This is a genomic window from Streptococcus downii (assembly GCF_004353325.1).
Lineage (GTDB): Bacteria > Bacillota > Bacilli > Lactobacillales > Streptococcaceae > Streptococcus > Streptococcus downii.
Map to the genome: position 1 here is coordinate 230885 of NZ_MZNX01000009.1, position 115343 is coordinate 346227.

Here is a 115343-nt window from a genome sequence, read left to right on the forward strand (position 1 = left end):
GCTATCGGTCTCTTCCATCCATTTGTGGAAGATGAATCTGTAGCTATGTATGGAGCTGAAGCGGCAGGACTTGGTGTAGATACAGAGCACCATGCAGCTACCCTGACCAAGGGTCGTCCAGGTGTCCTCCACGGTTCCCTCATGGATGTGCTCCAAGATGCCCATGGTCAAATTCTTGAAGCCTTCTCTATCTCAGCAGGTTTGGACTATCCTGGTATCGGTCCAGAGCATTCACATTACCACGATATCAAACGCGCGTCCTATGTGCCTGTGACAGATGAAGAGGCCTTGGAAGGATTCCAACTCTTGTCTCGTGTGGAAGGAATTATCCCTGCCTTGGAGTCTAGTCACGCTATCGCTTTCGCAGTGAAATTGGCCAAAGAACTTGGACCAGACAAGTCTATGATTGTCTGCCTATCAGGCCGTGGGGACAAGGATGTAGTTCAAGTTAAAGACCGATTGGAAGCAGACGCAGCAAAGAAGGGAGAAGCTAATGCCTAAGACTCTAACAGAAAAATTGAACGCTATCAAAGCAACTGGAAAAGGAATTTTTGTTCCCTATATCATGGCTGGAGACCATGAGAAAGGTTTGGATGGTCTCTGTGAAACAATCCACTTTTTAGAAGATTTGGGTGTTTCAGCCATTGAAGTGGGTATTCCCTTTTCGGACCCTGTTGCAGATGGACCTGTGATCGAAGAAGCAGGCTTGCGTAGTCTAGCTCACGGAACTTCTACCCAGGCTTTGGTTGAAACCTTGAAAACCATTCAAACAGAGGTTCCACTGGTCATCATGACCTACTTCAACCCCCTCTTTCAGTACGGTGTGGAGAAATTTGTCAAAAATCTTTCAGATACAGCAGTTAAGGGAGTGATTATCCCAGACCTGCCTCATGAGCATGCCAACTTTGTAGAGCCATTTTTGGCAGATACAGACATTGCCTTGATTCCCCTAGTTAGCTTGACAACAGGACTCGACCGTCAAAAAGAGTTGATCAAGGGAGCTGAAGGCTTCGTTTATGCTGTTGCCATCAATGGGGTGACAGGGAAATCAGGAAATTACCGTGCAGACTTGGACAAGCACCTGGCACAATTGCATCAAGTAGCTGACATCCCAGTCTTGACAGGTTTTGGTGTATCTAGTCAAGCTGATGTAGAACGTTTCAATGCAGTGTCAGATGGCGTTATCGTCGGTTCGAAAATTGTAAAAGCTCTCTACCAAGGAGAGCCGATTGAGGACTTTATTAAACAAGCAGTAGCTTACCAAAAATAATCACGCAAGCAGCAAGTAAGAGGAAAGGCACAAAAGGAAGTCTTTCCTTTTTCTTTTGCAGTAGAAAGGCCAGGATGCCCGTCGCAGAAGCAAACTGGATCAAGATGAGTAATTCGGTCGCGCTAAAGACGAGAGCACAAGAAGCCAGAAAGAGAAAATCCCCTGCGCCCATGCGGATATCAATAAAGTGGGCCATGATTCCAAGGACAAGGAAGAAGAACATAATCAGATTCCAGTCAGAACAGGCCATTAGAAATAGATGGAAAGTCATCCAGACCAGTAAGGGATATTCCTGATGGCGAAAGTCGTAGATGCCCAAGGTCAAGCCAGCAGTGATCAGGATGACTTGACCCAAGGAAAGCCAGCCCCAAGACCAAGCTAGAAAGAGTAACCCCAAGCCCAATTCAAAGAGGGCATACCAGAATGGATAGCGAGCCTTGCAGTAGCGACAGCGAAAGCGACCAATTACTTGAGAGATAATCGGAATCAAATCTAAGGGACGCAAGCGAGTCTGACAGGAATCGCAGTGGCTAGCTGGTCGAATAATGGATTGCTCAGGAAAACGGTCAATGACCAAACCTAGAAAGGAAGCGAGAATGCTCCCGACAAGAAAAAAATAAAGATCAATCATACTTATCTATTCGTAAAAAATAGGAGAAGTGGTATAATGGAGAAACATAGATAAGATAGTGAGGTCAAGATGACAATTCGTTTTGAAGAAAATGTGAGCACAGAAAATGCTCAGCTCGTATGCCAATGGTCCAACTCCCTTGGCAAATCTTTTCAAGAACAATGGATGGGACCAATGATTCCTTTTCCCTTGACAATTCAAGTCTTGCAAGATTTGGAAGGAATCTTTTCAATCTTTGATGGACAAGAGTTTGTGGGGCTTATCCAGAAAATCAGGCTAGAAGACAAGACTCTTCATATCGGGAGATTTTTTATCAACCCCCAGAAACAGGGGCAAGGCTTAGGTAGCCAGGTTTTAAGGAAATTTGTTAGTTTGGCCTTTGAAAATGAAGACATAGATACTATTTCTCTAAATGTCTACGAGGCAAATCAAACAGCTTACAATCTTTACCAAAAAGAAGGATTCGAAATCGTTCAAATGGTTGAAACACCTATACGGAAATACATTATGAAGAAGGGGAGATAGCAGATTGACTTTGTAGTAAAAACTCCTTTTTCGTTGTGAAGAAGGCAATACTATTTTAAAGGTAGAAGGAATGGCTCGTATGAAAAAAACAGATATTTTTAAAGACATTGTTTGGATTATGACACATGATTCATCTACAGTAAAAGATTGCAAAGGGTGCAACCCTCAGCCTTTTCTAGAAAAGATTACAGATGATATGACTGAGCAAGAATTTCTTTATCAAGTCAGGACTTATCTTGCTAGTTTTGGGATTATTGGGCATATTTCTTTCCATGATAAAAAATCAGGTCCGAAAGGTTTTCTTTTGAGGATAAGTGAGCAGGAAATGTTTGTTGAGGAAGCAAACCAAGATACAGGTCTCCAAGTGGGGGATCGAATCCTCAGTCTGGACGGGATGAGTTTGGAGCAAGTAGCTTTGCAACACCCAAATTACTTTATTAGTCTGACTCCAGAAAGACGATACCGAGAATGGGCAGATTTGCTACTGATGGCAGAGCAAGTGACCGTCTTGCGAGATGGGCAGGAGATGTCTATTACAGTTCGTGCTAGCCAGCAAGCTCAAAAAGCTCAGATTTTTTGGAAAGAGTTGGAGTCAGATATCCTCTATCTACGTTTAGATAATTTTATGGATGAAGAAGCGATTAACCGTTTATACCAAGAGTGTTTGCAGAAGATTACTGAGACAGAAACTCTTATTATAGATGTCCGTTACAACAATGGGGGCACGGATTCTTTGTATTTTCCGCTCTTACATCTTGGCTTGGAGGAAGGGAAAGGCTATGACACTCTTGATTTACAGGATGATGGAATGGAAATTCTCTATACAGAAGGAAATGTCGATCGACGCTTAAAAGACTTTGAAACATGGCTTCAACAAGAAAATATCAGTCCTGATACGGTGAAACTGATTGAAGATTTTCGTAATAATTTACTCCAAAATCGAGGGAAAGGCTATGTTCGGTATCAGGATGATCAAGACGAACTTTTCCCAGGTGTTAAGGGTGGTCACTATCCAGAGCAGATTTTTGTTTTGTCAGATATTTATTGTGCATCATCAGGAGATAATTTTGTCAAGATGATGAAGAATTTTAAGAAAGTAACAATTATCGGCCGTCCAACGCTTGGTATTTTAGACTACTCAAATTGTTGCAAGGTGGATTATGATGATTACTTTTTGATGTTCCCAACTTCTCGCTGGTTGGCTATAGATAAAGGCAAAGGGATGACGGACAAAGGTGTTCTTCCTGATATAGAAGTCCCTTGGACTCCTGCACATTTTGAACGAGATGTAGATCTAGATAAATGTCTGGAGTTGATTGAGATGAAGAGGAAACATTAGATTGTTTAAATAAAAGACTTAGTTCTGTATGAAATAGAGCTAAGTCTTTTGCTTTTGATTTATTTGTAATTGAGTAAAATGATTGTATCACTGAGGGGCAAAAGAATTTTTTTACACACAAAATATATCTTGAGCATCCGTTGATGGAATAAAAGTAGGGAGGATACAAAAAAGCCTTGATTTCAAGGCTTTTCCTGTTGTATTTAGATGCCCCCTGCATGAATTTGTAAGAACTTTTCATATTGAAAATAAACAAAAATGTTGAAATATAGCTGATTTTAGGGAAATACTTTTAGGTATTTTCAATGTCAGGATTTAAAAATGGGGCAAAAGTGGGGTAAAAACAAATTAACGAAAAAAATATCGAGTTCGTGCATCAAGTAAATGATAAATTGCAAGAATAAGTGCAACATTTACTCGAACTCATCCTCTAGAGCTTCACTAGCAGTTCTGTAAGCTAAACATTTTCGTGGTCGGTGATTGATATCATATAAAGCCTTGGTTCCCAAAGCTTTTTTATGTTATAAACTCATTAAAAGAACCCCCAGTTAGATTTGGAATATTTTTTATTCTGTGTCATATAAAAATAAATAAAATGAATGGCTATAGCTAGAGCTAAAATGGTTGTTATACTCACTACTATTATAGGATTAGAAGCAAAGATTAAAGAGAGAATCAAGGCAGCCAGATAGAGTGTCGCTTGGACACAGTAGTAACTTTTCGAATAGCGAAGATAGTGTTTGTTATAGGGCCCATTTACTAGGACAGCAGCTTGAAAGAGGCCAAATCCGATATAAGAGAAGCTGGTTGCAAAGAGACGATTAGCTTCAGGATTCAGAAGAAAACTCATCGATACAGTCATCATCATAAGCCCAATGAAAATAGGATAGTGACTGTAAATTAGAAATAGCCCCTTTTGATTAGATTTTTCATCAATAGCATGGTCGAATTGACCAAAATAAAACAAGAACAGAGAAAGCATAATAATGAAATAAAGAACCGAATAAATCGAGAAATTCTCGATTGTAAAGAAGTTAGCTAGCTCCATAATCATCTCTCCAAACGTAATAATGACAAGAAGGGAGATGCGCTCGATTAAATGGGGGAGATTTACCTGGTAATGCTTATCTTTATTAAGCAAGATACTTGGCATAATAAATGTTAGCAGAATACTAGCAAATAAGATATAGACTCTAAGGTAAATAGGAAGAAGAGCTGCTAGATAGAATCCTAAACTTCCTAGACCTGTTATCCATAGAAAACCTTTGATACTTTCCCGATTAGCATCATCGGTTGATTTTCTAAAAAATTCAACCAAATATTGAAAAAATAAGGTAAGGGTTAATGTACCAATAGCCCAACAGAGATAATGAAAATATTGTTGCCAATCAGGTCCAATCATATTGGCTATAAAGAGTAAAATTCCCATTTTGATAAACATGATTACTATGTTAAATAAAGAGTTCTTTCCATAGCGATTGGTATAATCGGTTTGAATCATCCAGGAATCGATGAGAAACAAAGTAGCAATGAAAAAATCAAGGAAAGAATTCCAAGTCAAAATACCGTTATGAAGATGGTCAATTAAAGTAGTTACTTTTGAAATTGCAAAAACAAAAACTAGGTCATAAAAAAGTTCTGAAAATTCTACACGTTTATGTTTAATAAGAGTTGTCATCTTAAGACCTTTCTATTTTAGAAGTACAATTTATTATAACAGAAAATGGTAATAAAAAAAAATGAGATGCTTAAATAACTTCATGTGACGCGAATGAACTGCGCCACAAAAGTTAGGTTTTTTCTGTCTAACTTTTGGGGTGCAGTTCAGAAGGGGTGTTTTTTCTATCGTTTTTTAGTGCTAAGACTACACAAAAAAGCCTTGATTCCAAGGCTTTTTCCTGTTGATTTAGATGCCCCCTACAGGGATTTGGAAAGGACTTTCATATTGAGAGCAATTAAAAATATTGAAATATAAGTGATTTTAGGTATTTTCAATGTCATGATTTAAAAATGGGACAAAAGTGGGGCAAAAACCATACAGATTCTAAACTGTATGGTTCTTTTTTTATCTAACCAAGAAAGGTTAAAACTTATTAAAACAAATGCAATCAACTGTTGAAAACTTTTTAGTCCGTGTAATATAAAAACAAGTAAAAAGTTGAACTATAGGGAATATTGTGTCATAATAGGTAATAGATGAATAATTAATAGATTGGAAATAATGCTTTCTTACCTTAACAAGTTGAATTGGTTATACATTTTTTCGTCGCAATTGTGTCTATCTCTCGAGTTTAGCTAGTTTTTATAAGCTCTGGTTTCTAATCAATATAACAAATTTTAGAAGTGCATAAGACAAGATGGTGACATTACTACAGTCATTTCTAGTCACCATATGTTGCTGGCACAGGCTGTTTGTAGTGTTGGCTATTTACTAGTCAGTTTAATCGGAGTGTTTAATTTTTATTGTTGAAAGGTTTTTATATGGCGAAAATTCTATCTTTAGGTCTGACAGGTAAGAAATTACTTGCTCAGGGGTTCTTGTTTGTTCTGCTAGGTCTTATCTTGATGGTCACGGGGACTTGGTTGCCAGTAAAGGTTATTCAACTGGTTCTGTTTTTAGCTTGGATAGCAACGGTCTTAGATTTAGTATTACGTATTTTCAAAAAAAGTCAGTCAACGGACACCTTGGGAGTTGCACTGGTTAAATTGTTAGTGCTGGGATATTTGCTTGGCTCCAATCTTGCGACGGATGTGCCGATTTATATTTTGGCTCTTGTGATTGGAATTTATCAGATTTTTCATGCTAGTATCAACCTTGTCACCTATCTTCTCTACCGCAAAAACAAAATTCGACCTCGTTTTCGTTTCTTACTAGATGGTCTCGTACTAGTTTTTCTTGGTGGGACTAGTCTTTTGTCCTCTACGGGAAATTCTGTCTTTCAACTCTTTGTTTTAGGGGCTTATTTTTTCCTTTATGGTCTGTCCAATATCCGTGACGGTTTCTTATTTGAAGGGGAAATTGGGAAAAACCATCTCAAACGTCGCATTAGAATTAGCTTACCTATTGTCCTAGCCGCTCTCATCCCTGCAAGAACTTTAGCAAAAATTAACAAATTTATGCTGGAAAATGCTGATGAGGAAGAAGATATCCATCTTGGAATAGTGAAGTCTGGTAAGACAGCAGAGCTAGAAATTTTTGTTCATACAGCTGAGACCTCCCTGTTTTCAGCTATTGGTCATGTGGATATCTGCTATCAGGGCCGTGTTATTTCTTATGGCAACTATGATCCGTCATCTGAGACCTTATTTGGCATGGTAGGAGATGGTGTCTTATATTTCTGTGATCGTGACAAGTACATTGACCTATGTAAACGTGAGAGTCAAAAAACGCTTTTTGGTTATGGGATAGATTTGACGCCTGAAATGGAAAAAGCAGTTCAGAAAAAGTTGGCTGAATTGAAACAACTGACGATTCCATGGGAGCCAAGTGCGGATAAAATCACGACAGGTGATGGTAAGGAAGACTACACCTACGCTTATAAAATCAGACATGAGACAGATGGGGAACTTTATAAATTTATCAAATCTAAGTTTAAATCCTACTTTGTCTTATCTACAAACTGTGTGCTCTTGGCTGATACCATAGTCGGTCAGGCTGGCACCGATATCCTCTCACCCAAAGGATTTATCGCTCCAGGAACTTACCAAGCCTACCTTAATCGAGAGTTTGAAAAACCAAATAGTATAGTCGTATCTAAACATGTTTATTAAGGAGAATTTATGAACTTAGTAAAAAAATACACCCCGTTAATACTTTTTATAGGGCTGGTTGCTCTTGTAATTCTGAATGCATCGAGCTTTATATCAGGAGCAATCTCTCTCTTTGATGTAATATCAACCTTGATTTATGGTGCTGTTATTGCTTTTGTGCTTAATGTTCCTATGAAAAAAATTGAACAGTACTTAGTTAAATTGAAGGTAAAGGCAGAGTTGCGTCGTCCGATTGCCATGGTACTTGTTTTCCTAGCTCTTATCTTAATCGTGATTGCTCTTTTGGTTTTGGTGCTGCCAACCCTAGCCCAGACTATTAGTCAGCTGGGAACAGTCCTTTCAACAGTCCTTACTCAACTTGGGAAATTGCTAGGCAGCTCGGAATTTGTAACCAAAGACATGTTGTCAACTATCGTATCAGGCATACAGGGACAATCTAGTTCTATTAGCCAAGCTTTGATAGGTTTTTTATCAGGTCTGACTAGTAATATCGGCAATATTTTTTCAAGTTTGATGAATGCCTTTTTGATTATAGTCTTCACCTTTTCATTTTTATCCAGTAAGGAACATTTGGCAGCGATGACGAGTCGACTTCTAAAAGTTTTTCTTCCAGAGAAGGTGGTGATAAAGTTGACTTACATTGGACAAGTAGCACTAGAGACTTATGACCAATTTTTGATGAGTCAGCTGATTGAAGCAGTTATCATAGGAGTTATGATAGCGGTTGGTTACAGCGTGTTTGGGATACCCTATGGAGTAATGACAGGTATCTTTGCAGGAGTGCTATCGTTCATTCCTTATGTAGGGCCTATGATTGCTTGTGTTGTGGGAGCGATTTTTATCTTCACAGTGAGTCCTACTCAAGCCTTACTTTCTCTTCTTCTATATCAAGTTATACAGCTGATTGAAGGAAACCTTATTTATCCTAGAGTTGTAGGTCAGTCTATTAGCTTACCAGCCCTTTTCACGCTTGCGGCTGCTAGTATCGGAGGCAATCTCTTTGGCTTACTTGGGATGATATTCTTTACACCGATATTTGCTGTTATCTATCGATTGGTTAAGGAATTTGTCGTTGCAAAGGAAAATCAGCTAGATTAAGAAAAACTAAATTTAATAAGATATACTGAGAAGAGAGTGAGAGATTCTCTTCTCTTTTATTTTTAAATACTTTTCTACAAAAAGCTATTAGACGTTAAAAAAAGCCTTGGTTTCAAGGCTTATTTCTGTTGATTTAGATGTGCCCCCTGCAGGGCTCGAACCTGCGCCCCATAGCTTAAGAGTCTACTGCTCTACCAACTGAGCTAAGGAGGCAACAGAAAAAGCTGAGAATGTAACTTCCCAGCTATTTTAATATGCCCAAAATGGCAGCTAGATTATTTACGAAAGGCATCAAGGATATAGGTGAAACCAACAATTAAAAATGCAAAGGCAACGACATAAACGACAAAGACACTTGTAGCTACTGGATTGAACAAAATCACTAGACCTAGTAAAAATGCAAGCAACGCTATCCACATGATATGGTTGCCAATAATAGGGAAAATCAATCCCAGACGATTGCCTTTAAAGAAAGCTATAATGGCTTCTACAATTAACCAAATTCCTAAAATAGTTGGAATGACAACTGGCAGCGTCACAAAGCCATAGGCAACGAGGTAAAGAGCTAAGAGAAGATTAACAATCCCTTGGAAAAGATGAGCTGGTGAGCGAAGCTCTTTTGGTACAGAGAAATAGCCTAAAATAGCTGCTATAGAAGAAACCAGTAAACCAAATGCAATCCACCAGCTGTAAGCAACAAGATTAGCTACTGGGTTTGTAAATAGGAAAAGTCCTAAAAGGACAAAAACAACTCCTGCAAGGAATAGCAGTAAACGATTAGAAAATTTCATTTCAATACCCCCTATATAGTATAGTCTGATAATAAAACTATTATACTTATTTTTATAGAAAATGTCAATAAAATAAATAAACAATTTGGAAGTTTCAGTCTGACTTACAAAAAGAAAAGGAGTTTCCACTCCTTTTCACAGATTGAAGACAAAGTCCTTATAAAAGTGTCTTCTAAAGATTTTAACTTCAATCTGAAGCGAGGTTATCCTCGCTTTTTCTATTTATCAAACAATTCCTTATTTTCAATTAAGAGTTCTAGTGGAGATTTATCCCTTGCTACAATAAAACCAGGTTCATATTGGTTATGAAGTGTTCTTTTCTGAGAAGTTGGATCAATATACAACTCATCTCCATCTTCTGTGTATAGTTGGTTGCCTCTTGTTAAGTAAAGTAAATCCTCTAAGTACTGTCCATCAGTTTCTAGAAAATCTTCGATGTATTTGACAGCTTTTAAAATCTCACTTACTTTATCAGAGTATTCATTAGATTCAAGAACACTCTTTTCTAACTCAATCTCTTTACTAGTTCCAAAGAGTTGGGTTGGAGTTGCATTAAAATATTCTGCTATCTTATCCAAATTTGCAAAGGTAGGATAGCTTTTTTGTTTTTCGTAGAGGAGCAAAAGAATTTTTTTACACACAAAATATATCTTGAGCATCTGTTGATGGGACATAAGTAGGGAGGACACAAAAAAAGCCCTGATTCCAAGGCTTTTCCTGTTGTATTTAGATGCCCCCTGCAGGGCTCGAACCTGCGACCCATAGATTAAGAGTCTACTGCTCTACCAACTGAGCTAAGGAGGCAAAGAAAAAGCTGTATTGGTGCCGAAACTTCACGGTTTGTATTGAACCCGCGCAATTAAGCAGGTGGGCAACTCGCTCTAACTGAAGCTGTTTCCGTGTGAGACGGCCTACATGCTGTTAGAAGACTTTTGTTTCCCTAATAATACAAAAAATAGTCGGTCAACACTTAAGTGTGAAGTCGTACACCACAGCGTTTCTATGTTTATATGATACCACTTTTTCAAAAAAAATCAAGAGGAAAATTTATTTTTTTGAAAAGGATTTCACAAGTCCCGTAATTTATCAATGGTTTCCTTGCGTTGCGCCAAGGCCCGTTCGTACTTGCCAGTATCTTCTGGAGAGAAGTAGTGATGATCTCGAATTTTTTCTGGCAAGTAATCTTGTTTGACCCAGTGTCCAGGATAGTTGTGCGGATAGAGATAGTTTTGCGCATTCCCTAGTTCCTTGCTTCCACTGTAGTGGCCATCGCGCAGGTGTCGAGGGATAGGCAAATGCCCTGATGTTTTGAGATCAGCAAGGGCCTTGTCCATGGCCACATAGGCTGAGTTGGATTTTGGAGAGAGGGCCAAATCAATCACGACATTGGCAATGAGAATGCGAGCTTCTGGAAAGCCAATCTTTTGAGCAGCATCTAGAGCAGTTACGGTATGAATCTGAGCTTCAGGATTGGCCAAACCGATATCTTCATAAGCAATAACAGTCAAGCGACGAGCGAGACTAGGCAGATCCCCAGCCTCAATCAAGCGGGCCGCGTAGTGGAGACTGGCATCAACATCCGAGCCACGGATGGACTTTTGCAGTGCTGAAAGGACATCGTAGTGACCGTCCCCATCCTTATCCATGGTAATGTAACTCCTCTGCAGGCTGTTTTCCATGATATCAAGAGTGATATGACGGATGCCCTTGTCATTTTCGGGAGTAGAAAGAACAGCCAAGTCAAGTGAGTTGAAGGCAGAGCGAAGATCTCCGTTTGTAGAAGTTGCGATGAAATCCAGCGCATCCTCATCTAGCTCAACTGGAAAATCAAAACCACGCTCAGGGTCAGTTAGAGCTATCTGAAGAGCCTCTTTGACGTCTTGGTTAGACAGAGGTTCCAACTCAAAAATTTGAACACGGCTACGGATGGCAGGAGTGACAGAAAAGAAGGGATTTTCAGTCGTAGCACCAATCATGATGACCAGACCACTTTCTAAGAGTGGTAGAAGAAAGTCTTGCTTAGTCTTGTCAAGACGATGAATCTCGTCTAGTAGCAGTACAAGGCCACCTGAGAATTTAGCCTCTTCAGCGATTTCTTGGAGACGTTTTTTACTATCAACAGTGGCATTGAAGGTCCGAAAGGCATACTTGGTCGTTCCAGCGATGGCAGAGGCGATACTGGTCTTTCCGATACCCGGAGGTCCGTAGAGAATCATGGAGGACAGGCGGTTGGCCTCCACCATGCGGCGGATGATTTTTCCTGATCCGACTAGATGCTTCTGACCGATGACCTGGTCGATGGTTTTTGGGCGCATGCGAAGCGCGAGATTGTCTGGCATAGCAGTCCTTTCTAACATGGATTTTCTGATGTATATGTGGTAAGATGGTAGTATCTATTTTAGCATATTTCCGAGCAATCGGGGCGATTAAAGAGTCGCATAGAAAGAGGACAAAATGGCAACATACGGATTTTTAGATGTTTTAGAGGAAGAGTTGGACAAGAACTTTCCATTTGACTATGAGATTAGCTGGGACAAGCGCAATCATGCAGTTGAAGTGAGTTTTTTATTGGAAGCACAAAATGCTGCTGGAGTGGAGATGCTGGATGAGGATGGAGAGGTCTCATCAGACGACATTCTTTTTGAAGAAGCGGTACTCTTTTACAATCCTGCCAAGTCAACAGTCAATGAGGAAGACTATTTGACAGTTATCCCTTATCTACCCAAGAAAGGTTTCTCTCGCGAGTTTTTAGCTTATTTTGCGCTATTCCTCAAAGACACTGCCGAGGTTGGGCTGGATGCGCTCATGGACTTTTTGGAAGACCCAGAAGCAGAGGAATTTTTCATGGAATGGAACCAAGAAGTCTTTGAAGAAGGAAAAGTTGGCTTGGAAGAGGGAGAGTTTTATCCTTATCCGAGATACTAGGAGTATGATATGGAAATAGAAATTTCTGATTTTACAGGTTGCAAAATTGCTTTGTTTTGTGGAGATAAGCTCTTGACTATCCTACGTGATGATAAATCAAACATTCCATACCCTAATACCTGGGAATTGCCAGGTGGCGGACGAGAGGGTGATGAGAGTCCCTTTGAGTGCGTGGCGCGTGAAGTTTATGAAGAGCTGGGAATTCATTTGATTGAAGAGTGTCTGCTTTGGAGTAAGGTGTACCCAAGTATGCTTTTTGAGGGGAAGGAGTCGGTCTTTCTAGTTGGCAAGTTAAGGCAGGAACAGTTTGATAGTATCGTCTTTGGTGACGAAGGGCAGGGCTACAAACTGATGAGTATTGAGGAATTTCTTGGCTCAGATAAGGTTGTACCCCAGTTGCAGGGGAGAGTGAGGGATTATTTGGAGGAAGTAAAATGATTTTTGCAATTGCAACAACGACACTAAATAAGGAAGTTAAACGCAAACTAAAAGCTGGACAATACTCTAGGGAAGAAGCTACATTCATCTATTTGGAATATTTAAAGTTAAAGAAGCAGAGAGAAAGTGGTACGAAAGTAGCTGGGATTTCTATGGCTGTTATTTGGGTATTAATGCTTGCTATACCCTTACTGAGTGGTAGAGGTCTCGTACTGCCCCTTCCAGTATATTTTTTATTTTTGATACTGTTTGCAGGAATTGTTCTATTTGTTTATTATCTTATGTTTGGTATTTTTAAACAGCAGATTCATAACGCAATGAAAGAACACTACACGGATGTGATTGAAGAATTTGAGGGTCAGTAAAACAGCGTGTGGAAGAGCATAGGAAGCGAGTTGAGAGAGTGAATTTGGAGGTATTAGTATGATTCAGATTATCCGAGCAGGAGCAGAGGATTTAGAAACCGTAATTGCAATTCAAAGAGCTAGCTTTAAGGCTGTCTATGAGAAATATCAAGATGAGTATGATCCTTATCTGGAGGACCGTGAACGAATCAAGTGGAAATTGGTTGAGCGTCCCAATAGCTATTACTACTTTGTGAAAGAAAAGGACGAAAATATCGGATTTTTACGAGTTCAGACCAATGAAGAGTTGACGGAGGCTTGGTTGGGAACGGCAGCGATTTTGCCTCAGCATCAAGGAAAAGGTTATGGTTCTGAGGGATTGAGATTGCTGGAAAAGGAATTTCCAACGATTAAACAGTGGGATTTGTGTACGGTATTACAGGATGCGGGCATGGTCGCCTTTTATGAGAAAAATGGCTACCGTCAAACCCATATCGAGCCTGAAAAAGAAGGTATGGATATGGTTTACATGAAAAAATGTATAGAGAAATAGAAAGGATGGTTCGGTTACATTTCTAAACTGAACCCGCCCTAAACAGTGTGCCAAAAAGATAAACTTCTCTTAGACCCAAGTGTCTTCAGAGAATTTTCTATTTTGGCTTTGTGTTTTACGGGCTTGGTATCTTAATGATGGAAACATGGCAAGAGTTAAAAGTTACAGTTAAGCGTGAGGGAGAGGAATTGGTTTCCAATCTCCTGATTGAGCTTGGGGCGCAGGGTGTTGCGATCGAAGACAGCATGGACTATGTGGGAAATGTAGATCGTTTTGGTGAGATTTTCCCAGAGGTTGAACAGCAGGAAGAAATCGTGGTGACAGCCTACTATCCTGAAACGGTGGATGTGACAGCGGTTGAGGCAGACTTGCAGGCACGTCTGGCAGACTTGACTGATTTTATGGATCTAGGAGAGGTCAAGATGGGCACGACTGCCTTGGCTGAGGAAGACTGGGCTGACAACTGGAAGAAATACTATGAGCCAGCTCGTATCACTCATGATTTGACCATCGTGCCATCTTGGACAGACTATGAGGCGACTGCTGGAGAAAAGATTATCAAGCTGGATCCCGGCATGGCCTTTGGGACTGGGACGCATCCAACGACCAAGATGAGCCTCTTCGCCTTGGAGCAGGTTCTTCGTGGTGGCGAAACGGTGCTAGATGTGGGGACTGGTTCAGGTGTCCTTTCTATTGCCAGCTCACTTCTTGGCGCTAAGGAAATTTTCGCCTATGATCTGGATGATGTGGCGGTTCGGGTGGCTCAGGAAAATATCGAGCTCAACCCTGGCATGGAAAACATCCATGTTGCTGCTGGAGATTTGCTCAAGGGTGTGGAGATTGAAGCAGATGTCATCGTGGCTAATATCTTGGCGGATATTCTCATTCATCTGACAGAGGATGCTTTTCGCTTGGTCAAGGACGAAGGCTACCTGATCATGAGTGGGATTATCAAGGACAAGTGGGACATGGTACGCGAGTCAGCTGAGTCAGCTGGATTTTTCCTTGAAACCCACATGATTCAAGGGGAATGGAATGCCTGTGTCTTTAAGAAGACTAAGGATATTTCAGGAGTGATTGGAGGCTAGCATGCAGCAGTATTTTGTCAAAGGCAGTCCTATCTCTCCTGTCACCATTGAGGACAAGGAAACCAGCAAGCACATGTTTCAGGTCATGCGGCTGAAAGAAGATGATGAAGTAATCTTGGTCTTCAATGATGGTATCAAGCGCTTGGCGCGCGTGCTGGATGTGGAAAAACGTCAGTTTGAGTTGGTTGAAGAATTAGTTGACAATGTGGAACTACCAGTCCAGGTGACTATCGCATCTGGATTTCCCAAGGGAGACAAGCTGGAGTTTATTACTCAGAAAGTAACAGAACTAGGTGCTAGCCAAATCTGGGCCTTTCCTGCCGATTGGTCAGTCGCCAAGTGGGACGGCAAGAAATTGGGTAAAAAAGTTGAAAAGCTAGAAAAAATTGCCCTTGGAGCAGCCGAACAAAGCAAGCGTAATATTGTCCCAAGTATCCAGCTCTTCGAGAAAAAAGCAGATTTTCTAGCCCAGTTGGACCAGTTTGACTCTATCGTAGTGGCCTATGAAGAATCAGCAAAAGAAGGAGAAACCGCTGCGCTCTTACAAGTAGTTGCTGGTCTTGAAAAGGGAGCCAAATTGCTCTTTATCTTTGGTCCAGAAGGTGGTCTCTCACCTGCAGAAATCGAAAATTTTGAAGCCAAAGGAGCCGTCTTGGCAGGACTTGGTCCAAGGATTCTTCGAGCGGAAACAGCCCCGCTTTATGCCTTATCAGCCCTTAGTGTTTTAGTAGAATTAGAGAAATAAGAGGAAAAAAATGGAACAAAAACACCGTTCAGAATTTCCAGAGAAGGAACTTTGGGACTTAACTGCCCTATACCAAGACCGTGAGGATTTCTTGCGTGCAATCGAGAAAACGCGCGAAGACATCAATCAATTTAGCCGTGATTACAAGGGCAATCTTCATACTTTTGAGGATTTTGAGAAGGCCTTTGCGGAATTGGAACAAATCTATATCCAGATGAGCCATATCGGCAATTACGCCTTTATGCCTCAGACGACAGACTATAGCAATGAAGAGTTTGCTAATATCGCCCAAGCTGGGATGGAATTTGAAACTGATGCCAGCGTAGCCTTGACCTTCTTTGACGACGCCTTGGTGGCTGCAGACGAGGAGGTCTTGGACCGTTTGGGTGAACTGCCTCACTTGACGGCAGCCATTCGTCAGGCCAAAATCAAAAAAGCCCACTATCTTGGGGCTGATGTGGAGAAGGCTTTGACCAATCTTGGTGAAGTTTTCTACAGCCCACAGGACATTTACACTAAGATGCGAGCTGGGGACTTTGAAATGGCTGACTTTGAAGCCCATGGCAAGACCTATAAAAACAGCTTTGTTACCTATGAGAATTTCTACCAAAACCACGAGGACGCTGAGGTTCGTGAGAAATCTTTCCGCTCCTTCTCAGAGGGACTTCGTAAGCACCAGAATACAGCTGCAGCAGCCTATCTAGCTCAGGTAAAGTCTGAAAAACTCTTGGCCGATATGAAGGGCTACGACTCAGTCTTTGATTATCTCCTAGCTGAGCAAGAAGTGGACCGTGCCATGTTTGACCGTCAGATTGACCTCATTATGCAGGAATTTGCGCCAGTTGCTCAGAGATACCTCAAGCATGTTGCCAAGGTTAATGGTCTTGAAAAGATGACCTTTGCAGACTGGAAATTGGACTTGGATAGCGCCCTCAATCCTGAAGTGACTATTGATGATGCCTATGATTTGGTCATGAAGTCAGTAGAACCTTTGGGGCAAGAATATTGTCAGGAAGTTGCGCGTTATCAAGAGGAACGATGGGTGGACTTTGCTGCTAATAGAGGCAAGGATTCTGGTGGTTATGCGGCGGATCCATATCGCGTGCACCCTTATGTCCTCATGAGCTGGACTGGTCGTTTGAGTGATGTCTATACCTTGATTCATGAAATTGGGCATTCTGGTCAATTTATCTTTTCAGACAATCACCAAAGCTACTTCAATGCCCACATGTCTACTTACTATGTCGAAGCTCCATCAACCTTCAATGAATTGCTTTTAAGTGATTACTTGGAGCACCAGTCTGATGATCCACGTCAAAAACGCTTTGCCCTTGCCCATCGTTTGACCGACACCTACTTCCATAATTTCATCACCCACCTCTTGGAAGCAGCCTTCCAGCGTAAGGTTTATACATTGATTGAAGAAGGGGAGACCTTTGGAGCAAACAAGCTCAACAGCATTATGAAGGAAGTTTTGACAGATTTCTGGGGAGATGCCATTGAAATTGACGACGATGCGGCACTCACTTGGATGCGCCAAGCTCACTACTACATGGGCTTGTATAGTTACACTTACTCAGCTGGACTTGTTATCTCGACTGCGGGTTACCTCCATCTGAAACATTCAGCAACCGGAGCTGAAGATTGGCTCAATCTTCTTAAATCAGGTGGCAGCAAGACACCGCTTGAGTCAGCCATGATTATCGGAGCGGATATCTCAACAGACAAACCACTCCGTGATACCATCCAATTCCTGTCAGACACAGTTGACCAGATTATCGCCTACAGTGCTGAGTTGGGAGAGTAAAGGACGGATTTAAGACATTTTAATGACAAGATGAATACACAAAAATCACCTGTTTGAGGTGATTTTTTCATGCATTGAAGACTTATTCAAATTTTCCTTTATTGGCCTCGTTTGAAGCCTTCATGCTAATTTGTAAAAGGTTGGCGAGATTTTCATTATCAAGGCTAGCTTCACCATTATTATCCACTTTTATGGCGAGGTAATGAGTGTTGCGATCAAGATAATCCATTCCCTCTAAGTCGACATAGTTATTTGCTTTAAAATCAAGCGCGGCTAATTGATAAACAAATCGAATATTTAGAGCTTTAGCATAGTCTGTTTCAAGAACCTTCTGTTGTTCTTCCACCAGTCCTTGAAAGAATTCGAGATTGTCTGTGTGATAGGATGCTTTGACTTCGTATTGGTAAGTATCTACAGCTGGGGACATAAATTTCAAATAAACCATGTCGCCATCTACCTTATAGTCCTCAAGAGTATAGGCACCTGCTTTTCCTAATGCATTGGTGTTGACCTTGAAAAACATAGGCGCATAAATTTTGAGAGGATATTTTTCTCCTTTATATTCAAAGATGGTATCATTTGAAAAATTCGGACGGATTTTAGTTAACTCAGGGACTAAATATTCGTTCCAAATCTTATCAAATAACTCTTCTTGATTGCTAGCACCCGCTGATTTCACAACTAGGTCAAGATTTTCTTGATTGACAAAGACGGCATCCACTAATTTGAGGGCTGTTTGAACCTTAGGATCCGAAATTTCCTTTTTCTTTTTTTCAAGATTCTCAGCCGCCTCTTTCGTGCGATCTAGAGTTTTATTAAATTGACTGCCACTGTTTGTTTCAACAAAGGTTCTCTCATAGTTGGTAGGTTCAACTTTGGCATTCCAGTCAAATGAAGCAGCAGGACCAGTTACATCTTTCTTATGGTAGGTAGAAACCTGATTGTTTGAATTATTTGTAGAACTAGTAGATGGCTTTGATGAGCAAGCACCAAGGGCTAAGGCTAGTGTTGTCACACAAGCTAGGCAACAAAGTCTGAACGATTTTTTCATACATTTCTCCTTCAAGTAATGCTTGTTATTCATTGTCTATTATATCATGACCTTTAGAATTACAGTGTTTTAAAATGTATTAGACAGGATTTTAACATCATAGATGAAACAGTCATATCAGCCTTTTATGATATACTATAAGGGAAATATGATTAGTTGTTTTATTAATTATCATAAGTAAGGAGAAGGTTATGAAAAAACGTGCGTTTTTCACAACATTACTTTTAGGAGGATTGATCATGATAGGATTGGCAGGATGTGGAGAAAATAAAAACAGTCGAGAATGGATTGAAAATAAAGTTTCTGAGGTTAGTCGAGTTTATCCAACTGAAAATCTGTTTGATTTGTTTAAGCAATTTCCAGAAGGGTTCAAAGTAAATCAAGTGTATATAAAACGTGGAACCTATATTATAGAGATAACTTTACAAGGAGATAGTAGTAACCAAACAATTTCTGGAGTACTAACTAAGACACGTGCTTCTGATGATATTACTGAAAAGCCAGAAGAAACAATAAAAGTAGATTATATCGATAGGAAATTGACCTTTTCTGATGAGGAGAAGGCGAAAGAAATATGGCCTTTTGATGGATTTTTATTTCAAAAGTTAACAATTAATCACTCTTTTCTATCTTCATTGTCTATGAAATCTAAAAATTATAATGGTAATAATGGGGCGTTTGATATTGATTATTCGATTCAAAATCAAACTATCAATCAGTATTTTAAAAAACATGAAAACGAACAGGCAACATTAGGTTTTGGAAGCTCATATCGAAACGACGATTATTACTATTATTCAGTAACTGTCAACTACGATAGTGTTTATACATTTAGAGAAACGGTATCAAATTAAAAGGAAATAAAATGGTAGATAAAAATTTGTGAATAGTGGAATTCCGACTCTGGATGCAGCGAACCTGACTTATGAATTTGAGTAAGATGCAAGGAAATGTTACTTTTTGATATACTATAAATGAATTAAAGTTAACTGTTATATGGAATATTATTAAAAAGGAGAAGGTTATGAAAAAATGTAGATTTCTCACAATGGTACTTTTAGGAGGATTTTTAATGATGGGATTGGCAGGATGCGGAGAAAATAAGAACAGTCGAGAATGGATTGAGAACAAAGTCGCTGAGGTCAGTCGAGTTTATCCAACTGAAAATCTCTTTGATTTGTTTAAGCAATTTCCAGAAGGATTTGAGATTGAGCAGGTCTATTTTAAAAAGAAAAGTGATGGACCCGATAATTATATTACAGAAATTAAGCTGAAAGGTGACGCAACATCGAATACAATAACGGGTACTCTTGCTAAAATTCCAGCGAAGGATGATGCGCCAAAGAGCGACGAAGTGGTAGTAAGTGTTCAATATGTAGACAACAAATTTATTTTTTCTGATAAAGAAACCGCTAAAAAAATATGGAAGTTTGATGGTTTCTTGTTTCAAAAACTAGTTCTAAATAAAACTGAATTGTCTAAGTTAAGATTAAAAGAGAAATCGTATAATAGTATAACTAATGGTTTTAGTATTTCATATTTTATGGAAAATAAAATAAATAATAATTATTTTCATAAAAACGATTCTGAAAAATCTACACTTGAAATTGGAAGTTCTCTACAAAATGAGGGTTATTACTATTACTCAATTTTAGTAGATTATAAAGACGGTTATTATTTTAGAGAAACAGTATCAAATGCGGGGGTATATAATGGCCAATAGTGGAATTCCGACTCTGGATGTAACGAATCTAACTTATGAATTTGAAAAATATGCAAGGAAATGTTGCTTTTGTTGGATACTATAAGGGAACTACGGTTAGATATTTTGTTGAATATCATAAATAAGGAGAAGGTTATGAAAAAATGTAGATTTCTCACAATGGTACTTTTAGGAGGATTGATAATGATAGGATTAACAGGATGCGGAGAAAATAAGAACAGTCGAGAATGGATTGAGAACAAAGTCTCTGAGGTTAGTCGAGTCTATCCGACTGAGAATCTGTTTGATTTGTTTAAGCAATTTCCGGAAGGGTTTGAGGTCTATCAAGTATATATGAATGATAAAGTTAGCACAAAAATATATTTAACTGGAAATAGTCAGTTCAAGACGATAACTGGTAAATTAATTCGAAAAGATTTGAAGTTAGAAAAAAAGACAGATATTATAGATGTTCATTACATAGAACAGCAATTTATTTTTTCAGATGAAGAAAGAGCAAAGGAAATTTGGGATTTTAAAGGTTTTCTGTTTCAAGAATTAACGATTAATAAAAGAATTTTATCTGAGTTTAAATTAGAAAGTAAGAGTTATAACAGTGTAACTAATGGTTTTGACATATCTTATAGTGTGAATAATCCAATAATAAACAAATTTTTTAAAAAGGATGATCTTGAAAATGGCGTATTAGAATTTGGGAGCTCTTTGCAGAGTAATGATTATTATTACTATTCTGTAAATGTTGATTACAAAGACGGTTATTATTTTAGAGAAACAGTGTCAAATGGAGAATTGAATAATGGTGAGTAGTGAAATTCTAACTTTAGACGTGGCGAATATGACTTACGAATTTGAATAAGATAGTAAGGAATTGTTGCTTTTAAGATATACTATAAGTGAACTATGGTTAGCTATTTTATTGAATATCATAAATAAGGAGAAGGTTATGAAAAAAAGCGCGTTTTTCGCAATATTACTTTTAGGAGGATTGATGATGATAGGATTGGCGGGATGTGGAGAAAATAAAAACAGTCGAGAATGGATTGAAAACAAAGTCTCTGAGGTTAGTCGAGTTTATCCAACTGAAAATCTCTTTGACTTGTTTAAGCAATTTCCGGAAGGGTTTGAGATTAGAAGTATTGATACTTACGATGAGACGAAGGACTATTCTCGTTATCAGAAGATTGAACTCGTAGGAAATGCAGAAACAAAAGAAATAACTGGTAATTTTAAAAGAATAGAAGCTCGAGGTAATCCTTATGAAGAAAAAGTGCTTTTAGAAAGTCGTATTGTGTACACTGAAAAAGGATTAGAATTTTTGAATCCAGAAGTTTCTAAAGATGATTTGTTTTATGATGGTTTTTTATTTCAAAAGTTAGAACTAAATAAAGCAGTTCTATCTCGATTTGAACTCAAAAAAACGTACTATAATTGGGAGACTGGTGATGCTTCTATTACATATAAAAATGTAAATAGTAAAATTATTCAGGACTACTTCCATATACAATCAAGTGAGTCGTTAGACCTTTTTATTAGTGCAGACCACTCTGCAACTATTGGCTATGAATACGGTTATCCTGTGGCTTTTGACGGAGAAAATATATCTCATTCAGAACTTATAACAGGAAAAGGTAAGAGTATGGAGAAGATAGATGCCAAATAGTAATGTGCCGACCTTAGATGCTTCTAATTTAACTTATGAATTTGAGAATGTGCGAGTTAATCAGGGAGCAACTGACAATAATGTGCTTCAATATGTAGAAAAGTACTCTAAGAAAAAACTCCCTCCCAACCTCCAATATCTAGATGATTTTCATGACGAATTTACTGGGACGAGTGGTACAGCCTTCCTAGATAAGGATAGTGGAGAGGTGATCATAGCGTATACGGGAACGAATCCTAATGCGGACATAGCGACAGATGTCGCGACAGATGTCGGTGGTATAATCATGGCGTTCGGTTACCATTATGATGAAGCTTTCAAATTTTATGAAAGGATTCGACAGAGATACGGTGATAACATTACTCTAACAGGACATTCTTTAGGAGGGAATATCGCTCAGAGGGTGGCCTTAGAGTATAACGCTCCGCGTACTGTGGTATATAACGCAGCGCCTCTCTACTTAGAAGGCCTTATCGACTCTAAAGATAGAATCATAGATTATCTAACTCCCTGGGATTCGGCGAGGGAGAAAATAATCAATAAAGAAAAGACATTCACAGGTCAAGTGGTAAGAATTCGAACACAGGACGACTTTCTTAACAATATCTCAATGCCTTTTTTGGGTGTCTACTTGGGAGAAGATTATCTGCTTGAAAATTCTGGTGGGCACAATATTGACCCAGATATTACGGGTGATAAAAATCAAATTAACCAAATCAAGGATATTTTGGAAAAACAGAGTCCAGAGAAAATGACTGGACTTGAAAAGAAGAACTATGAGACCCTGAAGAAATTACAAGGTGTCAAAAATGGACTTCTAAAACAGTTGAATACTAAATTTTTATCAGATGGTAGTATAAGTAGCCATGAGATGTTTTTCTTGGATAGTGTCCAAGCAACAGCTGTTGCGACGGCAATGACAGAGAGTGTCAGTAACGGACACAGCGAGATTGAGGCAGTGGCTAAAAAAGCAGTTACAGATGCTGAAACACTCTACGATAAAAGTAAGGAAGTTCCCTGGTTTGTAACAGAGTTAACTAATGATGAGATAGAGGATGTCTATGTAGAAGCTGGGGTAACGTATGATAATATTGTGGGTGAGACTCAGAGACATTTTGATAAAAAAGTAAGTAAATCAGCTGCGATTGTAAAAGCCTTTACGGATTTGGAAACCAACATTCAGAAAGGTGTTGAACAGGCGGTTGAAGGAGACGAAAGCTTGGCAAGGGATATTAATCAATGGACAAACTAGAAGAAATCCAAGTGAAAATAAAAAAGCAAGAAGAGGGACTTTGGTCTTTGGAGGATGATTATAGAACTGCTAAGAAGAAAATAGAAGAATCCTATGAAAGTTTAGATCATAATCGTTCTCAGTTGACCAGATTATATGAGGAGTTTGAGAACATTGCTTATGATTTTGGTAGACAGAAATCTGGAGACGATGGGGAGCACCATCAATTTCTGATGTTATTGGAATCTTATTCAAGTGAGACGAGTAGTGAGTATCTTCGGCAGTATGCTAAAATAGAGGCAAAAGATGAAGAGTTGCAGACTCAGTACCGAAAAGAGCGCTCTCGCTTAGAAAAAGAGTTAGAAGAGAGTTATAGTCAAAGAAAAGACTTATATGAGTTAGAAAGGGGGCAGAAGAAATGCTAGTGGATTTAGTCATAGATGCTTTGATTGGACCTATGTCAGAATCAGCCAGACGAGAAATCAAAAAAACATTAGAAAAAGCAGCTATCAAAGCATTTTGTGCTCCTCCTATAAAATCAGGTAGAAAAGGTATTGTAGTTAAGTACGATGAGGAGATAGGGGTTCTTGCTATGACAAATAAAACTGCTGTAACGACTTTAGCAGCTCAAATGGATAGCTCAATTAATGGGTTGGGACAAAAAGCCATTAGCGAGACTATTAGTAAAAATAGTACATCTTTTGAAGATTTAACACCAAAAAAGAAAAAATAGTGCTTTAACTATGCCATGTTCCTTTCCAATTTTTCCAAATATTCCTATTCAAAGTCATCTTTGGATGGCTTTTTGATAAGTTACTAGAAATGTAGAGGTACTTGAGATGCGTAAAAAATTACAAAGAAAAGTGACAGAAGAAAAACCAAGTTATAGTCGAGAAGAAATTCAGTGGTTGCTCGAACATTTGGGAGATCCCTCTCCAGAAATTCGAGACGAACTTGTTTTTACGAGTTTGGCTAGAGGGATTCAAGAAGAACTGTTTTCCCTTGAACAGTTTCAGTTTATCTCAGAAGAGGTCTCCTCTGATGAAGGTCTATACAAAGAGATTGATAGTAGAGGAGTTTCGGCTCTTAAACGTTCTTTTAGGGCGCTTATTTATGCCAATCTTTTGTCTGCAGATGGTAACGAGCACTCTCTTTTCTATAAAGGATTAAAAGCTGATATAAGAAATGCTATGCTATCTCAAGGTTTGTATTACTTAAAAAAAGAAAAGGATACGACAGGTTTTTCAAGTCAGTATGGTTGGGTTCACGCTTTTGCGCATGGAGCGGATCTCTTGACGGAAGTCGTTTGTCATCCAGATTTTCCTAGTAACAGAGTTTCTGAAGTATTTGATGTACTGGGTCAACTATTTAAAAGAATTACCATTCGTTTTACAAATGATGAGGATTGGCGCTTAGCGAGAGTACTTTATGAACCCATTTTGCAAGGGAAATTAGAGCAGGAACAAGTAGCTTCTTGGGTAAAAACTATTGACTTTCCGATAGAAGAGAGGGAAGATTTTTATAAATTTTCCAACTTCAGATCCTGTCTGTTGGAAGTCTATATCCAACTTGACCAGAGAAATAGTTTGCAAAATGACTTGAAAGAAGCCATTCAATCCTTTCAGTACTAAGGATAAGCGAGTCGTTTCATAATTTTCAAATAACTTTCCAGTCAATTTTCTTGAAACCCTTTCCTTCTTTTGATAGACTAATACATAGTTTGAAAAAAGGAGACTTATCATGAAAAAATTTGTTGCTGAATTAATCGGTACATTTATGCTTGTGTTCATCGGAACAGGAGCCGTTGTTTTTGGAAATGGTCTTAATGGTCTTGGACACCTTGGAATTGCTTTTGCCTTTGGTTTAGCAATTGTGGTTGCAGCTTTCTCAATCGGAACTGTTTCAGGTGCTCACTTGAACCCAGCCGTTTCGATCGCTATGTTTGTAAACAAACGCTTGTCATCTTCAGAACTTGTAAACTACATCCTTGGACAAGTAGTTGGAGCTTTCCTTGCGTCAGCTGCAGTATTCTTCCTCTTGTCTAACTCAGGCATGTCAACTGCTAGCCTTGGTGAAAATGCCTTGGCAAACGGTGTCACTGTCTTTGGTGGATTCTTGTTTGAAGTCATCGCAACTTTCTTGTTTGTCCTAGTTATCATGACTGTCACTTCAGCAAGCAAGGGCAATGGCGCAATCGCTGGTTTGGTAATCGGTTTGTCCTTGATGGCGATGATCCTTGTTGGATTGAACATTACTGGCCTTTCAGTAAACCCAGCTCGTAGCTTGGCACCTGCTGTCTTTGTAGGTGGCGCAGCTCTTCAACAAGTTTGGATTTTCATCCTTGCCCCAATCGTTGGTGGCGTTCTTGCAGCACTTGTTGCGAAAAATTTCCTTGGAACAGAAGAATAAGAAACGAAAAAAGAGTCCTGTTCTCAGTTTGAGGAACAGGGCTTTTTCGTATTATACTCTTTGAAAATCTCTTTAAACCACGTCAGCTTCCATCTGCAACCTCAAAACACTGTTTTGAGCTGACTTCTTCAGTCTTATCTATAACCTCAAAGCAGTGCTTTGAGCAACCTGCGGCTAGCTTCCTAGTTTGCTCTTTGATTTTCATTGAGTATGAGTTTAACGGTTGTCAATTTTCTCTGGGTAGAGGTCGTGTTGGAAGAGACGCTGTTCTGCCAAGCCTTCATACTTAGTTCCAGGTCTACCGTAGTTGTAGTAAGGGTCGATTGAGATACCACCACGCGGAGTGAATTTTCCCCATACCTCTAAATAGCGAGGGTCTAGCAAGTTGACCAAATCTTTCCCGATAGTGTTGATACAGTTTTCATGAAAATCTCCATGATTTCGATAGCTAAAGAGGTAGAGTTTGAGGGATTTTGATTCGATGCAGAGCTTGTCAGGAATGTAGGAAATATAAATGGTCGCAAAGTCTGGCTGAGCGGTGATTGGGCAAAGCGAGGTAAATTCAGGACAGTTGAATTTGATGAAATAGTCATTTTCAACATGACGATTGTCAAAAGATTCAAGGACTTCTGGTTGATAGTCAAAAATGTAGTTGGTTTCTTTGTTGCCCAGTAGGCTTAGGTTTTTCATTTCTTCTTGTTGTGACATGATTTTTTCTTTCTAATTTAAACACCACGTTGGTTGTCGTAGAGGAGGGTATGGAGTTGAGGAAGGACGCGGACATTGCCCCAGCTATCGTCAGCAGCGACGCGTTCCCAGAGTTCTTTGAGACGGTCTAGTTGGTCTTGAACAATATTACCTGTAGCCTTGGGCTCAGGATTTCCAGCCGATAAGAAGAGGACATCTGGTTGGTAACGTTCTTGAATCCCTTTAGCAAAGGCCAAATCGGCATCATCAAAGACAGGGATTTTAAAGGTGACCTTGTCTGGATCCAATTGGGAAACGATAAAGTCTAAAGTCTCGAAGTTGACTTCCATCTTGGATGAGGGAGGTTTGGGGCTCAGAGTGACTTGGTCAATATCTTTTAACCAATTTTGCCAGCGAGAACCTTGGGTCTCAACAGCAAGGGTGACCCCACGTTCTTTGAGCTTGGTGACGAGTTCGGCCATATTGGCTGCTAGGATAGCGGGATTTCCCCCAGACAGGGTGACGTAGTCGTAGCTTCCTAGCTTATCTAAGGCAGCAATGACTTCATCAGCGGTCATGCGAGTTGGCTTTTCAGAACCATCCCAAGTAAAGGCAGAGTCGCACCAGTCGCAATGGTAGTCGCAACCAGTAGTACGGACAAACATGGTTTTCTGCCCGATAGCACGACCTTCACCTTGAAAGGTAGGGCCAAAAATTTCCAGAACTGGTAGTTTGAGGACACGTTCCCTAGTCATCTAACCACTCCCGTCTAAACTCTGCAAAGGCAGTCGGAGTTTCATAGAGGCGAACGTATTCCAAACGGAGACCGCGCTCGTCGGGCAACTCTTGACTCATGGTTTGGAAAATCCAGTAAACCATATTTTCAGCGGTTGTATTCATATAAGGCAAGGTTTCATTGAGATAGCGATGATCCAAGTGGGGTTCTAAGTAGTTCTTGTAGATCGCTTTGATATCTCCAAAATCGTAGGTCATACCACGTTCATCTAAAAATCCACTGACAGCAACTTGCAGATGATAGGTGTGGCCATGCAGGGATTTGCATTTTCCCTCATAGTGAAAGAGGTGGTGGGCAGCGTCGAAGGTGAACTCTTTTGATACCAAGGTTCTGTGAGGATTGTAGACAAGAGACTCCCCAGTTTCCTGTTTGATTTCTTTGGGTGCAAAAAACATTAACCCTCTCCTTTCTGTGAGAGATAAACATCAAGGCCATGCTGACGCAGGTGGCAGGCTGGGCAATCTCCACAGCCACTTCCGATAATCCCATTGTAGCAGGTCAAGGTCTTTTCACGAACATAGTCAAAGGCACCGAGTTGGTCGGCTAATTCCCAAGTTTCAGCCTTGTCTAGCCACATGAGAGGCGTTTGGATAACGAAGTCGTAATCCATGGCAAGGTTGAGAGTAACATTGAGAGATTTTACAAAGACATCTCGACAGTCAGGGTAGCCTGAGAAGTCTGTCTCGCAGACACCTGTGACGATGTCTTTAATGCCTCGTTGCTTGGCAAGAACTGCCGCAAAGGACAAAAAGAGATGATTGCGGCCGTCAACAAAGGTATTGGGAACCTCTCCCTCTTTTTGCTTGATTTCCATATCAGAGGTTAGGGCATTTTCAGTAATTTGTCCCAGCAGAGACATATCTAAGATGTGATGACGAATGCCTTGTTCCTTAGCGATTTCTCTAGCAACTTGAATTTCGAGATGATGGCGTTGGCCGTAGGAAAAGGTGACGGCTTCGACTGTTTCATAGTGTTCTTTAGCCCAAAAGAGGCAGGTTGTGGAATCTTGACCGCCACTAAAGACGACCAAGGCTGATTGACGTTTCATAGTACTCCTTCCAAAGTGGAAAATGTTCAGAGCACGCAAAAAGCTCCCTTGAGGGGAGCTAAAAAATACCAAGTAGAGGTTTTTTTTAGCGATGGCATGTCCCAAACATCGTAATATTCTATCTACAGTCTAGCATATTTTTTGAAAAATGGCAAAGGGCAAGAAAAAAGAGACCAAATGAAGCACTTGGTCTCTCGTGTGATTAGCTCAATTCAGCAACGATAGCCTTGATTTGTTCTGCTGTGTGAACACCAGCAACTTGTTTCACCACTTGGCCGTCTTTTTTGAAGAGAAGAGTTGGGATAGACATGATTCCAAAAGCACGAGCTGTGTTTGGATTTTCATCAACGTCCATTTTGACGATTTTCAAGACATCTTCTGAAAGTTCTTCAGACAATTTATCCAAGATTGGACCTTGCATACGACATGGACCACACCAAGTTGCCCAGAAGTCTACTAAGACCAAACCGTCTTTTGTTTCTTGTTCGAATGTTGCATCTGTAATTGCTTTTGCCATTGTATTTCTCCTTTTTTAGTTATATTGGCTTAAATCTTGTTTCATGAGATAGAAGAAGACATCTCCATAAGTCCCATGGTAGTCCAAATCATGACCGTTGTAAGTTAATTTTTGGACTGGGTAGTAGTCTGCGACGCCGATAAGGCAAGCTTGTTGTGAACGATCAAAGTCGTCATAAGATTCGAACGTTATAGTTCTTTCGTTCTTGCTGGCATCTAGATAGGTAATTTCAATCATTTTAAAAACTCCTTTGTTTAATGATGACTTTATTTTACTCCTTGTAAAAGAGAATGTCAAGAAAAATGATTGCGCACGCAACTTTTTTCTAAAATCATCTTAAATCAAGAAATCCAAACCTGTTTCCAAGCTTTCTTCGACAGCCTTCTGTAGAGAGGCCAGTGTCTTTTGCCCATCACTTGTCAGGCAGATAAAGCTAGAACGTCTATCTTGATCACAACACATGCGACTAAGTAGACCGCAATTTTTGGCTTCCAAGCGAGCCACCATCCGAGAAACAGCGCTCGGGCTCAGATGAAGTTTATCTGGCAGGTCAATCTGGCGTAGAGATTTTTCTTGGGCCAAGTCCAGATAGTAGAGCAGGTAAAACTCTTTCAAGGTCAGACTTTGGTCACTCTGCTGGGCAATGGTCTCTTCCAAGAGACCTTCAATTTCTTTCTGACGACGATTGAAATCAAACCATTTTTCCAAATAGGTCATAGTATCTCCTTTCTTTTCAAAGTAAAATCACAAAGTCATTACTGACTGTCTCCACAACACAAGATGATTGCGCATGCAATGATTATACTACTTTTAACTAATCCTTGCAAGAGATAAGAATTGCGATATTTCCTTGAAATTTTCTGAAAAAAGAGTAAACTGGTATGCAAGAAGTCTATTTCATGGAGTTTAGGATGAAATTATATGTTCAATTAATGATTCTCTTTGTGATTTCTCTAATCGGAGAGGGAATTTCTAGTTTCTTTCATCTGCCCATCCCAGGCAGTATTATCGGGTTGATTATTCTCTTTCTAGCCCTACAATTCAAGTGGTTGAGAACCAGGCATGTCAACATGGTGGGGAATTTCTTGCTGGCCAATATGACCATTCTCTTTTTGCCGCCAGCAGTGGGAATCATGGAAAAGTTTGATGTCATTGCTCCTTATCTTTTGCCTATCGTCTTGATTGTCTTTTTTGCGGCTGTCATTAACATTGTCCTCATAGCTCTAGTGGTACAGTTTATCAAGCGACGATTTGAGGGTGACTATGGGAAAGGAGGAGCCAAATGAGTGAATTTGTTTCCAATCCTCTATTTGGGATTGCATTATCTATCTTAGCTTATCTAGTAGGGATCTTGATTTACAGACGTTTTCCCCATCCTTTGACAACGCCCTTACTTTTGTCAGCTGTTTTTATCATTATTTTTCTCAAGGTGACTGGTATTTCTTACCAAGACTACTATCAAGGTGGGGTTTATCTGAACAACTTGATAGTCCCTTCGACGGTGGCTCTAGGGATTCCGCTTTACAAGAGTTTTCACCTGATGAAGCACCATGCACGGAGTATTCTCTTTGGTAGTCTGCTAGCAGTGATTGTCAATACTAGTTTTACGGCCTTAGTTGCGAAAATATTTGGTATGGACTTTTTCCTAGCCATTTCTCTCTTTCCTAAGTCAGTAACAACCGCCATGGCAGTGGGGATTACAGAAAAATTGCAAGGCTTGACGACCGTGACCTTGGTGGTTGTAGTAGCAACTGGGATTTTGACCAGTGTTATTGGACCAACCCTTTTGAAGTGGTTGAAGATTGATGATCCAGTTGCAGTGGGACTTTCCCTCGGTGGGACAGGTCATGCTGTCGGAACAGGAACTGCCCTTCGCTACGGCTCTGTAGCAGGAGCCATGGGTGGCTTGGCTATCGGAGTCACCGGTATTCTTTATGTTTTTGTCAGCCCCATCGTAGCCAGTTTGATATTGAGTTAAAGAAAAACCCAGCTTTCTAGCTGGGCATTTTTTATTGCAAATTAACCTTGTTTTTCAAGATATAGTAGGTACCGAGATAGTAGATAGCTGATAAAAAGAGATCGCGCAGAATTTCTGTACCAACCATCACGTTATAGTCATTGTCAACTCTTAAGAAGAAAGTGATATAACCAATAACGATGGAAATGACGATATAGGCTAAAATCCCCATGGCTGTTCGATACTCGTTAAAGAGTTGCCCGATAGAGATGGAGAGGTAAATGGATAAAATCCATGCGATTGACCCGACAAATAGTGATAGGGCATACAGCCAGCCGTAGCTGAGATAAGGGGAGATGAAGTTATAGAGGGCAGTGAAGTCTTTTTCAATTGGTGTTAAGAAGATGATAATCAATATACTCAAGATAAAGACGATATAGCCTAAGATGGACCAGACAAGACCACCTAAAAGTTTTGCGGTGATGATTTGGTGCTCGGAGACAGGCAAGGTCAAGGTCAAGTACCCTTGGCGGTCATAAACACTTCCCTTGAATCTTCGGATGATTAAAAAGATTGTTGCAATCCAAAGAGTGACGCTGAGTCCTCCAAAGACTAGCACTAAAAAGAAGATGAAATAAGCAGCATTGTTAGGATTGTAACTCTGGCTAAGACTGCTAATAAAAGCTCCAATCAAAACTGAAATTGCAAGTACAGCTCCGTAGAGTGCCAGATACCATTTATTGACATTTTTAAATTCATAACGAACTAGATTCCAAAACATAATAATCTCCTTTGCTTAGGCTTTAAATTCCTGGCGGAAGAGTTGGTCAATTGATTCACCTGACTCGTAACGAATATCATCAACATTTCCTTGGCGGACGACTTTTCCGTCTTTGAGGAAGATGATCTCATCCAAGATTGGCTCAATATCTGAAATCAAGTGGGTTGAAATCAGTACCGTAGAGGTTGGTGAGTAGTTGTTGATGATGGTATTGAGGATATAATCACGGGCAGCTGGATCCACGCCTCCGATAGGTTCGTCCAGAACGTAGAGGCGGGCTTCACGGCTCATAACCAAGATGAGTTGGACCTTTTCCTTGTTCCCTTTTGATAGTTTCTTGAGGCGACTGTTTTCATCAATACCGAGATCGGCTAAAAGGTGTTGGGCTTTTTCGAGATTGAAATCCTGGTAGAAGGTTTTAAAATAGGTTAGAGCATCCTTAACCTTCATCTCTTCATTGAGGTAGGTTGTGTCTGGCAGATAGGAAACGATCGCCTTGGTAGCAGGACTTGGATCCTGTCCGTTAATGAGGACACGTCCTTTATTTGGTTGAAGGAGGCCATTGATTAGTTTGATTAGAGTTGTTTTTCCGGATCCGTTTGGTCCAAGGAGCCCGACAATCTTTCCAGCTGAGATCTCTAGTGAGATATTGTCAAGTGCCGCAGTTGCTCCATATGATTTTGTTACATTTTCAAGTGCTAGTAGTGTCATAGTCTTAAACTCCTTTAATATAGTCGCTTAATACATTTGGCAGTTCTTCTTTTTTGTAGCCAAATTGAAGCATGCAAGAGACGAATTGTTGCAGTTGCTCCTCGGAAAGTTGTTTGCGGGACTGAACGATGAGGTCCAAATCCTCGGTGACAAAACGACCAGTTGTCCGCTTGCTGTATACAAATCCTTCACGTTCGAGGTCAGACAAGGCGCGCTGAATGGTATTGGGATTGACCCCGGCCTCGCTCGCCAAATCTCTCACGGTAGGGAGCTGTTGATTGGGTTCCAGTTCATGGGAAACAATCTGTAATTTGATTTTTTCCATAATCTGTAAATAAATCGGTTTTGTATTATCAAATGACCAGGACATCATAGTCTCCTTTCTTTGCCTTTATTGTTCTAATCAAATAATACAATAAAACAAAAAACTTGTCAAGTAAAAATAAGAATTGTTTTGGGAATTGCTCAAAAAATGGTATAATGAAAAGAAAACGACAAGGAGGGAAATGCATGCGTTGTCCAAAATGTGGGGCTACCAAGTCTAGTGTTGTTGATAGTCGACAAGCCGAAGAAGGAAATACCATCCGTCGAAGACGTGAGTGCGACGAGTGTCAGCATCGTTTTACAACCTATGAACGAGTAGAAGAAAGAACGCTGGTTGTCGTCAAAAAAGACGGTACGCGAGAGCAGTTTTCGAGAGATAAAATCTTTAATGGGATTATCCGCTCAGCCCAGAAACGCCCTGTTTCGAGTGATGAAATCGGCATGGTGGTCAATCGCATCGAGCAAAAACTCCGTAGTCGCAGTGAGAATGAGATCCAAAGTGAATATATTGGTTCTTTAGTCATGGAAGAATTGGCGGAGCTGGATGAGATTACCTATGTTCGTTTTGCCAGTGTTTATCGTAGCTTTAAGGATGTGAGTGAGTTGGAGAGTCTGCTCCAGCAGATCACCCAGTCCTCAAAAAAGAAAAAGGAAAAATAGATGAAGCCAAATGACCGTTTTTCTTTTCTAAAGAATAATCGGGTGTCGCAAGATACCTCTTCTCTGGTGCAGTGCTACCTCCCGATTATCGGTCAGGAGGCGCTGAGCCTCTATCTATATGCCATTACCTTTTGGGATGGTGGACAAAAGGAACACCTCTTTTCCCATATCCTCAACCACTTAAACTTTGGCATGCCGACCTTACTCCAATCCTTTAAAGTCTTATCTGCCTTCGATCTGTTGACCCTTTATCAGAAGGAGAATGTCTATGAATTACAGCTTCATTCTCCCCTCTCCAGTCAAGAATTTCTAAGTCATTCTGTCTATAGCAGATTATTAGAGAAAAAGATTGGGGATACAGCTGTTTCTGCTATGAAGCAGGCTCCAAGTGAGGGAGAAGCTTTCTCTGTTTCTTTGAGCCAAGTCTTTCCAACCCTGACCGAAGAAGTGACACCAAGCGAGTCTAAAAGCAAGTTAAAAAACGATTTTGATTTGGAACATTTCCAGCGCCTGATGGTTCGAGATGGCTTGCGTTTTGAAAACGAGCAGGCAGATGTTTTGGAATTGTTTGCCATCGCAGATGAAAAAAAATGGACCTGGTTTGAAACCTATCAATTAGCCAAGGCGACAGCGCTGGCTCAGGTTATTTCAGTCAAACGCATGCGTGAAAAGCTTGCGCAAAAGCAGGTTCCTTCTGACTTTAGCCCCAAAGAAATGACCATTATCAGGGAAGCCAAAAATAAAACTCCCCTACATTTTTTAGCGGAAATCAAGCAAACGCGTAAGGGGAACATCACCCAGAGCGAACGAGAACTCCTTCACCAGATGGCGTCTTTAGGCTTGTTGGATGAAGTCATCAATATCGTCTTGCTTCTAACCTTTAACAAGGTTGATTCGGCTAATGTTAATGAAAAATATGCCATGAAGGTCGCAAATGACTATGCTTATCAAAAAATTCGGACAGCAGAAGAAGCTGTGCTTCGGATTCGAGAGCGTCAGCAAAAAGGGCAAGAAGACCAGAAATCGAAAACTAGCTCGACTAAGACCAATGTTCCTAAGTGGAGTAATCCAGAATATAAAAATCAAACCAGCGAGGAGACTCGTCTGGAACTAGAACGTAAAAAACAAGAAATGTTAGCCCGATTAGAAGAAGGAGGAGACTAGATGGAAAGTGTTGGCGACGTTATCAAGCGTCAGACAAGTCGTTTTCAGTATCAGGACCTAGTCCAGCAGATTATGAAAGACCCAGATGTGGCGGCTTTTATCCAGAAAAAGTCCCTCAGTCCAGAGGAGTTGAATCGTAGCATCTCCAAGTTCAACCAATATATCACAGAACGGGACAAGTTTCTTCGTGGGGATGCGGACTATATAGCGCGTGGCTACAAGCCCATCTTGGTTATGAATCACGGATATGCGGATGTGTCTTATGAAGAAACACCAGAACTAATCGCGGCAGAAAAAGAGGCTGCAATTAAGAATCGTCTTAAGTTGATCAATCTACCAGCCAGTCTCAAGAAAGCGAAATTGGCTCAGATTGACCTGGATGATCTAGGACGCTTGCCGATTTTTGAGAGACTCTATTCCTTTGTTGACCTTTACCCAAACATCCGAAAAGGCCTCTATCTTTACGGAGATTTTGGTGTTGGTAAGAGTTTTATGATGGCGGCCTTAGCTCACGACCTATCTGAAAAACGTGGGGCATCAACGACGATTCTCCACTATCCAAGCTTTGTCATTGATGTGAAAAATGCCATCGGTGAAGGATCTGTGAAGACCTTGGTGGATGACATCAAGTTAGCAGAAGTCTTGGTCTTGGATGATATTGGTGCAGAGCAGTCAACACCTTGGGTGCGTGATGAGATTCTCCAAGTTATTCTCCAGTATCGTATGCAGGAAGATTTGCCAACCTTCTTTACTTCCAACTTTAATTTCCAAGATTTGGAAAAACATTTTGCCAAAGGAAAGAATGGAAATGATGAGACTTGGGAAGCTAGACGGGTCATGGAAAGGATCCGCTATTTAGCAGAGGAGACAAGACTAGAAGGAGAAAATCGCCGATGACAGAAACCATTAAACTGATGAAAGCTCATACTTCAGTTCGTCGCTTTAAGGAGCAAGAAATTCCTCAAGCAGACTTGGAAGAGATTCTGACTGCTGGGCAAATGGCGTCATCTTGGAAAAATTTCCAATCCTATTCTGTGATTCTTGTGCGCAGTCAAGAGAAGAAAGATGCTCTTTATGAATTGGTTCCCCAGGAAGCCATTCGCCAGTCAGCAGCCTTTTTGCTCTTTGTTGGTGACTTGAATCGAGCGGAAAAGGGAGCAAGCCTTCATACGGACACTTTCCAACCTCACGGGGTAGAAGGTCTCCTTATCACGTCTGTGGACGCGGCTCTTGCTGGCCAAAATACCTTGCTTGCGGCGGAGAGTCTGGGATATGGTGGTGTTATCATCGGTTTGGTCCGTTATAAGTCAGAAGAAGTGGCAGCGCTTTTTAACCTGCCTGACTATACCTACCCTGTTTTTGGGATTGCCCTTGGCGTGCCAGATCAACAACACGAGGTCAAACCAAGACTGCCTTTGAACCAAGTGGTATTTGAAGAAGAATACCAAGAACAGCCTGTAGCGGCGATTTTGGACTATGACAAAGTACAGGCAGACTATGCTGGTGCGCGTGCGACAACCTCTTGGAGTCAGCGTTTGGCAGAGCAGTTTGGTCAAGCCGAACCTAGTTCAACTCGGAAAAATCTAGAACAGAAAAAGTTATTGTAGAAAGTGAGAAAACATGGCCTTACCAACTGTTGCCATTGTAGGGCGTCCCAATGTTGGGAAATCGACCCTCTTTAACCGAATCGCTGGTGAGCGAATCTCAATCGTAGAAGATGTCGAGGGTGTGACACGTGACCGTATCTATGCAACGGGTGAGTGGCTCAACCGTTCCTTTAGTATGATTGATACGGGAGGGATTGACGATGTCGATGCTCCCTTCATGGAGCAAATCAAACACCAGGCAGAAATTGCTATGGAAGAAGCAGATGTCATCGTCTTTGTCGTTTCTGGTAAAGAAGGGATTACAGATGCAGATGAGTACGTAGCTCGCAAACTCTATAAAACCCATAAGCCTGTTATCCTAGCAGTTAACAAGGTTGACAATCCTGAGATGCGAAATGATATCTTTGATTTCTATGCACTAGGCTTAGGTGAACCGTTGCCAATTTCATCTATCCACGGTATTGGTACGGGTGATGTACTGGATGCCATCGTGGAAAATCTACCACATGAAGTCGAAGAAGAAAATCCGGATGTCATTAAATTCAGCTTAATTGGACGTCCAAATGTCGGAAAATCTAGCTTGATCAATGCTATTTTGGGAGAAGATCGTGTGATTGCTAGTCCCGTAGCTGGTACAACTCGTGACGCTATCGACACGCATTTTACAGATGAAGATGGTCAAGAGTTTACCATGATTGATACGGCAGGTATGCGTAAGTCTGGTAAAGTCTATGAAAACACAGAGAAATACTCAGTCATGCGTGCCATGCGAGCTATTGACCGTTCTGACGTAGTCTTGATGGTCCTCAATGCCGAGGAAGGTATTCGTGAATACGACAAGCGTATCGCAGGTTTTGCCCACGAAGCAGGTAAAGGAATGATTATCGTGGTCAACAAGTGGGATACACTTGAGAAAGACAATCATACCATGAAGAACTGGGAAGAAGATATCCGTGAGCAGTTCCAATACCTGCCTTATGCACCGATTGTCTTTGTTTCAGCTTTGACCAAGCAACGTCTCCACAAACTGCCTGAGATGATCAAGCAAATCAGTGAAAGCCAAAACACCCGTATCCCATCAGCTGTATTGAACGATGTGATTATGGATGCCATTGCTATCAATCCAACACCGACAGACAAAGGCAAACGCCTCAAAATCTTCTACGCGACTCAAGTGGCAACCAAGCCACCAACCTTTGTCATCTTTGTCAATGAAGAAGAACTCATGCACTTCTCTTACCTGCGTTTCTTGGAAAATCAAATTCGCAAGGCCTTTGTCTTTGAAGGAACACCGATTCATCTCATCGCAAGAAAGCGGAAATAAACAAGCAAGATCTGGGATGACATTTCCAGATCTTTTTGATAGAATGAAATCAAAGAAAACGTTATTAAAAAGAGGTGTGTGATGGAGAAATTTTTTATATTATTGCTATTATCACCTTACTTTTATTTTTTTCATTGGATTGAGAAGACGGACAAAAATAGTAAATATTTCGCGTTTTTCTATTACTTTTACTGGATTTATCTTTCCCTTTTTGCTGTATTTAGTCTAGCTTTTACCGTTTTTTCATTCTTGATTTTCAATATTGTCTTGAAAAATCCTGCTGATTTAACAATTTGGGGGATAGAGATTCTTTTAGTCTTTTTGTCTCTTGTGAATGACTGGAAAGTCTATGTCTGCCTGAAGAGAATGTTCAAGCTGAGACAGGTCAATAACAGAGGTTCATCACTGAATAGCTAAGTTTTAGAGGAGGTTTGAGATGTCAAAGGTAAGGCAGTTTATGAAGAGCTATTACAAAGTCTATATTCTTGCGATTTGCTTCCTCTGGTTACTAGTATTTTTTCTTCCTTGGGGATTTCAAATAGGAGGAGTTTCAGTTTATTTCTTCATCATGAAAAAACTCTTTGTCGTCTTTGGTGTATTGGCAATCTTTTTCTCAGTACTGACTAAAAAGATGAGTCTCTTCCTCTTTGGAGTGATCTTTTGTATGGCCTTCTGGATCAATCTTTTCCTGATTTTTGGAATTTTGCCAGCTCTGCTTGGCAATTAAATTTTTGTGTGAAATGTAGTCCATAAAAAGCTAAGAGGCTGACCTAGAAGTCAGCCTCTTTTCCCTGTTAAAACGCGGATTCTTTCTTGAAAATTAAGAGTAAATGTGCTAGAATTAAAAGAACATTCTAAAATATTCAGAATCTAAAGTAAGGAAAATAATGGCTAATATTTTAAAAACGATTATCGAAAATGATAAAGGAGAACTTCGTCGTCTGGAAAAGATGGCAGACAAGGTTCTCAAATATGAAGAGCAGATGGCAGCCTTGACGGATGACCAGCTAAAAGCAAAAACAGATGAATTTAAGGAACGTTACAATAAGGGTGAATCGCTGGATTCATTGCTCTATGAGGCTTTTGCGGTAGTACGTGAAGCTGCCAAGCGTGTTCTTGGACTTTTCCCATATAAAGTGCAGGTCATGGGTGGGATTGTCCTCCACCATGGAGATGTGCCAGAAATGCGTACTGGTGAAGGGAAAACCTTGACAGCGACGATGCCTGTATACCTCAACGCTCTAGCAGGTGAAGGGGTTCACGTAGTAACGGTCAACGAGTATCTAACCGAACGTGATGCAACTGAGATGGGTGAATTGTACTCATGGCTTGGTTTGTCAGTAGGGATTAATTTGGCTGCGAAGTCACCAATGGAGAAGAAAGAAGCCTATCTCTGTGATATTACCTATTCGACTAACTCAGAAATTGGTTTCGACTACCTTCGTGACAACATGGTTGTTCGGGCAGAAAACATGGTACAGCGTCCGCTCAACTATGCTTTGGTCGATGAGGTTGACTCGATCTTGATTGATGAAGCTCGTACTCCTTTGATCGTTTCAGGAGCCAATGCTGTGGAAACTAGTCAGCTTTATCATATGGCGGATCACTTTGTCAAATCTTTGGACAAAGATGACTATATCATTGACATTCAGTCTAAGACTATTGGTTTGTCTGATTCAGGGATTGACAAGGCTGAAGAATACTTCAAACTGGAAAATCTCTACGACATCGAAAATGTAGCTCTTACTCACTTTATCGACAATGCCCTTCGTGCCAACTATATCATGATTCTCGATATCGACTATGTGGTCAGCGAAGAGCAGGAAATCCTGATCGTCGATCAATTTACAGGTCGTACCATGGAAGGTCGTCGTTACTCTGATGGTTTGCACCAAGCGATTGAAGCAAAAGAAGGTGTGCCAATCCAAGACGAGACCAAGACTTCAGCTTCTATTACCTACCAAAACCTCTTCCGTATGTATAAGAAATTGGCAGGTATGACAGGTACTGGTAAAACAGAAGAAGAAGAATTCCGCGAAATTTACAACATTCGTGTTATTCCAATCCCAACTAACCGTCCAATTCAACGTATCGACCACTCAGACCTTCTCTATGCAAGTCTTGATGCGAAATTTAAGGCTGTAGTTGAAGATGTAAAAGCTCGTTACCAAAAAGGTCAGCCGGTCTTGGTAGGTACAGTTGCCGTTGAAACGAGTGACTTCCTTTCTAAGAAATTGGTAGCAGCAGGTGTTCCTCACGAAGTCTTGAATGCGAAAAACCACTACAGAGAAGCGCAAATCATCATGAATGCTGGTCAACGTGGCGCAGTTACCATCGCTACCAACATGGCCGGTCGTGGTACTGACATCAAGCTTGGTGAAGGGGTTCGTGAACTTGGTGGACTTTGCGTCATTGGTACAGAACGTCACGAAAGTCGCCGTATTGATAATCAGCTTCGTGGACGTTCAGGACGTCAAGGAGACCCAGGTGAGTCACAATTCTACTTGTCTCTTGAAGATGATTTGATGAAACGTTTCGGTTCAGAACGTTTGAAAGGTGTTTTTGAACGTCTCAATATGTCTGACGAAGCCATCGAATCTCGCATGTTAACGCGTCAAGTGGAATCAGCTCAAAAACGTGTCGAAGGAAACAACTACGACACTCGTAAACAAGTCCTTCAATACGATGATGTCATGCGTGAACAACGTGAAATCATCTATGCACAACGTTATGATGTCATTACTGCAGATCGTGACTTGGCCCCAGAAATCCATGCTATGATCCGTCGTACCATTGGACGTATCGTGGATGCACATGCACGTTCTAAGGAAGATGAAAAACTGGAAGCAATCCTGAACTTTGCTAAGTATAACCTGCTTCCAGAAGATTCAATCAGCCGTTCAGATCTTGCAGGTCTGTCAGATCAAGCCATCAAAGATGAGCTGTATCAACGTGCATTGAAGGTTTATGATAACCAAGTTGCCAAACTTCGTGATGAAGATGCAGTGAAAGAGTTCCAAAAGGTTCTGATTCTACGTGTTGTAGACAACAAGTGGACAGATCATATTGATGCCCTTGACCAGTTGCGAAATGCTGTTGGTCTTCGTGGATATGCCCAAAACAACCCTGTTGTAGAATATCAGGCAGAAGGTTTCCGCATGTTTAACGACATGATTGGGTCAATTGAATTTGACGTCACTCGTTTGATGATGAAAGCGCAAATCCACGAACAGGAAAGACCACAAACGGAACACAATATCAGTACGACTGCAACTCGTAATATCGCAGCGCAACAGACTCATCTTCCAGAAGATGTGGACTTGAGCCAAATCGGACGCAATGACCAATGTCCATGTGGATCTGGTAAGAAATTCAAGAACTGTCATGGTAAGAGACAATAATATGAGATAAGATACAGGCGGATACCTGGTGAAAATACATTTTTACTTGGTGTCCGTTTGCTTTATAAGGAGATGAATCATGGTATTTACAGCTAAAAGTCCTAAAATTAACATTGAAGAAGTTCGCGCCTTGTCTAAATTAGAGGGAGCTGCTCTTGCGAGAAAAAACCAACGTGATCAGGAATTGGAAGCCATCATCCGTGGGGAAGACCAGCGTATTCTCTTGGTGATTGGACCATGTTCATCTGATAATGAAGAGGCAGTCCTCGAGTATGCTAAGCGTCTATCTGCTTTGCAAGAAGAGGTCAAAGACCGTATTTTTATGGTCATGCGTGTCTATACAGCTAAACCTCGTACCAATGGAGATGGCTATAAGGGTTTGATTCATCAACCAAATGCGACAGAAGCCCCTAGCTTGATCAATGGGATCAAGGCTGTTCGTCAGCTCCACTACCGTGTGATTACCGAGACTGGTATGACAACAGCGGATGAGATGCTTTATCCTGAAAATCTTCCGCTGGTGGATGATTTGATTTCTTATATGGCTGTTGGAGCTCGTTCTGTAGAAGATCAACAGCACCGTTTTGTAGCGAGTGGAGCAGATTTCTCAACAGGATTTAAAAATCCAACATCTGGAAATCTCAATGTTATGTTTAACGGGATTTACGCAGCGCAAAATAAGCAGAGTTTCCTTTTCCTCGGTAAAGAGGTGGAAACGACCGGAAATCCATTGTCCCACGCCATTCTTCGCGGTGCCTTGAATGAATACGGGAAAAATATTCCTAACTACTACTATGACAATTTGATGGATACCATTGCCCAATATGAAAAGATGGGCTTGGAAAATCCATTTATCATCATCGATACCAATCATGACAATTCAGGCAAGCAGTACATGGATCAAATCCGTATCGTTCGTCAGACCTTGATTAACCGTGACTGGAATGAGAAAATCAAGAAATATGTTCGTGGTTTCATGATTGAGTCTTATCTAGAAGATGGACGTCAAAATGAACCAGAAGTTTTTGGTAAGTCCATTACAGATCCGTGTCTCGGATGGGACAACACAGAAGCACTTGTTCGCGAAATTTACCAAACGCTAGGAGAGTAAGATGGCATTTATCGAAAAAGGTCAAGAAATAGATATTGAAGCAATCAAGGCTGCGACCCAGTTGTCACCTGAAGCCTTGCGAAAGAAAGAAGCCCGCGATAGAGAGTTGGCAGCCATCATCTCGAGTGAGGACGACCGAATCCTTTTGGTGATGGGACCTTGCTCTTCAGACAATGAAGAAGCTGTTTTGGAATATGCTCATCGCTTAGCAGACTTGCAGAAAAAAGTTGCGGATAAAATTTTTATCGTGATGCGTGTCTATACGGCTAAACCTCGTACTAATGGAGATGGTTATAAGGGCTTGATTCATCAACCAAATACCAGCGAAGCGCCTAGTCTCATCAATGGTTTGCAGGCTGTTCGTCAGCTGCACTATCGTGTGATTACGGAGACGGGCTTGACAACAGCTGATGAGATGCTTTATCCGTCAAATCTCGTTTTGGTTGATGATCTGGTCAGCTACCATGCTGTAGGGGCTCGTTCAGTGGAAGATCAAGAACACCGCTTTGTAGCCTCTGGGATTGATTCTCCAGTTGGGATGAAAAATCCAACATCTGGAAATCTTGGGGTCATGTTTAATGCTATCTATGCAGCTCAAAACAAGCAAACCTTCCTTTACCATGGGCAAGAAGTGGAAACTTCAGGAAATCCCTTGGCCCACGTTATCCTTCGTGGTGCCATGAACGAATATGGTAAAAATGAACCCAATTTCTACTATGAAACCCTCTTGAATGCCATCAATCGCTATGAGACTATGGGACTTGAAAATCCCTTCATTATCATCGATACCAATCATGACAATTCTGGCAAGCAGTATATGGAACAAATTCGCATTGTTCGCCAAGCCTTGCTGAATCGTGATTGGAATGAAAAGATTAAGAAGACGGTTCGAGGCTTTATGATCGAATCATACCTAGCAGATGGTCGCCAAAATCAACCAGAGATCTTTGGTTGCTCCATAACTGACCCTTGTCTAGGTTGGGAAAATACAGTAGCTTTGGTAGAAGAAATTTATACTACCTTAACAAAATAAGTGAAAAGGATGGAGTTGGGGGAATCTCAACTCCTTTTGTGAGTATGATAGTTGGACATGGAATTGACATCGAAGAATTGGCTTCGATAGAAAACGCAGTTACGCGACGTGAGGGCTTTGCCAAGCGCGTGCTAACCGCTAAAGAAATGGAGCGCTTTACCAGTCTCAAAGGGCGCAGACAGATCGAATACTTGGCAGGGCGCTGGTCGGCTAAGGAGGCCTTTTCCAAGGCTTTGGGGACAGGAATTGGCAAACTGACCTTTCAGGATTTGGAAGTCCTGAACAATGAACGAGGGGCTCCCTATTTTAGTCAGGCGCCATTTTCAGGGAAAATTTGGCTGTCGATCAGCCATACAGATCAGTTTGTGACAGCCAGTGTCATTTTGGAGGAAAATCATGAAAGCTAGTCCACATAGACCAACTAAGGCTCTGATATATCTGGGAGCCATTCGACAAAATATACAACAAATGGGAAGTCATATCCCTAATGGTACGCTCAAATTTGCAGTAGTCAAGGCTAATGCTTATGGACATGGGGCGGTAGCTGTTGCCACTGCTATCCAAGCTGATGTCGACGGCTTTTGCGTTTCCAATATCGATGAAGCTATCGAGTTGCGTCAAGCAGGTATAAACAAGAAAATCCTCATCTTAGGAGTTTCTGAGCTAGAAGCTGTTTCCCTAGCTAAAGAATACGACATCACCTTGACTGTGGCTGGACTGGAGTGGATTCAAGCGCTCTTAGCTAGGGAGATAGATTTAACTGGCTTGACTGTCCACCTCAAGATTGACTCAGGAATGGGACGGATTGGTTTTAGAGATGCCAGTGAAGCTGATCTGGCTCAAGACTTGCTCAAGCAAGAGGGTGCTCGCATTGAAGGGATTTTTACCCACTTTGCTACTGCAGATGAGGAATCAGATACTTATTTTAATGCCCAGTTAGAACGATTTAAAGCTATTTTGGCAAGTATGAAGGAAGTCCCAGAACTGGTTCATGCCAGCAACTCGGCAACGACCCTCTGGCATGCAGATACTATTTTCAATGCGGTTCGTATGGGAGATGCCATGTATGGTCTCAATCCAAGTGAAGAGGTCTTGGACTTGCCCTATGATTTGACACCAGCCTTGAGTTTGGAGTCTGCCCTTATTCATGTCAAGAGAGTTCCAGCTGGAGCTTGCATGGGCTATGGAGCGACCTATCAGGCAGATAGTGAGCAAGTCATTGCGACCGTGCCAATCGGCTATGCGGATGGTTGGACACGAGATATGCAAAATTTCTCTGTCTTGGTAGATGGACAAGCTTGCCCAATCGTCGGTCGGGTTTCTATGGACCAAATTACCATTCGTTTGCCTAAGGTTTACCCGCTAGGAACAAAAGTAACCCTGATCGGCACCGACGGTGACAAGGAAATCACAGCAACTCAGGTAGCGACCTACCGTGGAACTATTAACTATGAGGTGGTTTGTCTCCTCAGCGACCGCATTCCGAGAGAATATCATTAAAAAAGAAAGGAGTGGAGCATGAATCTACATCAACCCTTGCATGTCTTACCTGGCGTGGGACCAAAGTCAGCAGAGAAATACGCCAAACTAGGAATTGAAAACTTGCAAGATCTCTTGCTCTACTTTCCTTTCCGTTATGAAGACTTCAAGACCAAGCAGGTGCTAGAGTTGGAAGACGGAGAAAAGGCGGTTCTGTCTGGTCAAGTCGTGACTCCTGCCAGTGTCCAGTATTATGGTTTCAAGCGCAATCGCCTGCGTTTTAGTCTCAAGCAGGGAGAAGTCGTTTTTTCGGTGAATTTCTTTAACCAGCCCTATCTAGCAGATAAGATAGAGTTGGGAGCAACCCTTGCTGTCTTTGGAAAATGGGACCGTGCCAAGGCCAGTCTGACTGGGATGAAGGTCCTAGCTCAGGTGGAAGATGACCTCCAGCCTGTCTATCGTCTAGCTCAAGGAATCAGTCAAGCCAGTCTGGTCAAGGTCATCAAGACGGCCTTTGATCAGGGGCTGGACCTCTTGATAGAGGAAAATCTTCCTCAGTCTTTACTTGATAAATACAAACTTATGTCCCGTTGCCAGGCTGTCCGTGCCATGCATTTTCCTAAGGATTTGGCAGAATACAAGCAGGCCCTTCGCCGTATCAAGTTTGAGGAACTCTTTTATTTTCAAATGCAGTTGCAGACGCTCAAATCTGAAAATAGAGTTCAGGGAAGTGGTCTGGTTCTGAATTGGTCTCAGGAAAAAGTGTCGGTGGTTAAAGAAAGTCTGCCATTTGCCCTGACACAAGCTCAGGAAAAGAGTTTGCAGGAAATTTTGTCCGACATGAAGTCCGACCACCACATGAATCGTCTCTTACAAGGGGACGTGGGGAGCGGAAAAACAGTAGTCGCTGGTTTGGCCATGTTTGCGGCGGTGACAGCTGGCTATCAGGCAGCCCTCATGGTGCCAACAGAAATCTTGGCAGAGCAGCATTTTGAGAGTTTGAAGGGTCTTTTTCCGGACTTGAAACTGGCTCTCTTGACAGGTTCCTTAAAAGCTGCAGAAAAAAGAGAAGTTTTAGAGACCATTGCCAAGGGTGAGGCTGATTTGATTATTGGAACCCACGCTCTGATTCAGGACGGGGTGGATTATGCTCGTCTTGGCTTGATTATCATCGATGAGCAGCACCGTTTTGGTGTGGGGCAAAGGCGTATTCTGCGAGAAAAGGGAGATAATCCTGACGTTCTCATGATGACAGCGACACCGATTCCTCGGACGCTGGCTATCACAGCCTTTGGTGATATGGATGTTTCCATTATTGACCAGATGCCAGCAGGACGAAGACCTATTGTGACGCGCTGGATTAAGCATGAGCAACTGCCTCAGGTCTTGACTTGGTTAGAGGGGGAAATTCAAAAGGGTTCGCAAGCCTATGTCATCTCTCCCCTGATCGAAGAATCAGAAGCTCTGGATCTGAAAAATGTCATTGCCTTATCTGAGGAGTTGACAGTTCATTTTGCAGGCAAGGCAAAGGTGGCTCTTCTACATGGTAAGATGAAGAGTGATGAAAAAGACCAGATCATGCAGGAGTTCAAAGAGCGAAAAATGGATATTCTGGTTTCGACGACGGTTATTGAGGTTGGGGTCAATGTTCCCAATGCGACCGTCATGATTATCATGGATGCCGATCGGTTTGGTCTCAGCCAGCTTCACCAGCTCAGAGGTCGTGTTGGTCGGGGGGACAAGCAGTCCTATGCTGTTCTCGTTGCCAATCCCAAGACTGAGTCAGGGAAAGACCGCATGCGCATCATGACAGAAACGACTAATGGATTTGTCCTTGCAGAGGAAGATTTGAAAATGAGGGGTTCTGGTGAGATTTTTGGAACCAGACAGTCAGGACTGCCAGAGTTCCAAGTGGCTGATATTATCGAAGATTTTCCGATTTTAGAAGAAGCCAGAAAGGTTGCTAGCTACATTAGTTCGATAGAAGGCTGGCAAGAGGATCCAGAATGGCGCATGATTGCTCTCCATCTAGAAAAAAGAGAACATCTGGATTAAGCCTTCTCTAAGAAATCTATAAGCTAGTTTTTAGGTTTGGGTCTTATACTAGAGTCATCAAAAAGAAACGAGGACCCTCACATGACTATTAAAGTAACCTACCAAAAGAAATTCCAAACCGTCAAACTAGAGAAAGGAGCTAGCACCTATTGATACACAGAGAGCGGAAACGCTCTTTTTATTTTTAAAACTACTTTCAGATGATAGGTTTGAAGTTAGAGAATCTAAAATCACTTTCTATTTGCCATTCTTTCTTGCATTGCTTTCCTAGATATGCTACAGTTGTGATAGCGATTACAAAATTAAAGGAGCATGCTATGAAACATCCAGCTTTGTTAGAAGAAATTAAGACTTATAAAGGACGGGATGAGGTTCCAGAAGACTTTGATGCTTTCTGGGATGAGGAATTAAAAAAAGTTTCCACTCTTCCAGCCTACCAGTTGGAGGAAAGAGATTTCCACATTCCTCAAGTCAAGTGTTATGAGCTGACCTTTGAAGGAACCAATGAAGGCAAGGTCTACGCACGCGTCGTCCTTCCAAAGAGTGAGGGTAAAGTTCCCCTAATCTTCCACTTTCATGGTTATATGGGACGTGGTTGGGACTGGGCTGACATGCTGGCCTATACTGTGGCTGGTTACGGTGTTGTTTCCATGGATGTGCGGGGCCAGTCGGGCTATTCGCAAGACGGCTTGCGTTCTCCTCTTGGAAATACTGTGAAGGGGCATATCATCCGTGGTGCTGTGGAAGGTCGGGACCACCTCTTTTATAAGGATGTCTATCTGGATATTTACCAGTTGGTTGAAATTGTTGCCAGTCTGCCTCAGGTGGATGAGAAGCGACTTTCTAGCTATGGTGCCTCACAAGGAGGAGCTTTAGCTCTGGTTGCATCAGCGCTCAATCCTCGGATTCAGCGAACAGTTGCCATCTATCCTTTCTTGTCAGACTTTAGACGAGTGCTTGAGATTGGCAATACCAGTGAAGCCTATGATGAACTCTTCCGTTATTTCAAGTTCCACGATCCCTTCCATGAAACAGAGGAAGAAATCATGGCGACTCTTGCCTATATCGATGTGAAAAATCTTGCCCATCGTATCAAGGGTGAGGTCAGGATGATTACGGGCTTGGATGACGATGTTTGCTATCCCATTACCCAGTTTGCGATTTACAACCGTCTGACCTGTGACAAGTCCTATCGCATCATGCCTGAGTATGCTCACGAAGCCATGAATGTTTTTGTCAATGACCAAGTCTACAACTGGCTCTGTGGCAGTGAGATTCCTTTTTCCTATGTAAAAAAATAACTTTGAGAGGGCACTAGCTCTCTTTTTTATCACAAAACCCTGAAAGTACTTTTTGTAAATTTAAAATATTAAATTATTCTTGAAAGTAGAATCTATTCTATATCATTTAGCTATAAAGTTCAGAGTTTATTGTATAATAAGGGAAAGACATTGTGCGAAAGGAGGAAACTTTCCGCTGTTTGGTCAGAGAGTAAGAGCAGTGGACGTTTGAAGAATGGGAGGTCTCATTCAGTCGGTTACTTTCTTTTTACTTGTTTAGTTGGAGGAACTAAAAATTTTAAGAAAAAAAGAAAGCGCTTTATTTTTATGAAAAATGAAAGGACAAACATGAATTATAAATCTTCACATCGGAAACAGCGATATGGCATTCGGAAATTTGCGGTTGGGGCGGCATCTGTAGTGATTGGTACAGTAGTATTTGGAGCAAATCCAGTATTAGCTCAAGAGCAAGCCAATGCAGCAGGAGCCAATACAGAAACTGTCGAACCTGGTCAAGGTTTATCAGAATTGCCAAAAGAAGCGTCCTCGGGAGATCTTACTCATTTGGATAAGGATTTGGCTGGTAAATTGGCAGCAGCACAAGACAACGGCGTTGAGGTGGACCAAGATCACTTGAAAAAAAATGAGAGTGCAGAATCAGAAACCCCATCCTCTACGGAGACCCCTGCAGAAGAAGCAAATAAGGAAGAGGAATCAGAGGATCAGGGTGCTATTCCTCGTGACTATTACTCAAGAGATTTAAAAAATGCTAATCCTGTCCTTGAAAAAGAAGATGTTGAAACCAATGCAGCAAATGGTCAGAGAGTTGATTTATCAAGTGAACTAGATAAACTAAAGCAACTAAAAAATGCTACAGTTCACATGGAGTTCAAACCAGATGCATCAGCTCCACGCTTTTACAATCTCTTCTCTGTATCCAGTGACACCAAGGAAAATGAGTACTTTACTATGTCGGTCCTTGATAATACAGCTCTTATTGAAGGGCGTGGCGCTAACGGAGAGCAGTTCTATGATAAGTATACAGATGCTCCTTTGAAAGTTCGCCCAGGACAATGGAATTCCGTGACTTTTACTGTCGAACAACCGACAGCGGAGTTACCTCATGGTCGAGTTCGTCTCTATGTGAACGGTGTCTTATCTCGAACAAGTCTAAAATCTGGGAACTTTATCAAAGATATGCCAAATGTTAATCAAGCTCAACTTGGAGCAACCAAACGGGGCAAGAAAACAGTTTGGTCCTCAAATCTACAAGTTCGAAACCTAACCGTTTATGATCGTGCTCTAAGCCCAGATGAAGTTCAAACACGGAGTCAATTATTTGAAAGAGGTGAATTGGAACAGAAACTTCCTGAGGGAGCAAAAGTTACTGAGAAAGAAGACGTCTTTGAAGGTGGTAGGAACAATCAACCAAATAAAGATGGTATCAAGAGTTATCGTATCCCAGCTCTTCTCAAGACTGATAAAGGAACGCTGATTGCTGGAACGGATGAAAGACGTTTGCACCATTCTGACTGGGGAGATATTGGGATGGTTGTTCGTCGTAGCTCAGATAATGGAAAAACATGGGGAGACCGAATTGTAATCTCAAATCCTCGTGACAATGAGCACGCTAAACATGCAGATTGGCCATCTCCAGTCAATATTGATATGGCCTTGGTACAAGACCCTGAAACAAAGAGAATTTTTGCAATTTACGACATGTTCCTTGAAAGTAAGGCAGTATTTTCATTGCCGGGACAAGCTCCGAAAGCTTATGAACAAGTGGGAGATAAAGTTTATCAAGTTTTATATAAGCAAGGAGAATCAGGTCGCTATACGATTCGAGAAAACGGAGAGGTTTTCGACCCTCAAAATAGAAAGACAGATTATCGCGTCGTCGTTGACCCTAAAAAACCAGCCTACAGCGATAAGGGGGATTTGTATAAAGGGAATGAGCTAATCGGAAATATTTATTTTGAGTATAGCGAGAAGAATATTTTTAGAGTTTCCAATACCAACTACCTATGGATGTCCTACAGTGATGACGATGGGAAGACTTGGTCTGCACCAAAAGATATTACACATGGGATTCGGAAAGATTGGATGCACTTCCTAGGAACTGGACCTGGTACTGGGATTGCCTTGCGTACAGGACCTCATAAGGGAAGACTGGTGATTCCAGTTTATACAACAAACAACGTTTCCTACCTAAGTGGTTCTCAATCATCTCGTGTAATTTATTCAGATGATCATGGTGAAACATGGCAAGCAGGTGAAGCAGTTAATGATAACCGTCCAGTAGGAAACCAAACCATTCACTCTTCAACCATGAATAATCCAGGTGCCCAAAATACGGAGTCAACTGTTGTTCAGTTGAATAATGGGGATCTCAAGCTCTTTATGCGTGGGTTGACTGGCGATCTTCAGGTTGCGACCAGTCATGATGGGGGAGCAACGTGGGATAAGGAAATCAAACGTTATCCTCAAGTAAAAGACGTTTATGTTCAAATGTCCGCTATTCACACCATGCATGAAGGAAAGGAATACATTCTACTCAGCAATGCTGGTGGTCCTGGACGCAACAATGGTCTGGTTCACCTGGCTCGTGTTGAGGAGAATGGTGAGTTGACATGGTTGAAACACAATCCTATACAAAGTGGTAAGTTTGCTTACAACTCACTCCAAGAACTCGGAAATGGCGAATATGGTTTGCTTTATGAGCATGCGGATGGTAATCAAAACGATTATACTTTATCCTATAAGAAATTCAACTGGGATTTCTTAAGCAAAGACAGAATTTCTCCTAAAGAAGCAAAAGTGAAATACGCGATTGAAAAATGGCCAGGCATTCTTGCTATGGAGTTTGATTCGGAAGTATTGGTCAACAAGGCACCAACCCTTCAATTGGCAAACGGTAAAACAGCACGCTTCATGACCCAGTATGACACAAAAACCCTCCTATTTACGGTGGATTCAGAGGATATGGGTCAAAAAGTTACAGGTCTGGCAGAAGGTGCTATTGAAAGTATGCATAATTTACCAGTCTCTGTAGCGGGCACTAAGCTTTCGAATGGAATGAACGGAAGTGAAGCTGCTGTTCATGAAGTGCCAGAATATACAGGCCCACTAGGGACAGCGGGTGAGGAACCAGCACCAACAGTTGAAAAACCAGAATTTACAGGCGGTGTGAATGGTGAAGAGGCCGCAGTTCATGAAGTGCCAGAATATACAGGTCCATTAGGCACAGCGGGTGAAGAGGCAGCTCCGACAGTCGAGAAGCCAGAATACACAGGCGGAGTTAATGCTGTTGAGGCCGCAGTCCATGAAGTCCCAGAGCACACGGGCCCACTAGGGACAGCGGGTGAGGAACCAGCACCAACAGTTGAAAAACCAGAATTTACAGGCGGGGTTAATGCTGTTGAGGCCGCAGTCCATGAAGTCCCAGAGCACACAGGCCCACTAGGGACATCCGGCGAAGAGCCAGCCCCAACAGTCGAGAAGCCAGAATACACAGGCGGAGTTAATGCTGTTGAGGCAGCTGTCCATGAACTTCCAGAGTACACAGACCCATTAGGCACAGCGGGTGAAGAGGCCGCTCCGACAGTTGAAAAGCCAGAATTTACAGGCGGGGTTAATGCTGTTGAAGCCGCAGTCCATGAAGTACCAGAGTACAAAGGTGGTGTGAATGGCGCTGAGGCAGCTGTGCATGAAATCGCAGAATACAAGGAAATTGATTCACTTGTAACTCTTACTAAAAAAGAAGATTATACTTACAAAGCTCCTCTTGCTCAGCAGACACTTCCTGATACAGGGAACAAGGAGAGTGGCTTCCTAGCTTCACTAGGATTAACAGCTTTCTTCCTTGGTTTGTTTGCAATGGGGAAAAAGAGAGAAAAGTAAGAGAATAATTCTAATCATTTGACTTTGTAAAAATAGAAGGAGATAGCAGGTTTTTCAGTCTGTTATCTTTTTCTTTCGGCTCAAGGTGTGCTAATAAGAAATTCTAAGATGCCTGAAACTACTTTCAGGATAGTCTGTTCTATAAAATAGTTTTGAAACTGAAATCTATTCCACTACAAACTATTGAAAGCGCTTAACAAATGATATATAATAAGCCCATAAGAACAAGAAAGGGAGGAAATGGGATGCCACAGATTAGCAAAGAAGCCTTGATTGAACAAATCAAAGATGGAATCATTGTTTCTTGTCAGGCACTTCCTCATGAACCGCTTTATACAGAAGCGGGAGGAGTCATTCCCTTGCTAGTCAAAGCGGCTGAGCAAGGTGGAGCAGTCGGTATCCGAGCAAACAGTGTTCGCGATATCAAGGAGATTAAGGAGGTTACGAAACTCCCGATTATCGGGATTATCAAACGTGACTATCCGCCGCAGGAACCGTTCATTACAGCTACTATGAAAGAAGTTGATGAACTGGCTGAACTAGACATTGAGGTCATTGCTCTGGATTGTACCAAACGTGAACGTTACGATGGTTTGGAAATCCAAGACTTTATCCGACAAGTCAAAGAAAAATATCCGCATCAACTCTTGATGGCTGATACCAGTACTTTTGAAGAAGGAATTGCAGCAGTTGAAGCAGGTGTTGATTTTGTCGGAACAACCCTATCAGGTTATACCTCTTATAGTCCGAAAGTGGATGATCCAGACTTTGAACTGATCAAAAAACTGTGTGAAGCAGGTGTGGATGTCATCGCTGAAGGGAAAATTCATACACCAGAACAAGCTAAGCAAATCCTTGAATATGGGGTGCGAGGCATCGTTGTTGGTGGAGCTATTACTAGACCAAAAGAGATTACGGAACGCTTTGTTGCCGGTCTTAAATAATACAATCTCAAAACAGAGGAGAGTGGTCGATGCGTCAAATGAAATGAAAACGTATACAAATAGAAGGTTACTCACTATCCAATATGGACACGCTTAACAATTAGGAGAATACAAATGAAATTTAGAAAACTAGCTTGTACAGTACTTGCAGGTGCTGCGATTCTTGGCCTTGCTGCTTGTGGTAACTCTGGTGGAAGTAAAGATGTTGGAAAATCAGGAAGCGATAGCGGAAAAACAGAAATCACTTGGTGGGCATTCCCAGTATTTACACAAGAAAAAACGGGCGATGGTGTTGGAACTTATGAAAAATCAATCATCGAAGCTTTCGAAAAAGCAAATCCAGATGTAAAAGTGAAATTGGAAACCATCGACTTCAAGTCAGGTCCAGAAAAGATCACAACAGCCATCGAAGCAGGAACAGCGCCAGACGTACTCTTTGACGCACCAGGGCGTATCATCCAATACGGTAAAAATGGTAAATTGGCTGAGTTGAACGACCTCTTCACAGACGAATTCGTCAAAGATGTCAACAACGAAAACATCGTACAAGCAAGTAAGGCTGGAGACAAAGCTTACATGTATCCAATCAGTTCTGCTCCATTCTATATGGCTATGAACAAGAAAATGTTGGAAGATGCTGGAGTTGCGAACCTTGTAAAAGAAGGTTGGACAACTGATGACTTTGAAAAAGTTTTGAAAGCGCTTAAAGATAAAGGATATACACCGGGTTCATTGTTCAGTTCTGGTCAAGGGGGAGACCAAGGAACACGTGCCTTCATCGCAAACCTTTATGGCGGTTCTGTAACAGATAAAGATGTAACAAAATATACAACTGACGATCCTAAATTCGTCAAAGGTCTTGAAAAAGCTGCTAGCTGGATTAAAGACGGTCTATTGAACAACGGTTCACAATTTGACGGTGGAGCAGACATCCAAAACTTTGCGAACGGTCAAACATCATACACAATCCTTTGGGCACCAGCTCAAAACGGTATCCAAGCGAAACTCTTGGAAGCAAGTAAGGTAGACGTGGTAGAAGTACCATTCCCATCAGACTCTGGTAAACCATCTCTTGAATACCTTGTAAATGGATTTGCAGTATTTAACAACAAAGACGATAAGAAAGTCGCAGCTGCTAAGAAATTCGTTCAATTCATCGCAGATGACAAAGAATGGGGTCCTAAAGACGTAGTTCGTACAGGTGCCTTCCCAGTTCGTACTTCATTTGGCAAACTTTATGAAGACAAACGTATGGAAACAATCAGTGGCTGGACTAAATACTACTCACCATACTACAATACTATCGATGGATTTGCTGAAATGAGAACACTTTGGTTCCCAATGTTGCAATCTGTATCAAATGGTGACGAAAAACCAGCGGATGCTTTGAAAGCCTTCACTAATAAAGCTAACGAAACCATCAAAAAAGCTACAAAACAATAAGCACTAAGTCAGATTGATTCCCCCCTTTTCCCTGAGCACTACGGTGTAAGAAAAGGGGGACTTTTGTTTGAAATGGTAGGAACTGTCACGAAATTAAAATGAAGTTCTTACATAAGCGAATCTTAAAAAATTTCATTTTGGTTTTAAAACAGTTCAAGAAAATCAAAAACTATTCTATTTGAAAGAGAGGTGCCGACTGTGAAAGTCAATAAAATTCGTATGCGGGAAACAGTGATTTCCTATGCTTTCCTAGCACCAGTATTGTTCTTCTTTGTTATCTTTGTCTTGGCTCCTATGATTATGGGATTCATTACAAGTTTCTTTAACTACTCCATGACCAGCTTTGAGTTTGTTGGCTTGGACAACTACATTCGTATGTTTAAAGACCCTGTCTTTACTAAGTCTTTGATCAATACCGTTATCCTAGTTATTGGATCAGTACCGATTGTGGTTCTCTTCTCGCTCTTTGTAGCATCTCAAACCTATCATCAAAATGCCATTGCCCGTTCTTTCTATCGTTTCGTCTTCTTCCTTCCTGTAGTTACAGGTAGTGTTGCCGTAACGGTTGTATGGAAATGGATCTATGACCCCCTATCAGGGATTCTAAACTTTGTCCTTAAGTCAAGCCACATCATCAGCCAAAACATTTCTTGGCTGGGTGACAAAAACTGGGCCTTGCTAGCGATTATGATTATCCTTTTGACAACATCTGTTGGTCAACCGATTATCCTTTATATCGCTGCCATGGGGAATATTGACAACTCACTTGTTGAAGCAGCGCGTGTAGACGGTGCGACTGAGTTTCAAGTCTTCTGGAAGATCAAATGGCCTAGCCTTCTTCCAACAACTCTTTACATCGCAATCATCACAACCATCAACTCATTCCAATGTTTCGCCTTGATTCAGCTCTTGACATCTGGTGGCCCAAACTACTCAACAAGTACCTTGATGTACTACCTTTACGAAAAAGCCTTCCAATTGACAGAGTACGGCTATGCAAATACCATCGGTGTCTTCTTGGCAGTGATGATTGCCATTGTCAGCTTTGCTCAATTCAAGATCCTCGGAAACGACGTAGAATACTAAAGAAAGGAGACAGTTATGCAATCTACACAAAAGAAACCTTTAACAGCTTTCACTGTTATTTCAACGATTATCTTGCTCTTGTTGACCGTACTGTTCATCTTTCCATTCTACTGGATCTTGACAGGGGCTTTCAAATCACAGCCTGATACCATTATGATTCCGCCACAGTGGTTCCCTAAAATGCCAACCATGGAGAACTTCCAACAACTCATGGTGCAAAACCCTGCTATGCAGTGGATGTGGAACTCTGTATTTATCTCACTAGTAACCATGTTCCTAGTCTGTGCAACCTCTTCTCTAGCAGGTTATGTATTGGCTAAAAAACGTTTCTATGGTCAACGCATCCTCTTTGCAGTCTTTATCGCTGCCATGGCACTTCCAAAACAAGTTGTCCTTGTACCATTGGTACGTATCGTCAACTTCATGGGAATTCACGATACTCTCTGGGCAGTGATCTTGCCTTTGATCGGATGGCCATTTGGGGTCTTCCTTATGAAACAATTCAGCGAAAATATCCCGACAGAATTGCTTGAATCAGCTAAAATCGACGGTTGTGGTGAGATTCGTACTTTCTGGAGCGTAGCCTTCCCTATCGTGAAACCAGGATTTGCAGCTCTTGCGATTTTTACCTTTATCAATACTTGGAACGACTACTTTATGCAGTTGGTTATGTTGACTTCACGTCAAAACTTGACCATCTCACTCGGGGTTGCGACCATGCAGGCCGAAATGGCAACCAACTATGGTTTGATTATGGCGGGTGCAGCTCTTGCAGCCGTGCCAATCGTAACAGTCTTCCTTGTCTTCCAAAAATCCTTCACACAGGGTATTACTATGGGAGCTGTTAAAGGATAATACTTGCGAAAATCGAGTTTAAACTACACCAGCACCACCTTGCCATACTTAAGTATTGCCTGCGGTTAGCTTTCTAGTTTGTTCTTCGATTTTCGTTGAGTATAAGAGAATATAGAGTTATAAGTGTCTACAAAATGGAGAGTATGCAGTTACTTCGTGAAGTTTTGTCAGACACTTATCAACTTAATTTATGATTTTAGTTATCTATCAGAAACGAAGGAAACAGTATGATTTTTGACGATTTGAAAAACATCGCCTTTTACAAGGGAATCCATCACAATCTAGACAAGGCTATCGACTATCTCTATCAGCACCGTAAGGATTCTTTTGAACTCGGTAAGTATGAGATTGACGGGGATAAGGTCTTTCTAGTTGTTCAGGAAAATGTCCTTAATCAAGCTGAAAATGATCAATTTGAGCACCATAAGAACTATGCAGACTTGCATTTGCTGGTAGAAGGACATGAATATTCGAGCTACGGTTCACGTATCAAAGATGAGGCAGTAGCATTCGACGAAGCGAGTGACATTGGCTTTGTCCATTGTCATGAAAAATACCCACTCTTGTTGGGCTATCACAATTTTGCGATTTTCTTCCCAGGAGAACCGCATCAGCCAAATGGCTATGCAGGGATGGAAGAGAAGGTTCGCAAATATCTCTTTAAAATTTTGATTGATTAAAAGAATCAGGAGGAGCAAACATGGCACAAAAAGGAGTAAGCCTTATCAAGGCAGCATTTGATACAGATAATTTTCTCATGCGTTTCAGTGAGAAGGTCTTGGATATCGTGACAGTCAATCTTCTTTTTGTCGTCTCTTGTTTGCCCATTGTGACGATTGGAGTGGCGAAAATCAGCCTCTATGAAACCATGTTTGAGATTAAGAGAAGCAGACGAGTTCCAGTTTTCAGAACCTATCTAAGAGCTTTCAAGCAAAATCTGAAACTGGGGCTTCAGTTAGGTCTGTTAGAGTTGGGCATTGTGTTATTAAGCCTTCTAGACCTCTATCTTTTCTGGGGCCAGACAGCTTTGCCTTTCCAGATTGTGAAAGCAATTTGTTTGGGGATTCTCATCTTCCTCACTCTGGTGATGCTAGCTAGTTATCCCATCGCTGCGCGCTATGATTTGTCTTGGAAAGAAGTGCTGCAAAAAGGGCTTATCTTGGCAAGTTTTAACTTTCCTTGGTTCTTCCTCATGCTAGCCATTCTCTTTCTCATAGTGATGGTTCTCTATCTGTCCGCCTTCACTCTCCTTTTGGGTGGGTCAGCCTTTATCCTCTTTGGTTTTGGTTTGCTAGTCTTTCTCCAAGCAGGATTGATGGAGAAAATTTTCGCCAAATACCAGTAGGATGAGGTGTTTCTGAAACTACTTTCAATCGTTACAGTTTCTAAAATACAGGTAGAAACTAAAATCTAAGTGTATACAAGATATTGAAAGCGATTTTCACAAGGTGTATACTAAACTTGTAAAAAAATAGAACTGCTCTCAGCAGAAAAAAGAAATCTTAGGAGAAAATCTATGTCAGATTTGAAAAAATACGAAGGTGTCATTCCAGCCTTCTACGCATGTTATGATGATCAAGGAGAAGTCAGTCCAGAGCGTACGCGTGCCTTGGTTCAATACTTTATTGATAAGGGAGTTCAAGGTCTCTATGTCAATGGTTCTTCTGGTGAATGTATCTACCAAAGTGTGGCAGACCGCAAGTTGATTTTGGAAGAAGTCATGGCAGTTGCCAAAGGGAAATTGACTATCATCGCTCACGTAGCTTGCAACAATACCAAAGACAGTATGGAACTTGCTCGCCACGCGGAAAGCTTGGGTGTAGATGCCATTGCAACAATCCCACCGATTTACTTCCGCTTGCCAGAATACTCAGTTGCCAAATACTGGAATGATATCAGTGCTGCAGCTCCAAACACAGACTACGTGATTTACAATATTCCTCAATTGGCAGGTGTTGCTTTGACTCCAAGTCTCTACACTGAAATGTTGAAGAATCCTCGTGTTATCGGTGTTAAGAACTCTTCTATGCCAGTTCAAGATATCCAAACCTTTGTCAGCCTTGGTGGAGAAGACCATATCGTCTTTAATGGTCCAGATGAACAATTCCTAGGTGGTCGCCTCATGGGTGCCAAAGCTGGTATTGGTGGTACTTATGGTGCTATGCCAGAACTCTTCTTGAAACTTAATGAGTTGATTGCTAAGAAAGATTTGGAAACAGCGCGTGAATTGCAATACGCTATCAACGCAATCATTGGTAAATTGACTGCTGCACATGGAAATATGTACGGTGTCATCAAAGAAGTCTTGAAGATCAATGAAGGACTTAACATTGGATCAGTTCGTTCACCATTGACACCAGTGACTGAAGAAGATCGACCAGTTGTAGAAGCAGCAGCAGCCTTGATTCGTGAAACCAAGGAGCGCTTCCTCTAATCCATAAGGAGGTATTTATGACACACTACGTTGCAATTGATATCGGTGGAACCAACATCAAATATGGTTTGATTGACCAAGAAGGCCAACTTGTTGAATCGCATGAAATGCCAACCGAGGCGCATAAGGGTGGACCTCATATCTTACAAAAGACAAAAGATATCGTAGCCAGCTATTTAGAAAAAGGCCCAGTAGCAGGTGTTGCCATTTCTTCTGCAGGAATGGTGGATCCTGATAAGGGGGAAATTTTCTATGCGGGACCTCAAATCCCTAACTATGCAGGAACCCAGTTCAAGAAGGAAATCGAGACTAGCTTTAATATTCCTTGCGAAATTGAAAATGATGTCAACTGTGCAGGTCTTGCTGAGGCAGTATCTGGTTCAGGCAAGGGAGCGAGTGTGACACTTTGTTTGACCATTGGAACAGGTATCGGTGGTTGCTTGATTATGGATGAGAAAGTTTTCCATGGATTTAGCAATTCAGCCTGCGAAGTCGGTTACATGCATATGCAGGATGGGACTTTCCAAGATTTGGCTTCTACGACAGCTTTGGTGGAGTATGTAGCAGCAGCTCATGGTGATTCAGTTGATCAGTGGAATGGCCGACGCATTTTCAAGGAAGCTACCGAAGGAAACAAGATCTGTATGGCAGGTATTGACCGCATGGTAGATTACCTTGGAAAAGGTCTGGCAAATATTTGCTATGTTGCCAATCCAGAAGTGGTCATTCTCGGTGGCGGTATCATGGGGCAAGAGGCTATCCTCAAACCAAAGATCCGCACAGCCTTGAAGGCGGCCTTGGTACCAAGCCTAGCTGAAAAGACGAGATTAGAATTTGCCCATCACCAAAACACAGCAGGGATGTTGGGAGCCTATTATCATTTCAAAACAAAACAATCCTAGTTTGGAGCTATAGAATTAAGAAAAACACTTAGTCACTACTTGAGTGAAAACTGTTTTGCTTAATTCTTTTTTTGATGAAAAATTTGAGCCAAAGGAGGTAATCGTGAGAAACTAGGAGAAAATAACCGACTTGCATGAGAAGTTAAGGAGAGAGCAATTCTATCATCCATTGAATTGATATTTAGCTTGAGTAAATGAGAAAATGTGGAAAAGTGATATAATGAGATGGATGAGAATTGACAAATTAGAATTTGTAGAGGTGATAAAACTGTAATGGCAACCTATTCACCTGAAGTCGAAATCATATAAAATTACGAGGAGATTGTAAGATGAGTAATTATATAAAATTAAATGAAGATAGATGGAATAATGTAAAAAATGACTACACTGAGCCGTTGACACATGAAGAATTAGAAGAAGCTAGAAAACATCCAATTTCTGTTGCCTTAACTGTTGGAAAAAAAGTTCCAACAGAATGGTTTGAAAAAGCCAAGGGAAAAAAGATATTAGGTTTAGCTTGTGGTGGTGGTCAGCAGGGTCCCGTTTTTGCTGCAAAAGGTTATGATGTCACCATCATGGATTTTTCTACATCACAATTAGAAAGAGACGAGATGGTTGCTAAAAGAGAAGGCTTAAAGATCAATACCGTTCAAGGCGATATGACAAAACCTTTTCCATTTGAAGATGAAACTTTTGATATTGTTTTTAATCCAGTTTCAAATGTATATATAGAAGATTTAGAAAACATGTATAAAGAAGCCGCTCGAGTATTGAAAAAGGGTGGACTGTTAATGGTCGGATTTATGAATCCTTGGATATATATGTATAATGCTGACATTGTATGGGACAAACCCGATGAGGAATTACTTTTAAAGTTTTCACTACCTTTTAATTCAAGAGAGCTTGAAGAGGAAGGCGAAATCACCATCAATCCAGAATATGGATATGAATTTAGCCATACCTTAGAAAATCAGATTAGAGGACAACTAAAAAATGGTCTCGCTATGATCGATTTTTATGAATCATGTGACAAAAGACATCGATTATCACGGTATGGAAATGACTATATCGCTACACTTTGTATTAAACTATGATATTATAGAACGTACCTCAGGAGAATAGCTCATTTATGTTCCTGAAGGGTTAAAATTTAAATCTCAGTTTGTCGAAGCAAAACAATTAAATAAAATTAAAGAGAGGAAGTAAAAGCAAATAGCCGATACTTCCTTTTTGTTGTCAAACATTCAAAAACAGAAAGGAGAATTTAAGGAAGAATTGAAAAACGCAGATAAAAAAGCATCAGCACAAAGGGAAAAATAGGAAAGACCACCTATTAGCCAATTATCATTTTATACTCAATGAAAATCAAAGAGCAAAGTAGGAAGCTAGTCGTAGGCAGTACTTGAGTACGGTAAGGCGACGCTGACGTGGTTTGAAGAGATTTTCGAAGAGTATTAAAACAAAAGAATCCTAGTTTGGTTGAGCCAAACTAGGATTTTCTAACGCGTTTTTGTCTACAATAGCCGTTGAGTTTTTTATTTTCCCAATAGCTGTTAAAGATTTTTTCCTTGCTCTCGCGATTGATTTCTAAAAAGTAGGCATAAATCAAATCTATTAAAATGAGCATAGGGAGCTGAGCGGAAATACGCTGGATGTAAGAAGATTGGCTATGATTTGCGACGAGGACTGTTTCGGTATAAGCCTGACTATTTTTGTTTGGAGCGCTGGTAAAGAGAACGGTCTTAGCCCCCATTTCCTTGGCATCCAACAAACTATCGAGGACGGATTGGGTAGTGCCTGATAGGGAAAAGCCAAGTACCAAACAGTTTTCATCCATGATACTGGTCGTCCATGCAAAGCCATCCTGATCGGTCAAAGCTTCACAGACAACACCTAGACGCATAAAACGGAGTTTCATCTCACGGGCAATCAGACCAGAACTTCCCGTTCCAAAAAAGTAAACTCGTTCAGCGTCATCGATTAGCTGGGCAACTCGTTCCAGTTGTTCTTCGTCGATCAAATCCTGTGTTTGTTCTCGCATGGTACTGTAGCTTCGTAAAACACGTTTGGTCAAAGGACTGTGTTTGTGCGAATGAGTGTCCGGTTTACTAGCCTGGTGCTGGTATTGAAAGACAAATTCTCGATAGCCAGTAAAGCCACATTTTTTTGCAAAACGGGTAAGAGCAGCTTGGGAAACATGCAGTTTTTGAGTAACCTGTTGCGATGATAGATCATCCACAATCGTATCTACCTGCAAAAAATAGCGAGCGATTTCCTGCTCTAACTCTGTTAATTCTTCAAAATGAAGATCAATAATAGTTGCGATATCCTGCTTTTTCATGGAGCTCCTTTTCATGAGTCAAACTCTTAAAAGTTGACGATTGCCTGCTTATTAACATCATTATATCATAGAAGTTAGGATAACTAAATAAAAAGGCATTTTCAGTTAAAAGTCAAAAAATGCTTCGACTTTTCCAAGAGTTTCTCCGTAAAATATGGTACAATGAAATGTACTGAGCTTCACCCGTTTGCTCTATTATTTTAGCTGAAAATGAAGGTGAAAATCGGAAATTTTTCTAGAAAAGAGTCTTAGTTGTATGAGAAAATTTAATAGCCATTCGATTCCGATTCGGCTTAATTTACTGTTTGCCATTGTTATCCTGCTGTTTATGACCATTATCGGTCGATTGTTATACATGCAGGTACTGAATAAAGATTTCTATGAAGCAAAGTTGGCATCAGCCAGCCAGACTAGGGTGACAACCAGTTCAGCTCGAGGGCAGATTTATGATGCAGCAGGGAAACCCTTGGTAGAAAACACTGTCAAGCAAGTTGTTTCTTTCACCCGAAACAACAAAATGACAGCAGCAGAATTGAAGGAGACAGCCAAGAAACTTCTCACATATGTGAATGTAACCTCCCCTAATCTGACAGACCGTCAGATTGCAGACTACTACTTAGCGGACCAGGACGTTTACAAAAAAACAGTCGAATCCTTGCCAAGTGATAAACGTCTAGATTCAGATGGAAATCGCTTATCAGAAGCGACTCTCTACAATAATGCGGTTGAAAGTATTGATGCGAGTCAACTCAATTATACAGATGACCAGAAAAAGGAGATCTATCTCTTTAGTCAGCTCAATGCCGTTGAAAATTTTGCGACGGGAACCATTTCTACGGATGCCTTAGATGATACCCAAGTTGCTCTCGTTGCATCAGCGTCCAAGGAATTACCAGGTATCAGTATTTCAACCTCATGGGATAGAAAAGTCCTAGACACTTCTTTGTCTTCAATTGTAGGTAGTGTATCAAGTGAAAAATCAGGTCTTCCAGCAGAGGAAGTCGATGCCTATCTTAAAAAAGGGTATTCTCTCAATGACCGAGTGGGAACTTCCTATCTTGAAAAGCAATATGAAGATGTTCTCCAAGGCAAACGCTCCGTCAAAGAAATCCACCTCGACAAACACGGAAATATGGAAAGTGTAGAAAATGTCGAAGAAGGAAGCAAAGGAAACAATATCAAGTTAACGGTTGACCTAGCGTTCCAGAATGGTGTGGATGATCTACTCAAGAGCTACTTCAACTCGGAGTTGGGTAACGGTGGAGCCAAATACTCTGAAGGAGTCTACGCTGTAGCCCTCAATCCTAAAACCGGTGCAGTTCTAGCTATGTCAGGTGTCAAGCATGATGTTGAATCAGGCAAACTGAGCTCAGACTCTCTAGGTACAGTCACTAACGTCTTTGTGCCAGGTTCTGTTGTCAAGGCGGCAACCCTTAGCTCTGGTTGGGAAAATGGGGTCTTGTCAGGAAATCAAACTTTGACAGATCAGCCGATTGTTTTCCAAGGTTCGGCTCCGATCAATTCATGGTATACCTTGTCCTACGGTTCTTTTCCTATCACAGCGGTTGAAGCCTTGGAATATTCTTCAAATACATACATGGTGCAAACAGCTCTGGGAATAATGGGACAGACCTATAAACCCAATATGATGGTAGCGACGGGTCAACTAGAGACAGCAATGGGCAAATTGCGATCAACCTTCGGGGAATATGGACTCGGAGCTTCAACAGGGATTGATCTTCCAGATGAATCAACAGGATTTATACCAAAAGAATTTGATTTGGCCAACTATCTAAATAATGCCTTTGGTCAGTTTGACAACTACACACCTATGCAGTTAGCCCAGTATGTCGCGACCATTGCAAACAACGGCGTACGATTGGCTCCCCACATCGTTGAAGGGGTTTATGGAAACAATGACCAAGGTGGCTTAGGTAGTCTAGTTCAAGAAACAGCTACCAAGGAAATGAACAAGGTTAATATCTCAGAAGCAGATATGGCTATCTTGCAACAAGGTTTCTATCAAGTTTCTCATGGAACGAGCGCTCTGACAACTGGTCGTGCCTTTTCAAATGGCGCAGCCGTTTCCATCAGTGGAAAGACAGGTACTGCCGAAAGTTATGTTAATGGCGGTCAAAAAGCCAACAATACCAACGCAGTTGCCTATGCACCAACCGAAAATCCACAGATTGCGGTTGCAGTCGTCTTTCCTCATAACACCAACCTTACAAACGGTGTCGGACCTTCGATTGCACGCGACATTATCAATCTTTATAACAAACACCATCCAATGAATTAGAAAGGAACATATGCTGTATCCAACACCTATTGCCAAGCTGATTGATAGCTATTCAAAGTTACCAGGTATCGGGATCAAAACGGCTACCCGTCTAGCCTTCTATACCATTGGGATGTCTGATGACGATGTCAATGAATTTGCCAAAAACCTACTGTCTGCCAAACGGGAATTGACCTATTGTTCCATCTGTGGTCGTTTGACCGATGATGATCCTTGCTCGATCTGTACGGACCCGACTCGAGACCAGACAACCATCTTAGTGCTAGAAGATAGTCGCGATGTTGCAGCTATGGAAAACATCCAAGAATACCACGGACTCTATCATGTCTTGCATGGCCTCATTTCTCCGATGAATGGCATCAGTCCAGATGATATCAATCTCAAGAGTCTCATGACCCGTCTCATGGATAGTGAGGTTTCAGAGGTGATCGTGGCAACCAATGCGACGGCTGATGGGGAAGCGACATCTATGTACCTCTCTCGTCTCCTCAAGCCAGCTGGTATCAAGGTGACTCGCCTAGCACGAGGCCTGGCCGTGGGAGCAGATATCGAGTATGCGGATGAAGTCACACTCTTACGAGCTATTGAAAATCGAACAGAGTTGTAGGAGTAAAAAAATTTACGAACTCAATTCATTTATGCAAGAACGGAGAGACCGAGTTTGTCGTTATCGGTCTCTTTTTATATTTCTTTACTACCAGTACCATGTTCAAGTTTCAAAAAAGAAGCAAATATGATATACTAAGGTGCGAGTATTCTATTAGAAAATAGGACAGTAATATGAAACAAACGATTATTCTTTTATACGGTGGGCGGAGTGCAGAGCGTGAAGTCTCTGTCCTTTCAGCTGAAAGTGTTATGCGTGCGGTCAACTACGACCGTTTCACAGTCAAGACTTTCTTTATTAGTCAGTCAGGTGACTTTATCAAAACGCAAGAATTTAGCCAGACTCCAGGTCAAGAGGATCGTCTCATGACCAATGCGACTATTGACTGGGACAAGAAAATAGCGCCAAGTGCCATCTATGAAGAAGGTGCAGTAGTCTTTCCAGTTCTTCACGGTCCGATGGGAGAGGATGGCTCTGTTCAAGGATTCTTGGAAATCTTGAAAATGCCTTATGTCGGCTGTAATATCTTGTCATCCAGCCTTGCTATGGACAAAATCACGACCAAGCGGGTTTTGGAATCTGTAGGGATTGCCCAAGTTCCTTATGTGGCCATCGTTGAAGGCGATGATGTAACCTCTAAAATCGTTGAAGTTGAGGAAAAATTGACTTATCCAGTCTTTACTAAGCCATCAAACATGGGTTCTAGTGTCGGTATTTCTAAGTCTGAAAATCAAGAGGAACTCCGTCAAGCATTGAAACTTGCCTTCCAATATGACAGCCGTGTCTTGGTTGAGCAAGGGGTGAATGCGCGCGAAATTGAGGTTGGTCTCTTGGGCAACTACGATGTCAAGAGCACTTTGCCAGGTGAAGTGGTCAAGGATGTTGCCTTTTATGACTATGATGCCAAATATATCGATAACAAGATTACCATGGACATCCCAGCCAAGATTAGTGATGATGTGGTAGTTGTCATGCGTCGAAATGCTGAAACAGCCTTCCGTGCGATTGGTGGTCTTGGTCTGTCTCGTTGCGATTTCTTCTATACAGATCAGGGCGAGATTTTCCTAAACGAGCTTAATACCATGCCAGGTTTCACCCAGTGGTCTATGTATCCACTACTTTGGGACAATATGGGAATCAGCTACCCAGAACTAATTGAGCGTTTGGTTGACCTTGCAAAGGAAAGCTTTGACAAGCGCGAAGCCCATTTGCTATAAAAATGAAAGAGAGGGTAGGAGTCAGAACCATCACTGCTAGGTGATTAGAGTTCTCGGACTTCAACCCTTTTTAAAGGAGTAGAAATGAAATTAACAATACATGAAGTCGCCCAAGCTGTTGGAGCTAAAAATGATGTTAGTCTCTTTGCAGATGTTCAGTTAGAAAAGGCTGAGTTTGACAGTCGTTTAATCACTGCTGGAGATTTGTTTGTTCCGCTCAAGGGTGCGCGTGATGGCCATGATTTTATCGAAACAGCTTTTGAAAATGGTGCAGCAGTAACCTTGTCTGAGAAAGAGGTTGCAAATCATCCCTACATTCTAGTAGACGATGTGTTGTCTGCCTTTCAAACCCTCGCAGCCTACTATCTTGAAAAAACGGCAGTTGATGTATTTGCTGTTACGGGTTCAAATGGCAAGACAACGACCAAGGATATGTTAGCGCACTTGCTATCAACAACCTACAAGACCTACAAAACTCAGGGCAATTACAATAACGAGATTGGCCTTCCCTACACAGTTCTCCACATGCCTGAGGGAACAGAAAAGTTGGTCTTGGAGATGGGGCAGGACCACTTGGGAGATATTCATCTCTTGTCTGAATTGGCTCATCCTAAGACAGCCATCGTGACCTTGGTTGGAGAAGCTCATTTGGCCTTTTTCAAAGACCGTTCAGAGATTGCCAAAGGAAAAATGCAAATTGCAGATGGTATGGCTTCAGGTTCTTTGCTTTTGGCACCAGCCGACTCCATTGTAGAGGACTACTTGCCAGCTGATAAAAAGGTGGTTCGTTTTGGGCAAGGGGCAGAATTGGAAATCACAGACTTGGTCGAACGCAAGGATAGTCTGACCTTTAAGGCCAATTTCTTGGAACAAGCCCTCGATTTGCCAGTGACAGGTAAGTACAATGCCACCAATGCTATGATTGCATCTTATGTTGCCCTACAAGAAGGAGTTTCAGAGGAACAGATTCATCAGGCCTTTCAGAACCTAGAATTGACCCGTAATCGTACCGAGTGGAAGAAAGCTGCCAACGGAGCAGATATTCTGTCAGATGTTTACAATGCCAATCCAACTGCTATGAAGCTAATTTTAGAGACTTTCTCTGCTATTCCAGCTAATGAAGGTGGCAAGAAAATTGCGGTTTTGGCAGATATGAAAGAACTTGGAGACCAGTCTGTCCAACTCCATAACCAGATGATTTTGAGCCTCTCGCCCGATGTGCTTGATACGGTTATTTTCTACGGGGAAGACATTGCTGAATTGGCCCAACTGGCCAGTCAAATGTTCCCAATCGGCCACGTTTATTACTTCAAAAAAACAGCCGACGAGGACCAATTTGAAGGTCTTGTCAAGCAGGTTAAGGCAAGCCTTGGTACGAACGACCAAATTCTGCTCAAAGGCTCTAACTCCATGAATCTAGCTAAGTTGGTAGAAAGTTTAGAAAATGAATGCAAGTGATTTTACCAAGTATCTGCAAAGAATGCTAGCCATTACGGATACTGGATTAACCTTCACAAAAGATCCTTTTGACTGTGAGCGATACGAGGACTTACGTGCGATCTTATCTGATATTTTGAGAGAAACTACAGAACTAAAGCAAGAGGAAGTAACAGAGCTCCTGAGACCAACTGGTGCTTATGCAACTCCTCTGATGGACGTCCGTGCTTGGATTGTTGAGGATGAAAAGATTTGTCTGGTTAGGGGACAAGGAGAGGATAGCTGGTCTTTGCCAGGTGGCTTTGGTGAGGTCGGCTATTCTCCAACCGAAAATATTCTTAAGGAAATTGAAGAAGAAACCGGTTTTACAGCAAAAGCTGAAAGGTTACTTGCAGTTTTTGACACCAATCGTTTCCAACTACAGAGCAAACAATATGCAAAGTTTGTGTTTGAATGCCAACTCATTGAGGGACGATTTCAAGAGAATCAAGAAATTGCTGAGCTTCAATTTTTTGCCATTAACCAATTGCCAGCCTTATCTGAAAAACGCATTACCAAGGAACAAATGGAGATTCTTTGGCAGGTTTATAAAGGACAAAGAGACCAATATATTGATTAGGTTATGCTAGAGAAATCTGCAAATCAAAAAAGGGTGTTTGTAAGATGCATTTCTGCGATACAAATGATATAATAGGTTGCGAATTTAAGACGCAAGTGTTCTATGCATGTCATAGAATCAAGTTTTTTCAAAAAATAAAAACTAGGGCAGTGAACTTTCTACTGCTCTGGCTAGATGAACGAGGAATAGAATATGAATTTGTGGGAACAATTATTTACCACACAGATATCAGAACCGCCCCAGTTTGAACTCCACTGGTATATTGGTTTGTTATGTTTACTGGCTATTACTTTCTATATTTCTTATCGTTACCGCGACAAGGTGGCTTACCAGCGCTTCATTCAGATCCTTCAGTCTCTTCAACTGATTGTTCTGTATAGCTGGTATTGGGGCAATCAAATGCCCTTATCAGAAAGTTTGCCTTTCTATCATTGCCGTATCGCCATGTTTGTTATGCTCTTGATTCCAGGGACTTCCAAGTACAAGCAATACTTTGCACTTCTAGGAACCTTTGGAGCAACTGCAGCTCTGGCATACCCACTCTTTGACCCTTATCCGTTTCCACACGTGACCATCCTGTCCTTTATCATCGGGCATGTGGCACTTTTGGGGAATGCGCTCCTATACTTGTTTAAGAATTATGAAGCTTCCCTGCTCAATTTGAAGAATGTGACAGTGATTACATTTTCTCTAAATGCCTTGATAGGAGTTGTCAACTTGGTTGTAGGTGGGGATTATGGTTTTTTAAATAAACCACCACTAGTGGGGAATCACGGACTATTGGCGAATTACATCATCGTGTCCAGTGTGTTGGTAGCAGCTATCAGCTTGACTGCAAAAGTACTAGAGGTCTTTTTGCAACAAAGAGCAGAAAAAATGATTCAAGAGAAAGCTTAAAAAGGCCTTCTCTTTTTTTGATTAAATATGCAAAATATAGCTGTAAGGATATAAAAATAATGATTGCTCCTGAGAAAAATTGTTTAAAAGACTTTTACAAAAAACCTAGAGGAAATTTATGAAAAACTAAGCACGATTGGATTTTTTGTGTTATAATATTTTGTGAATAGCTGTGTCTCGTCACAGTTATTGAAAATAGAAGTGAGAAACTTGGAAGACAGAGAGGACGCAATGTAATGACTAGAGATGGTTTTTTTACAGGCTTAGATATCGGAACTAGCTCCATCAAAGTGCTGGTTGCCGAACATAGAGATGGTGAAGTAAATGTAATTGGCGTTAGCAATGCCAAGAGTAAAGGTGTCAAAGACGGGATTATCGTTGATATTGAGGCTGCTGCTTCAGCAATTAAATCCGCAATTTCCCAGGCAGAAGAGAAGGCAGGAATTTCAATCAAGTCTGTCAATGTTGGTTTACCAGCAAATCTCTTGCAGGTTGAACCAACTCAAGGAATGATTCCTGTAACATCAGATACAAAAGAAATTACAGATCAAGACGTAGAGAATGTTGTCAAATCAGCTTTGACTAAGAGCATGACGCCTGATCGTGAAGTGATTACTTTCATTCCAGAAGAATTTATCGTAGATGGCTTCCAAGGTATTCGTGACCCTCGTGGGATGATGGGGGTGCGTTTGGAAATGCGTGGTTTGCTTTACACAGGACCTCGCACTATCCTTCATAATCTTCGTAAAACCGTGGAGCGTGTGGGAATTCATGTTGACAACGTCATCATCTCACCATTAGCGATTGTAAATTCAGTTCTTAATGAGGGAGAACGTGAGTTTGGCGCGACAGTGATTGATATGGGTGGTGGACAGACTACAGTTGCAACCATTCGCAATCAAGAATTGCAATTTACAAATATTTATCAAGAAGGTGGAGAATATGTCACTAAAGACATTTCCAAAGTCTTAAAAACTTCCCAAAAAATCGCAGAAAGTTTGAAACTCAACTATGGTGAAGCTTATGTTCCACTAGCAAGTAACGAGACTTTCCAAGTTGAAGTCATTGGTGAAGTAGAGCCCGTTGAAGTGACAGAAAGTTACTTAGCAGAAATTATTTCAGCACGTATCAAACATATTTTTGATCAAATTAAACAGGAGTTAGACAGAAGACACTTGTTGGATCTACCAGGTGGTATCGTTCTGATCGGCGGAAATGCGATTTTACCAGGAGTTGTCGAATTGGCGCAAGAGGTGTTTGGTGTTCGAGTGAAACTCTATGTGCCAAATCAAGTGGGAATTCGCAACCCTGCTTTTGCCCATGTGATCAGCTTGTCTGAGTTCGCAGGTAAATTGACAGAAGTGAATCTTCTGGCTCAAAAGGCAGTCAGAGGAGATGAATTCCTTCGTCAAAAACCAATTAATTTTGGTGTTTCAAATCAAAGTGTGACACCGATTATACAATCAACTCCAGTGCAACCAGCTACTGCAGCAACTGAAATCACACCTGACAGTGGCCTTGCTCCAAGAGACGAATTCCAAGCAAGTTCTCAAGATAAACCGAAATTAACAGACCGTTTCCGTAGCTTGATCGGAAGCATGTTTGATGAATAAAAGAGGAAAAGAAATTATGACATTTTCATTTGATACAGCAGCTGCTCAAGGTGCAGTTATTAAAGTAATTGGTGTCGGTGGAGGCGGTGGTAATGCTATTAACCGCATGATCGACGAAGGTGTTTCAGGCGTAGAATTCATTGCGGCGAACACAGACGTACAAGCCTTAAGCAGTACAAAAGCTGAAACAGTTATCCAACTCGGACCAAAGTTGACTCGTGGCTTGGGTGCTGGAGGTCGACCTGAGGTTGGTCGTAAGGCTGCTGAAGAAAGCGAAGAAGCATTGACAGCAGCGATTAGCGGGGCAGACATGGTCTTTATCACTGCTGGTATGGGTGGTGGATCTGGTACAGGAGCTGCCCCTGTTATTGCACGTATTGCTAAAGATCTTGGTGCCCTTACAGTTGGTGTTGTGACACGTCCTTTTGGCTTTGAAGGAAGCAAACGTGGTCAGTACGCTGTAGAAGGAATCAACGAACTTCGTGAACATGTAGATACCCTATTGATCATTTCAAACAACAACTTGCTTGAAATTGTTGACAAGAAGACACCGCTTCTTGAAGCTCTTAGTGAAGCAGATAACGTTCTTCGCCAAGGTGTTCAAGGGATTACAGACTTGATTACCAACCCTGGTTTGATCAACCTTGACTTTGCTGACGTGAAAACTGTAATGGCAAACAAAGGAAATGCCCTTATGGGTATCGGTATCGGTAGTGGTGAAGAACGCGTTGTTGAAGCGGCTCGTAAAGCAATTTACTCTCCACTTCTTGAAACAACTATCGATGGTGCAGAGGATGTCATCGTCAACGTTACTGGTGGTCTTGATTTAACATTGATTGAAGCAGAAGAAGCTTCAGAAATCGTCAACCAAGCAGCTGGCCAAGGTGTAAACATCTGGCTTGGAACATCAATTGACGAAAGCATGAAGGATGAAATCCGTGTTACTGTTGTAGCGACTGGTGTTCGTCAAGAACGTGTAGAAAAAGTTGTTGGTTCTTCAGTAAAACAAGCGGCTCGTCGTGAAGCTTCAAGACAATCGCACCCTCAAAATTTTGATCGTCATTTTGACCTAGAAGATACAGCAGAATTACCAAAACAAAGCCAACGACGCTTTGAAACAAGTCAATCTTCTGCTTTTGGTGATTGGGACTTGCGTCGTGAATCAATCGTTCGTCAAACTGATTCAGTCGTATCACCTGTAGAACGTTTCGAAGCACCGACTTATCAGGACGAAGATGAGTTGGACACACCTCCATTCTTCAAGAATCGTTAATCAATGGATTTGAAAAAAAATACAGAGTTCGTTTTTCAGCAGGTTGCTGAAGCTAGCCGAGAAGCCAATCGTGATCCAGCTTCTGTTTCAATTATTGCAGTGACGAAATATGTGAACGTAAAAACAGCGGAAGCCCTGCTTCCCCTAGGTGTTCATCATATTGGTGAAAATCGTGTTGATAAATTTTTAGAAAAATATCAGACGTTAAAAGAATTCCCCGTCACTTGGCATTTGATTGGAACGCTACAAAGACGGAAGGTCAAAGAAGTAATCCCTTTTGTGGATTACTTTCATGCTTTAGATTCCTTGAAATTGGCACAGGAGATTCAAAAGAGGACAGATCATGTTATCAAGTGTTTCCTACAGGTCAATATTTCAGGAGAAGAAAGCAAGCACGGTTTTTCCAAAGAAGAATTACTAGAACTTTTGCCGGACTTGGCTCAGCTAGATCAGATTGAGTATGTTGGTTTGATGACCATGGCTCCTTTTGAGGCAGATTCTGATGAATTGAAACAAATTTTCAAGAAAACTCAGGAACTGCAAGCAGAAATTAGAGAAAAACAAATTCCTAATATGCCGATGACAGAGTTGAGCATGGGCATGAGTCGTGACTATAAGGAAGCGATTCAATTTGGTTCGACCTTTGTTCGAATTGGCACAGCATTTTTTAAATAGGAGAGATCTATGTCTTTAAAAGATAGATTTGATAAATTTATAGATTATTTTACAGAAGATGGGGAAGAAACAACTGCGACTTATCAACCTCAGGATGAGCAGATGATTGCTTCATCGAGTTTAGCTTCTAAAGAACTGCCAGCGCAGTTTCAATCAACCACTTCAAAAGATGCCAACATCACTCGCTTACATGCTCGCCAACAAGAATTGGCTATGCAAAGTCATCGTACAGATGAAAAAGTAACGATTGATGTTCGTTATCCTAGAAAATATGAGGATGCAACAGAGATTGTGGATTTATTGGCTGGAAATGAAAGTATCTTGATTGACTTCCAGTACATGACAGAGGTTCAGGCTCGTCGTTGTCTAGACTATCTGGACGGTGCCCGTCATGTTTTGGCAGGTAATTTGAAAAAAGTTGCGAGTACAATGTATTTGTTGACACCAGTCAATGTGGTTGTGAATATTGAAGATATCAAGTTGCCTGATGATTCTCAAAGTGCGGAATTTGGTTTTGATATTAAACGAAGTAGAGCGAAATAATGATTTTTCTGATTCGTCTGATCCAAAATGCAGTGAATATCTATTCCCTGCTTTTGTTAATCTATGCACTCCTCTCTTGGTTTCCAAATTCTTACGGTAGTTCACTAGAACGTTTACTGGAAAAGCTGATTAGACCGATTGTTGATCCACTTCGCCGTTTACCTTTACAATTTGGAGGTTTGGATTTATCCATTTGGCTGGCAATCTTAATCGTCCGTTTTTTGGGTGACAGCTTGATTCGTTTCTTGTTGATACTATGATGACAAATAAAGCGATTTACCAGCACTTTTCCCTTGATGATGCTCCCTTTATTGATAAGGGATTAGAGTGGATCAAGCGAGTGGAAGATACTTATGCTCCTGTCCTCACTGCTTTTGTCAACCCGCATCAGGAACAGATACTGAGGGTTTTGGCTGGGACCTATGAACTGGGCTGTGTGAGTAGCGGAGAATGTATCCATACGGAATTTGTCCGTGTCCTTCTGTATCCGGACTATTTTAGTCCGACACTGTCAGATTTTGAAATGGCATTGCTAGAGATCCATTATCCAAGTAGGTTTGAACAGCTAACACATTCAAAGATTTTGGGGACAATCATCAATCAACTAGGAATTGATCGTAAGCTCTTTGGTGATATCTTGGTAGATGAAAAGAGAGCACAGATTTTTGTCAATCGTGATTTTATCCCTCTGTTTCAGGATGGGATACAAAAGATTGCTAGGCTACCTGTGTCGCTGGAGGAATGTCCTTTCACCGATAAAATCATATCTGAGATCAATTATCAAGAACAAGAGATTTTGATTTCCAGTTTTCGTTTGGATGCCCTCTTATCAAGTGCCTTGAAATTATCCAGAAAGCAGGCTAGTCAACTCATAGAGAAAAAATCTGTTCAGGTAAACTACCACCCCGTTGAAAAATTAGATTATCTAGTAGCTGTAGGGGATTTGATTAGTGTGAGAAAGTTTGGTCGTCTGAAGATTGTCAAAGAAAATGGGCAAACTAAAAGGGATAAGATAAAACTGACTATCCAATTATTATTAAGTAAGTGAGGAAAAGTATGCCAATTACATCATTAGAAATTAAAGATAAAACCTTTTCTACGAAATTCAGAGGGTTTGATCCAGAAGAAGTAGATGAATTTCTTGATATTGTTGTTCGTGATTACGAGGACTTAGTCCGCAATAATCACGAAATGGAAAGACACATTAGAAGTTTAGAAGAGCGCTTATCTTACTTTGATGAGATGAAGGATTCGTTGAGCCAGTCTGTTTTGATTGCTCAAGATACGGCTGAACGTGTAAAGCAAGCTGCTCAAGAGCGCTCAAACAATATTATTCAACAGGCTGAGCAAGATGCCCAGCGTCTCCTTGAAGAGGCGAAATACAAGGCTAATGAAATCCTCCGTCAGGCAACAGATAATGCTAAGAAAGTAGCTGTTGAGACAGAAGAGTTGAAGAACAAGAGTCGTGTATTCCATCAACGCCTCAAGTCTACGATTGAGAGCCAGTTGGCAATTGTCGAATCTTCAGATTGGGAAGACATTCTTCGTCCGACTGCGACTTATCTCCAAACAAGTGATGAAGCCTTCAAGGAAGTCGTAGGTGAGGTCTTGGGAGAAGCTGTTCCTTCGCAACCAGAAGAAGAGCCGATTGATGTGACTCGCCAATTTTCACCTGAAGAAATGGCTGAGTTACAAGCCCGCATCGAAGCAGGTAACAAAGAATTAGCTGAGTTTGAAGCTCAGCAGGCTAACAGTCAAGAGGAAAGTCATGTGTTAGACATCAATACGGTTGTAGAAGAGATACAGTCTCATTCAGTTGAGCCACAACATGAGGATTCAGAAATCGTGACAGAGTATTTCTCAGTATCGCCATCAGCAACTGGAACTGCTTCTTCAACTACTAGCCATGGAGCACAACAAGAATCCGTTACAATATTATAAGAAATAAATGTGAGAACAAGATCTGACTAACTATATTTCCAGCGAGTAGGAGACGGTGTGAGTCCTGCAATCCCTAGTGGTCAGATTATCCTCTCAAGCAATCCAGTCTGAAAAGAGTAAGATTGGACGTTCCCCACGTTACGGGAAAAGAGGGGAAAAGACAAAGTCTTTTTCCGAACAAAGGTGGTACCACGATTTTCGTCCTTTTTAGCGATTCGTGGTTTTTAATTTGTCTATATAATAAAGGAGATATAATGAAACTCAAAGATACCCTAAATCTTGGAAAAACTGAATTTCCAATGCGTGCTGGACTTCCTACTAAAGAACCACTATGGCAAAAAGAGTGGGACGAAGCGAAACTTTACCAACGTCGTCAAGAATTGAACCAAGGAAAACCGCATTTCACCTTGCATGATGGACCTCCTTATGCAAACGGAAATATCCACGTTGGACACGCTATGAACAAGATTTCTAAAGATATTATTGTTCGTTCTAAGTCTATGTCAGGATTTTACGCACCTTATATTCCAGGTTGGGATACACATGGTCTGCCAATCGAGCAAGTCTTGGCAAAACAAGGCGTGAAACGCAAAGAAATGGATTTGGTTGAGTACTTGAAACTTTGCCGTGAGTATGCTCTTTCTCAAGTTGATAAACAACGCGAAGACTTTAAACGTTTGGGTGTTTCTGGTGACTGGGAAAATCCTTATGTGACCTTGACTCCAGACTATGAAGCAGCTCAAATCCGTGTCTTCGGTGAAATGGCTAAGAAAGGCTATATCTACCGTGGTGCCAAGCCAGTTTACTGGTCATGGTCATCTGAGTCAGCCCTTGCAGAAGCTGAAATTGAATACCATGACTTGGTTTCAACTTCCCTTTACTATGCTAACCGCGTCAAAGATGGAAAAGGTGTGTTAGATACAGATACGTATATTGTTGTTTGGACAACAACTCCATTCACCATCACTGCTTCTCGTGGTTTGACTGTTGGAGCTGATATTGATTACGTGGTCGTTCAACCAGCTGGTGAAGATCGTAAGTTTGTGGTTGCTTCAGAATTGTTGAACAGCCTGTCTGAGAAATTTGGTTGGACTGATGTCCAAGTCTTGGCGACTTATCGTGGTCAAGAACTCAACCACATCGTGACAGTTCACCCATGGGATACAGCAGTAGATGAACTGGTGATCCTTGGTGACCACGTTACAACAGACTCTGGTACAGGTATCGTCCATACAGCCCCTGGTTTTGGTGAGGACGACTACAATGTCGGTGTTGCCAATGGTCTTGAAGTTGCAGTAACGGTTAATGAACGCGGTATCATGATGGAAAATGCTGGTCCTGACTTTGAAGGCCAGTTCTATGATAAGGTTGTGCCAACGGTTATCGAGAAACTTGGTAATCTTCTCCTTGCCCAAGAAGAAATTTCTCACTCATACCCATTTGACTGGCGTACCAAGAAACCAATCATCTGGCGTGCAGTGCCACAATGGTTTGCCTCTGTATCTAAATTCCGCCAAGAAATCTTGGATGAAATTGAAAAAGTGAAGTTCCACTCAGAATGGGGTAAGGTTCGCCTTTACAACATGATTCGTGACCGTGGGGACTGGGTCATCTCTCGTCAACGTGCTTGGGGAGTTCCACTTCCTATCTTCTATGCTGAAGATGGAACGCCAATCATGACAGCTGAAACGATTGAGCACGTGGCTCAACTCTTTGAGGAACATGGTTCTATCATCTGGTGGGAACGTGATGCTAAGGACCTCTTGCCAGAAGGATTTACTCATCCAGGTTCACCAAATGGCGAGTTCAAGAAAGAAACAGATATCATGGACGTATGGTTTGACTCAGGTTCATCATGGAATGGAGTAGTGGTCAACCGTCCAGAACTCAAATATCCAGCAGATCTTTACCTTGAAGGTTCTGACCAGTACCGTGGTTGGTTCAACTCATCACTTATCACATCTGTTGCTAACCATGGCGTTGCTCCTTACAAACAAATCTTGTCACAAGGTTTTGCCCTTGATGGTAAAGGTGAGAAGATGTCTAAATCTCTTGGAAATACCATTGCTCCAAGTGATGTTGAAAAACAATTTGGTGCGGAAATCTTGCGTCTCTGGGTAACAAGTGTGGACTCAAGCAACGACGTGCGTATCTCTATGGATATCTTAAGTCAAGTCTCTGAAACTTACCGTAAGATTCGTAACACCCTTCGTTTCTTGATTGCTAACACTTCTGACTTTAACCCAGCTCAGGACGCAGTCGCTTACGATGAACTACGTTCCGTTGATAAGTACATGACCATCCGCTTTAACCAACTTGTTAAAACCATTCGTGATGCTTACGCAAACTTTGAATTCTTGACAATCTACAAGGCCTTGGTGAACTTTATCAACGTTGATTTGTCAGCCTTCTACCTTGACTTCGCTAAAGACGTTGTTTACATCGAAGGTGCCAAATCACTCGAACGCCGTCAAATGCAGACTGTCTTCTATGACGTACTTGTTAAAATCACCAAACTCTTGACGCCAATCCTTCCTCACACTGCGGAAGAAATCTGGTCATATCTTGAGTTTGAATCTGAAGACTTCGTTCAATTGTCAGAATTGCCAGAAGCTCAAACCTTTGCCAACCAAGAAGAGATCTTGGATACATGGGCAGCCTTCATGGACTTCCGTGGACAAGCTCAAAAAGCCTTGGAAGAAGCTCGTAATGTAAAAGTAATCGGTAAATCACTCGAAGCTCACTTAACGGTTTATCCTAATGAAGTGGTGAAAACTCTTCTTGGTGCAGTGGACAGCAATGTAGCTCAACTTTTGATCGTGTCAGAATTAACCATCGCAGAAGGTGCAGCTCCAGAAGGTGCAGTAAGCTTTGAAGATGTTGCCTTTACAGTTGAACGCGCTTCAGGTGAAGTATGTGACCGTTGCCGTCGTATTGACCCAACAACAGCAGAACGCAGCTACCATGCAGTCATCTGTGACCACTGTGCAAGCATCGTAGAAGAAAACTTTGCGGACGCAGTCGCAGAAGGATTTGAAGCGAAATAATCAGAATGGACTGAGAAAGGTCGCTAAAATCATAAAAACGCATAATATCAAGAGTTCAAGTGCTTTGATATTATGCGTTTTATCATGGGAAAATTTACTAGTCCATTTCCTAAAATGAAGTTCTTTTTAGCTTGTCCGTGTAGATAATTAACCTAATCAACTATTCAGTTTTCTCATAATTTTATATTTCTACTAATTATAAAGAGACTTTAGAACTTAAAATTTTTTTTTGAAAATCAATATTTATTACAAGATTTTATAAGACTGTTTAATTTTTAGAGAAATTATTATGAAAACAAATACACTTGCTCGTGTTAACGCTATTTTTGGTCTTGTTTCAGGAATTGTATTGCTCTTAGCGCCAGCTATCATGTTTATGATGGCTGTTGGAGCTGCTGCAGCGACTGAAGACGCAGATGTAACAGTTGGGACATTGACAGGGCTCTCAATTATTTTGTCATTGGTTAAAATTGCTGTTTTAGTATTGGGAATTGTGGCTATAGTTTATTATAAAGATGATGAACGTGTTACGAATGCACCTTCTGTTTTGCTCATTGTAGGTGGTGCGGTCGGTTTGATTCCACTTTTGGGATGGGTAGGTGGAATTCTAACCATTATTGGTGGTTCACTCTACTTTGGAACATTGAAAAAATTTGTAATTGAAGAGTAGTAGTTTTCCAATTATTTTTTGGGGACTATTTCATCCTTTATTGAGAACAATTATAATAGTGCGATAAAGAGAAGACTGATAAGCTCTTCTCTTTTTCGTTGATTTTAACTAGCTTTTTTGTGAAAAATTGTGTAAAATAGAATAGATAAACGAGGGCAACCTCGAAAAATTAAAGGAGAATCCATCTAATGGTAAAATTGGTTTTTGCTCGCCACGGTGAGTCTGAATGGAACAAAGCTAACCTTTTCACTGGTTGGGCTGATGTTGATTTGTCTGAAAAAGGTACACAACAAGCGATTGACGCTGGTAAATTGATCAAAGAAGCTGGTATCGAATTTGACCAAGCTTACACTTCAGTATTGAAACGTGCGATCAAAACAACAAACTTGGCTCTTGAAGCTGCTGATCAACTCTGGGTTCCAGTTGAAAAATCATGGCGCTTGAACGAACGTCACTACGGTGGTTTGACTGGTAAAAACAAGGCTGAAGCTGCTGAACAGTTTGGTGATGAGCAAGTACACATCTGGCGTCGTTCATACGATGTATTGCCTCCTGCAATGCCTCGTGATGATGAATACTCAGCTCATACTGACCGTCGTTACGCTTCACTTGACGACTCAGTCATTCCAGATGCTGAAAACTTGAAAGTAACTTTGGAACGTGCCCTTCCATTCTGGGAAGATAAAATCGCTCCAGCACTTAAAGATGGTAAAAATGTATTCGTAGGAGCTCACGGTAACTCAATCCGTGCCCTTGTAAAACACATCAAACAATTGTCAGATGACGAAATCATGGATGTGGAAATCCCTAACTTCCCACCATTGGTATTCGAATTCGACGAAAAATTGAACGTAGTTGCTGAATACTACCTTGGAAAATAATCTATAAACAGAAAGCCTAGGAATTCCTAGGCTTTTTGTTTTTGCTTCTGGTTTCCAACTAGTTGAAAAAGCGTTATAATGATAATAGGAAGTAATTTGTTTGAGAGAAGGTGTGTCTGATGGCTTATATTGAAATGAAACACAGTTACAAGCGTTACCAGGTTGGGGATACGGAGATTGTGGCTAATCGAGATGTGAATTTTGAAATTGAAAAGGGGGAGCTGGTTATCATACTTGGCGCTTCAGGTGCTGGAAAATCAACCGTTCTCAATCTCCTAGGAGGTATGGATACCAATGATGAGGGGGAGATTTGGATTGATGGTGCCAATATTGCCAACTATAGTTCGCACCAACGAACAAACTATCGTCGTGAAGATGTAGGTTTTGTTTTTCAATTTTACAATCTGGTTTCCAATCTGACAGCCAAGGAAAATGTGGAACTGGCCTCAGAAATCGTGACAGATGCCTTGGATCCAGAGCGAGTGCTCAAAGACGTAGGGCTAGGTCATCGCCTCAATAACTTTCCAGCCCAGCTTTCTGGAGGGGAGCAACAGCGAGTCTCCATTGCACGCGCTGTAGCCAAAAATCCTAAAATTCTCCTCTGTGATGAACCGACAGGTGCCTTGGATTACCAGACAGGGAAGCAAGTTTTGAAGATTCTCCAAGACATGTCTCGTCAAAAAGGAGCAACAGTGATTATCGTGACTCATAATAGCGTGCTAGCTCCTATCGCAGATCGGGTGATTCACATGCGCGATGCCACGGTTAAGAGCATGACGATCAATGAGCGTCCACAGGATATTGATACGTTGGAGTATTAGCATGAAAAAAACATACCGAAAAGACTTGCTCCAGTCAGTGACGACTTCAAAGGGACGCTTTGTTTCTATCTTGACCTTGATGATGCTCGGTTCTTTAGCACTAGTAGGCCTCAAAGTGACTAGTCCAAATATGGAACGTACGGCAGGGGATTATCTCCGTAAAGCCAATACTCTGGATCTGGCAGTGATAGCAGATTATGGCTTGGACAAAGAAGACCAAGACGAACTAAAGACACTTCAAAGAGCAAGTGTTGAGTTTGGCTATATGGCAGACCTAACCGTTGAAAATAGTGAAGAAGCGGTTCGACTTTATTCCAAACCAGAGAGCATTTCAACCTTCCAACTGACAGAAGGGCGACTGCCAGAGGCTGATGGGGAAATTGCCTTGGCTGATTTCTGGAAAGACCGCTATCAGATTGGGCAGACCATTACCTTTACTAAGAAAGAAGAAAAGTCCGTCGTAAAATCCCAAACTTTCACAATTACTGGATTTGTTCAGTCGGGTGAAATTCTTTCTAAGGAAGATTTAGGAAGTGCTAGTAGTGGAAATGGAAGCTTGGCTGGCTATGGAGTGATTTTACCCAGTCAGTTTGATTCAGATGTTTATAGTATTGCGCGTGTGCGCTATGATGATTTAAAAAAACTGGATACTTTTTCATCAGACTATAAGACCAAACGAGCTCAACATCAGGAAGAATTGCAAGACTTGCTGGCCGATAATGGTCAAAAAAGATTGGCAAGTATCAAATCAAATGGGCAAAAGAGCTTGGAAGAGGGCAAAGAACAGCTCCAAACAGCTGAAAGTAACCTTCAAAAAGGCAAGAGTCAGTTAGAACAGGCTGAAAGTCGCTTGAAAACGCAAGAAGAACAAGCGACCGCTTTACCAGAACCGCAAAAGAGTCAAACCAAGGTACAGTTGACAAAAGCTAAGGAAGAACTGGCGACTCAAAAAGAAAAACTGGCTCAGACAGAGAGTGACTTAACTAAGGAAAAAGAGAAGCTTGAACAGCGTCAGAAAGAGCTTGATGAACTGGCAGAGCCGAAATACCACGTATACAACCGCCAAACCATGCCAGGTGGACAAGGCTACCTCATGTACAGCAATGCATCGTCAAGCATTCGTTCAGTCGGGAATATCTTCCCAGTGGTGCTTTATATGGTCGCTGCAATGGTGACCTTTACAACAATGACTCGCTTTGTGGATGAAGAGCGTACCAATGCTGGTATTTTCAAGGCCCTAGGTTACCGGAATCAAGATATAGTTGCCAAGTTTGCCCTCTATGGTTTTCTTGCAGGAACTGTGGGAACCATTATAGGAACACTTCTAGGACATTATCTCCTTGCAGGCGTGATTTCGGATGTTATAACAGCTGGGATGGTTGTTGGAAAAAGTCACGAGTATTTCTATTGGTCTTATAGCCTCCTTGCCCTAGCTTTAAGTTGGGTATCCAGCGTTTTGCCGGCTTATCTGGTAGCGCGGAGGGAATTACACGATGAAGCAGCCCAACTCTTACTTCCCAAACCTCCCGTTAAAGGATCAAAGATTTTGCTGGAACGCCTGAGCTTTATTTGGAGTCGTCTGAGCTTCACTCATAAGGTTACGGCGCGAAATATTTTCCGATATAAGCAACGGATGTTGATGACCATTTTTGGAGTTACAGGTTCAGTTGCTCTCTTATTTGCAGGTCTTGGCATTCAGTCTTCTGTAGGAGGAGTTGTGGAGCGCCAATTTGAACAAATCCAGCAATACCAGATGATTGTAGCGGAAAAGAGCAGTGCCAGTGAGCAAGAAAAAGCAGATTTAGAAAGTGCCTTGCAAGCTGAATCGATCCATGCTTATCAAAAGATTTACTCAAAATCCATTGAAAAAGATTTTAAAGGAAAAGCAGGACTTCAAACGATCACCATGATGGTCACAAACAGAGAAGATTTCAAACCCTTTATCGCATTAGAGGAGAATGGGCGAGAGGTGCAGGTCACTGATGGAGCGGTCGTGAGTCAAAAATTAGCCCAACTAGCAGGTGTTACGGTTGGGGACGAGTTGGAGCTTGATGGGAAGGAAATCAAGGTCGCGGCTATTTCTGAAAACTATGTTGGACACTTTGTTTATCTCAACCGAGCGACTTACGAACAAGTCTATGGCACTCGTCCACAAGACAATACCTACCTAGTAAAATTAAAAGAGCCAACACCTTCCAATACGGAGAAAGAAGCTGCTACCTTCATGGAAAAAGCTGCTGTTTCTGGGGTCGTCCAAAATGCGACGGCCATCCATCTCTTTGAATCTGTAGCTAGTTCGCTCAATAAAACTATGGCCATCCTTGTCCTTGTTTCGGTTTTACTAGCCATTGTCATTCTCTACAATCTCACTAACATCAATGTGGCAGAACGTATTCGTGAACTTTCCACTATTAAGGTTCTTGGTTTCCACAATAAAGAAGTGACCCTCTATATCTACCGTGAGACCATGGTGCTGTCCCTTGTGGGAATTGCTCTCGGTTTGGTAGCTGGCCACTATTTACATCAATTTTTGATTCAAATGATTTCACCTGCCACCATACTTTTTTATCCTCAGGTCAGCTGGGAAGTCTATGCTCTTCCAATCGTCGCAGTGACTGTAATCTTAACCTTACTGGGCGTCTTTGTCAATCACCACTTGAGAAAAGTGGATATGCTTGAAGCTCTGAAATCAGTAGAGTAATTCATGGTTTTAAACAGTAAATGAGTTGACAAAGTCCCTGCTTCTTGGTAGAATAAGAACTGTCGTAAAGACAAATAACTTCTTCTTGGTTACAGGCATGCCAACCTGTCACTCGGATGAAGCCAAATAAAAAGGAGAAACATCATGGCAATCTCAAAAGAGAAAAAAAATGAAATCATCGCACAATATGCACGTCACGAAGGTGATACAGGTTCAGTAGAGGTTCAAGTTGCTGTCCTTACTTGGGAAATCAACCACCTTAACGAACACATCAAACAACACAAAAAAGACCACGCTACTTACCGTGGATTGATGAAGAAAATCGGTCGCCGTCGTAACTTGCTTGCATACTTGCGTAAAAACGACGTTAACCGTTACCGTGAGTTGATCAACTCTCTAGGACTTCGTCGCTAATCATGATGCTAAGGGCGTAAGAAATCCGTATGAAAATAGGGAAAGGACACAGTGTTCGATGAACACAAGGAGTTTCATCTTTTTCACTAGGATTTTAGCCCGAGCTCAAATCAGCTCTCTGATTTTCAGAGGGCTTTTTTACTTTTGTCACCTTACCTTGATATACTCAAGTATAATCTTCGGTTACGGTTCCTAGCACTGTAAGGTAAAATAAACCAGAATGATCTCCCTTCGGGGAGATTTTTTGTTTCACTAACATTTTCGTACAATATTCGGCTTGTCGCCTAGTCTACAAACGTTTTATCCAGCAAGAATTATGATGCTAAGGGCGCCAAAAATCCGTATGAAAATAGGGAAAGGACACAGTGTTCGATGAACACAAGGAGTTTTATCTTTTTCACTAGGATTTTAGCCCGAGCTCAAATCAGCTCTCTGATATTCAGAGGGCTTTTTTTATTGAGGTTTTATCGGTCACAATTTTGGAGACTACAAAAACAGTCGAATTCTTCAGCATCTTTGCGAAGCAGTTTTATCGGTCACAATTTTGGAGACTACAAAAACCTCAAATAGTATCAGCTAATTACACCATAAAGGTGCGCATCTACTCGGCTTGAAAAGTCGAGTAGCTGTCTGCAAGCCCCCTCGGAGAGCCCACACTTTACGAAGTAAAGTATAGTATGTTATACTTTACATGGAAGTAGTCACCGAATTTCAGTTAGAAATTACTTTGTAACTACGTTTTGAGGAGGAGTAAAATGCTTTCCTACGTTCGACATTACCCACTAGCGATAGCTAAATTAATGTGTCTGTGCTCTCCTAAAATCTGCTGATTTATTACTGACTAATACAGGAGGTTTTTATGGGACAGACAATCATATCTGCTATTGGTGTTTATATTTCCACCAGTATCGATTATTTAATTATTTTAATTATTTTATTTGCACAGCTATCACAGAATAAACAGAAATGGCATATTTATGCGGGGCAATATCTAGGAACAGGCTTACTTGTAGGGGCGAGTTTAGTTGCTGCTTATGTCGTTAATTTCGTGCCTGAAGCATGGATGGTTGGATTGCTTGGTTTAATCCCTATCTATTTAGGGATTCGCTTTGCAATTGTTGGAGAAGGTGAGGAAGAAGAAGAGGAAGAAATTATTGAGAGATTAGAACAAAGCAAGGCAAATCAACTGTTTTGGACAGTTACATTGCTGACAATTGCGTCTGGCGGAGATAATTTAGGTATCTATATACCTTATTTTGCTTCGTTAGATTGGTCAAAGACCCTCGTGGCGTTGCTTGTGTTTGTAATCGGCATAATTATCTTTTGCGAGATTAGTCGGGTGTTATCCTCTATTCCGTTAATATTCGAGACAATTGAAAAATACGAGCGAATCATTGTGCCCTTAGTATTCATTCTACTTGGACTATACATTATGTATGAAAATGGCACGATAGAGACTTTTCTGATCGTGTAGATTTTTTTGTTTCACTAGGATTTTAGCCCGAGCTCAAATCAAGCTCTCTGATATTCAGAGGGCTTTTTCTATATATGTCTCCATCCTTGTTCATCTAATAGAAATATGGTATACTTTTTATGAGAATTTTCTAAATTTTTAATTTTGTCTAAGGAGGTTTTCATGCTTTCCAAATTTTCTGGAAGCCGACGGGACCTGCAATTTGTGTTGTTTTTAGGTATTTTGTTAGCTGTTTTAGGGATTTCCCTCTTTCTAGCTGTTTCTATGGGATCCGTTGCGATTGATCTAGGCGATACCTATCGGATTATTTTGAGCAGGTTGGGTTTTCCTCTTGAGATGGGAGAGGTTTCTAAGTCCACTCTTGCCATTGTATGGAACATGAGGTTCCCCCGAGTATTGTTAGGCCTGATAGTAGGGGTTGGTCTTTCTATGTGTGGTAGCGTGATGCAGTCTACAGTGAACAATCCCATTGCTGAGCCCTATGTCTTAGGAATATCTGCGGGTGCGACTCTGGGTGCAACCTTGAGCATTATTCTTGGTTTAAAAGTGGTGATTAGCCTTGGAGCTTTTCTTGGAGCTATTTTGGCAACCATTGCTGTCCTCATCATTGCCTCTATGCAGGGAAGGATGACGACTTCTAGTCTGATCTTATCAGGAACGGTGGTCAATGCTCTCTTTCTGGCATTTTCCAACTTTATTATCTCAGTCGGCGCTAATGCGGACAGTGTGATGACCATTAAGTTTTGGACCATGGGTTCGCTTGCTGGAACTACCTGGGCAGACTTGGTCCTGCCAACTATAGTAGTAGGAATGGCCTTTCTATTTTTCTCTACTCAGTATCGTGTTTTTAATGCGATGATGATGGGAGATGAGGCTGCTTTAACTTTAGGGATTCCCTTACGCTTTTATTGGTATCTTTATGTGACCATGGTAGCTGTGCTGACAGCAGTCTTAGTAGCAACTTGTGGGATTATTGGATTTGTTGGTCTAATTACTCCTCACTTAGCTCGAGGTTTAGTAGGAACGAATTACAGGAGACTTTTTCCCGTTGCGACCTTACTGGGTGCCCTCTTTGTCGTCTGGGCAGATGTACTCTCTCGTGTCGTCATTCCAAATGCCGAGTTGCCAATTGGTATTTTCACAGCCTTGGTAGGTGCTCCCTTCTTTATCTATATTGTTGGTGGTAGGCGAAGGGAGGTGAGGGTCTGATATGGACTTGATTTGTCAGGATATCCACTTTGGACTAGGAGAGAAAAAAATCCTCAAAGGAGTTTCTCTTAAGGTTGAGGGGCATCAATTTCATACGATACTTGGGCCAAATGGAAGTGGAAAAACCAGCCTGCTTAAACTCCTCTATCGTCAGGAAAAGGCGGACAAAGGCTTGATAAGTTTAGATGGAAAGCCACTGGAGCATTGGTCACTCAAAGAAACAGCCAAGCAAATGGCAGTTGTCACCCAGTTTAATCAATTGCAGTTTGATTGTACAGTTGAGGAAATCGTCTTGCTGGGAAGAACGCCCCACCTCTCTTTTCTACAGAAGGAAAGGGAAAGGGATTATGCACTCGTTCAAGATGCTCTCGTCAAGGTGGATATGCTTGAGAAGAAAACTCGTCTCTATTCGTCTCTTTCAGGGGGAGAGAAACAACGAGTCTTATTAGCCCGCGCCTTGGCGCAAGAACCAACTCTCTTGCTCCTGGATGAACCAACCAATCACCTGGATATCAAGTATCAGCTAGACTTGTTGGCCATTGTGAAAAATCTCAAGGTCAATGTTCTAGCTGTCCTACATGATATTCAACTTGCTTGTCGCTATTCGGATTATCTCTATCTGATGAAAGAGGGAGAAATCCTTTACCAAGGGACTCCAAAGGAGACCATCACCCCTGAGTCATTGAAAACTGTATACGGAGTTCAAAGTCAGGTTACTTGGACAGAGGATCAGCAAGCCATGATTCACTATTTATAAGAATGAAAAGGAAAACAAGATGAAAAAAACACTAAGCATTTTACTGGTAACAGTAGCTACCCTAACCATGGCAGCTTGTGGTAATACTACTACAGAAAAAGCTACCACACAGTCTAGCACAGAAACAAGTCAGAAGGCCAGCACAGAGACGACTTATCCGTTAACGGTCAAGACCTATGACGCTAAGGGAAATGAAGTCGAACAAGTTTTTGAGAAGGCACCTGAAAAAGTTATCACCAACAATCTGTCAACCACTGAAATCTTATTGGAGTTAGGCTTGAAGGATAAAATTGCTGGTATGCTCAACCCAGACAATGCCTTAACAGGTAAATACAAGGACGCGATTGCAACGATTCCTCAAATTGGGGACAAAAAAACAGTCTCACAAGAGACAGTCCTTTCTTATGAGCCAGATGCTGTGATGGGTCGAAACATGATGTTTTCTGAAAAATCCTTGGGGACAGTTAGCACTTGGAATGAAAACAAAATCCCAGTCTATACGCAAAAAGCTTCTCTCTCAACGATTCAGCAAGATTTGGGGAATATCGTAGAAGATGTCAAAAATCTTGGAATGATTTTCAATGTTCAGGACAAGGCCAATGAATACGCAGCCCAATTACAAGCTAAAATTGACGCTGTTAAGAAAGCAAATCCAACAAACCAAGGTGAAAAGAAAAAGGCTTTGATTATGGTTGCTTATAATGATGAAACCTTCGGTGCTTACAAGTCTGCTTTGCAAGAGAGCTTGTTGAATCAACTTGGTTATACCAACGTTGCAACGGGAACATCAGGCTTGACCTTGGAAAATCTCGTGTCAATGGATCCTGAGTTGATTATCTATGTGACCAGCGACCGCAATAAAAAATTGGATGCCAACGCAGTAGAGTTGATGAAGGCAAATGAAGTTTTGGAAAACGTTCCTGCAATTAAGAATCAAAAAATCATGACCATTTCTTACGATGAGTTGATGGATTATGGTCCAGCAGTGATTGATTCCCTTGAGAAAATCAATGACTTTATCAATAAATAATGAGTTTGATTGGGAAGGGATTCAAGTTAAGATCAGCCTTCCTTCGACCTATGATCCTAACCAAACCTATCCAGCTATTCTCTTGAATGATGGAAACTTGGATTTCCTATCTTCCCTTTCAGAATCTGTGATTTTAGTGGGCTTGACCTCTAAAAATCGCCTAGATGACTACACTCCATGGAAGGCATCTGCTCTGAGAGATGGAGCTCCAGATTTTGGGGGTCAGGCAAATGCCTATCATGATCATTTATTTGATAGTCTTTTAGACAAGCTGCAGTCGCTTTATTGCCTGGACGAAGATCGCCTTGCCTATGGAGGATACTCACTAGGTGGTTTGGCGGCAGTATACAGTCTTTTCCATTTTGATAAGGTCTCCTGTACCTTCTCTATCTGCGGTTCCTTTTGGTATCCTGATTTTGTGACTTATTGTAAGGAAGAAAAGGTGAAAAATTTGGACTGTTTACTGTATTTACAGAATGGACAAACAGAAGGAGCCCATCATAGTAATCGTCTGGCTCAAGCGCCAGTTTATGCTGAGGAAATCCATACTAGTCTTCAGCAATGCTATCCGACTGGTCGGTTTGTCTTTGATCCCTATGGGCATCATGAGCAAGTGGCTGAGCGATTTCTAGCCTTTTCCAGTTGGTTGGTCCAAAAATGGAAAATCAAATAAAAGAATTATCCCTTGGCAAAAGCCAAGGGATAATTGTATTTTTTAACCAAGAGCCTCTCTCTTCTTATCTGGATTCCAGATAAAGCTTGCGATAAAGCTAAAGATAATCGTTAGGATACCAACAAACACTGCAAGGATAAGGGCAGGGATGCGGATAAACCACCAGAGTGGATTTGGTTTTTTATCATTGTGCCATTGCTTGGTTTCTTCGTCCAAACGTTGGAATTCTGCTTGGATACGATCTGCAACCATTTCGATTCCTTCATCATTCATTTTCTTGATGTCCGAGATATCGATAGGATTTCCAAAGTTCATATCGACACGTTCACGGCTAATCAAGCCTTTCAAGTTCATGGGACCGGTGTAGGTAACAGGCATGATACGAACCTTGGCCATTTTGGCAATCAAGGCAACTCCACCCTTGACATCGTTTGAGTGACGGCTCCCACTTGGAAACATGATGAGAGAGCGGTCGCTTTTTTTGAGGACGTTGATAGGGTACTTGATGGCAGAGGCGTTAGGTTTTTCCCGGTCGATAGGAAAGGCGCCACACATACGGATCCACCAGCCAAAGATACGGTTGTTAAACAGCTCTTTTTTGGCCATAAAGATGAACTGTTTTGGCTTGGTCGCAAAGGCCATGTAAACAGGATCCCACCAGGTACGGTGAGGTGCGACGAGGATATAGTTTTCGTCTCGGCTAGGGATTTTATCAGTATTGTGATAGTGGGCATTGCCATTGATGGACCACAAGATCAGCATGACTAGTCCACGCAAATAAGTATAAAACATGAGATCTCCTTCGATTGTATTGCTTTTATTATTATACATTATCAAAAGACTACTGGCAAACTTTTTCAGTTATCAACCCACAGTTTTAGATGGGATTAGAATTCTTTTAAAAAAAATGATATGATAGAGTTTATGGATAAAAATAAGATAATGGGATTAACCCAAAGAGAAGTCAAGGAAAGACAGGCTCAAGGTTTGGTCAATGACTTTACCGCTTCGGCCAGTACCAGTACTTGGCAAATCATCAAACGAAATGTTTTTACACTTTTTAACGCATTAAACTTTGTTATTGCCCTAGCGCTTGCCTTTGTACAGGCTTGGAGCAATTTGGTTTTCTTTGCCGTTATTTGCTTTAACGCTTTTTCTGGGATTGTGACTGAGCTGCGAGCCAAACACATGGTGGACAAGCTCAATCTCATGACCAAGGAAAAGGTCAAAACCATTCGTGATGGTCAAGAAGTTGCTCTCAATCCAGAAGAGTTGGTTCTAGGAGATGTTATTCGTTTGTCTGCGGGAGAGCAGATTCCTAGTGATGCGCGGGTTTTAGAAGGATTTGCGGAAGTCAATGAAGCTATGTTGACGGGTGAGAGTGATTTGGTGCAAAAAGAAGTGGATGCCTTGCTTTTATCAGGGAGTTTCCTAGCCAGTGGCGCAGTTTTGGCTCAAGTTCACCATGTCGGGGCAGACAACTATGCTTCCAAACTCATGCTGGAAGCTAAGACAGTGAAACCGATCAACTCCCGTATCATGAAATCGCTAGACAAGCTAGCTGGTTTTACTGGGAAGATTATTATTCCCTTTGGTCTAGCTCTCCTGCTAGAAGCCTTGATGTTAAAAGGTTTGCCCCTCAAGTCATCCGTTGTAAATTCGTCGACTGCCCTTTTGGGAATGTTACCCAAGGGAATCGCCCTTTTGACCATTACTTCACTCTTGACTGCGGTGATCAAGCTGGGCTTGAAAAAGGTCTTGGTGCAGGAGATGTACTCTGTCGAGACCTTGGCGCGCGTGGATATGCTCTGTCTGGACAAGACGGGCACCATCACCCAAGGAAAGATGCAGGTGGAGGCTGTTCTCCCTCTGACGGAAACTTATAGTGAAGAGGCTATTGCCAGCATTTTGACTAGCTATATCGCTCATAGTGAGGATAAAAATCCAACAGCCCAAGCCATTCGCCAGCGTTTCCAAGGTCAGGTTTCCTATCCTATGCTTTCGAATCTTCCTTTCTCAAGCGATCGCAAGTGGGGAGCTATGGAGTTAGAAGGGCTAGGAACGGTTTTCTTAGGGGCGCCTGAGATGTTGTTGAACTCTGAAGTCCCAGAAGCCAGAGAGGCTTTAGAGAGAGGTTCACGTGTCTTGGTCTTAGTCCTTAGTCAGGAAAAACTAGATCATCACAAACCACAGAAACCGTCTGACATTCAAGCCCTGGCCTTGCTGGAAATCTTGGACCCCATTCGAGAAGGAGCAGCTGAGACACTAGACTATCTTCGTTCCCAGGAAGTGGGCCTCAAGATTATCTCTGGCGACAATCCAGTTACAGTATCCAGCATTGCCCAGAAGGCTGGCTTTGTAGACTATCACAGCTATGTAGATTGCTCAAAAATCACGGATGAGGAATTGGTTGCCATGGCCGAAGAGACAGCTATTTTCGGACGGGTTTCCCCTCATCAAAAGAAACTCATCATCCAAACGCTGAAAAAATCAGGGCATACAACGGCCATGACAGGGGACGGAGTCAATGATATCCTAGCCCTTCGTGAGGCGGATTGTTCGATTGTAATGGCGGAGGGAGATCCGGCGACTCGTCAGATTGCTAATCTGGTTCTCTTGAACTCAGACTTTAATGATGTTCCTGAGATTCTCTTTGAAGGTCGTCGCGTGGTCAATAACATCGCCCATATCGCACCGATTTTCTTGATTAAGACCATCTATTCCTTCTTGCTTGCAGTCATCTGTATTGCCAGCGTTTTACTAGGACGGTCTGAGTGGATTTTGATTTTCCCTTTCATTCCAATCCAGATTACCATGATCGACCAATTCGTGGAAGGTTTCCCGCCATTCGTTCTGACTTTTGAGCGAAATATCAAGCCTGTTGAGCCAAATTTCCTCAGAAGATCCATGCTACGTGCCCTACCAAGTGCCCTTATGGTCGTCTTTAGCGTTCTTTTTGTGAAAATATTTGGAGCGAGTCAAGGTTGGTCTGAGTTAGAAATCTCAACCCTACTTTATTATCTCCTTGGATCTATCGGTTTCTTATCTGTATTTAGAGCTTGCATGCCATTTACCCTCTGGCGTGTTCTCTTGATTGTCTGGTCTGTAGGAGGCTTCATAGCTACAGCTCTCTTCCCAATGATCCAGAAGTTGCTTGAAATTTCAACCTTGACAGGGCAAACGTTGCCTGTTTATGGGGCCATGATGCTGATCTTTACGGTGATTTTCATTCTAACTAGTCGTTACCAAACTAGAAAATAAAGAAAGACTGCAATCTGTGGATTGCGGTCTTTTTAGGTGCAAGATTGCTAGCTGAAATATGGTATAATAAGATGTAATAGAGTTTTGGAAAGTGAGAGAAGATGATTTCAAAGAGATTAGAATTGGTGGCGTCCTTTGTACCGCAAGGTGCCATTTTACTAGATGTGGGGAGTGACCATGCTTATCTGCCCATCGAGTTAGTTGAGAGAGGCCAAATCAAAAGCGCCATTGCAGGGGAAGTGGTGGAAGGACCCTACCAGTCTGCTCTCAAGAATGTTGAGGCTCACGGTCTAAAGGAGAAAATCCAAGTCCGTTTAGCCAATGGCTTGGCAGCCTTTGAAGAGGAAGACCAAGTATCGGTTATCACCATTGCTGGTATGGGTGGCCGTTTGATTGCTACCATATTGCAAGAAGGTTTGGAAAAGCTAGCTAATGTAGAGCGTTTAATCCTCCAGCCCAATAATCGTGAAGACGACTTGCGCATCTGGTTGCAAGAGCACGGTTTTCAGATCGTAGCAGAAAGCATTCTAGAAGAAGCTAACAAGTTTTACGAAATTCTAGTGGTGGAAGCTGGACAAATGAAACTATCAGCTAGTGATGTTCGCTTTGGCCCCTTCTTGTCCAAAGAAATCAGTCCAGTCTTTGTCCAAAAATGGCAAAAAGAAGCAGCTAAGTTAGAGTTTGCTCTTGACCAAATCCCAGAGAAAAATCGAGAAGAACGTCAAGTTCTTGTAGATAAAATTCAAGCCATCAAGGAGGTGCTCCATGCTAGAAAGTGAAGTAATCAGGGCTTATGAAGCCTTTTGTCCCCAGGAATTTTCTATGGAGGGAGACAGTCGTGGCCTGCAAATCGGCACTTTGGACAAGGAGATCCAAAGGGTCATGGTGGCTCTCGATATTCGAGAAAAGACGGTGGCAGAGGCCATTGAAAAGGGTGTGGACTTGATTATCGTCAAGCACGCGCCAATCTTTCGTCCCATCAAGGATCTGGTAGCTAGCCGTCCGCAAAATCAGATTTACATCGACCTGATCAAGCATGACATTGCGGTTTATGTCAGCCATACCAATATTGATATTGTTGAGAACGGGCTAAATGATTGGTTCTGCCAGATGCTAGGTATTGAGGAAACGACCTATCTGCAGGAAACAGGTCCAGAACGTGGAATTGGACGGATTGGGAATATTCAGCCTCAGACATTTGGGGAATTGGCCCAACATGTCAAGCAAGTCTTTGGTCTAGATAGTCTTCGATTGGTGCATTATCAAGAGAATGACTTGCAGAAGTCTATTTCAAGAGTGGCCATCTGTGGTGGCAGCGGGCAATCTTTTTATAAGGATGCTTTAGCTAAGGGGGCAGATGTCTATATTACTGGTGATATCTACTACCACACAGCTCAGGATATGCTGTCTGATGGTTTGCTAGCATTGGACCCAGGTCATTATATCGAAATCCTTTTTGTGGAGAAAATCGCTGCGCTCCTTACTCAATGGAAGGCAGAAAAGGGTTGGCCTATTGATATCATAGCTAGTCAAGCATCTACCAATCCTTTCCACCATATCTAGTTAGGAAGTGAAGACAATGAAAAAAGTTGCCATTATTGGAGCGGGGATTGTAGGGGCAACTGCTGCCTACTACCTCTCCAAAGAAGCAGATTTAGAGGTGACCGTTTTTGACCATGGACAAGGTCAGGCTACCAAGGCAGCAGCGGGAATTATCAGTCCTTGGTTTTCCAAACGCCGTAATAAAGCCTGGTACAAGATGGCGCGCTTGGGAGCGGATTTTTATGTGGATTTGTTGGCTGATTTAGAAAAGTCTGGTCAGGAAATCGACTTTTACCAACGCTCAGGCGTTTTTCTCCTGAAAAAGGATGAAACAAAGCTAGAAGAACTCTATGAACTAGCACTCCAGCGTAGGGAAGAATCTCCCTTGATAGGTCAATTAGCCATTATAGACCAAGCGTCTGCAAATGAATTATTTCCTGGCTTGCAGGGATTCGACCGCCTGATCTACGCTTCTGGTGGGGCACGGGTGGATGGCCAGCTCTTAGTGACTCGTTTGCTAGAAGCCAGTCAGGTCAAGCTGGTCAAAGAAAAAGTGAGTCTGACACCTTTAGCATCCGGTTACCAGATTGGTGAAGAGATGTTTGATCAGGTTATTTTGGCGACAGGAGCTTGGTTGGGGGGCATTTTGGAACCTTTAGGATATGAGGTAGATGTTCGTCCTCAAAAAGGACAACTCCGAAATTATCAGCTCTCCAAAGACCTAGCATCTCACCCTGTTGTCATGCCAGAAGGGGAGTGGGATTTGATCCCTTTTACAGGTGGGAAATTGTCCTTGGGCGCTACCCACGAAAATGATATGGGATATGATTTGACGGTGGATGAAACCTTGCTCCAACAAATGGAGGAGGCAGCCTTGCCTCACTACCCAGCCTTGGCAGAAGCAAAATCATCTGGTGAGCGTGTGGGAATCCGTGCCTACACCAGTGATTTCTCACCTTTCTTTGGGCAGGTGCCAGGATTGGCAGGTATCTATGCGGCTAGCGGCCTAGGTTCATCAGGCCTCACAACGGGTCCGATCATCGGTTACCATCTAGCCCAGCTGGTCCAAGACAAGGAATTGGCCTTGGACCCAGTAAACTACCCAATTGCAAACTATGTCAAACGAGTAAAAAGTGAATAATACTCAATGAAAATCAAAGAACAAACTAGGAAGCTAGCCGCAGGCTGCTCAAAACACTGTTTTGAGGTTGTGGATCGAACTGACGAAGTCAGTAACCATACCCACGGTAAGGCGACGCTGACGTTTTTTGAAGAGATTTTCGAAGAGTATAAGCATTTTACTAAAATTTTAGCAGGTGGTTTAGGATGTCAAATGACATTCCCTATCAAAAATGATAAAATAAGAAAAAATAATCCGAGAATCGAGGAAATAAGATGCAAGAAAAGATTTTGGTAACTGGTGGTGCTGGATTTATCGGAACCCACACTGTTATTGAGTTGATCCAAGCAGGTCATCAAGTGGTTGTGGTGGATAATCTTGTCAATAGCAATCGTAAAAGTTTAGAAGTTGTTGAAAGAATTACAGGAGTTGAGATTCCTTTTTATGAGGCAGATATCCGTGACACAGATACACTCAGAGATATTTTCAAGCAGGAAGAACCGACTGGTGTGATTCACTTTGCGGGTTTGAAGGCTGTTGGCGAATCAACCCGTATCCCTCTTACCTACTATGACAACAATATCGCTGGAACTGTCAGCCTTCTAAAAGCTATGGAAGAAAATAACTGTAAGAACATCATCTTCAGTTCTTCTGCGACAGTTTACGGAGACCCTCATACAGTTCCAATCTTAGAAGATTTCCCACTTTCAGTGACCAATCCATACGGTCGTACCAAGCTTATGCTAGAGGAAATTCTGACCGATATCTACAAGGCAGACTCAGAATGGAATGTGGTCTTGCTGCGTTACTTTAATCCAATCGGAGCACATGAGAGCGGTGACTTGGGAGAAAATCCTAATGGAATTCCAAACAATCTCTTGCCTTATGTTTCCCAAGTAGCAGTGGGCAAACTAGAACAAGTACAAGTTTTTGGAGATGATTACGATACAGAAGATGGAACTGGGGTTCGTGACTATATCCACGTCGTAGACCTAGCTAAAGGTCACGTTGCAGCTTTGAAAAAAATCCAAAAAGGTTCAGGTCTAAACATTTATAACCTTGGAACTGGTAAAGGTTACTCCGTTCTTGAAATTATCCAAAATATGGAAAAAGCAGTGGGACGTCCTATTCCTTACCGCATTGTAGAACGCCGCCCAGGTGATATCGCTGCCTGCTACTCAGACCCAGCAAAAGCCAAAGCCGAACTTGGATGGGAAGCCGAACTCGATATTACTCAAATGTGTGAAGACGCATGGCGTTGGCAAAGCAAGCATCCAAATGGATTTGAAGACTAAGATGATGATTTCAATCATTGTCCCATGTCTAAACGAAGAGGAAGTACTTCCTCTTTTTTATCAGTCTGTTGAAGCACTCCTTCCAGAATTGGGGGCAGAGATCGAGTATGTCTTTGTGGATGATGGTTCAAGCGATGGCACTTTGGAGCTTTTGAAGGCCTATCGGGTGCAAAATCCTGCGGTACATTATATTTCTTTCTCACGAAATTTTGGGAAAGAGGCAGCCTTATACGCAGGCTTGCAGCATGCAACTGGAGACTTGGTGGTCGTGATGGATGCAGACCTTCAGGATCCTCCTAGTATGCTACTTGATATGAAAGCCTTACTAGACCAAAATGCAGACTTGGACTGTGTTGGGACACGGAGAACTAGTCGGGAGGGAGAACCCTTCTTTCGCAGTTTCTGCGCTGACATCTTTTACCGCCTCATGCAAAAAATCAGCCCAGCAGCCCTGCCATCAGGTGTTCGTGATTTTCGGATGATGAGAAGGTCTGTGGTGGATGCCATTTTAAGCTTGACCGAGTCCAATCGTTTTTCTAAGGGCCTCTTTGCCTGGGTCGGTTTTCGAACATACTACCTAGACTATCCAAATGTCGAAAGACAGGCTGGCAAGACCAGTTGGAGTTTTAGACAGCTCTTTTTCTACTCGATTGAAGGGATTCTCAACTTTTCAGATTTTCCCTTGAGTATAGCCTTTGTAGCTGGACTCCTATCTTGTTTTATTTCTTTTATGATGACTGTTTTTGTGGTGTTTCGAACCCTTATCTTGGGGAATCCGACATCTGGCTGGACTTCTCTGATGGCTGTCATTCTCTTTCTTGGAGGGATTCAACTCCTGACCATTGGGATTTTGGGAAAATATATCAGTAAGATTTATATGGAAACCAAAAAAAGACCACTCTATCTCGTCAAAGAAAAAAGTGATCTTTCTATTTTTGAAGGGAAAAATAACCAGAAAAGACTATAATTTTACCTAGAAATATGCTAAACTAGTAGATGAAGGGATTAAAGTGACAAAAAGAATCAACAAAATCAATCTCCCTTTTAAACTATGATGGATCTTTGAGAAGTGCACGTGTAGGGCACTGTTTGATAGCCTCCAGAACATCGCTGGTCTCAGCGATTTCTCTTTGCAATTCAACTGGATCATCGTAAAATCGAACGATTCCATTATCATGGTAATCAAAGAGTTCAGAGTAGGTCTGGCAAAGCCCGCAGGCGATGCACCGTTCAGGTATAAGTGTGACTTTCATATTTATATTGTAATAAGAAAATGAAAAAAATACAAGGAGTAAGGTATGGAAAAAGAACCGTGGCAAGAAGATATTTATGACAATAGAGAAGAAGAAACAAGATTAGAGCGTCGTCACCGTAAACAAAAAGGAAAAGGTGTTGTTGCCAATCGTGTCTTGACCATTCTAGCTAGCCTCTTCTTTGTAATCGTTGTAGCGATGGTTGTCGTATTGATTTACCTTTCTACTGGAGGAAGTAACCGCACGGCAGCTTTGAAGGATTTTTATGATTCTTCAGCTCCATCGTCAACCTCTAAAGTGGAAGAGTCTTCTTCCTCTACTAGTAAAGCTCAAGAAACGAAAGAATCAACTCCTTCAGAAAGTAGTTCTGAAGAACACACAGATGGAGAAGGAACGCTTACTGTGCAACCTGGAGAAGGAGAAGCAGCTCTCGCTCAGCGTGCAGGGATTTCCATTGCCCAGCTAGAAGCTCTGAATCCTTCTCATATGTCATCAGGAACTTGGTTTGCCAACCCTGGTGATGTCATCAAGACTAGATAGGAGTCGGAAATGAAGACAATTCAAATTGCTATTGATGGTCCTGCTTCCAGTGGTAAGAGTACGGTCGCAAAGATTATTGCTAAGGATTTTGGTTACACTTATCTTGATACAGGTGCCATGTATCGTGCTGCGACTTATATAGCACTCAAGCACCAGTTGGATGCAGGAAATGTAGACCAACTTCTTGAACTTCTGAACCAACACCCTATTAGTTTTGGACGTTCGGAAACAGGTGAGCAACTTGTCTTTGTTGGCGATGTTGATATTACTCATCCGATTCGTGAAAATGAAGTGACCAACAAGGTTTCAAGCATTGCTGCCATTCCTGAGGTGCGTGAGAAACTGGTTTCGCTCCAGCAAGAGATTGCCCAGCAAGGTGGCATTGTCATGGATGGGCGTGATATCGGGACAGTTGTTTTACCACAAGCTGAACTCAAGATTTTCCTAGTAGCCTCTGTTGAAGAAAGAGCAGAGCGTCGTTACAAGGAAAATATTGCTAAAGGGATTGAGACTGACTTGGAAACGCTGAAAGAAGAGATTGCGGCACGTGATTACAAGGATAGTCATCGTGAAACCTCACCTCTCAAACAGGCTGAGGATGCAGTTTACCTTGACACAACTGGACTAAGTATACAAGAAGTGGTCGAAAAAATTGAATCTGAAGCAAAAAAATATATGTCCTAGGGACGAGAGGAGCAGGCTAAATGAAGCCTGCTCCTTTTCTCTCTTTTGAGCGCGTTTCAAAACAGTCTTTTTGGGAGAATTTTGATAAAATAGTAGTATCAATAAAAAGGACGGAAGCATGACAAAGAAAATCATAGCCATTTGGGCCCAAGATGAAAAAGGGGTGATTGGGAAGGAAGATCGTCTCCCTTGGCATTTGCCAGCAGAGTTGCAACATTTTAAGGAAACAACTTTAAATCATGCTATACTGATGGGACGAGTGACCTTTGATGGAATGGGGCGTCGTCTGCTTCCCAAACGCCAAACCTTGATTTTGACACGAAACAGTGATGAAGTCGTGGATGGAGCGCTCGTGTTTCAAGATGTGAAGTCTGTTTTAACTTGGTATCAGAGTCAGGAAAAAAATCTCTATATCATTGGTGGAAAACAGATTTTTCAGGCTTTTGAGCCCTATTTAGATGAAATCATCGTGACACAGATTCATGCTCAGGTGGAGGGAGATACCTATTTCCCTGAGGAGTTTGACTTGTCTCGTTTTGAGACAGTCGCAAGCAAATCTTATACCCGAGATGAGAAAAACGACTATGATTTTACCATCGAATACCGAGATAGAAAGGAAGTCTAATGGAGCGCAGTATATTTGGATTTTTTACAGCTTTTTTGTGTGTAATCTGTATTTTGACTGGAGCACAGGCTTTTCGTAAGAAGCGCTATGGACTATCCGCCTTACTCTGGTTGAATGCTTTTACCAATCTGGTAAACAGTGTCCATGCTTTTTATATGACCTTATTTTAGATAGAATGATAAATTAGAATGGAAGGAAATCATGCCTACAAATAGGAAAAATGATATGATGGTTTATTGCTCATTTTGTGGCAAAAGCCAAGAAGAAGTAAAGAAAATAATCGCTGGGAACAACGCCTTTATCTGTAATGAATGTGTGGAATTAGCCCAGGAAATCATTCGGGAGGAGTTGGCCGAGGAAGTTTTAGCAGACTTGTCTGAAGTCCCAAAACCAATTGAACTCCTCAATATCTTGAACCACTATGTGATTGGTCAGGATCGTGCCAAACGTGCCTTGGCAGTGGCTGTATACAATCACTATAAACGCATCAATTTCCACGATACGCGTGAAGAGTCAGAAGATGTGGATTTGCAGAAGTCAAATATCCTGATGATTGGTCCAACTGGTTCAGGGAAAACTTTCTTGGCCCAGACTTTAGCTAAGAGCTTGAACGTGCCTTTCGCTATTGCAGATGCGACAGCTCTGACTGAGGCTGGGTATGTGGGTGAGGACGTGGAAAATATCCTACTCAAACTCTTGCAGGCTGCTGACTTTAATATCGAACGTGCAGAACGCGGGATTATCTATGTGGATGAAATTGACAAAATTGCCAAGAAGAGCGAGAATGTGTCTATCACACGTGACGTTTCGGGTGAAGGAGTGCAACAAGCTCTTCTCAAGATTATCGAGGGAACTGTCGCTAGCGTGCCGCCTCAAGGAGGACGCAAACATCCACAACAAGAGATGATTCAGGTGGATACTAAAAATATCCTCTTCATCGTGGGTGGTGCCTTTGATGGTATCGAAGAAATCGTCAAACAACGTCTGGGTGAAAAAGTTATTGGCTTTGGACAAAACAACAAAGCGATTGACGAAAACAGCTCCTACATGCAAGAAATCATCGCAGAAGATATTCAAAAATTCGGTATTATTCCAGAGTTGATTGGACGCTTGCCTGTTTTTGCAGCTCTTGAGCAATTGACGGTCGATGACTTGGTTCGCATCCTGAAAGAACCAAGAAATGCCTTGGTGAAACAATACCAAACCTTGCTTTCTTATGATGATGTCGAGTTGGAATTTGACGACGAAGCCCTTCAAGAAATCGCCAATAAGGCTATCGAACGCAAAACTGGTGCGCGTGGTCTTCGTTCTATCATCGAAGAGACAATGCTAGATGTTATGTTTGAAGTACCGAGTCAGGAAAATGTGAAACTGGTTCGCATCACAAAAGAAGCTGTTGATGGAACGGATAAACCAATCCTAGAAATAGCCTAGAGGTGATTATGGAAATCAATACACACAATGCTGAAATCTTGCTCAGTGCAGCCAACAAGTCCCACTATCCGCAGGATGACCTGCCAGAGATAGCCCTTGCAGGGCGTTCAAATGTTGGGAAGTCCAGCTTTATCAACACCATGCTCAACCGCAAGAATCTAGCCCGTACATCAGGGAAACCTGGGAAAACCCAGTTGCTCAACTTCTTCAACATTGATGACAAGATGCGTTTTGTGGATGTACCAGGTTATGGCTATGCCCGCGTTTCTAAAAAGGAACGTGAAAAGTGGGGCCGCATGATTGAGGAGTACCTAACGACTCGTGAAAATCTCCGTGCAGTGGTTAGTCTAGTGGATCTCCGCCACGACCCGTCAGCAGATGATGTGCAGATGTACGAATTTCTTAAGTATTATGAGATTCCGGTTATCATCGTTGCGACCAAGGCGGACAAGATTCCTCGTGGTAAGTGGAACAAGCACGAATCAGCAATCAAAAAGAAATTAAACTTTGACCCAAGTGACGACTTCATCCTCTTTTCATCTGTCAGCAAGGCAGGGATGGATCAGGCTTGGGATGCAATATTAGAAAAATTATGAGGGAAAGAAATGGCAAAAACAATTCATACAGACAAAGCTCCAAAAGCTATAGGACCATATGTTCAAGGAAAAATCGTTGGCAATCTTTTATTTGCTAGTGGTCAAGTTCCCCTATCTCCTGAAACTGGAGAAATTGTAGGAGAAACTATACAAGAACAGACAGAACAAGTTTTGAAAAACATCAGTGCTATTTTGGCAGAAGCAGGAACAGACTTTGACCATGTTGTCAAAACCACTTGCTTCTTGAGCGATATGAATGACTTTATTCCTTTTAACGAGGTTTACCAAACTGCCTTTAAAGAGGAATTTCCAGCTCGTTCAGCTGTGGAAGTTGCACGTCTTCCTCGTGATGTAAAAGTCGAAATTGAAGTGATCGCAGAGATTGGATAAGCTAGTTGAAGTTTGGCTCTGCCAAACTTTTTTTGATATAAGGAGAGATAGATGACAAAAAAACAACTTCACCTTGTGATTGTAACAGGGATGAGTGGTGCAGGGAAAACGGTAGCTATTCAGTCCTTCGAGGATTTGGGCTATTTCACCATTGACAATATGCCACCAGCCCTCTTGCCAAAGTTCTTGCAGTTGGTAGAGACCAAGGATGATGACCATAAGTTAGCCCTGGTGGTGGATATGCGGAGCCGTTCCTTCTTTTCAGAGATTCAGGCCGTTTTGGATGAATTGGAAAACCAAGATGATTTGGACTTCAAAATCCTCTTTTTAGACGCAGCAGATAAGGAATTGGTGGCACGCTATAAGGAAACTAGAAGAAGTCACCCTCTAGCAGCAGATGGTCGAATTTTAGATGGCATCAAGCTGGAACGTGAACTCTTAGCACCTTTGAAAAACATGAGTCAAAATGTGGTGGATACGACAGAACTCACTCCGCGTGAACTGCGTAAAACCATTGCTGAGCAATTTTCAGACCAAGAACAAGCCCAGTCTTTCCGTATCGAGGTCATGTCTTTTGGATTCAAGTATGGTATCCCTATTGATGCAGACTTGGTTTTTGATGTCCGTTTTTTGCCAAATCCATACTACCTTCCGGAACTCCGCAATCAGACAGGTGAGGATCAAGCAGTTTATGACTATGTGATGAATCATGAAGAGTCTGAAAATTTCTATCAGCACTTGCTTGCTTTGATTGAGCCTATTTTGCCAAGTTACAAAAAAGAAGGCAAGTCCGTCTTGACCATTGCAGTAGGATGTACGGGTGGACAACACCGTAGTGTTGCCTTTGCTAAGCGCATAGCTGAGGATTTATCCAAAAACTGGCCTGTCAATGAAAGCCATCGTGACAAAGACAGAAGAAAGGAAACGGTAAACCGTTCATGAGAAAACCAAAGATAACGGTGATTGGTGGAGGAACTGGTATCCCCGTCATTTTGAAAAGCTTACGCGAAAAGGATGTTGATATTGCGGCCATCGTAACGGTAGCTGATGATGGTGGATCTTCTGGTGAACTAAGAAAGAATATCCAACAACTGACACCACCAGGTGATCTTCGGAATGTTTTGGTGGCCATGTCGGATATGCCTAAGTTTTATGAGAAGGTTTTTCAGTACCGCTTTTCAGAAGAGGCTGGTGCTTTTGCGGGTCATCCTCTAGGAAATATCATTATAGCAGGACTTTCTGAAATGCAAGGGTCCACTTACAATGCCATGCAGCTGCTAAGTCTCTTTTTCCACACAACAGGAAAAATCTACCCATCAAGCGATCAGCCTTTGACACTGCATGCAGTTTTTAAAGATGGTTCTGAGGTGGCAGGTGAGAGCCATATCGCAGATCATCCAGGTATGATCGACCATGTCTATGTGACCAATACTCTGGATGATGAAACACCGCAAGCCAGTCGTCGAGTAGTCAATACTATTCTCGAGAGTGACATGATCGTCTTGGGGCCTGGTTCCCTCTTTACATCGATTTTGCCCAATATTGTCATCGAGGAGATTGGGCAAGCACTCTTGGAGACTAAGGCAGAGATAGCCTATGTCTGCAATATCATGACCCAGCGTGGGGAAACAGAGCACTTTTCAGACAGTGACCACGTGGAAGTCCTCCATAGACATCTAGGTCGGCCTTTTATTGATACGGTCTTGGTCAATATCGAAAAGGTTCCTAGAGAATACATGAATACCAACCGTTTTGATGAATATTTGGTTCAGGTAGAGCATGACTTTGCTAGTCTTTGCAAGCAGGTCCCTCGTGTGATTTCATCCAACTTCCTTCGTTTGGAAAATGGAGGAGCCTTCCATGATGGAGATTTAATTGTGGATGAATTGATGCGCATTATACAGGTGAGAAAATGAGTTTCACAGTTGCAGTAAAAGAGGAAATTCTTGGTCAACACCATCTCAGTCGTCATGAATTGTCTGCCATCATCAAGATGTCTGGCAGTATCGGTCTCTCGACTTCAGGCCTGACCTTGTCCGTCGTGACTGAAAATGCCAAGTTAGCTCGTCACCTCTATGAGTCCTTTCTTCATCTTTATGATATCAAGTCAGAGATTCGACACTATCAGAGAAGCAATCTTCGTAAGAATCGTGTCTACACGGTCTATACCGATGAGAGGGTGCAGGAGCTTTTAGCTGATTTGCGGCTTGCGGATTCCTTCTTTGGTTTGGAGACAGGTATCAATCCTGATATTTTAGCAGACGAAGAAGCTGGTCGTGCTTACTTATGTGGGGCCTTTCTGGCAAATGGTAGCATCCGAGATCCTGAGTCTGGCAAGTACCAGTTGGAGATCAGTTCCGTTTATCTGGACCATGCCCAAGGGCTGGCCTCTCTCCTTCAGCAGTTTTTGCTGGACGCCAAGATCATTGAGCGCAAGAAAGGTGCAGTTACCTATCTCCAGCGGGCAGAAGACATCATGGATTTCTTGATCGTGATTGGGGCCATGCAGGCGCGTGATAATTTTGAGCGCGTCAAGATTTTGCGTGAAACCCGTAATGATCTCAATCGAGCCAATAACGCTGAAACAGCCAATATCGCTCGGACGGTTTCTGCCAGTATGAAGACCATTAATAATATCAGTAAAATCAAAGATAGAATGGGTTTGGAAAATTTACCAGTGGATTTGCAGGAGGTAGCTCAGTTGCGAATCCAGCACCCGGACTACTCTATCCAGCAGTTAGCAGATAGCTTGAGCAATCCCCTGACCAAAAGTGGTGTCAACCACAGACTCAGAAAAATAAACAAGATTGCAGATGAACTATAAAACCACGAATCAGTTGATCCGTGGTTTTTTTCTTATAAGCTTGTTGAGTGTTTTGGTTGCACTTTTTGCTCAGGGTCGATGTAGTTAATGGCATTGTTAACAGCTGTTGGAGCTTCACCCAGTCCTGTAGCGATCAAATCAATCTTACCTTCATAGTAGCAACAGTCGCCGATAGCATAGATACCTGCTTGGCTGGATTCTTGCTTGCTGTTGACAATAATCTTGTGGCGGTTGAGGTCCAGACCCCAATTTTTAAGATTGCCGACAGATGATTTGAAACCATAGTTGACAAAGAGGTGGTCTACCTCAATAGTTTCAGTTTCATCTGATTTGACTTTGGTGATTTCTAGTTTGTCGAGTGTCTTTCCATCTCCAAGAAGTTGGCTGGGAACGAAAGGTGTCTTGATGGTTACAGATGATTCTTGCAGAGCTTGCACACTATGTTCTAAGGCGCGGAAATTATCTCTGCGGTGAACGAGAGTGGTTGGCGCATTTTTTTCAAAAGCTAGAGCCCAGTCCACTGCTGAGTCCCCACCACCAAGGATGGTCACTTTCTTGCCAGCATATTGCTGAATGTTGGAAACGTGGTAGTGGATGTTTTCATAATCCTCAACACCTTCTAATTCGAGTGGACGTGGTTTAAAGGCGCCGCCACCCATGGCAATGATGACTGTTTTAGTCAGGTGGCTTCCTTTGTTGGTAGTGATGGTAAATCCTTGATCTTGTTTCTCGATTTCAAGAACGGTTTCGTTGAGGTGAACAGGTGTTTCAAAGCCGTTTAGCTGTTCAATCAAGCGATTGGTTAGCTCTTCTCCAGTTAAGTTTGGGAAGCCTGGCACATCAAGGATTTGCTTTTCAGGGTAGAGGATGGCTGGTTGACCACCGAGCTGGGGAAGAGAGTCGATGATTTGGACTTTGGCTTGGCGTAGGTGAGCGTAAAAGGCAGCAAAGAGCCCGACGGGACCGCCACCTACAATGGTAATATCATAGAGTTGAGACATGATTTCTCCTTCGTTTTTTCTAATCAGTTTATTTTATCATATTTTTAATCAAATTAAAATGAAGTGGGATAGGGAAAAAATTGTTAGAAAATGGTATAATAGAACGGAACGTGTTTTGATAAGGAGGGAACCAGGGATGAATTTTCAGCAATTTTCCAACTTGCAATACTGGACGAGTTTGTTTTCAAGCCCTTGGAGTATCGTCATCAATCTGATTGATATTCTGATTGTGACTTATATTTTGTATCATTTTACAAAGGCCATTGCAGGTACTAAAATCATGATCTTGGTGCGGGGAGTTTTGGTCTTCATTCTAGCTCAAATTCTCTCCAATATGATTGGTTTAACAACTATTTCTTGGTTGATCAATCAAATCATCACCTATGGGGTTATTGCAGCAGTAGTCATCTTTTCACCAGAGATTCGGACGGGTCTAGAGCGGTTGGGTCGGGCAACGGATTTCTTTTCCAATGCTCCGATTAGTGCAGAGGAGCAGATGATTCGTGCCTTTGTCAAATCAGTCGAATACATGAGCCCGCGTAAAATTGGTGCTCTGGTAGCTGTTCAGCGAGTGAGAACCTTGCAGGAATACATCTCGACAGGGATTCCCCTAGATGCCAAGATTTCAGCTGAATTGCTCATCAACATTTTTATTCCTAACACTCCCTTGCACGATGGAGCTGTCATTATCCGAGAAGATCGGATTGCTGTTACTTCAGCCTACTTGCCACTAACTGAAAATACAGAGATTTCCAAAGAGTTTGGAACGCGGCATAGGGCGGCGATTGGTCTGTCGGAAGTGTCAGATGCTCTTACCTTTGTGGTTTCGGAGGAAACAGGTGGCATCTCAATCACCTATAATGGAGTCTTTAAGCACGATTTGACCTTGGAAGAGTTTGAATCTGAATTGAGAAGAATCCTACTTCCAACATCAGAGGAAAAACATGGTCTGAAAGAGCGTTTGCTAGGAGGATTGAAACATGAGAAAAAATAGTCTTTATATCATTTCTTCCTTCTTTTTCGCCTGCATTCTCTTTATCTATGCGACTTCAACAAACTATCAGAATAGCAACAGTGCCAGACAGGTGAGGACAGAAACCTATACCAATACGGTACTTAATGTCCCAATCGATATTCAGTACGACAGCGATCAGTATTTTATCAGTGGCTTTACTTCTGAAGTGACCGTCTTTCTGACAGGGTCAAACAGAGTTGCTTTGGCGAGTGAAATGCAGGAAAGTACGCGCAAATTCAAGGTGACAGCTGACTTGACAAATGCCAGTGTAGGAACCATCGAAGTTCCTCTAACCATTGAAAATTTACCGAGTGGTTTGACCGCTGTTGCGACACCGCAAAAGATAACAGTCAAGGTCGGTAAAAAAGCAAAACGAGATAATGTGATCGTTGTGCCGGAGATTGACCCTAGCCAGGTTGATTCTCGTGTGAAAATCGATACAGTCACTGTGTCAGATGAAAAAGTAACGGTTATTAGTGATGAGGAAACCCTCTCCAAAGTAGATCGTGTCATTGCCATCTTACCGACGAGTGAACGGATAACGGGTAACTACTCGGCTTCTGTTCCTCTACAAGCAGTTGATAAAAATGGCAATGTCTTGCCAAGCGTCATTATGCCATTTGACACGACTATGAAAATTACAACAAAAACAGCATCGTCTAGCTCGAGTTCTTCGTCAACGGGCTCTTCAACCAGTAGTTCGTCTTCAACGAGTTCAGAAACGAAACCAGACTCGTCTAAACAATAATAAATAATAGAAAAGGATGATAAATAAAATGGGTAAATATTTTGGGACTGATGGAGTCCGTGGAGAAGCAAACGTAGAACTGACGCCAGAATTGGCCTTTAAATTGGGACGTTTTGGTGGTTATGTCCTCAGTCAACACGAAACGGAAGCCCCTAAAGTCTTTGTAGGACGTGATACACGTATCTCAGGAGAAATGCTAGAATCTGCCTTGGTAGCGGGTCTCCTCTCAGTAGGGATTCACGTCTACAAACTCGGTGTCCTTGCAACACCAGCAGTAGCTTATTTGGTTAAAACTGAGGGAGCTAGTGCGGGTGTCATGATTTCAGCGAGTCACAACCCAGCCCTTGATAATGGGATTAAGTTCTTTGGTGGGGATGGCTTCAAACTTGATGACGACAAAGAAGCAGAAATCGAAGCCTTGCTAGATGCTGCTGAAGATACTCTTCCTCGTCCAAGTGCAGAAGGCTTGGGAACTTTGGTGGATTACCCAGAAGGCTTGCGTAAGTATGAAGGCTACCTTGTTTCAACTGGAGCTCCTCTTGAGGGAATGAAAGTGGCCTTGGACACAGCAAACGGTGCAGCGTCTACAAGTGCCCGTCAGATTTTCGCTGATCTCGGTGCTCAATTAACTGTTATCGGTGAGACACCAGATGGTCTTAATATCAACTTGAATGTTGGTTCAACACACCCAGAAGCTCTTCAAGAAGTGGTGAAAGAAAGCCAGTCAGCTATTGGTTTGGCCTTTGACGGAGACAGTGACCGCTTGATTGCCGTTGATGAAAATGGTGATATCGTCGATGGTGATAAGATCATGTACATCATCGGGAAATACCTTTCTGAAAAAGGCCAGTTGGCTCAAAACACCATCGTGACAACCGTTATGTCTAACCTTGGTTTCCATAAGGCCTTGGAAAGTGCTGGCATTAACAAGGCAGTGACTGCTGTTGGTGACCGCTATGTCGTTGAAGAAATGAGAAAATCAGGCTACAATCTTGGTGGTGAACAGTCTGGTCACGTTATCTTGATGGATTATAATACAACAGGTGATGGTCAATTATCAGCTGTTCAATTGACAAAAATCATGAAAGAAACAGGCAAGAGCTTGTCTCAACTAGCATCAGAAGTGGCGATTTACCCGCAAAAACTGGTCAATATCCGAGTGGAAAATGCCATGAAAGAAAAAGCCATGGAAGTGCCAGCCATCAAGACAATCATCGAGAAGATGGAAGAAGAAATGGCAGGGAACGGCCGTATCCTTGTTCGTCCAAGTGGTACCGAGCCCCTCTTACGCGTCATGGCAGAAGCCCCTACGACAGAAGAAGTGAACTACTACGTAGATACGATTGCTGCTGTTGTTAAAGATGAAATCGGAATTGACTAAAGCCTAGAAAACTAGATGAAATGATAAAAATGTGGTACAATTGCATAGTAAATTGTAGCAATGGGAGAGAAAAATGAATCTTAAACGAGAACAAGAATTTGTTAGCCAGTATCACTTTGATGCTCGTAACTTTGAATGGGAGAATGAAAACGGAGCTCCTGAAACTAAGGTAGACGTGAACTTTCAGTTACTCCAACATGACCAAGAAAACCAAGTGACTTCGCTTGTTGTTATCTTGAGTTTCATGATTGTTTTTGACAAATTTGTCATCAGCGGAACGATTTCTCAAGTGAACCATGTGGAAGGTCGCATTGTCAACGAACCAAGCGAATTTAACCAAGAAGAAGTTGAAAACTTGGCACGTCCATGCTTGAACATGCTCAACCGTTTGACGTATGAAGTAACAGAAATCGCCTTGGATCTTCCAGGGATCAATTTGGAGTTTTAGTCATGAAATTAGCTGTCATTACAGATTCTTCAGCCTATTTAGAGGAGAAGATGCTGCAAAGAGAGAATCTATTTGTCTTGGATATTCCCGTCAATATTGATGGGGAGGAGTATGTCGAAGGTGTCAATCTAACTGCTGAGGAATTTTATCAAAAAATGGCTCAGTCTGCAGAATTGCCTAAAACTAGTCAACCGAGTATTGCCAAATTGGATGAGATTCTAAGTTCTTTGAAAGACGAGGGTTATACCCATGTCTTGGGACTCTTTCTTTCGTCAGGAATTTCAGGCTTTTATCAGAACATCCAATATATGTTAGAAGAGTATGATGGCTTGACCATTGCCTTTCCTGATACCCATATTACAAGCTCCCCTCTAGGATTTATGGTGGAGAGTGCCTTTGAATGGGCAGAACAAGGCAATGATTTTGCTCAGATTCAGGAGAAGTTGGCTATCCAAATTGCTGATAATTCAGCTTTTATCATAGTAGATGACCTCGACCACTTGGTTAAGGGAGGACGTTTGTCAAATGGGGCTGCCATCTTAGGGAATCTCCTTAGTATCAAGCCTATTCTTTACTTCAATGATCAAGGTGTGATTGAAGTTTACGAAAAAGTTCGTACAGAAAAGAAGGCAATCAAACGTTTGGTAGAAATCATCAAAGAGTTGACAAAAGATGGGGACTACCGTATTACAGTCATTCATGGGAACGCTCCTCAAAAGGCGGCAGATTTACGCCAACTTTTGATTGAGAGTGATGTGAATTCTGAGATCCCAATTGTTAGCTTTGGTAGTGTCATTGGGACCCACCTTGGAGAAGGTAGTATCGCCTTGAGCTATACACCAATCGTCTAGATTGTTCTTACAGGCTTTGTATCTTAGAAATTGAACACGGCCTACCTGCCTCTTGAAAAAAGATGCCTGTCTTGCCTTTCATGGAAAGTCAGCGCCATTCCCTATTTTTCATGGGCAGCTAACGTCCTTTGTATCTTGATAATTGAACACGCCTGGAACCCTGTGTGAAAAAGATAGTTCTTCCAAGGAGTAGACACTCCTTGATCAGAACTCCTATTTTCACTTTGTGTTCTTACAGGCTTTGTATCTTAGACAGGAGTAGAGATGAGTATTCGAGTAATTATTGCCGGTTTTAAGGGAAAGATGGGCCAAGCTGCTTGTCAGATGGTCTTGGCTGATCCAGATTTGGACTTGGTCGCAGTTTTGGATCCTTTTGAGTCTGAGTCAGAATGGCAGGGAATTCCTGTCTTCAATGATAAGGCTGACTTGGCTGGATTTGAGGCTGATGTCTGGGTGGATTTCACCACACCAGCTGTTGCTTACGAAAATACGCGCTTTGCCCTTGAAAATGGCTTTGCTCCTGTCGTAGGAACAACTGGATTCACTAGTGACGAAATTGCTGAACTAAAAGCATTTTCCCGTGAACAAGATTTGGGGGGCTTGATTGCCCCTAACTTTGCCTTGGGAGCTGTCTTGCTCATGCAATTTGCGGCGCAGGCTGCTAAATATTTCCCAAACGTGGAGATTATCGAGCTCCATCATGACAAGAAAAAAGATGCTCCTAGTGGAACAGCTATTAAAACGGCTGAGTTGATGGCGGAAGTTCGGGAATCAATCCAGCAAGGTGCGGCTGATGAGGAAGAATTGATTGCGGGTGCTCGCGGTGCTGACTTTGATGGCATGCGCATCCATTCGGTCCGTTTACCAGGCTTGGTAGCCCATCAGGAAGTCATCTTTGGCAATCAGGGAGAAGGATTGACGCTCCGTCATGACTCCTATGATCGCAGCTCCTTCATGACAGGGGTCAATTTGGGAATCAAAGAAGTTGTCAAGCGTCATGAGCTTGTCTATGGATTAGAACACTTATTATGAGATTAACGCAAATGCCTTCTGAATTTCAGAAGGCTTTACCAGTATTAGAAAAAATTAAAGAAGCAGGCTTTGAGGCCTATTTTGTTGGGGGCTCTGTTCGAGATGCCCTCCTCAATCGTCCCATCCACGATGTGGATATTGCGACTTCTTCTTATCCAGAGGAGACCAAGCAGATTTTTCCGCGAACAGCCGATATTGGAATCGAGCACGGAACTGTCTTAGTTTTAGATGGGGACGAGGAGTATGAGGTAACCACCTTTCGGACCGAAGATGTCTATGTGGACTACCGCAGACCCAGTGCGGTTTCCTTTGTGCGTTCGCTAGAAGAAGACCTCAAGCGCCGTGATTTCACAGTCAATGCCTTCGCTTTGGATGAGACAGGCGAAATCATTGACTTGTTTCATGGTTTAGAGGATTTGGAAAACCAAGTCTTGCGAGCAGTTGGAGTAGCTAGTGAGCGTTTTAACGAGGATGCTCTGCGGATTATGCGTGGTTTCCGCTTTCAGGCCAGTCTCGGTTTTAAACTTGAGTCAGAAACTTTTGAGGCGATGAAGACTTTGACGCCGCTTTTGGAGAAAATTTCTGTAGAGCGCACCTTCGTTGAGTTTGATAAACTCTTGCTGGCACCTTTTTGGCGAGTTGGTCTGGCTTCCATGATTGAAAGTCAAGCTTATGACTATCTTCCAGATATGGCAGGAAGCCAAGACAAGCTCAACGGACTGTTTGATTTAAAGGCTGATCTCACTTTTGAATCCTCTGAACAAGCCTGGGCGGCTCTATTGTGGGCTTTGGAGATTAAAGATGCACAGCCATTTTTGAAAGATTGGAAGACCTCACGCCAGTTTGCTAAGCAGGTTCAGGATTTGCTGACTATTTTGACTTTGCGAGAAGAAGGAGAGCTGAGCAAGCGCGATTGTTACCGCTTTGACTTGGATTCCCTTCTACAAGCTGAAAGTCTTCGTCAGGCCCAAGGAAAGGAAGTCAACCCACAAGCCATCAAAGAAACTTACCATAGTTTGACCATTCATGACAAGAAAGAAATTCAGATTAACGGTGGAATTTTGATTAAGGAATATGGTTACCAGCCAGGACCAGACTTGGGAGAGATTTTAACAGAGATTGAGTTTGCCATTGTCGATGGAGAATTGGAAAATGATCGTCAAGCAATCCATGCTTATCTGAGGGAGAAAAAATGAGTGATTTTATCGTTGAAAAACTAAGCAAATCCGTTGGTGACAAGACCGTTTTTAAGGATATTTCTTTTATCATCCATGACTTGGACAGAATCGGTCTGATAGGTGTCAATGGGACTGGTAAGACCACCCTTTTAGACGTCCTTTCTGGCGTTTCTGGCTTTGATGGGGATGTCAGTCCTTTTTCAGCTAAGAATGACTACAAGATTGGCTACTTGACACAGGATCCTGATTTTGATGATAGCAAGACGGTCTTGGATACGGTTCTCTCCAGCGACCTCAAGGAAATCCAGTTGATTCGTGAGTATGAGTTAATCATGCTCAACTACAGCGAGGACAAGCAGGCTCGTTTGGAACGGGTCATGGCAGAGATGGACTCCCTCCAAGCATGGGAAATCGAAAGTCAGGTCAAGACTGTTCTCAGCAAGTTGGGGATTCGGGATTTGTCGACTCCAGTTGGTGAATTGTCAGGTGGTCTGAGAAGACGTGTTCAGTTGGCGCAAGTTCTCCTAGGAAACCACGACCTCTTGCTTCTGGACGAGCCAACCAACCACCTGGACATTGCGACCATTGAGTGGCTGACTCTTTTTTTGAAAAATTCCAAGAAGACCGTTCTCTTTATCACACATGATCGTTATTTCCTAGATGCACTATCAACGCGGATTTTCGAGTTGGACCGAGCAGGTTTGACCGAGTATCAGGGAAATTATCAGGACTATGTTCGCCTTAAGGCGGAACAAGATGAGCGTGATGCTGCTCTCCTTCACAAAAAGGAGCAACTCTACAAACAAGAATTGGCTTGGATGCGCAGACAACCGCAAGCGCGTGCGACCAAGCAACAAGCCCGTATCAATCGTTTCCATGACTTGAAAAAAGAAGTTTCAGGTGGCATTGCTGAGACAGACTTGACCATGAACTTTGAAACCAGTCGGATTGGTAAGAAGGTTATCGAGTTTAAAGATGTTTCCTTCGCTTATGAGAACAAGCCGATTTTACAAGATTTTAATCTCTTGGTGCAAGCCAAAGATCGTATTGGAATCGTTGGGGATAATGGTGTTGGAAAATCAACTCTTCTCAATCTGATTGCAGGAAGTCTTGAGCCGACAGCAGGTCAAGTTATCATTGGTGATACAGTTCGCATCGCCTATTTCTCTCAACAAATTGAAGGTTTGGATGAAAGCAAACGGGTTATCAATTACCTGCAGGAAGTAGCAGAAGAGGTTAAGACCAGTGGTGGTTCTACGACTTCCATTGCAGAGTTGCTAGAGCAGTTTCTCTTCCCACGTTCGACGCATGGAACCTTGATTGAGAAATTGTCTGGTGGAGAGAAAAAACGCCTTTATCTTCTCAAATTGCTTTTGGAAAAACCCAATGTTCTTCTTTTGGACGAGCCGACAAATGACCTAGATATTGCGACCTTGACAGTTTTGGAAAATTTCTTGCAGAGCTTTTCAGGTCCTGTATTGACAGTTAGCCACGACCGTTATTTCCTGGATAAGGTAGCGACCAAGATTCTCGCTTTTGAGGATGGCAAGATTCGTCCTTTCTTTGGTCATTATACTGACTATCTTGATGAAAAAGTCTTTGAAACAGAGATGGCCAATCAAGTGCAAAAAGTTGAAAAGGAAAAAGTCGTCAAGGTTCGAGAAGACAAGAAACGCATGACTTACCAAGAAAAGCAGGAGTGGGCAAGCATTGAAGGCGATATTGAAGCCTTGGAAAATCGTATCACTGCTATTGAAGAGGAAATGCAGGCCAATGGTTCTGACTTTGGTAAACTGGCTACTCTTCAAAAAGAACTGGATGAGAAAAACGAGGCACTTCTTGAAAAATACGAACGCTATGAATATCTAAGTGAGTTGGCATGATGGAAGAAAAAGTCATTAAACGTAGTCCCAAGAAAATCATTTGGAATACCTTGTTTGGTCTTTTCTTCTTGTTACCTCTATCTTATCTCTATTCGTATTCGGAAAAGGGGAGCAAACTTCATGCGATCAGTCTTTTGTTAATACTGCTTGTCCTCTTTTGTGCTGGAGTAGTCATTTATCAGACATACAGACTGTTAAGCTCCGATAAGGAATATTTAAAATGTACTGCTGAGGGGTTTTACTACAAACCAAACCCAAAGAAACCCAGTCATTTCTATGCTTGGGCAGATGTAGAGGAATTTTCCTTCTCTCGGATTGGAGGAAAGTATAGGAATTCCTATCGGATTGAAGTTTATTTTAAAAACAAGGAAAATGTGAAATCCCAATCACTTCTAGCTCTACTGAAGAGAAGGTGTTTCCCTTTTCATCCGTCAGCAGATTTGATCATCCCTATTATTCTACTAGATGTAGATTTTCCTGAAAGGGTCTATGAGACCATGAAATACTATGAAAGAGAATGGCGCATCGAGCAAAATCGCCAAGCAAGAAAAGAGGCAAAACAAGCTTCGAAAAGCAAATCTTCCAAACCGTCATAGTCTGTCTTTGCTTAAAGTAGAATAATCAAAAAGGCCCTATCCACTGGATAGGGTCACTGTTTGTCTTCTTTTTTAGTTTCCTGATGGAAGATGTTTTGCCAAGTCTCATGGCGACGCCAGATACTGGTGTGGACGATGCCATCTAGCTCATAGCAAATGAGCTTGGTTTTCTGACTAATGGAAGTGATTTGAATATCCTTAATAGCAGCTTTAAGTTCTTTTTCGGCTTGATAAGCGACTTTATCCATCTGCTCTCCATCTTGACGGATATAGAGAAAGTCCTCAGCAAGGAGTTCTTCTAGCTGATTTCCTTGGTCAATCAATTGCTCACGCATGAGCAGTTTTTTGTAGACATTGTCTAAAATCTCGTCCTCAGGTATGGGAGCTGGCTCGATATGGACATCGGTATCAAAGACTCCAAAACGCTCTTCCAGCATGGATTCGACCTGGTCTGCAATTTCATGACTTTCATAGACTGATAGATCAGGATTCATCTCTAGCGTGATATCAAGGTAGATATTGCTACCGTAGGTACGCCCTCTTTGGGACTTGACCTTACTAATCTTTGGAATCTCCATGATGGCATTTTTGTAGTCCTCTAGCAGACGGTCATCAAAACCATCTGAAAGACTGAAGGAAGACTCGATAAAGATATCATAGGCTGTCTTTAAGATAAAGAAAGTGATAATGATAGCGACCAATTTATCCACGATAGGATAGTTGAAACTGCTAGCTAGGATAGCAATGGAAGTCCCAAGCGAGGTGACAGCATCGGAAAGATTGTCCTTAGCAGCTGCCTTGAGAGCCTTGGATTTGGATTTCTTACTGAGGCGTGTGTTATAGAGATAAACAGCAAACATGACTGCTGCTGAAATGGCTCCTAGAGTTGCACCCAGAGGATCAATGGGTGTTTGTTCTCGACTGAGGATTTTCTGAATGGTGTCCCGAAGAACATCAAAACCAACATAGAACATGATGATGGAAGTAATCAAGCTAGCCAAATCTTCAATCTTCCAGTGACCAAAGCTATGGTCACGGTCTGCAGGTTGGCGGGCCATTCGAATCCCAATCAAGAGAGCAACATTTCCGATAATATCGGATACGTTGTTGAAACCATCCGCCACCAAACTGGAAGAATGCAGGAGGTGACCAGTTGCCAATTTTGCTGCAGACAAGAGGAGGTAGGTTGAAATGCTGATAATGGCTCCACGTTCTGCCAATTTGAGATTTGACATGGATTGGTTCATCGGGCTTCCTTTCTAGTCATATAGTATTCTTACATTATACTGGTTTTCAAAGGAAAATTCAAATTTAGTCTTGTTTCATCTGATTTAAACCCTTGAAAATTGTTCAAATTTTGATATAATAGTACTACTCAAGGGAGTAGCTGGCAGAAACCTGTGATAGTGTCGTCATTCCGAATTGTATACTGAAAAGTATGTTTTCCGGCACTATCTTAAACAGCGAGACTTGTTATGATTAACAGGTCTCTTTTTGTTTGTCATAAAACTAAAAGAGAACTTGTTTTGCACACAATGTCAAGGAGGAGACACATGTCAAAAGAACAAAAACGCCAAGCGTTTTACACTCAAAGTCCTGAAGAGGTCTT

Annotated in this window: 119 protein-coding genes and 2 tRNA genes (2 of these 121 running past the window's edge); 98 read left to right on the forward strand and 23 right to left on the reverse strand. The window is 41.8% G+C overall.

Going from position 1 to position 115343, the window contains the following annotated elements; translation table 11 throughout:
• A protein-coding gene (gene trpB / locus E2R31_RS07330) for a tryptophan synthase subunit beta (protein ID WP_132973712.1) crosses the window boundary here: on the forward strand, positions 1-501 show its 3' end. Its footprint begins 723 nt before the window's first position; 501 of the gene's 1224 nt are visible here — the last part of the coding sequence; its start codon lies off the left edge, out of view; its stop codon occupies positions 499-501.
• Entirely contained in the window at positions 494-1270 is a 777-nt protein-coding gene (trpA, locus tag E2R31_RS07335; RefSeq protein WP_132973714.1) for a tryptophan synthase subunit alpha, read from the forward strand. The genes trpB and trpA overlap by 8 nt, the downstream gene beginning before the upstream one ends.
• On the opposite strand, the gene E2R31_RS07340 is transcribed toward trpA, so the two are convergent.
• Complete coding sequence (locus tag E2R31_RS07340; RefSeq protein ID WP_132973716.1) at positions 1242-1901, reverse strand: prepilin peptidase; 660 nt, start codon at positions 1899-1901, stop codon at positions 1242-1244. The genes trpA and E2R31_RS07340 overlap by 29 nt on opposite strands.
• A 69-nt stretch (positions 1902-1970) precedes the next feature.
• Here E2R31_RS07340 and E2R31_RS07345 point away from each other — a divergent pair, with 69 nt between their 5' ends.
• Together E2R31_RS07345 and E2R31_RS07350 are read left to right on the forward strand one after the other, a co-directional pair.
• Positions 1971-2426, forward strand: coding sequence for a GNAT family N-acetyltransferase (locus E2R31_RS07345; protein WP_132973718.1), 456 nt, complete (start codon positions 1971-1973; stop codon positions 2424-2426).
• A gap of 79 nt (positions 2427-2505) precedes the next feature.
• Entirely contained in the window at positions 2506-3765 is a 1260-nt protein-coding gene (locus E2R31_RS07350) for a S41 family peptidase (RefSeq protein ID WP_132974236.1), read from the forward strand.
• Between the two features lie 532 nt (positions 3766-4297).
• Here E2R31_RS07350 and E2R31_RS07360 read toward each other — a convergent pair.
• Positions 4298-5443: a low temperature requirement protein A gene (locus E2R31_RS07360; protein ID WP_132973720.1), complete on the reverse strand. Its 1146-nt coding sequence runs from the start codon at positions 5441-5443 to the stop codon at positions 4298-4300.
• A gap of 803 nt (positions 5444-6246) precedes the next feature.
• Here E2R31_RS07360 and E2R31_RS07370 point away from each other — a divergent pair.
• Both E2R31_RS07370 and E2R31_RS07375 read left to right on the forward strand, forming a co-directional pair.
• A complete protein-coding gene (locus E2R31_RS07370; protein ID WP_132973722.1) occupies positions 6247-7536 on the forward strand; it encodes a DUF308 domain-containing protein in 1290 nt (429 codons plus the stop codon).
• Positions 7537-7545: 9 nt separating this feature from the next.
• Positions 7546-8634, forward strand: a complete 1089-nt coding sequence (locus tag E2R31_RS07375; protein WP_165941804.1) for an AI-2E family transporter — start codon at positions 7546-7548, stop codon at positions 8632-8634.
• Between the two features lie 140 nt (positions 8635-8774).
• On the opposite strand, the gene E2R31_RS07380 is transcribed toward E2R31_RS07375, so the two are convergent.
• The 5 genes from E2R31_RS07380 to E2R31_RS07400 form a co-directional block, all read right to left on the reverse strand.
• Positions 8775-8847: transfer RNA gene (locus E2R31_RS07380), tRNA-Lys, on the reverse strand.
• A gap of 62 nt (positions 8848-8909) precedes the next feature.
• Positions 8910-9425 carry a DUF308 domain-containing protein gene (locus tag E2R31_RS07385; RefSeq protein WP_000672739.1) on the reverse strand — a complete coding sequence of 172 codons (516 nt, stop codon included), beginning with the start codon at positions 9423-9425 and terminating at the stop codon, positions 8910-8912.
• Between the two features lie 218 nt (positions 9426-9643).
• Positions 9644-10099, reverse strand: a complete 456-nt coding sequence (locus tag E2R31_RS07390) for a hypothetical protein (protein WP_063641718.1) — start codon at positions 10097-10099, stop codon at positions 9644-9646.
• Between the two features lie 57 nt (positions 10100-10156).
• A tRNA-Lys gene (locus E2R31_RS07395) sits at positions 10157-10229 on the reverse strand.
• 263 nt (positions 10230-10492) lie between these two features.
• Positions 10493-11764, reverse strand: coding sequence for a replication-associated recombination protein A (locus E2R31_RS07400; RefSeq protein ID WP_044020351.1), 1272 nt, complete (start codon positions 11762-11764; stop codon positions 10493-10495).
• Between the two features lie 115 nt (positions 11765-11879).
• On the opposite strand from E2R31_RS07400, the gene E2R31_RS07405 reads away from it, so the two are divergent.
• The 7 genes from E2R31_RS07405 to pepF all read left to right on the forward strand — a co-directional run bounded on the left by E2R31_RS07405 (position 11880) and on the right by pepF (position 17325).
• Complete coding sequence (locus tag E2R31_RS07405) at positions 11880-12350, forward strand: DUF3013 family protein (RefSeq protein ID WP_084852502.1); 471 nt, start codon at positions 11880-11882, stop codon at positions 12348-12350.
• Between the two features lie 9 nt (positions 12351-12359).
• The gene (locus E2R31_RS07410; protein WP_007521117.1) at positions 12360-12788 is read left to right on the forward strand and encodes an NUDIX hydrolase; all 429 of its coding nucleotides are present in this window, start codon (positions 12360-12362) and stop codon (positions 12786-12788) included.
• The gene (locus E2R31_RS07415; RefSeq protein WP_007521118.1) at positions 12785-13153 is read left to right on the forward strand and encodes a hypothetical protein; all 369 of its coding nucleotides are present in this window, start codon (positions 12785-12787) and stop codon (positions 13151-13153) included. The genes E2R31_RS07410 and E2R31_RS07415 overlap by 4 nt, the downstream gene beginning before the upstream one ends.
• 58 nt (positions 13154-13211) lie before the next feature.
• Entirely contained in the window at positions 13212-13685 is a 474-nt protein-coding gene (locus E2R31_RS07420) for a GNAT family N-acetyltransferase (protein ID WP_132973724.1), read from the forward strand.
• A 137-nt stretch (positions 13686-13822) separates the two neighbouring features.
• Positions 13823-14773, forward strand: coding sequence for a 50S ribosomal protein L11 methyltransferase (gene prmA / locus E2R31_RS07425; protein WP_132974240.1), 951 nt, complete (start codon positions 13823-13825; stop codon positions 14771-14773).
• Position 14774: 1 nt separating this feature from the next.
• A complete protein-coding gene (locus tag E2R31_RS07430) occupies positions 14775-15518 on the forward strand; it encodes a 16S rRNA (uracil(1498)-N(3))-methyltransferase (RefSeq protein WP_132973726.1) in 744 nt (247 codons plus the stop codon).
• 10 nt (positions 15519-15528) lie between these two features.
• Positions 15529-17325: an oligoendopeptidase F gene (gene pepF / locus E2R31_RS07435; RefSeq protein WP_132973728.1), complete on the forward strand. Its 1797-nt coding sequence runs from the start codon at positions 15529-15531 to the stop codon at positions 17323-17325.
• 82 nt (positions 17326-17407) lie between these two features.
• Here pepF and E2R31_RS07440 read toward each other — a convergent pair whose 3' ends face one another.
• On the reverse strand, positions 17408-18376 hold the full coding sequence (locus E2R31_RS07440; protein WP_132973730.1) for a hypothetical protein: 969 nt from the start codon (positions 18374-18376) through the stop codon (positions 17408-17410).
• Between the two features lie 191 nt (positions 18377-18567).
• Between E2R31_RS07440 and E2R31_RS07445 the strand changes: the two genes are divergently transcribed.
• The 9 genes from E2R31_RS07445 (at position 18568) to E2R31_RS07485 (ending at position 25399) form a co-directional block, all read left to right on the forward strand.
• On the forward strand, positions 18568-19230 hold the full coding sequence (locus E2R31_RS07445; protein ID WP_132973732.1) for a hypothetical protein: 663 nt from the start codon (positions 18568-18570) through the stop codon (positions 19228-19230).
• A 170-nt stretch (positions 19231-19400) separates the two neighbouring features.
• Entirely contained in the window at positions 19401-20099 is a 699-nt protein-coding gene (locus E2R31_RS07450) for a hypothetical protein (protein ID WP_132973734.1), read from the forward strand.
• A 183-nt stretch (positions 20100-20282) separates the two neighbouring features.
• Complete coding sequence (locus E2R31_RS07455) at positions 20283-20906, forward strand: hypothetical protein (protein ID WP_380439023.1); 624 nt, start codon at positions 20283-20285, stop codon at positions 20904-20906.
• Positions 20907-21042: 136 nt separating this feature from the next.
• Positions 21043-21759: a hypothetical protein gene (locus E2R31_RS07460; RefSeq protein ID WP_132973738.1), complete on the forward strand. Its 717-nt coding sequence runs from the start codon at positions 21043-21045 to the stop codon at positions 21757-21759.
• Positions 21749-23011, forward strand: coding sequence for a Tle-like phospholipase domain-containing protein (locus tag E2R31_RS07465; RefSeq protein WP_132973740.1), 1263 nt, complete (start codon positions 21749-21751; stop codon positions 23009-23011). The genes E2R31_RS07460 and E2R31_RS07465 overlap by 11 nt, the downstream gene beginning before the upstream one ends.
• Positions 22999-23415 carry a hypothetical protein gene (locus tag E2R31_RS07470; protein WP_132973742.1) on the forward strand — a complete coding sequence of 139 codons (417 nt, stop codon included), beginning with the start codon at positions 22999-23001 and terminating at the stop codon, positions 23413-23415. The genes E2R31_RS07465 and E2R31_RS07470 overlap by 13 nt, the downstream gene beginning before the upstream one ends.
• Complete coding sequence (locus E2R31_RS07475; protein WP_132973744.1) at positions 23409-23723, forward strand: hypothetical protein; 315 nt, start codon at positions 23409-23411, stop codon at positions 23721-23723. Before E2R31_RS07470 ends, E2R31_RS07475 begins: the two co-directional genes overlap by 7 nt.
• Before the next feature lie 106 nt (positions 23724-23829).
• Complete coding sequence (locus tag E2R31_RS07480; protein ID WP_132973746.1) at positions 23830-24621, forward strand: DUF2785 domain-containing protein; 792 nt, start codon at positions 23830-23832, stop codon at positions 24619-24621.
• 109 nt (positions 24622-24730) lie between these two features.
• The gene (locus tag E2R31_RS07485; protein WP_000714824.1) at positions 24731-25399 is read left to right on the forward strand and encodes an MIP/aquaporin family protein; all 669 of its coding nucleotides are present in this window, start codon (positions 24731-24733) and stop codon (positions 25397-25399) included.
• A 216-nt stretch (positions 25400-25615) separates the two neighbouring features.
• Here the strand turns inward: E2R31_RS07485 and queF are convergent, their stop codons facing one another.
• The 7 genes from queF to E2R31_RS07520 form a co-directional block, all read right to left on the reverse strand.
• Positions 25616-26107: a preQ(1) synthase gene (queF, locus tag E2R31_RS07490; RefSeq protein WP_000082577.1), complete on the reverse strand. Its 492-nt coding sequence runs from the start codon at positions 26105-26107 to the stop codon at positions 25616-25618.
• Between the two features lie 17 nt (positions 26108-26124).
• Positions 26125-26841: a 7-carboxy-7-deazaguanine synthase QueE gene (gene queE, locus E2R31_RS07495; RefSeq protein WP_000196477.1), complete on the reverse strand. Its 717-nt coding sequence runs from the start codon at positions 26839-26841 to the stop codon at positions 26125-26127.
• Positions 26834-27277 (reverse strand): 6-carboxytetrahydropterin synthase QueD, encoded by a 444-nt coding sequence (gene queD, locus E2R31_RS07500; protein WP_000464583.1) that lies wholly within the window; start codon positions 27275-27277, stop codon positions 26834-26836. Before queD ends, queE begins: the two co-directional genes overlap by 8 nt.
• Positions 27277-27930, reverse strand: coding sequence for a 7-cyano-7-deazaguanine synthase QueC (gene queC, locus E2R31_RS07505; RefSeq protein ID WP_132973748.1), 654 nt, complete (start codon positions 27928-27930; stop codon positions 27277-27279). Before queC ends, queD begins: the two co-directional genes overlap by 1 nt.
• Positions 27931-28132: 202 nt before the next feature.
• Positions 28133-28447, reverse strand: coding sequence for a thioredoxin (trxA, locus tag E2R31_RS07510; RefSeq protein ID WP_001029581.1), 315 nt, complete (start codon positions 28445-28447; stop codon positions 28133-28135).
• A 15-nt stretch (positions 28448-28462) separates the two neighbouring features.
• Positions 28463-28684 (reverse strand): DUF4649 family protein, encoded by a 222-nt coding sequence (locus E2R31_RS07515; protein ID WP_049520424.1) that lies wholly within the window; start codon positions 28682-28684, stop codon positions 28463-28465.
• A 99-nt stretch (positions 28685-28783) separates the two neighbouring features.
• Complete coding sequence (locus E2R31_RS07520; RefSeq protein WP_084917404.1) at positions 28784-29164, reverse strand: MarR family transcriptional regulator; 381 nt, start codon at positions 29162-29164, stop codon at positions 28784-28786.
• A gap of 194 nt (positions 29165-29358) precedes the next feature.
• Between E2R31_RS07520 and E2R31_RS07525 the strand changes: the two genes are divergently transcribed.
• Both E2R31_RS07525 and E2R31_RS07530 read left to right on the forward strand, forming a co-directional pair.
• Positions 29359-29733: a CidA/LrgA family protein gene (locus E2R31_RS07525; protein ID WP_132973750.1), complete on the forward strand. Its 375-nt coding sequence runs from the start codon at positions 29359-29361 to the stop codon at positions 29731-29733.
• Entirely contained in the window at positions 29730-30425 is a 696-nt protein-coding gene (locus tag E2R31_RS07530; RefSeq protein ID WP_132973752.1) for an LrgB family protein, read from the forward strand. Before E2R31_RS07525 ends, E2R31_RS07530 begins: the two co-directional genes overlap by 4 nt.
• A 31-nt stretch (positions 30426-30456) precedes the next feature.
• Here E2R31_RS07530 and E2R31_RS07535 read toward each other — a convergent pair whose 3' ends face one another.
• The 3 genes from E2R31_RS07535 to E2R31_RS07545 are packed head-to-tail and all read right to left on the reverse strand — an operon-like array spanning position 30457 to position 32266.
• Positions 30457-31185: a hypothetical protein gene (locus E2R31_RS07535; RefSeq protein ID WP_000498774.1), complete on the reverse strand. Its 729-nt coding sequence runs from the start codon at positions 31183-31185 to the stop codon at positions 30457-30459.
• Positions 31186-31200: 15 nt separating this feature from the next.
• Positions 31201-31896 (reverse strand): ABC transporter ATP-binding protein, encoded by a 696-nt coding sequence (locus E2R31_RS07540; protein ID WP_000173187.1) that lies wholly within the window; start codon positions 31894-31896, stop codon positions 31201-31203.
• A gap of 4 nt (positions 31897-31900) precedes the next feature.
• Positions 31901-32266, reverse strand: coding sequence for a GntR family transcriptional regulator (locus tag E2R31_RS07545; RefSeq protein ID WP_084873418.1), 366 nt, complete (start codon positions 32264-32266; stop codon positions 31901-31903).
• Positions 32267-32406: 140 nt separating this feature from the next.
• On the opposite strand from E2R31_RS07545, the gene nrdR reads away from it, so the two are divergent.
• The 24 genes from nrdR (at position 32407) to E2R31_RS07670 (ending at position 59992) form a co-directional block, all read left to right on the forward strand.
• Entirely contained in the window at positions 32407-32880 is a 474-nt protein-coding gene (nrdR, locus tag E2R31_RS07550) for a transcriptional regulator NrdR (protein WP_001203676.1), read from the forward strand.
• Positions 32881-34044, forward strand: a complete 1164-nt coding sequence (locus tag E2R31_RS07555) for a DnaD domain protein (protein ID WP_132973754.1) — start codon at positions 32881-32883, stop codon at positions 34042-34044.
• The gene (gene dnaI / locus E2R31_RS07560) at positions 34045-34941 is read left to right on the forward strand and encodes a primosomal protein DnaI (protein WP_132973756.1); all 897 of its coding nucleotides are present in this window, start codon (positions 34045-34047) and stop codon (positions 34939-34941) included.
• Complete coding sequence (locus E2R31_RS07565; RefSeq protein WP_049519022.1) at positions 34938-35651, forward strand: NADPH-dependent oxidoreductase; 714 nt, start codon at positions 34938-34940, stop codon at positions 35649-35651. The genes dnaI and E2R31_RS07565 overlap by 4 nt, the downstream gene beginning before the upstream one ends.
• Before the next feature lie 13 nt (positions 35652-35664).
• A complete protein-coding gene (gene der, locus E2R31_RS07570) occupies positions 35665-36975 on the forward strand; it encodes a ribosome biogenesis GTPase Der (protein WP_132973758.1) in 1311 nt (436 codons plus the stop codon).
• Between the two features lie 81 nt (positions 36976-37056).
• A complete protein-coding gene (locus E2R31_RS10020) occupies positions 37057-37392 on the forward strand; it encodes a hypothetical protein (protein WP_380439044.1) in 336 nt (111 codons plus the stop codon).
• 19 nt (positions 37393-37411) lie between these two features.
• Positions 37412-37702 carry a hypothetical protein gene (locus E2R31_RS07580; RefSeq protein WP_132973762.1) on the forward strand — a complete coding sequence of 97 codons (291 nt, stop codon included), beginning with the start codon at positions 37412-37414 and terminating at the stop codon, positions 37700-37702.
• A 160-nt stretch (positions 37703-37862) separates the two neighbouring features.
• The gene (gene secA, locus E2R31_RS07585; protein ID WP_132973764.1) at positions 37863-40376 is read left to right on the forward strand and encodes a preprotein translocase subunit SecA; all 2514 of its coding nucleotides are present in this window, start codon (positions 37863-37865) and stop codon (positions 40374-40376) included.
• A gap of 79 nt (positions 40377-40455) precedes the next feature.
• Entirely contained in the window at positions 40456-41487 is a 1032-nt protein-coding gene (locus tag E2R31_RS07590) for a 3-deoxy-7-phosphoheptulonate synthase (RefSeq protein ID WP_000232182.1), read from the forward strand.
• A 1-nt stretch (position 41488) separates the two neighbouring features.
• Positions 41489-42520, forward strand: a complete 1032-nt coding sequence (locus E2R31_RS07595; protein WP_132973766.1) for a 3-deoxy-7-phosphoheptulonate synthase — start codon at positions 41489-41491, stop codon at positions 42518-42520.
• A gap of 44 nt (positions 42521-42564) precedes the next feature.
• Positions 42565-42927, forward strand: coding sequence for a holo-ACP synthase (acpS, locus tag E2R31_RS07600; protein WP_084949237.1), 363 nt, complete (start codon positions 42565-42567; stop codon positions 42925-42927).
• On the forward strand, positions 42917-44020 hold the full coding sequence (alr, locus tag E2R31_RS07605) for an alanine racemase (protein WP_132973768.1): 1104 nt from the start codon (positions 42917-42919) through the stop codon (positions 44018-44020). Before acpS ends, alr begins: the two co-directional genes overlap by 11 nt.
• A gap of 18 nt (positions 44021-44038) precedes the next feature.
• Positions 44039-46054 (forward strand): ATP-dependent DNA helicase RecG, encoded by a 2016-nt coding sequence (gene recG, locus E2R31_RS07610; RefSeq protein ID WP_132973770.1) that lies wholly within the window; start codon positions 44039-44041, stop codon positions 46052-46054.
• A gap of 317 nt (positions 46055-46371) precedes the next feature.
• Positions 46372-47355: an acetylxylan esterase gene (locus E2R31_RS07620; RefSeq protein WP_132973774.1), complete on the forward strand. Its 984-nt coding sequence runs from the start codon at positions 46372-46374 to the stop codon at positions 47353-47355.
• A 327-nt stretch (positions 47356-47682) separates the two neighbouring features.
• Positions 47683-51234 carry an SIALI-17 repeat-containing surface protein gene (locus E2R31_RS07625; RefSeq protein ID WP_132973776.1) on the forward strand — a complete coding sequence of 1184 codons (3552 nt, stop codon included), beginning with the start codon at positions 47683-47685 and terminating at the stop codon, positions 51232-51234.
• 245 nt (positions 51235-51479) lie between these two features.
• On the forward strand, positions 51480-52178 hold the full coding sequence (locus E2R31_RS07630) for an N-acetylmannosamine-6-phosphate 2-epimerase (RefSeq protein ID WP_132973778.1): 699 nt from the start codon (positions 51480-51482) through the stop codon (positions 52176-52178).
• Between the two features lie 114 nt (positions 52179-52292).
• Entirely contained in the window at positions 52293-53621 is a 1329-nt protein-coding gene (locus tag E2R31_RS07635) for an ABC transporter substrate-binding protein (RefSeq protein WP_132973780.1), read from the forward strand.
• Between the two features lie 219 nt (positions 53622-53840).
• Positions 53841-54707, forward strand: coding sequence for a carbohydrate ABC transporter permease (locus E2R31_RS07640; RefSeq protein ID WP_001209417.1), 867 nt, complete (start codon positions 53841-53843; stop codon positions 54705-54707).
• 15 nt (positions 54708-54722) lie between these two features.
• Entirely contained in the window at positions 54723-55562 is an 840-nt protein-coding gene (locus E2R31_RS07645) for a carbohydrate ABC transporter permease (RefSeq protein WP_070696207.1), read from the forward strand.
• Between the two features lie 227 nt (positions 55563-55789).
• Positions 55790-56242: a NanQ anomerase/TabA/YiaL family protein gene (locus E2R31_RS07650; RefSeq protein WP_049537109.1), complete on the forward strand. Its 453-nt coding sequence runs from the start codon at positions 55790-55792 to the stop codon at positions 56240-56242.
• Positions 56243-56262: 20 nt separating this feature from the next.
• Positions 56263-56907, forward strand: coding sequence for a DUF624 domain-containing protein (locus tag E2R31_RS07655; RefSeq protein ID WP_084926105.1), 645 nt, complete (start codon positions 56263-56265; stop codon positions 56905-56907).
• 171 nt (positions 56908-57078) lie between these two features.
• Positions 57079-57996 (forward strand): dihydrodipicolinate synthase family protein, encoded by a 918-nt coding sequence (locus E2R31_RS07660; RefSeq protein WP_132973782.1) that lies wholly within the window; start codon positions 57079-57081, stop codon positions 57994-57996.
• Positions 57997-58013: 17 nt separating this feature from the next.
• On the forward strand, positions 58014-58898 hold the full coding sequence (locus E2R31_RS07665; RefSeq protein WP_132973784.1) for an ROK family protein: 885 nt from the start codon (positions 58014-58016) through the stop codon (positions 58896-58898).
• Positions 58899-59227: 329 nt separating this feature from the next.
• Positions 59228-59992 (forward strand): class I SAM-dependent methyltransferase, encoded by a 765-nt coding sequence (locus E2R31_RS07670; protein WP_132973786.1) that lies wholly within the window; start codon positions 59228-59230, stop codon positions 59990-59992.
• A 395-nt stretch (positions 59993-60387) separates the two neighbouring features.
• Here E2R31_RS07670 and E2R31_RS07675 read toward each other — a convergent pair whose 3' ends face one another.
• Positions 60388-61239, reverse strand: coding sequence for a MurR/RpiR family transcriptional regulator (locus tag E2R31_RS07675; RefSeq protein WP_125844343.1), 852 nt, complete (start codon positions 61237-61239; stop codon positions 60388-60390).
• Between the two features lie 256 nt (positions 61240-61495).
• On the opposite strand from E2R31_RS07675, the gene pbp2b reads away from it, so the two are divergent.
• The 24 genes from pbp2b (at position 61496) to E2R31_RS07795 (ending at position 88037) form a co-directional block, all read left to right on the forward strand.
• The gene (gene pbp2b / locus E2R31_RS07680; protein WP_132973788.1) at positions 61496-63538 is read left to right on the forward strand and encodes a penicillin-binding protein PBP2B; all 2043 of its coding nucleotides are present in this window, start codon (positions 61496-61498) and stop codon (positions 63536-63538) included.
• A gap of 10 nt (positions 63539-63548) precedes the next feature.
• The gene (gene recR, locus E2R31_RS07685) at positions 63549-64145 is read left to right on the forward strand and encodes a recombination mediator RecR (RefSeq protein ID WP_000966754.1); all 597 of its coding nucleotides are present in this window, start codon (positions 63549-63551) and stop codon (positions 64143-64145) included.
• Between the two features lie 173 nt (positions 64146-64318).
• Positions 64319-65362, forward strand: coding sequence for a D-alanine--D-alanine ligase (locus tag E2R31_RS07690; protein ID WP_132973790.1), 1044 nt, complete (start codon positions 64319-64321; stop codon positions 65360-65362).
• Between the two features lie 84 nt (positions 65363-65446).
• Positions 65447-66820 (forward strand): UDP-N-acetylmuramoyl-tripeptide--D-alanyl-D-alanine ligase, encoded by a 1374-nt coding sequence (locus E2R31_RS07695; protein ID WP_132973792.1) that lies wholly within the window; start codon positions 65447-65449, stop codon positions 66818-66820.
• Positions 66807-67418, forward strand: coding sequence for an NUDIX hydrolase (locus E2R31_RS07700; protein WP_084948955.1), 612 nt, complete (start codon positions 66807-66809; stop codon positions 67416-67418). Before E2R31_RS07695 ends, E2R31_RS07700 begins: the two co-directional genes overlap by 14 nt.
• A 192-nt stretch (positions 67419-67610) precedes the next feature.
• Positions 67611-68315, forward strand: a complete 705-nt coding sequence (locus E2R31_RS07705; protein ID WP_132973793.1) for a YwaF family protein — start codon at positions 67611-67613, stop codon at positions 68313-68315.
• 236 nt (positions 68316-68551) lie between these two features.
• Positions 68552-69928: a cell division protein FtsA gene (gene ftsA, locus E2R31_RS07710; RefSeq protein WP_000196334.1), complete on the forward strand. Its 1377-nt coding sequence runs from the start codon at positions 68552-68554 to the stop codon at positions 69926-69928.
• 16 nt (positions 69929-69944) lie between these two features.
• The gene (gene ftsZ, locus E2R31_RS07715) at positions 69945-71201 is read left to right on the forward strand and encodes a cell division protein FtsZ (protein ID WP_125394622.1); all 1257 of its coding nucleotides are present in this window, start codon (positions 69945-69947) and stop codon (positions 71199-71201) included.
• 3 nt (positions 71202-71204) lie between these two features.
• Positions 71205-71876 (forward strand): YggS family pyridoxal phosphate-dependent enzyme, encoded by a 672-nt coding sequence (locus tag E2R31_RS07720; protein ID WP_132973795.1) that lies wholly within the window; start codon positions 71205-71207, stop codon positions 71874-71876.
• A gap of 9 nt (positions 71877-71885) precedes the next feature.
• Positions 71886-72419: a cell division protein SepF gene (locus E2R31_RS07725; protein WP_132973797.1), complete on the forward strand. Its 534-nt coding sequence runs from the start codon at positions 71886-71888 to the stop codon at positions 72417-72419.
• Positions 72419-72679, forward strand: a complete 261-nt coding sequence (locus tag E2R31_RS07730) for a YggT family protein (protein WP_000576497.1) — start codon at positions 72419-72421, stop codon at positions 72677-72679. The genes E2R31_RS07725 and E2R31_RS07730 overlap by 1 nt, the downstream gene beginning before the upstream one ends.
• On the forward strand, positions 72676-73467 hold the full coding sequence (locus E2R31_RS07735) for a YlmH family RNA-binding protein (RefSeq protein ID WP_132973799.1): 792 nt from the start codon (positions 72676-72678) through the stop codon (positions 73465-73467). The genes E2R31_RS07730 and E2R31_RS07735 overlap by 4 nt, the downstream gene beginning before the upstream one ends.
• Positions 73468-73475: 8 nt before the next feature.
• Entirely contained in the window at positions 73476-74360 is an 885-nt protein-coding gene (locus tag E2R31_RS07740) for a DivIVA domain-containing protein (protein ID WP_132973801.1), read from the forward strand.
• A gap of 254 nt (positions 74361-74614) precedes the next feature.
• Positions 74615-77407 carry an isoleucine--tRNA ligase gene (gene ileS, locus E2R31_RS07745; RefSeq protein WP_132973803.1) on the forward strand — a complete coding sequence of 931 codons (2793 nt, stop codon included), beginning with the start codon at positions 74615-74617 and terminating at the stop codon, positions 77405-77407.
• A 289-nt stretch (positions 77408-77696) separates the two neighbouring features.
• Positions 77697-78077, forward strand: a complete 381-nt coding sequence (locus E2R31_RS07750; RefSeq protein WP_132973804.1) for a hypothetical protein — start codon at positions 77697-77699, stop codon at positions 78075-78077.
• 188 nt (positions 78078-78265) lie between these two features.
• Positions 78266-78958 carry a phosphoglycerate mutase gene (locus E2R31_RS07755; RefSeq protein WP_132973806.1) on the forward strand — a complete coding sequence of 231 codons (693 nt, stop codon included), beginning with the start codon at positions 78266-78268 and terminating at the stop codon, positions 78956-78958.
• 119 nt (positions 78959-79077) lie between these two features.
• On the forward strand, positions 79078-79779 hold the full coding sequence (locus E2R31_RS07760) for an ABC transporter ATP-binding protein (protein WP_132973808.1): 702 nt from the start codon (positions 79078-79080) through the stop codon (positions 79777-79779).
• 1 nt (position 79780) lies between these two features.
• Positions 79781-82480, forward strand: coding sequence for an FtsX-like permease family protein (locus E2R31_RS07765; RefSeq protein WP_132973810.1), 2700 nt, complete (start codon positions 79781-79783; stop codon positions 82478-82480).
• A gap of 144 nt (positions 82481-82624) precedes the next feature.
• On the forward strand, positions 82625-82894 hold the full coding sequence (gene rpsO / locus E2R31_RS07770) for a 30S ribosomal protein S15 (protein WP_001018251.1): 270 nt from the start codon (positions 82625-82627) through the stop codon (positions 82892-82894).
• An 859-nt stretch (positions 82895-83753) separates the two neighbouring features.
• Positions 83754-84368, forward strand: a complete 615-nt coding sequence (locus E2R31_RS07775; protein WP_049519085.1) for a CadD family cadmium resistance transporter — start codon at positions 83754-83756, stop codon at positions 84366-84368.
• A 162-nt stretch (positions 84369-84530) separates the two neighbouring features.
• Entirely contained in the window at positions 84531-85577 is a 1047-nt protein-coding gene (locus E2R31_RS07780) for a FecCD family ABC transporter permease (protein ID WP_132973812.1), read from the forward strand.
• Between the two features lies 1 nt (position 85578).
• Entirely contained in the window at positions 85579-86334 is a 756-nt protein-coding gene (locus E2R31_RS07785) for an ABC transporter ATP-binding protein (RefSeq protein ID WP_084948941.1), read from the forward strand.
• Between the two features lie 19 nt (positions 86335-86353).
• The gene (locus E2R31_RS07790) at positions 86354-87364 is read left to right on the forward strand and encodes an ABC transporter substrate-binding protein (RefSeq protein ID WP_132973814.1); all 1011 of its coding nucleotides are present in this window, start codon (positions 86354-86356) and stop codon (positions 87362-87364) included.
• A complete protein-coding gene (locus E2R31_RS07795; RefSeq protein ID WP_132973816.1) occupies positions 87345-88037 on the forward strand; it encodes an alpha/beta hydrolase-fold protein in 693 nt (230 codons plus the stop codon). The genes E2R31_RS07790 and E2R31_RS07795 overlap by 20 nt, the downstream gene beginning before the upstream one ends.
• Before the next feature lie 42 nt (positions 88038-88079).
• Here E2R31_RS07795 and E2R31_RS07800 read toward each other — a convergent pair whose 3' ends face one another.
• Positions 88080-88829: a lysophospholipid acyltransferase family protein gene (locus tag E2R31_RS07800; protein ID WP_132973819.1), complete on the reverse strand. Its 750-nt coding sequence runs from the start codon at positions 88827-88829 to the stop codon at positions 88080-88082.
• 132 nt (positions 88830-88961) lie between these two features.
• Between E2R31_RS07800 and E2R31_RS07805 the strand changes: the two genes are divergently transcribed.
• From E2R31_RS07805 to E2R31_RS07835, 7 genes are all read left to right on the forward strand, one after another.
• A complete protein-coding gene (locus E2R31_RS07805) occupies positions 88962-91298 on the forward strand; it encodes a cation-translocating P-type ATPase (protein WP_132973821.1) in 2337 nt (778 codons plus the stop codon).
• 101 nt (positions 91299-91399) lie between these two features.
• Entirely contained in the window at positions 91400-92077 is a 678-nt protein-coding gene (locus E2R31_RS07810; protein WP_132973823.1) for a tRNA (adenine(22)-N(1))-methyltransferase, read from the forward strand.
• Positions 92064-92861, forward strand: coding sequence for a Nif3-like dinuclear metal center hexameric protein (locus tag E2R31_RS07815; protein WP_132973825.1), 798 nt, complete (start codon positions 92064-92066; stop codon positions 92859-92861). Before E2R31_RS07810 ends, E2R31_RS07815 begins: the two co-directional genes overlap by 14 nt.
• A gap of 16 nt (positions 92862-92877) precedes the next feature.
• The gene (locus tag E2R31_RS07820) at positions 92878-93981 is read left to right on the forward strand and encodes an NAD(P)/FAD-dependent oxidoreductase (protein ID WP_070800043.1); all 1104 of its coding nucleotides are present in this window, start codon (positions 92878-92880) and stop codon (positions 93979-93981) included.
• A 6-nt stretch (positions 93982-93987) separates the two neighbouring features.
• On the forward strand, positions 93988-94257 hold the full coding sequence (locus tag E2R31_RS07825; protein WP_132973829.1) for a chlorohydrolase: 270 nt from the start codon (positions 93988-93990) through the stop codon (positions 94255-94257).
• On the forward strand, positions 94236-95255 hold the full coding sequence (gene galE, locus E2R31_RS07830) for a UDP-glucose 4-epimerase GalE (protein WP_125449512.1): 1020 nt from the start codon (positions 94236-94238) through the stop codon (positions 95253-95255). Before E2R31_RS07825 ends, galE begins: the two co-directional genes overlap by 22 nt.
• Positions 95239-96222: a glycosyltransferase family 2 protein gene (locus tag E2R31_RS07835; protein WP_165941806.1), complete on the forward strand. Its 984-nt coding sequence runs from the start codon at positions 95239-95241 to the stop codon at positions 96220-96222. Before galE ends, E2R31_RS07835 begins: the two co-directional genes overlap by 17 nt.
• A gap of 82 nt (positions 96223-96304) precedes the next feature.
• On the opposite strand, the gene E2R31_RS07840 is transcribed toward E2R31_RS07835, so the two are convergent.
• Entirely contained in the window at positions 96305-96508 is a 204-nt protein-coding gene (locus tag E2R31_RS07840; RefSeq protein WP_162284888.1) for a ferredoxin, read from the reverse strand.
• Positions 96509-96553: 45 nt separating this feature from the next.
• On the opposite strand from E2R31_RS07840, the gene E2R31_RS07845 reads away from it, so the two are divergent.
• From E2R31_RS07845 to whiA, 9 genes are all read left to right on the forward strand, one after another.
• Positions 96554-97048 (forward strand): SAG1386/EF1546 family surface-associated protein, encoded by a 495-nt coding sequence (locus tag E2R31_RS07845; protein ID WP_084926089.1) that lies wholly within the window; start codon positions 96554-96556, stop codon positions 97046-97048.
• A gap of 9 nt (positions 97049-97057) precedes the next feature.
• A complete protein-coding gene (gene cmk, locus E2R31_RS07850; RefSeq protein ID WP_000849393.1) occupies positions 97058-97732 on the forward strand; it encodes a (d)CMP kinase in 675 nt (224 codons plus the stop codon).
• A 118-nt stretch (positions 97733-97850) separates the two neighbouring features.
• The gene (locus E2R31_RS07855; protein ID WP_061417163.1) at positions 97851-98357 is read left to right on the forward strand and encodes a dihydrofolate reductase; all 507 of its coding nucleotides are present in this window, start codon (positions 97851-97853) and stop codon (positions 98355-98357) included.
• 201 nt (positions 98358-98558) lie between these two features.
• Positions 98559-99791: an ATP-dependent Clp protease ATP-binding subunit ClpX gene (clpX, locus tag E2R31_RS07865; protein ID WP_132973833.1), complete on the forward strand. Its 1233-nt coding sequence runs from the start codon at positions 98559-98561 to the stop codon at positions 99789-99791.
• Positions 99792-99799: 8 nt separating this feature from the next.
• Positions 99800-100387: a ribosome biogenesis GTP-binding protein YihA/YsxC gene (yihA, locus tag E2R31_RS07870; RefSeq protein ID WP_000405196.1), complete on the forward strand. Its 588-nt coding sequence runs from the start codon at positions 99800-99802 to the stop codon at positions 100385-100387.
• A 9-nt stretch (positions 100388-100396) separates the two neighbouring features.
• Entirely contained in the window at positions 100397-100777 is a 381-nt protein-coding gene (locus E2R31_RS07875) for a RidA family protein (RefSeq protein ID WP_084948926.1), read from the forward strand.
• 51 nt (positions 100778-100828) lie between these two features.
• Positions 100829-101719, forward strand: coding sequence for an RNase adapter RapZ (gene rapZ, locus E2R31_RS07880; RefSeq protein ID WP_132973835.1), 891 nt, complete (start codon positions 100829-100831; stop codon positions 101717-101719).
• On the forward strand, positions 101716-102693 hold the full coding sequence (locus tag E2R31_RS07885; protein ID WP_132973837.1) for a YvcK family protein: 978 nt from the start codon (positions 101716-101718) through the stop codon (positions 102691-102693). Before rapZ ends, E2R31_RS07885 begins: the two co-directional genes overlap by 4 nt.
• Positions 102690-103601, forward strand: coding sequence for a DNA-binding protein WhiA (whiA, locus tag E2R31_RS07890; protein WP_132973839.1), 912 nt, complete (start codon positions 102690-102692; stop codon positions 103599-103601). Before E2R31_RS07885 ends, whiA begins: the two co-directional genes overlap by 4 nt.
• Before the next feature lie 32 nt (positions 103602-103633).
• Here the strand turns inward: whiA and E2R31_RS07895 are convergent, their stop codons facing one another.
• Positions 103634-104602 (reverse strand): NAD(P)/FAD-dependent oxidoreductase, encoded by a 969-nt coding sequence (locus tag E2R31_RS07895; RefSeq protein WP_132973841.1) that lies wholly within the window; start codon positions 104600-104602, stop codon positions 103634-103636.
• 136 nt (positions 104603-104738) lie between these two features.
• On the opposite strand from E2R31_RS07895, the gene cdaA reads away from it, so the two are divergent.
• The 9 genes from cdaA to E2R31_RS07945 all read left to right on the forward strand — a co-directional run bounded on the left by cdaA (position 104739) and on the right by E2R31_RS07945 (position 113734).
• Positions 104739-105596: a diadenylate cyclase CdaA gene (gene cdaA, locus E2R31_RS07905; protein WP_132973843.1), complete on the forward strand. Its 858-nt coding sequence runs from the start codon at positions 104739-104741 to the stop codon at positions 105594-105596.
• Entirely contained in the window at positions 105583-106365 is a 783-nt protein-coding gene (locus tag E2R31_RS07910; RefSeq protein ID WP_132973846.1) for a CdaR family protein, read from the forward strand. The genes cdaA and E2R31_RS07910 overlap by 14 nt, the downstream gene beginning before the upstream one ends.
• Positions 106366-106393: 28 nt before the next feature.
• The gene (gene glmM / locus E2R31_RS07915; protein ID WP_132973848.1) at positions 106394-107746 is read left to right on the forward strand and encodes a phosphoglucosamine mutase; all 1353 of its coding nucleotides are present in this window, start codon (positions 106394-106396) and stop codon (positions 107744-107746) included.
• Positions 107747-107819: 73 nt separating this feature from the next.
• Positions 107820-108194 carry a DUF1149 family protein gene (locus E2R31_RS07920; RefSeq protein ID WP_001050090.1) on the forward strand — a complete coding sequence of 125 codons (375 nt, stop codon included), beginning with the start codon at positions 107820-107822 and terminating at the stop codon, positions 108192-108194.
• A 2-nt stretch (positions 108195-108196) separates the two neighbouring features.
• Positions 108197-109045, forward strand: coding sequence for a DegV family protein (locus tag E2R31_RS07925; RefSeq protein WP_132973850.1), 849 nt, complete (start codon positions 108197-108199; stop codon positions 109043-109045).
• Between the two features lie 264 nt (positions 109046-109309).
• On the forward strand, positions 109310-110077 hold the full coding sequence (gene dapB, locus E2R31_RS07930) for a 4-hydroxy-tetrahydrodipicolinate reductase (RefSeq protein ID WP_084948913.1): 768 nt from the start codon (positions 109310-109312) through the stop codon (positions 110075-110077).
• Positions 110074-111273, forward strand: coding sequence for a CCA tRNA nucleotidyltransferase (locus E2R31_RS07935; RefSeq protein ID WP_132973852.1), 1200 nt, complete (start codon positions 110074-110076; stop codon positions 111271-111273). Before dapB ends, E2R31_RS07935 begins: the two co-directional genes overlap by 4 nt.
• Positions 111270-113138 (forward strand): ABC-F family ATP-binding cassette domain-containing protein, encoded by a 1869-nt coding sequence (locus E2R31_RS07940; protein ID WP_132973854.1) that lies wholly within the window; start codon positions 111270-111272, stop codon positions 113136-113138. Before E2R31_RS07935 ends, E2R31_RS07940 begins: the two co-directional genes overlap by 4 nt.
• Positions 113135-113734 carry a hypothetical protein gene (locus tag E2R31_RS07945; RefSeq protein WP_132973856.1) on the forward strand — a complete coding sequence of 200 codons (600 nt, stop codon included), beginning with the start codon at positions 113135-113137 and terminating at the stop codon, positions 113732-113734. Before E2R31_RS07940 ends, E2R31_RS07945 begins: the two co-directional genes overlap by 4 nt.
• A 53-nt stretch (positions 113735-113787) precedes the next feature.
• Here E2R31_RS07945 and E2R31_RS07950 read toward each other — a convergent pair whose 3' ends face one another.
• Positions 113788-114981 carry a cation diffusion facilitator family transporter gene (locus tag E2R31_RS07950; protein ID WP_132973858.1) on the reverse strand — a complete coding sequence of 398 codons (1194 nt, stop codon included), beginning with the start codon at positions 114979-114981 and terminating at the stop codon, positions 113788-113790.
• A 306-nt stretch (positions 114982-115287) separates the two neighbouring features.
• Here E2R31_RS07950 and E2R31_RS07955 point away from each other — a divergent pair, with 306 nt between their 5' ends.
• Positions 115288-115343, forward strand: the beginning of a protein-coding gene (locus E2R31_RS07955) for a cation-translocating P-type ATPase (protein ID WP_132973860.1). The gene runs 2641 nt beyond the window's last position; only the first 56 of its 2697 coding nucleotides appear in the window; the start codon lies at positions 115288-115290; its stop codon lies beyond the right edge, outside the window.

Excerpts from the sequence above, each read along its gene's own strand:
- trpA (WP_132973714.1), top strand. The coding sequence starts at position 494 with ATGCCTAAGACTCTAACAGAAAAATTGAACGCTATCAAAGCAACTGGA.
- E2R31_RS07340 (WP_132973716.1), bottom strand. The coding sequence starts at position 1,901 with ATGATTGATCTTTATTTTTTTCTTGTCGGGAGCATTCTCGCTTCCTTT.
- E2R31_RS07345 (WP_132973718.1), top strand. The coding sequence starts at position 1,971 with ATGACAATTCGTTTTGAAGAAAATGTGAGCACAGAAAATGCTCAGCTC.
- E2R31_RS07350 (WP_132974236.1), top strand. The coding sequence starts at position 2,506 with ATGAAAAAAACAGATATTTTTAAAGACATTGTTTGGATTATGACACAT.
- E2R31_RS07360 (WP_132973720.1), bottom strand. The coding sequence starts at position 5,443 with ATGACAACTCTTATTAAACATAAACGTGTAGAATTTTCAGAACTTTTT.
- E2R31_RS07370 (WP_132973722.1), top strand. The coding sequence starts at position 6,247 with ATGGCGAAAATTCTATCTTTAGGTCTGACAGGTAAGAAATTACTTGCT.
- E2R31_RS07375 (WP_165941804.1), top strand. The coding sequence starts at position 7,546 with ATGAACTTAGTAAAAAAATACACCCCGTTAATACTTTTTATAGGGCTG.
- E2R31_RS07385 (WP_000672739.1), bottom strand. The coding sequence starts at position 9,425 with ATGAAATTTTCTAATCGTTTACTGCTATTCCTTGCAGGAGTTGTTTTT.
- E2R31_RS07390 (WP_063641718.1), bottom strand. The coding sequence starts at position 10,099 with ATGTCCCATCAACAGATGCTCAAGATATATTTTGTGTGTAAAAAAATT.
- E2R31_RS07400 (WP_044020351.1), bottom strand. The coding sequence starts at position 11,764 with ATGCCAGACAATCTCGCGCTTCGCATGCGCCCAAAAACCATCGACCAG.
- E2R31_RS07405 (WP_084852502.1), top strand. The coding sequence starts at position 11,880 with ATGGCAACATACGGATTTTTAGATGTTTTAGAGGAAGAGTTGGACAAG.
- E2R31_RS07410 (WP_007521117.1), top strand. The coding sequence starts at position 12,360 with ATGGAAATAGAAATTTCTGATTTTACAGGTTGCAAAATTGCTTTGTTT.
- E2R31_RS07415 (WP_007521118.1), top strand. The coding sequence starts at position 12,785 with ATGATTTTTGCAATTGCAACAACGACACTAAATAAGGAAGTTAAACGC.
- E2R31_RS07420 (WP_132973724.1), top strand. The coding sequence starts at position 13,212 with ATGATTCAGATTATCCGAGCAGGAGCAGAGGATTTAGAAACCGTAATT.
- prmA (WP_132974240.1), top strand. The coding sequence starts at position 13,823 with ATGGAAACATGGCAAGAGTTAAAAGTTACAGTTAAGCGTGAGGGAGAG.
- E2R31_RS07430 (WP_132973726.1), top strand. The coding sequence starts at position 14,775 with ATGCAGCAGTATTTTGTCAAAGGCAGTCCTATCTCTCCTGTCACCATT.
- pepF (WP_132973728.1), top strand. The coding sequence starts at position 15,529 with ATGGAACAAAAACACCGTTCAGAATTTCCAGAGAAGGAACTTTGGGAC.
- E2R31_RS07440 (WP_132973730.1), bottom strand. The coding sequence starts at position 18,376 with ATGAAAAAATCGTTCAGACTTTGTTGCCTAGCTTGTGTGACAACACTA.
- E2R31_RS07445 (WP_132973732.1), top strand. The coding sequence starts at position 18,568 with ATGAAAAAACGTGCGTTTTTCACAACATTACTTTTAGGAGGATTGATC.
- E2R31_RS07450 (WP_132973734.1), top strand. The coding sequence starts at position 19,401 with ATGAAAAAATGTAGATTTCTCACAATGGTACTTTTAGGAGGATTTTTA.
- E2R31_RS07455 (WP_380439023.1), top strand. The coding sequence starts at position 20,283 with ATGATAGGATTAACAGGATGCGGAGAAAATAAGAACAGTCGAGAATGG.
- E2R31_RS07460 (WP_132973738.1), top strand. The coding sequence starts at position 21,043 with ATGAAAAAAAGCGCGTTTTTCGCAATATTACTTTTAGGAGGATTGATG.
- E2R31_RS07465 (WP_132973740.1), top strand. The coding sequence starts at position 21,749 with ATGCCAAATAGTAATGTGCCGACCTTAGATGCTTCTAATTTAACTTAT.
- E2R31_RS07470 (WP_132973742.1), top strand. The coding sequence starts at position 22,999 with ATGGACAAACTAGAAGAAATCCAAGTGAAAATAAAAAAGCAAGAAGAG.
- E2R31_RS07475 (WP_132973744.1), top strand. The coding sequence starts at position 23,409 with ATGCTAGTGGATTTAGTCATAGATGCTTTGATTGGACCTATGTCAGAA.
- E2R31_RS07480 (WP_132973746.1), top strand. The coding sequence starts at position 23,830 with ATGCGTAAAAAATTACAAAGAAAAGTGACAGAAGAAAAACCAAGTTAT.
- E2R31_RS07485 (WP_000714824.1), top strand. The coding sequence starts at position 24,731 with ATGAAAAAATTTGTTGCTGAATTAATCGGTACATTTATGCTTGTGTTC.
- queF (WP_000082577.1), bottom strand. The coding sequence starts at position 26,107 with ATGTCACAACAAGAAGAAATGAAAAACCTAAGCCTACTGGGCAACAAA.
- queE (WP_000196477.1), bottom strand. The coding sequence starts at position 26,841 with ATGACTAGGGAACGTGTCCTCAAACTACCAGTTCTGGAAATTTTTGGC.
- queD (WP_000464583.1), bottom strand. The coding sequence starts at position 27,277 with ATGTTTTTTGCACCCAAAGAAATCAAACAGGAAACTGGGGAGTCTCTT.
- queC (WP_132973748.1), bottom strand. The coding sequence starts at position 27,930 with ATGAAACGTCAATCAGCCTTGGTCGTCTTTAGTGGCGGTCAAGATTCC.
- trxA (WP_001029581.1), bottom strand. The coding sequence starts at position 28,447 with ATGGCAAAAGCAATTACAGATGCAACATTCGAACAAGAAACAAAAGAC.
- E2R31_RS07515 (WP_049520424.1), bottom strand. The coding sequence starts at position 28,684 with ATGATTGAAATTACCTATCTAGATGCCAGCAAGAACGAAAGAACTATA.
- E2R31_RS07520 (WP_084917404.1), bottom strand. The coding sequence starts at position 29,164 with ATGACCTATTTGGAAAAATGGTTTGATTTCAATCGTCGTCAGAAAGAA.
- E2R31_RS07525 (WP_132973750.1), top strand. The coding sequence starts at position 29,359 with ATGAAATTATATGTTCAATTAATGATTCTCTTTGTGATTTCTCTAATC.
- E2R31_RS07530 (WP_132973752.1), top strand. The coding sequence starts at position 29,730 with ATGAGTGAATTTGTTTCCAATCCTCTATTTGGGATTGCATTATCTATC.
- E2R31_RS07535 (WP_000498774.1), bottom strand. The coding sequence starts at position 31,185 with ATGTTTTGGAATCTAGTTCGTTATGAATTTAAAAATGTCAATAAATGG.
- E2R31_RS07540 (WP_000173187.1), bottom strand. The coding sequence starts at position 31,896 with ATGACACTACTAGCACTTGAAAATGTAACAAAATCATATGGAGCAACT.
- E2R31_RS07545 (WP_084873418.1), bottom strand. The coding sequence starts at position 32,266 with ATGTCCTGGTCATTTGATAATACAAAACCGATTTATTTACAGATTATG.
- nrdR (WP_001203676.1), top strand. The coding sequence starts at position 32,407 with ATGCGTTGTCCAAAATGTGGGGCTACCAAGTCTAGTGTTGTTGATAGT.
- E2R31_RS07555 (WP_132973754.1), top strand. The coding sequence starts at position 32,881 with ATGAAGCCAAATGACCGTTTTTCTTTTCTAAAGAATAATCGGGTGTCG.
- dnaI (WP_132973756.1), top strand. The coding sequence starts at position 34,045 with ATGGAAAGTGTTGGCGACGTTATCAAGCGTCAGACAAGTCGTTTTCAG.
- E2R31_RS07565 (WP_049519022.1), top strand. The coding sequence starts at position 34,938 with ATGACAGAAACCATTAAACTGATGAAAGCTCATACTTCAGTTCGTCGC.
- der (WP_132973758.1), top strand. The coding sequence starts at position 35,665 with ATGGCCTTACCAACTGTTGCCATTGTAGGGCGTCCCAATGTTGGGAAA.
- E2R31_RS10020 (WP_380439044.1), top strand. The coding sequence starts at position 37,057 with ATGGAGAAATTTTTTATATTATTGCTATTATCACCTTACTTTTATTTT.
- E2R31_RS07580 (WP_132973762.1), top strand. The coding sequence starts at position 37,412 with ATGTCAAAGGTAAGGCAGTTTATGAAGAGCTATTACAAAGTCTATATT.
- secA (WP_132973764.1), top strand. The coding sequence starts at position 37,863 with ATGGCTAATATTTTAAAAACGATTATCGAAAATGATAAAGGAGAACTT.
- E2R31_RS07590 (WP_000232182.1), top strand. The coding sequence starts at position 40,456 with ATGGTATTTACAGCTAAAAGTCCTAAAATTAACATTGAAGAAGTTCGC.
- E2R31_RS07595 (WP_132973766.1), top strand. The coding sequence starts at position 41,489 with ATGGCATTTATCGAAAAAGGTCAAGAAATAGATATTGAAGCAATCAAG.
- acpS (WP_084949237.1), top strand. The coding sequence starts at position 42,565 with ATGATAGTTGGACATGGAATTGACATCGAAGAATTGGCTTCGATAGAA.
- alr (WP_132973768.1), top strand. The coding sequence starts at position 42,917 with ATGAAAGCTAGTCCACATAGACCAACTAAGGCTCTGATATATCTGGGA.
- recG (WP_132973770.1), top strand. The coding sequence starts at position 44,039 with ATGAATCTACATCAACCCTTGCATGTCTTACCTGGCGTGGGACCAAAG.
- E2R31_RS07620 (WP_132973774.1), top strand. The coding sequence starts at position 46,372 with ATGAAACATCCAGCTTTGTTAGAAGAAATTAAGACTTATAAAGGACGG.
- E2R31_RS07625 (WP_132973776.1), top strand. The coding sequence starts at position 47,683 with ATGAATTATAAATCTTCACATCGGAAACAGCGATATGGCATTCGGAAA.
- E2R31_RS07630 (WP_132973778.1), top strand. The coding sequence starts at position 51,480 with ATGCCACAGATTAGCAAAGAAGCCTTGATTGAACAAATCAAAGATGGA.
- E2R31_RS07635 (WP_132973780.1), top strand. The coding sequence starts at position 52,293 with ATGAAATTTAGAAAACTAGCTTGTACAGTACTTGCAGGTGCTGCGATT.
- E2R31_RS07640 (WP_001209417.1), top strand. The coding sequence starts at position 53,841 with ATGCGGGAAACAGTGATTTCCTATGCTTTCCTAGCACCAGTATTGTTC.
- E2R31_RS07645 (WP_070696207.1), top strand. The coding sequence starts at position 54,723 with ATGCAATCTACACAAAAGAAACCTTTAACAGCTTTCACTGTTATTTCA.
- E2R31_RS07650 (WP_049537109.1), top strand. The coding sequence starts at position 55,790 with ATGATTTTTGACGATTTGAAAAACATCGCCTTTTACAAGGGAATCCAT.
- E2R31_RS07655 (WP_084926105.1), top strand. The coding sequence starts at position 56,263 with ATGGCACAAAAAGGAGTAAGCCTTATCAAGGCAGCATTTGATACAGAT.
- E2R31_RS07660 (WP_132973782.1), top strand. The coding sequence starts at position 57,079 with ATGTCAGATTTGAAAAAATACGAAGGTGTCATTCCAGCCTTCTACGCA.
- E2R31_RS07665 (WP_132973784.1), top strand. The coding sequence starts at position 58,014 with ATGACACACTACGTTGCAATTGATATCGGTGGAACCAACATCAAATAT.
- E2R31_RS07670 (WP_132973786.1), top strand. The coding sequence starts at position 59,228 with ATGAGTAATTATATAAAATTAAATGAAGATAGATGGAATAATGTAAAA.
- E2R31_RS07675 (WP_125844343.1), bottom strand. The coding sequence starts at position 61,239 with ATGAAAAAGCAGGATATCGCAACTATTATTGATCTTCATTTTGAAGAA.
- pbp2b (WP_132973788.1), top strand. The coding sequence starts at position 61,496 with ATGAGAAAATTTAATAGCCATTCGATTCCGATTCGGCTTAATTTACTG.
- recR (WP_000966754.1), top strand. The coding sequence starts at position 63,549 with ATGCTGTATCCAACACCTATTGCCAAGCTGATTGATAGCTATTCAAAG.
- E2R31_RS07690 (WP_132973790.1), top strand. The coding sequence starts at position 64,319 with ATGAAACAAACGATTATTCTTTTATACGGTGGGCGGAGTGCAGAGCGT.
- E2R31_RS07695 (WP_132973792.1), top strand. The coding sequence starts at position 65,447 with ATGAAATTAACAATACATGAAGTCGCCCAAGCTGTTGGAGCTAAAAAT.
- E2R31_RS07700 (WP_084948955.1), top strand. The coding sequence starts at position 66,807 with ATGAATGCAAGTGATTTTACCAAGTATCTGCAAAGAATGCTAGCCATT.
- E2R31_RS07705 (WP_132973793.1), top strand. The coding sequence starts at position 67,611 with ATGAATTTGTGGGAACAATTATTTACCACACAGATATCAGAACCGCCC.
- ftsA (WP_000196334.1), top strand. The coding sequence starts at position 68,552 with ATGACTAGAGATGGTTTTTTTACAGGCTTAGATATCGGAACTAGCTCC.
- ftsZ (WP_125394622.1), top strand. The coding sequence starts at position 69,945 with ATGACATTTTCATTTGATACAGCAGCTGCTCAAGGTGCAGTTATTAAA.
- E2R31_RS07720 (WP_132973795.1), top strand. The coding sequence starts at position 71,205 with ATGGATTTGAAAAAAAATACAGAGTTCGTTTTTCAGCAGGTTGCTGAA.
- E2R31_RS07725 (WP_132973797.1), top strand. The coding sequence starts at position 71,886 with ATGTCTTTAAAAGATAGATTTGATAAATTTATAGATTATTTTACAGAA.
- E2R31_RS07730 (WP_000576497.1), top strand. The coding sequence starts at position 72,419 with ATGATTTTTCTGATTCGTCTGATCCAAAATGCAGTGAATATCTATTCC.
- E2R31_RS07735 (WP_132973799.1), top strand. The coding sequence starts at position 72,676 with ATGATGACAAATAAAGCGATTTACCAGCACTTTTCCCTTGATGATGCT.
- E2R31_RS07740 (WP_132973801.1), top strand. The coding sequence starts at position 73,476 with ATGCCAATTACATCATTAGAAATTAAAGATAAAACCTTTTCTACGAAA.
- ileS (WP_132973803.1), top strand. The coding sequence starts at position 74,615 with ATGAAACTCAAAGATACCCTAAATCTTGGAAAAACTGAATTTCCAATG.
- E2R31_RS07750 (WP_132973804.1), top strand. The coding sequence starts at position 77,697 with ATGAAAACAAATACACTTGCTCGTGTTAACGCTATTTTTGGTCTTGTT.
- E2R31_RS07755 (WP_132973806.1), top strand. The coding sequence starts at position 78,266 with ATGGTAAAATTGGTTTTTGCTCGCCACGGTGAGTCTGAATGGAACAAA.
- E2R31_RS07760 (WP_132973808.1), top strand. The coding sequence starts at position 79,078 with ATGGCTTATATTGAAATGAAACACAGTTACAAGCGTTACCAGGTTGGG.
- E2R31_RS07765 (WP_132973810.1), top strand. The coding sequence starts at position 79,781 with ATGAAAAAAACATACCGAAAAGACTTGCTCCAGTCAGTGACGACTTCA.
- rpsO (WP_001018251.1), top strand. The coding sequence starts at position 82,625 with ATGGCAATCTCAAAAGAGAAAAAAAATGAAATCATCGCACAATATGCA.
- E2R31_RS07775 (WP_049519085.1), top strand. The coding sequence starts at position 83,754 with ATGGGACAGACAATCATATCTGCTATTGGTGTTTATATTTCCACCAGT.
- E2R31_RS07780 (WP_132973812.1), top strand. The coding sequence starts at position 84,531 with ATGCTTTCCAAATTTTCTGGAAGCCGACGGGACCTGCAATTTGTGTTG.
- E2R31_RS07785 (WP_084948941.1), top strand. The coding sequence starts at position 85,579 with ATGGACTTGATTTGTCAGGATATCCACTTTGGACTAGGAGAGAAAAAA.
- E2R31_RS07790 (WP_132973814.1), top strand. The coding sequence starts at position 86,354 with ATGAAAAAAACACTAAGCATTTTACTGGTAACAGTAGCTACCCTAACC.
- E2R31_RS07795 (WP_132973816.1), top strand. The coding sequence starts at position 87,345 with ATGACTTTATCAATAAATAATGAGTTTGATTGGGAAGGGATTCAAGTT.
- E2R31_RS07800 (WP_132973819.1), bottom strand. The coding sequence starts at position 88,829 with ATGTTTTATACTTATTTGCGTGGACTAGTCATGCTGATCTTGTGGTCC.
- E2R31_RS07805 (WP_132973821.1), top strand. The coding sequence starts at position 88,962 with ATGGATAAAAATAAGATAATGGGATTAACCCAAAGAGAAGTCAAGGAA.
- E2R31_RS07810 (WP_132973823.1), top strand. The coding sequence starts at position 91,400 with ATGATTTCAAAGAGATTAGAATTGGTGGCGTCCTTTGTACCGCAAGGT.
- E2R31_RS07815 (WP_132973825.1), top strand. The coding sequence starts at position 92,064 with ATGCTAGAAAGTGAAGTAATCAGGGCTTATGAAGCCTTTTGTCCCCAG.
- E2R31_RS07820 (WP_070800043.1), top strand. The coding sequence starts at position 92,878 with ATGAAAAAAGTTGCCATTATTGGAGCGGGGATTGTAGGGGCAACTGCT.
- E2R31_RS07825 (WP_132973829.1), top strand. The coding sequence starts at position 93,988 with ATGAAAATCAAAGAACAAACTAGGAAGCTAGCCGCAGGCTGCTCAAAA.
- galE (WP_125449512.1), top strand. The coding sequence starts at position 94,236 with ATGCAAGAAAAGATTTTGGTAACTGGTGGTGCTGGATTTATCGGAACC.
- E2R31_RS07835 (WP_165941806.1), top strand. The coding sequence starts at position 95,239 with ATGGATTTGAAGACTAAGATGATGATTTCAATCATTGTCCCATGTCTA.
- E2R31_RS07840 (WP_162284888.1), bottom strand. The coding sequence starts at position 96,508 with ATGAAAGTCACACTTATACCTGAACGGTGCATCGCCTGCGGGCTTTGC.
- E2R31_RS07845 (WP_084926089.1), top strand. The coding sequence starts at position 96,554 with ATGGAAAAAGAACCGTGGCAAGAAGATATTTATGACAATAGAGAAGAA.
- cmk (WP_000849393.1), top strand. The coding sequence starts at position 97,058 with ATGAAGACAATTCAAATTGCTATTGATGGTCCTGCTTCCAGTGGTAAG.
- E2R31_RS07855 (WP_061417163.1), top strand. The coding sequence starts at position 97,851 with ATGACAAAGAAAATCATAGCCATTTGGGCCCAAGATGAAAAAGGGGTG.
- clpX (WP_132973833.1), top strand. The coding sequence starts at position 98,559 with ATGCCTACAAATAGGAAAAATGATATGATGGTTTATTGCTCATTTTGT.
- yihA (WP_000405196.1), top strand. The coding sequence starts at position 99,800 with ATGGAAATCAATACACACAATGCTGAAATCTTGCTCAGTGCAGCCAAC.
- E2R31_RS07875 (WP_084948926.1), top strand. The coding sequence starts at position 100,397 with ATGGCAAAAACAATTCATACAGACAAAGCTCCAAAAGCTATAGGACCA.
- rapZ (WP_132973835.1), top strand. The coding sequence starts at position 100,829 with ATGACAAAAAAACAACTTCACCTTGTGATTGTAACAGGGATGAGTGGT.
- E2R31_RS07885 (WP_132973837.1), top strand. The coding sequence starts at position 101,716 with ATGAGAAAACCAAAGATAACGGTGATTGGTGGAGGAACTGGTATCCCC.
- whiA (WP_132973839.1), top strand. The coding sequence starts at position 102,690 with ATGAGTTTCACAGTTGCAGTAAAAGAGGAAATTCTTGGTCAACACCAT.
- E2R31_RS07895 (WP_132973841.1), bottom strand. The coding sequence starts at position 104,602 with ATGTCTCAACTCTATGATATTACCATTGTAGGTGGCGGTCCCGTCGGG.
- cdaA (WP_132973843.1), top strand. The coding sequence starts at position 104,739 with ATGAATTTTCAGCAATTTTCCAACTTGCAATACTGGACGAGTTTGTTT.
- E2R31_RS07910 (WP_132973846.1), top strand. The coding sequence starts at position 105,583 with ATGAGAAAAAATAGTCTTTATATCATTTCTTCCTTCTTTTTCGCCTGC.
- glmM (WP_132973848.1), top strand. The coding sequence starts at position 106,394 with ATGGGTAAATATTTTGGGACTGATGGAGTCCGTGGAGAAGCAAACGTA.
- E2R31_RS07920 (WP_001050090.1), top strand. The coding sequence starts at position 107,820 with ATGAATCTTAAACGAGAACAAGAATTTGTTAGCCAGTATCACTTTGAT.
- E2R31_RS07925 (WP_132973850.1), top strand. The coding sequence starts at position 108,197 with ATGAAATTAGCTGTCATTACAGATTCTTCAGCCTATTTAGAGGAGAAG.
- dapB (WP_084948913.1), top strand. The coding sequence starts at position 109,310 with ATGAGTATTCGAGTAATTATTGCCGGTTTTAAGGGAAAGATGGGCCAA.
- E2R31_RS07935 (WP_132973852.1), top strand. The coding sequence starts at position 110,074 with ATGAGATTAACGCAAATGCCTTCTGAATTTCAGAAGGCTTTACCAGTA.
- E2R31_RS07940 (WP_132973854.1), top strand. The coding sequence starts at position 111,270 with ATGAGTGATTTTATCGTTGAAAAACTAAGCAAATCCGTTGGTGACAAG.
- E2R31_RS07945 (WP_132973856.1), top strand. The coding sequence starts at position 113,135 with ATGATGGAAGAAAAAGTCATTAAACGTAGTCCCAAGAAAATCATTTGG.
- E2R31_RS07950 (WP_132973858.1), bottom strand. The coding sequence starts at position 114,981 with ATGAACCAATCCATGTCAAATCTCAAATTGGCAGAACGTGGAGCCATT.